We start from the raw sequence: 115,343 nt of genomic DNA, 5'->3' as shown, positions 1-115,343 counted from the left end.
GAACGGCAGGAATCAAATATACAAAACTCGGTAAGGTCTGCATAAAATCGAGAATGGGTCGTACGACACGATTGACCGCCTCGGATTTAGCACTCATTATACCTAATGGGAGCCCAATGATAATGGAACATAATGTAGCTGTTAGCACGACAGCCAGAGTCTGCATCCCAGCATTCCACACATTAATTCCTGATAGCTCGACGTTCCCTAAATAAATCAATCCGATTAAACTAAATATAGCAACACCCCTGCCAGCCAAATACCAAGCTAGACCAACAAGGACTACAGTCATTAGCTCGGCAGGAATCCAAATTAAAAAGCTTGTAAAATGGCCTACAAAGAAGGCAATCCACTTACTGATTACATCAAAAAATGGACCCAAAACAGGAATTAACCATTCATCGACAAACGTATTGGTCCATCTATCTAATGGAAAGTTGAAATAATTCACGATCCATTCACCTCCTCGCCTTTTCCTAAGGCAAGACCAGAAAGAATAGATACCCTAACAATAATTCCCTCAAGCTTTCCTTCCTCAACGACCGCAATAGGATATTTCGTTTCAGCTGCCACACCTATAAGCTCATTTAATAACGTATTAGGTGGAACAATAGGATAATCTTGAATAAGGACGTCTTCTACCCACTTATTTTCTTTTAGAGCTTTGATAGCAGCATCAATCGTTAGTAATCCTTTTAGCATTCGATCCTTATCGACAACAAAAATACTGGAGATTCCTTTATCCTCCATTTTTCGGATGGCTACACGCGGGCCTTCCTTCCATGTTGTGACCACATCTGGCTTTTTCATAATGTGTGAGGCTTCTAGGACTTTAGAGCGGTCAACGTCCTGTACGAACGTGGAGACATATTCATTCGAAGGAGATGTCATAATCTCTTCAGGGGTACCAATCTGAACAATTTTACCATCCTTCATCATGGCAATCCTGTCCCCAAGTTTAAGTGCTTCGTCCAAGTCATGGGTGATGAATAAGATGGTTTTCTTAAGTGTTCTTTGCAATTGTAAAAGCTCATCTTGCATTTCTTTTCTAATTAAGGGATCTAGCGCACTAAACGCTTCATCCATCAACAGAATATCTGATTCATTAGCCAAGGCTCGGGCTAATCCTACCCTCTGCTGCATACCACCACTAAGCTCGTCTGGCTTGCTGTTTTCGTATCCCTTTAGGCCAACAACCTCAAGGGATTCTCTTGCTTTCTTTTCACGTTCTTGCTTGGGAATACCCTGTACCTCCAAACCATACTCTACGTTCTTTAGTACCGTGCGATGAGGAAATAGAGCAAAGCGCTGGAATACCATTCCTAGCTTTTTTCGACGTGTTTGCATCAATTGTGTTTTATCCATTTTTACGATGTTTTCACCGTCAATGTGGATATCGCCATAGGTGGGGTTAATGAGGCGGTTGATAAGGCGGATAAGCGTTGATTTACCACTTCCTGAAAGACCCATAATGACAAAGAGCTCGCCCTCTTCGACTTCAAAGGTGGCTCGGTCAACACCGATATTCATGCCCGTGTCTTTGAAGATTTGTTGTTTACTCTGGCCTTTTTCTAAGCGCTGATACGCTTCCTTAGGCTTAGAGCCGAAAATTTTGGTGACTCCCCTCACTTCAATCTTTTTCATATTCAGTTTGACTCCTCTCTATACCTTATTCATTATAAGTAGAGGGTTTTTAGAGTACAAATCGTGTATTCTCCATAATTTCTACCTATCCATGTGTATGTGAAACTGTAAGCAAACTAGTAGATAAGTTCCTTAGGATTCTTCCAGAATACTGGACGATGGTCTCATTTTCACCTCTTTCATTTCATATTTTGGTAAAAAACAAGGAACATTATACTTTCTTTAGAAAAATGGAGAATGAGTACCATGGTTTACGTACCCTTATCTCCTCCCTTTTAAACCAAAAAAGAGGAGAAAATTTTTTTCTCCTCTAAACGACCTATATTCATTCCTCCTTCTAAGTAACCAGTTAATGATACGTGGAATCGAATTAATTGGAAGGAAGTCTATCAAGATATTAATATTAAACCTAATGTAAAGGTCGAAATTATCAGACATGGAATTATTAACTAATTGGCACTGACTACTATGATTGTTGGCGGTAATACCGTAGAAACAAGCTGGTGAGCAGAAGCATATGAAATATCAATCCTATCATATACAAGAAGAATGTTATTCCTAAATTCTCACCGAGTAGTGCCCCATTCAAATATAGTCTAGAAGGCCAATAGGTCGGCAGTATAATGCCTAATGTTTGCCACGGGTCAGGGATGAAGTAAGGAAAAATGGCACCCAGCAGCATGAGACTGGCGAGCTTTGATAGAGCTAGTCCTTCTACCTTGTTGGCGGCGAAGGCGACTAGGAAAAGTGTGTAAAGTGGTGCTTGCAAGGCGAGTAAAATAAGGACGGCAATATTTTCAATTTGGTGTTTTGAAATGCCGTTGGCCAAGAGGAATAAAGCCGACATTAGAATCGTTATTGTAACAGGTAAAAGTAGACGGTAAATCAAATAACCATGTCTCCCTAGTGGAGATACTGTATAGTAATCTATAATCCTTTCATCGCGCTCATCGAGCATAAGCAATCCTGTTGCCGTACCAATTAATTGAGGGATAACAAGCATGATGAGTATCGTAATAAAATCATTATAGGACAGAAGATCAAATCCAGTATACACAATCAGCCAGTCTGCAACTACAGGCAAGACATACCGAATAAGAAGAAGTAGTAACAGAGGACCAATACCAATTAGCATAAACATGGGATTCCTAGCCGCATTTTTTATATCACTGATAAGCAAGGTCTTATATTTAAGCATCAGTTTTTCCCCTCATCCAACATTTTTATCGTTCTTTGTAACAGACTTACGCTCCACCAGCCTGCAAAACCAATCCATAACAATAAAACTATAATTGCGTACACCGCATCACCTAGACTAATGATTTGATTTGATCCTTCAATAAGGAGAAGGGATCCTTCAGTCGGTAGAAGCTTATAGAGTGGTGAAGGAAGCCAATTTAAATATCCAAGAACAGGAAATACGAACGGTAGGGCGAAGCCTTGAGACAGCAGAAGAAATCCATTAATAGAGTGACTAAGCACGGCTGCACACATCCCGAGTAACGTAAAGAAGAAGGAGGATAACAATACTCCAAGTGTGAATGCGATCGGCGAAACAGGCCATCCCTTCACAGCTATATGAATGACGTAAGCTGCAGCTAGCGAAAGGACAGAGAGGGAAAGGCACCTAGCAATGACATACTCTTTTACGCGAAGCGGAGTAGCAAACAGACTCTCCTGAATGCCCTGTTCTCTTTCCAACAAAAGCATACCTCCTGAGAAAAAAAGCCCTAAAGCTGCCGGGTCAGAGAATGTAAGCAGGACGATTGTTTTATCCACATAGGCTTCTGGTAGTAAAAGTAAGAGACTGATATAAACGGCGCAAACCAACAGATAAACATGGTAGAAACGTTGCTTCCATTGAAAGCGAACATCGAAAGTCACTAGACTTCTAATCCTCATCATAAGCTTGCTCCTGTCACCTTCATAAAGATTTGGTCCAACGTGGCTTCCATAGAATGCATCGTAATGATAGGGTGAGAGCGAATCACATGAAGATAACGCTCGTTTTCTCCTATACCTTCTAACGGGAATTCCTCAGTATAACGTTGGCCATCTACTTCGAACTCCACCTTGAGCTGACGTTGTCCGTACTGTAGCATCAGATTTTTTGGCGAATCAATTAGATTAATTTCACCACCCACAATAAAGGCAACTCGGTCGCATAGCTGTTCAGCAGTCTGCATCTGGTGGGTGGTGAGTAGAATCGTAGTTCCAGATTGTTTGCGTTCTAGGATGAGTTGCTTTAATCTATCTGCATTGACGGGATCGAGTCCAGAGGTAGGTTCATCAAGAAAAAGGATTTCTGGATTCCCAAGTATGGCACGGCAGTAATTTAAGCGCATTTTCATGCCCTTTGAGAAGTGCTCGAATTTGACATGTGCATATTCCTTTAGGTTTACTTGCTCTAATAAAGCTATAGGGTCGTTCTCCTGATTGCGATAGAGAGATTGGAAATGTCTCAGGTTTTCTAATGCTGTAAACCGACTATAAAAGTTAGGGAATTCAAAAGCTACTCCAATCCGTTCATAGTAATCGGAAGTCACAGTTTTCATCTCTTGGGAAAATACTTGGACAGAACCTGTGTAGTTTCTTAATTTACCGATCAAGATGTTTTGCGTAGTGCTTTTGCCTGCCCCAGAAGGTCCTAAAAAACCAAGAATCTCCCCTCGCTTCACTTCGAAATTTAGTCCATGCAATATTTTTTGTTCATACTTCGGATACGCATAGTTCAAATTTTTCACCTGAATCACATGTCTCACTCCCTGTTTTTCCTATTTGCATTTTTAACCAATCAAAATATGATCTTCCGGGTAACCCAGTTTTGATGATCTTTTTTTACGGGCCAAGGCAAAGGCCAACGTCAATGGGCCCAACCGTCCCGCAAACATGGTGAGGGTGACGATGACCTTGCCAAGGGGAGATAATTCGCTGGTCAGTCCCATGGAAAGCCCTGTTGTGCTAAAAGCAGAAGTAGCTTCAAATAAAACTTCAAGAAAATGTTCCTCCAACATGTCTTCTGTAATAGTTAAGAGCAGCGCAACGACAAGCACAAAGGTAAGTGAACTAATGACGACAGCAAGGGCACGCATGACGACTTCTTGATTAATTTTGCGCTGGAAGGCATGGATCTGTCCACCGCCGCGAAAGGTGTTTAGAGTGGCCAAAAGGAGAACAACGAAGGTGTTGACCTTGATTCCCCCACCTGTGCCGCCTGATGCCGCTCCGATAAACATCAATATGATGATGACAAATTGAGAGGCAGTCAGCATGCTGGCAATATCAATGGTATTGAATCCCGCACTTCGGGGTGTAGCTCCTTGGAAGAAAGCAGCTGAAACCCGTTCCCCAAAAGTTAAATGACCAAATGTATTGTAGTTCCAGCTCTCCAGTAAAAAGATAAGGAGAAAACCTCCTGCCAAAAGAAGACCGGATGCGAGAAGCACAATTTTGGAATGCAGGGATAGCCTGCGCCAAGAGCGTTTCTGCACAAGATCAACCACTACGATATATCCCAACCCACCAATAAGAAATAGTAAGACAATAGTTATGATTACGACTGGATCGTCTAAAAATCCAGATAAGCTATCGGACCAAAGAGCAAAGCCCGCATTGTTAAAAGCAGATATTGTGTGGAATAACGCATAATAGGCAGCCTGACCAAGACCCATTTCATCCTTCCATCTCAAAGTAAGGATGACTGTTGCCAAGCTTTCCAAAATAAACACAATCATAGCAATGTATAAACTCAACTTCACCAAACCTTGGGATGAGACGGATTGGGTTGTTTGCTGAATAATCAATCTTTGTTTTAAACCAATTTTTTTGCCTAGTACAATAGCCACCATGACCCCTAACGTCATAAATCCCAAGCCTCCAATTTGAATAAGCATCATAATGACGACTTGCCCAAACGTAGAGTATACACTTCCGGTATCTACAACGACTAACCCGTTTACACAAACGGCTGAAGTAGCGGTAAACCATGCATCAAGCAAGCCAACCGACTTCCCACTGGCTGATGAAAGGGGTAGGGAGAGCAGGAGAGTTCCAATTCCAATTAATAGAGCAAATACACTCATAATCAGTTGAGGTGGACCCATCTCCTGAATTCGTGTTCTAACGTTTCTTCTCATACTTATTCTCCATATAACGAATGTCTTCATTACGGCCAATCATCAACAGAATATCTCCCGTGCTGAACCGAATCGACCCAGCCCGATGATCATAAATTGTTTTTTCATACTTTCAAATCACCGCCTCATTATTGTTTAACTCTTACCTTTTTTATCACATCAATGGCTGCTTTTATCAGTAGTATCAGTACCAATAAAACACAAAAAAACCCAAGAGCAGAGAATTCTGCTGCCAGGGTTTTGCATGACAAATAACATGGTAACGGGCTGCGCTTCTCTCTCAAACGCCTACGAGGTTAGCTGTCGGGTTCGGGCTTGAGAGTGCCCGTCGTTATGATTGTATGACAACCAAAACGATTAACCCCATTGAAACCAAATTGGCTTCAGGTGGTTCCCCCGTTTTCCATAATGGAAACTCGGCGACTTTATGCAATTAAAGAATTATTATAAGGAATAATACTCCTATTTTCGATAAAAGTAAAGTGTAAAAATGGATGAAGGATAAAGGTACTGATCTAGCCACGCAAAACAGTCATCATTGAAGTGATACATGGGAGTAATGAATAGAGGGAAGGTAATCTATTTTTCTATTTATTGCTTGGCGGTCACCTTAATTATATTATTTTTCTTTTAAAATATGTGGTATTGCACAAATGCAATACCACATACGTTTGATAAAGAACTAAAAGTTTTTTAACTCTCTTCTAATAAAGGGGCTAGCCTATCTTCAAGAGCACGCTCCAAATAAGGCTTAGCTTGAATAAAGTCTCTAAATGTCGTGTATTCTCTGACTAGCTGCTTTTGTTTGTCCTTTGCTAAGGACTCCTCTTTGATAGCTCGAATTAATATATTTTTCGGGGTATGCTCCAAATCTATAAATTCCAGCAGCTGTGTCCTATATCTCAAAATACTGAGTAGCTTTGCTCGGATGGAATCTGTTGCTAATGAAGCAAAGCGTTCTTTTATAAGACCGTGACCCAGCATAGGCTCAAGGATATCGTTATCTATTTGCGTCAATAGCTCATGCTGACAGCAGGGAACAGACAAAATAATCCCTGCATTCCAACGTACAGCTTTTTCAAGAGCCGCATCCGTTGCCGTATCACAGGCGTGCAAGGTGACCATCATATCAATGGCACTCTTCTCATCATACTTGGCAATATCCCCTACTTTAAACTGTAGGTTCTCATAACCAAACTGTTCAGCGAGCTGCTGACAGTGACGAATTACATCCTCTTTTAAATCTAATCCCGTGATATGCACGTCAAGCTTTTCAAGCTCAACTAAGTAATAGTACAGAGCAAACGTTAGATATGATTTACCACAGCCGAAATCTAGGATTTGTACTGTTCGATTCCTTGGAAGATGTGGAAGAATATCACGAATCATTTCAAGAAAACGATTGATCTGCCTGTATTTATCATATTTCTTATTGTGAACTTTGCCTGATTCAGTCATGACTCCTAATTCAACGAGAAATGGTACAGCTATGCCCTCTTCTAAAATATACGTTTTCTGGCGATTATGCTGACGATCAATGCTCTTTTTAGTCGGAGGCTTTGTCATGATTTTTAGCTTCCCTTTTTTACTCACTAGGATGTGATAGTCATTATCGGTTGTTTGAAGCACTGCCTGTCTATAGCTTTCCTGCAAGAGACTTTCTACCCGCTCTATAGACTCCTCACCTAGCAAGTTTTCATGCTTCACCTTGTTTTCATAATAATAGCTGAATTGATAGTGCATAACTCCCTTCAGCTCCACTGGCTTAATTTGAACTTTTTGGGCTAGAGATCCGTCCTTCTTACGCACCTGACTGAGAATGGCTTGTACCCACGTGTTCTGCTCTATGTGTTGTCGTAATATGTTAATCAGTTCCACTAGCACTTCCTCCTATTTAAGCATCATACTCAGCTATGAGTGAGATTACTTCTAGATAACTTATTATAGCGATCTGACGTTAGAGTTGCCAGTGTCATGATTTTAGAACAAAACACATAAGTCCTTTATCCTCTTTTAAATTCCAATCGACAAAGATATCATTGACCTGTCGTCTAAAAATCTGTTCAAATTGACCACTTCGGTGAAAATGAGCCTTTTCCAATTCATCTTTTGTAAATAGAAGTTCCTTTTCAAAGCCTTTAGCAATCAAAGCTTTTTCTATAGGAATCAAAATCCCTATTCTTAGAACAACATAGATGGTAGGTGAGATCCGATGAACCGTCGTTTCATTTGGTACCTTTTGTACTAGCCCACTAATCCGATTGACCTCTGCTTCTAGCTTTTCAATATCTACTGACTCCTCTTCTCCCCGTGTTTCCTGAACAAAGCGCTGTTCATCATGCTGTAGAGCGGCTATAATCACACCTGAATTATTCGGAAAGTTCCAATCGTGATAGAAGCTACCCACCTCTATATCAAAGGTGACCTGTATCACTCCCTTTAATTCCTCCACCGTGCTTGTAATGATTGTCCTTCGTGCACTTGTTACACTCTTGCTTCTTTTCTCCTGGAGCAATACCTCTTCCATAGGAGAAATGAATCCACGTATGTAAAAAACCAGGTACCGGTTGTTGATCGCTGCATAGCAGGATTCCGGTCCTCTGCCAAATTTTTTCCGCAGTAGCTTACTCATATAGCTACTGACATGCTTTAGCTTATCTTGAATGTATTCCATTTCCTCACCATATCCTTTATCCTATAGTTGTTAGACTCAGCTTGCTTTAAGGATCTCTAAGTAAATGAGAGCTGTATCTTGTTCATAGTCCCAAAGAACAGAAACGTGGTCAAAGGTATGCTCATAATCCCAGCCCAGTCTTTGGCTTAATCGGTGGAGGAAGCTTGCTCTTCTAGGATTTTCTCTTTTTCTTAAAAGCTTCTCATGCCCTTGCTTAAATAGCATTTTCTCTATATCAAATAATACCCCCGAACAAGCAAGTAAAAAAGCATGCTGGTGGACTTCCATCACTTTTACCCTTTCTGGTTCAGTATGAATCTCGGTATAACAGTCTACCACGATTTCTGCAAATGTATGAGCGGAATTCGCTACATCTGACATGAATCCTTTCTCTTCTTTGGCCATGATGATACCTTGATTAGCTCCGTACTTCCAATCGTAATACCACCTCTCTACCTGGAATGCCATCGTTTGCTTTAGTTGATCCTCTAGCTCTTCTAGCAATGGCTTCATGATGACATCACGTATTTTCTCCACGAGAAACATTTCACCCTGATTAATGAGGCTTGATTCCAACGGAGATAAGATATTTTTGAGTGTGATGACTAAGTAGGGGCTGTGCAAATAAGAAGTACATGTCGGAGGGCTCATGCCAAAGTAAGTTGACATTTTGTCTTTCAGCATGATTGAGATTCGTTGAGTTTGGTTGTCATTAGGAATCATTTTATTAAATTGTCCCCCTTTAGTTGCTTGATCAGCTCCTTTTTCTTTTTCATCTTTATAGAGTCTGGTCGAGTATAAGTATGTATTCACTTACTGTACGGTAAAACTTGGGCTTTCAAATAAGAAAAAGCCTAACTTCTCTATGATATAAAGAAGTTAGGCCATGGAAAGACTACACTTTCTTCCATTTACCTAAGGAATAGCGTTATGTAAGCTAATTGAAATCTTAAGATTAGTCGGTAATTAATGACAGTTAGACATTAACCAACGCTAGTATATACCATAAACCTTTTTGTTTCAACCACTTTCAGATACCCCGCCTAAGATTTCACGCCCATCTATCCCTTTCTTCTTTAAGCTTGTAAATTCCACTTAACGGATTCTTGCCCTGAATCCTGCAGAAGCTGATTGGCAGTAGAAAATGGACGGCTGCCGAAAAATCCACGACGCGCTGAAAACGGACTAGGATGTGGAGACTGAAGAATGGAATGCTGAGGATTAGTGATAAGTAGCTTTTTCTCTTGAGCGTGTTTGCCCCACAGAATAAATATCACTGGCTTTTCTCTCTCATTCAATTTCCTGATGACTTGATCCGTAAACGTTTCCCAGCCCATCCCTTTATGGGAATTAGGTTGACCTTGTCTAACCGTTAAAACGGTGTTTAATAAAAGCACTCCTTGCTTCGCCCATTCTATTAAGTGACCATGATTGGGGATTTGGAAGCCTACGTCTTGTTCGAGCTCCTTATAGATGTTCTGTAATGATGGTGGCGTTGGGACACCGGGCTGTACCGAAAAGCTCAGCCCGTGGGCCTGTCCATGTCCATGATATGGATCCTGGCCTAAAATGACAATCTTTGTTTCGGCATATGGAGTATAGTGCAAGGCGTTAAATATGTCATACATGGATGGAAACACCTTAGTGGTTGCGTACTCCTTTTTCAGGAATTCTCTAAGCTCTAGATAATAGGGTTTCTCAAATTCTTCTGCTAAAATGTCTGCCCAATCGTTTTTTAATATACTCATAATTTCTTCTCCTGCATGCGTTTTAGCTTTTAATTCATATGTCAAAGCTATCTTTCTCTCTATGGTAACATACTAAGACCAGTACTACATTGTAAGAGATCATTAATCGAAATAGTCATTTAGGAATTCCCATGAAAAGGCTATTGTGTAATTATACCATGTTCCTTTGCTCTACTTCGTATCTACCAACCAATTTGTTTTACGTGATATACTTAGTTATTCTATGATGATATTCCGTTAGGCAACTTCCTTACCAAAATAGGTTTACTACTCAAAAAGGAGAGCGAATCATGACCAAGAAACTGTATTATTCCGATTCATACCTTAAAATGTGGCAAGCAAAGGTTGTACAAGTTATAGAAAAAGAATATGAGATTCTGGTACGTTTAGATGTAACCGCTTTTTATCCCCATGGAGGAGGACAGCCCTGTGATCTAGGGTCTATTGATGGAATTCCTGTGTTAGACGTCTACAGTGAGGGTGAACATATTTGGCATAAGCTTGAACGATTGCCCAAAGACACTGAAGTGACGTGTACAATAGATTGGGAGCGAAGATTTGACCATATGCAACAGCATACTGGTCAACACTTACTTTCTGCCCTTTGCTTGGAAGGGCTTAATGCTCAAACCATTAGCTTTCATTTAGGCTTGGATCATGTCAGCATTGACGTGGCTAAGTGGCCCTTAAAATGGGAGGAACTGATGACTTTAGAGCGGGAGGTTAACAGACAAATCTATTTAAATAGAAGCATACATAGCTATTTTGTTACAGAAGATGAGGCGAAAAGCCTTCCGCTCGTCAAGCCACCTACAGTTAGCGGCAGTGTTCGTATCGTAGAAATCGAAGATATTGAATACAACGCCTGTGGAGGCACTCATGTTTCTCGTACAGGTGAGATAGGCATCATTAAAATGCTAAAAGCAGAAAAGCACAAGGAAGGTACTCGGATTTATTTCAAATGCGGTTATCGTGCCTTGCAGGACTATAATGAAGGTCTACAAACTCTTACAACACTAGCAGCTACCTTCCAAGCAGGACGCGAGCATATTCTGGATCGTTTCGCTAAATGGGAGGAGGAGCGCAAACAGCTTGAAGCAGAGCTAATCAGCCTACAAAAAAGGAATCGTGCCTATCAAGCACAGGAGCTGTTGAATCATTCCCCCGGAAATGTCGTTGCCCATGTATTTGCTGATCAATCCTTCAAGGATATACAGCAGCTTGCCCAGGAGATTGCTTCTGGACATGATGTTCTTGTTCTTTTTGCTACCACCGCGGAAAACAAATTAATTCTACTCCATAACGGTACTCAGCAGGTAGCTTGTGGAAAGCTTTTTAAAGAGCATTTATCCACCTTCAACGGTAAAGGGGGAGGCAGTGATAAGACTGCCCAAGCTGGTTTTACCTCGAAGGAGGATATGTTGAAGTTTTTTGATTTTCTCGGTCAATTTAGGTAGAGATGTACGTGCAGGTTTATTCCCATCATCCCAGCTCTAACGGACATTTTTAAATCTTAAGCATCGATTTTACCTGCTTTGATTTCTAACGGTCATTTTCGACCCTTAGAAGGCATCATTCATCGATTTTTGTTCAAAAATCTCGGCTAAGGTGCAGATATGACCGTTAGAATTTTCGAAGGTCGAAAATACGGCTCTAAGCTGCAAATATGTCCGTTAGAATTCCCAAGATTCGAAAATACAGCTCTAAGATGCAAAAATATGTCCGTTAGCGGAAATGTTCGTAAAAGAGATGTCTTTTCCACATTTAATGGACTGCACTGACATATCATTATTACATTTACATCTTAAACCTGCTCCCAGTTAACAGGAGGTTTATTTAGTTGCACAGGTACCCCCAACTCTTTGCTAACCGCAAACAAGAATTGCTTACAGAAGAAATAGCTTTTATGAGCTACAATCTTACTATTCTCTACTTCCTGATATTGCACGTCATGTAGCGCTTTCCCTTGTTCAGTTTGAGCAAAGGTGATGATGACCCTTCTGCCCCATAAAACTCTTTCCTCAGCGAATACGGCTCCTAGTTTGCCCCCTTGTAGTGAACCGCTGCGCATTTCATTTTTGGAGTATTCCTGAAATCCTGAAACGGCTTCGTTCACCGTGTGCTCATTAAATAATTCGAGCATAGCAGTGATGTCTCCACTATTGAAGGCTTTGAGATAAGCATCAATTACAGCTCTACCTTCCCCTCCTACCCTTTCCATATCAACAGCCTGTTCCTCAGTAGGTTTGCCTTCCTTTATACGATTTTTCAGAGTTTCTCTTGCTCGTTTTGCAGCAGCGTAAACTCCTCCTTGAGTAGAATGTAACATTCCGGCTACCTCACTCCCCGAAAAATGGAATATATCCAGCAATAAGAAAGCAGCGGTCTGACGAGGTGGAAGAATGTTTGTTAATAAATATACAGCTTCCTCCAGCTCCAATGAATCATGGGGATACTCGACTGGTGCATTTTCTTCCTGCAAGGGATCGAGCTTTACTTTCTGTTTCCTACACCAATCTATCCACAAGTTGGTCGCCATCCGAAAGAGATAGGATTTTGGATTGGTTGGATGCCACCTCTGATAGAGCATGCCGAAAGCTTTCAGCAGAGTTTCCTGAAACAAATCCTCGCCATCCCATGGAGAGCCAGTTATATAACGGCAATACCTCCATAGCTCATCACGAAACGGCTCAGTTAGGTTTTTGAATTGGTCTTGCACTTCCCGATTGGACTGAATCATACTCATAAATTGTTGTTTTGATTCGATAACAATAACCTCCTTTTTCTTTGTTCAATATGTAAGACGGATTATGAGAACAAAATTCTACGCAAAATGAGGAAATTTTTTTGGTTCTCTGTATTATCCTATAAGATATGTAGAAATTGCACTTCTAAACATAAACCAAGAATAGGCGTGGCGCGCTCAAGGGCACGACACACCTATTCAAAATTGGACCTATATACAGCTTAAAGCGTTACTCCTTCTCGTACTGCGCCTTCAACTGCTCAATATACTGAACAAGCTCAGCTTCATCTTCTTCAGATAAGCCCTTGTTTCCTCTTTGAGCATCCTCGAGCACCTTATCTAGAGTATCAATCCCTTTATCATGTTGTTGCTCGGCCTTCTTCGTTAGACCTACTTTGGAAAGCTCATCAGCTAGAGTAAAGTAAACCTCTGCTTTAGCTACTTTAACAACAAGAGAAACCTTTGCTCCGTGATTCTTAAAGGAAATACGATCAATTAGCTCATACAAGCCTCTGAAATCAACCAAGTCAGGTTCACCTGGCTCACCTGGCTCTTCTCCCCCTTGGGCAGGAGTAATATCTGCTGCACCTCTAGGCTTAAGCTGGTACGTTCCGTTAAACTGACTTGAAATCCCCGTTATATCTACAACATCCCCGTTTTGAAATTCAAAATCATCAAAAACTAATCCCGTACGGTTATCCACACGTACAACTACTGATTCTGTCCCTAGGTTCGCTGTGAATTCAAAAGTTCCAAAGTTATTGACCTGCTGCAAATTAGCGATTTCCACTTCTTCTAAGGATACTAATTGACCTTCATTATCCTTGCTGATCTGTGCTGGACTCACAGCTACCGCTGTAGGCACCTCTATTGTTGATGTTGTTTCTAGATGAGTTAGGGAAGCAAGCTGGAACTCTCCATTGAAAATTCCTGTTGTCCCTGTAAGCTGTACTACATCACCTGGGTCCACATCCGCTTGATTCTGGAATACATATGCTCCTGCCGTTTCATCTTGTACATAGAATCCTTTAGAGCCCCATGCACCTACCTGTGTAGTCACAACCGCTTCAATACTTACTTCTGTACCAGCAGGTACATTTCTCGCTTCTGCAAGCGTAATATATTCTGGCTCTGGACCTGGTTCCTGTCCGTCCACAAATTCATAGGCAGAAGGAGATCTTAATCCAGGCTGTGAAAAGTATGCTGCTAAATCGCCCGTAATGCGTACTGCTTGACCCAAATTTTCTGGGTTATCCACTAGGTTAAGGGCTGCTCGCAGCTGTCCTTGTGGAAGCTGTACAGGAAGAATTTTCGTACGATCACGTTCACTAGCATCATCCGCTAATAAAAGGTTAGTCGCTTGGAAGGGAGTTCCTTCTCCGTCAAAGTTCCAGTTCATGCTTCCAACAATATATCCTTGAACCGTGGCTGTACCTGAATTATTTTCAATCGCTTCTGCAACTGAAATATAATCTGGCTCAGGCTGCTGTACATCTACGAATTCATAAGCTGATGGTGATCTTAAACCAGGCTGTGAAAAGTAAGCCGCTAAGTCACCTGTAATGCGTACTGCTTGACCTAAGTTCTCTGGATTGTCTACAAGATTAAGAGCTGCACGTAGCTGCCCTTGTGGAAGCTGTACAGGTAGGATCTTCGTGCGGTCCCTTTCATCTGGGCTATCAGCTAGTAATAGATTTGTTGCTTGGAACGGTGTTTCTTGTCCATCAAAATTCCAGTTCATTGTTCCTACAATATATCCTTGGACAGTGGCAGAGCCTGAATTATTTTCAATCGCCTCCGCTACTGAGATTACCCCGTCAGGAAGCTCAGGTCCTGGACCGCCTTGTCCTTGGATAGTGATCCGTTGGCCTTCCTGATAATCAATAGGACCCTGATGACCTTGAACAAATTCGATAACAGCTTCCCACACCTTACCATGGTCACTACCCACCGTTTCAGAGCCAAGGTTGTAGAAGTTCGCTCCATGCATGTAGTTGTTATAAGCAACGGTATACTCAGCCTGTAAATCTAGTGCTGTTCCATCCTCTAGAGTAATGATCACATCACTAAACCTGTCACTCCCTGTTCCTGGAACTAACACATAGTTTAATCCAGATGCTTGAATATCTACACTACGATAATAGTTCGATTGGGAAAGAATAACTTCCTTAATTCGCTCACCTGTAGCTTTTACAACCACAACGTCATTCGAGAAATTATCTAGCCCCTGAATTTGTCGATCTGTTATATCTCCAGCAGGAATTTGCCCTGTAACAGATGAGCCATTTAACAGACCGAAGTCAGCTTGACCCTTTGCTTTTACTGCATCCGTGTATAAATTTCCTAAGCCAGCATCAGATCTAGCTTTGTTTGTATCAGAAAGACCTCTTTCTGTAGAACCAATCACCTCTCCAGGATTTCCACCTGTAGGATCAATCGTTACTTTAATACGACCTTCAGTTGCTGGATAATCAATGACTCCTTGTTCAGCCATAAGCTTCTCACCATAAGAGATCATGGCATTTGTCATGAACCCTGCGGATGGCTGTAACACCTCTCCTACAAACTCATAGCCACTTCCACCTGTTCCAATATAGTCTGGAATGGCAAGAGTGTATGTGCCCTCTAAATCAATTGGCTCACCATTAACCTCTAAATAAGAATCTAAATAGTTTCTTGCCGTATCCACAAAGATTTCATAATGTAAACCTGATGTTTGGAGATCAATCTGATTACGATCATCTCTTGTATAGGAGTATTCAATCACGTCCTTAATCGCCTGACCTGTCATTTCAATTTCCATGACTTCATTAGCAAAAGGCTCTATTCGATAAATATCTCCAGCCGTAATCTCACCAACGGATATCCCGTCTCTGATTCCTCCATTATTTGTTAAGGAGATATCTGCTCCAACAAGATTACGCATCGCATCTGTCCAGAAGTTCCCTAAGGCAACATCACGATTCGTACGACCATCTCTTGTTAAACCTGTATTCGTGTATCCAATTACTTTCCCTAAAATCTCTTCCATGTCCTCGTTATATTGATCTACGATATCCTGAATATCTTGATCCACATCAACGAGATCAGCCACTCTTTGAAGATGACCTTGAAAACCTTCAATTTCCTTTGTTTGACTGTTAATTGTAAACGTCAAATTACCAACATTCGTACCGTTGGCTCCCGTTTGGACAATAGGTGTTCCATTGACAACTTGAGGTTGGTTTAACGTTGTATGAGAATGTCCTCCAATAATCACATCAAGAAAATCTACTTCAGCTGCCAGCTGACGATCCTCTGGATAGCCAATGTGAGTTAAACCAATGAGAATATCCACTTCATCCTTCAGAAACTCGTACTGTCTCACTGCATCAGCATAATCCTCATTAAACTCGATTCCTACCACATTGGCTGGTGCGGTTGAAGGAGGAGCTTCCGTAATGGACAGTACTCCCACTGTCAAATCGTCTAACTCAAAGATTTTATACGGATCTGGCTGTTCAATAGGAATGCTAGAATCCACAATATTTGTATTTGCGCTTAACCAGGGGAAGTTAGATTCTGCTACACGATTAGCAAATTCCTCTTGTCCATAATCAAATTCATGATTTCCAATTGTTAACGCATCTAATCCTAATAAATTTAATAGATTAATAATAGGTCGGCCTTGCTGCAAATCTACGACAGGGTTTCCACTAAAAATATCCCCTGCATCTAGATATAAAGAGTAATCGGCCAATTGTCTTTGAGATTCAATATAAGAGGAAATCTTACCAAAGCCATCAATGCTTGCATGAATGTCATTGGTATGTAAAACTTTGAATGTGATGACCTCATCTGTATTCGCTAAGCTAGTAGTTTGAAACCCTGGAATCAACAATGAAAACACTAAAACAAGCGTCAGTAAAAAAGCTATATACTTAGAACGCACCATTCATTTAGCCTCCCTATTAAAATAGTTTTCTAGTAAACTTACAAATTCATTATAACGCAAGATTATGAATTTTGTATAAATATTAGATTAAAAAATAATTCAAATTTTTATCCGCTCATTACACTGATTTAAACAGCCTTATACGTATTCGAACACACCATCAAATATAGGAGGGACACAATGAAAATTTTTGTTAACAATCAGGAAATCGAGCTATTCCAAGGAGCTACCGTGAAGCACGCTTTATTAAAAGCGAATCCTGAGCTTTACCATCTAGTGTACGATAAAAAAGCTGATGTTTTTGATCAGGAAGGAAACCCAGTAGAGTTACATGGGGCTGTCTCTTCTGGCTGGAGTTATCAAGTGCTAAATAAAAAATGATGCATAATTTTGCTTTCTAGAGCAAAACTAAGGGCAACATTTTCCAAGGAGTGAGAATAAAAAATGAAAAGTTTACTTAAATATACCCTGCTTTCCTGTTGCTTGTTTGTTCTATTCAGTGGGTTTACCCTTCCAGCTAACGCTGTGGCTAGCCATCAAGCAAAAAACTTTGAAATGGCTCAAATCCCTTACGCTAAGTGGGGGGATCTCGCTGTAAAAATTGCCAAGGATACTTTCCCCGACTTTGAAGTCAGCGATTATAAATATATTGGGAGAGAGGAAAAATCAGCCAACACAACTCAAGATCAATTTGAGCTTATCTTGACTAAAAATTCTCAAAAACGAGATGTTATCGTTTCTATTCTGTTTAACAAGCAATCGGGTGAAGTGATATCCGTCAATTTTGAAGAAAAATAACCTTACTACATGCTATTTCTATAAACAAAAAATAAAAGCCAAGCTGTACCACAGAAAGAGGAACCTCCTTCTTCCGGTGTACAAACTGGCTTTTTTTACTTTGCATGTTCTCTAGTCTATCAACCATTACTAAGCCTTCCCGCTATAAACCAAACTTATCAAGCTTACGATATAAAGTAGATAATGAAACATTCAACAACCGCGCTAGTTGACCTTTATCCTGCTGATAGGTAGGAAGCTGCATATAGTGTGCAAGAATCTCCTTTTCACATAGGCTTAATAGCTGTTCCAATCCTTCTTTATTCTGCTCGATTAGGCCAGAAATAGCCTCACCTAATAAGTTGTCCACCCTAGACTCATTCTCAGCGTTAACGTTACCTAAAGGCAAATCTTCAATTTGCTGAACAGCTTCGCTTAAATGTAGAAGATTAGGCGGTAAATCGTTTAGACCCAGTATGACTGATTCCGTCATATTGACCATATATTCTACAGCATTTTCAAACTGTCGTACGTTCCCTGGCCACGTATAAGTGTGCATCCATCGTTCCAAATCTGGATCTAGGCCCACAACTTCTTTCCCTAAAAGAGTACTGTATTTGTGAATGAAATGTCTAATTAGAGCTGAGATATCTCCCCTTCTTGCATGAAGTGTAGGCATATGCAGAGGGATGACATGTATACGATAGTACAAGTCATGGCGAAACAGCCCTTGCCCTACCATTTGGTCTAGATTTCTATGAGTAGCTGCAATAACCCTGATATCTACAGGAATGGAATGATTCCCCCCTACCCGCTCTACCGTCTTTTCTTGCAGAGCCCTCAGTAGCTTAGGCTGCAAAGCTAAGGGCAAATCTCCAATCTCATCTAAAAAAATAGTCCCCTTATGAGCCATTTCTAGTTTTCCACGTCTTCCTTCACGTTTAGCCCCTGTATACGCTCCACCTTCGTAGCCGAATAATTCACTCTCCAGCAAATGCTCAGGAATAGCCGCACAGTTCACCACAACAAAGGGCTGATCCCTTCGGTTTCCTTCATTGTGGATAGCTTGGGCAAGGAGCTCCTTTCCTGTACCACTCTCCCCTAATAGCAAAACGGTAGAAGGACTATTTTTAATTTTATTGGCTTTAGCCAGCACTTCTTTAAATGGGCGGCTTTGTCCGATCATCTGATCAAACGTTATTCGTGACCCTGCTGGATTTCCACGCTTTTCCTCATGGATGAAACAGGTGTCTTTGTCGGAAGCAGACCCCACATCACGATGAGCCGAAGAAGGCTGTTTCCTACTTTGAAGTACATCAATAAGTAATAGCTTATGCTCTAGCAAAGAGCTCATATGGCTTAAAAAGGCAAGGAGCTTGTCCGCATCGTGAATCATGGCTTCCTTCTGAGCAAAATTAAAGCCTACAATTCCAATGACCCCAGCTATCTCATTTTTCTTAAACACTGGAAAGCCTATCGTTGCTAGCTCCGTACAATGCTCAATAAACTGACATTTTTGACATTCCGATTCATTCTTTTTCGTCTCCAGAATCATGCCTGGTTGTCCGGTATGCAGTATAGTTTCAAAAAAGGAGCCAGTGGGCACAGGCTTTCCAATTAATTGCTGGTGAGCTCCCGTTCCACAAATACGCACACCCTGCTGATCAAGGACCGTAACCTCTAGTCCCAAAACCTCAGCTACTGTGTCAGCATACTCTTGCACAAAAGCCTTTATTTTAGCAAAACCCATAGCTGGCCACCTCCTTTTGTACTTCCATTCGTCCGTTCATATTCGCTCTGTTTTGTTCTCTATGTCCTCCGGCTATATATATGCTATATATAATATCATTTTTTTAATGCTGTGTTGAGCTCCAATTAAAACCTACCTTCCTAGCTTCTACTTATCCAACGCTTGAAGCAAATCAGCTATGATATCCTCCGTATTCTCCAATCCTGTTGACAATCGAATTAATCCGTCCGTAATGTGACAGGATTCACGCTCCTCTTGTGGGATAAAGGAATGAGTCATGGACGCTGGATGCTGAACGAGGGTCTCCGGGTCACCCAAGCTAAAGGAGATAAGGGCTAACTGTAAAGAATTAAGAAATGTTTTGGCTCCTTCATACCCACCTGTCACCTCAAAGGATACGATGCCCCCCATTCCTCGCATTTGCTCTTGGGCTAAATCATACTGCGGGTGTGTAGGCAAACCCGGATAGTATACTCTTTTGACCCGTTTATGGCCTTGAAGAACTTCTGCAATGGCCCAGGCTGACGCACAATGCTGTCTCATACGTAAAGCTAGCGTCTTAAGTCCTCTTAAGATGAGATAAGCTTCCCATGCGTTTAAAGGCTGGCCGAGATCACCCATCACATGCTTACGCATCATAGAAATATCTTCGCTCGAACCTACAACAAAGCCAGCCAAAACGTCTCCATGACCATTTAAATATTTTGTGGCACTATGAACAACGATGTCGGCACCTAAAACGAGCGGTTGCTGCAGTAAAGGCGTCATGAACGTATTGTCCACGATCACCTTCAATTGGTATCGATGGGCTAGCTCCGACAGCCTTTTGATATCCAAAATTGTTAAGCAAGGATTCGATGGTGTTTCTAAGTACAGTACTTTCGTATTGGGCTGAATGGCTCGTTCGACAGCATCAAGATCCCTACAATCCACAAAGCTATGATCAATTCCAGAACGCGGAGCTATAGCAGTGATAAACTTAAACGTCCCCCCATATACATCCTTGGTTACTATGACATGATCCCCTTGCTTCAAATAAGCTAATAACGCTACTGTAATGGCAGCCATTCCACTACTTACTCCTAAAGCAGCTTCAGCCTGCTCAAGCTCAGCTATCTTTTCTTCTACTTTGGCCGTGGTTGGGTTCCCATAACGTCCATAATAGGCACCTGGAATGTTTCCAGCTACTACCGCTCCAGCTGTCTCCAAATTCGGAAAGGCATAACCAACGGCAGGAATAATTTCATTCACAATAGCTGTATCTCTACCATAAGGATTGAATTGTTCATAATCGCCCTTGCTCAGCCCCTCTTTATGAGTTGTATGAATTAATGTTGTTTCTAAGCTCCATTTCATTGTCTAATCCCCTCTTTACTTTTCCTTAAGCTTTTACTTATCCAATCATTACTGATTGCAAGAAGACCTTTAATTAAGTACTTGTGAAAGCTATAAATTTTAACTTTCTAAATGAATATGCAAGTTAAATGCCAAGTTAATTAGAAGTAGAAAAGTAAATCAAGTCATCGATTTTTTGAAGCTATGCCCTGCTTTAGCTGAGCATGCGAAGTTTAGTAGAGATTGAGACGATGGGTTGAGGGCGGCATAATGAATGGAACCTTCCAGCTCTAAAAGCTCTTAGATTGTCATGGATGAGAATTACTTTTGCTTTTTTGAGAATAGAAAAAGGACCCTCTTCAGGATCCTCTCTGGTACATATATGATACATAGATGCTCAACTACTTTTCACTATACTTATGGATGGTCTCCTCTTTAATTTCAGTAATATGTGTAGCCATTAGCTCCTTAGCCGCGTCAACATCCTGTCTAAGCAATGCTTCTAAAATTTGTTTATGTCTTTGATTAGCTTGCTTTGGTCCTTCCACATCCCTTGTAATGATGACTCCGAACCATTGAATTTGCGCTTCTATGGACTGCATCATATAGAGCAAGCGCTGATTTTGCGAATAACGGATTAATGTCTTGTGTAGATTCCGATCAGCCGTAAAAAAAGCTTGCACATTCCCTTCATCCAGCTCTTTTTCCGCTTGAATCGCTTCTTCTACTAGGTCCTCTAAGACCTTTTGAGGAATCCTTGGTACAGCTAACTCAATAGCTAGAACCTCTAAAGCACGTCGTACGTCATAGATTTCTTCGATGTCTTTGAGCTTAGGTGTATTGACGAAAGTACCGGAGCGCGGTCTTACTTCAATTAAGCCATCCTGCTGCAAATGTGTCAGGGCTTCCCTCAAGGGCGTTCGACTGACACCAAGCTCTTCAATAAGCTCGTCATAAATAATACGCGCACCCGGAACCATCTCATTATTAATAATCTTATCTCGTAGGTAAATGTAAATACGGTCAGATAAATTTCTGTTATCAATAATAGATTTATACTCCATTTTTTCACACCTCAATACTCATCATACACGTATTCCGCTTGTGATTCTACGTCATTTTCTCAAGATCTTAAAACCGAATCACAGGTTTGTGTACTTTCTTATGAATAGCGTCTTCAAAAGCTTGATTCACTTGATCCATTGAATAATACGAGATGAGCGGTTCAACGTCAATTTTGCCATCTAGCACAAGTCTAATGGCTCGTTCAAAATTATGCCAATTTGAGGCAAAGCTTGTATAAATGGTTGCTTCCCTTCGAATCGGCTGAAATAGATTTACTTCTACTGGCTTTGTAAATAATCCCACTAAGGTAATGGCTCCACCTTTAGCGACAACATCTAAGCAGGTTTGAAGGACGGGTCCAGCCCCTGAGCATTCAACCACTGCATCCACTGTTTCTCTACCGTAACGTTCCTTAAGAGCCTCTTGTACAGTCTGCTGACTGAAATTAATCGTCTGGTAGCCGAATTTCCTTGCTAAAGGCAGTCTGGTCTCTTCATCAGAATCAATCCCTACAACAACTGGCTCAGCTCCAAGAGCTTTAACCATCTGTGCGGCAATTAATCCGATTGGTCCTGGTCCAGTAACCATAACCAGTTCACCAGCCTTTATCTCACTCCGATCCAGAAGAGCATGGGCTAATACTGAAACTGGCTCTATTAAACTGGCTACATGCATAGGGAAGCCTTCTGGTAGTTTGTGAATGTATCTAGCTTTCGCGGCGACAAATTCGGCAAAAAAGCCATCTCCATGCATCCCTCTAATTTGAAAGCTGGCACATAAGTGAGGCTTTCCACGGAGGCAGTATTCGCATTGCTGACAATACTCAATAGGCTCAATGACTACCTTCTCACCTGGTTGCAAATCTGTAACAGCAGAGCCTACTTGAACGATTTCTCCTGCTCCTTCATGCCCCATAATAACAGGAACTTGAATATAATGATGGGTCGGGGCGTAATGATAGGCGTGAATATCCGAGCCACAGATGGATCCTGAATACATTTTGACCATGACTTCGTCCGGTTTTAAGGCAGGCTTTGGTACGTCAATGACCTGGACACAGCCTGGTTTACGCTCTGTTTTTACAATAGCCTTCATCTAAGCAACTCCTCTCTTCCTTCTACTAAATCGCTTTAACTAGACCTCCATCAACTAGAAGCGTTTGACCCGTTACATACGTATTAGCAAAAGAACCTAAAAAGAGTAGTGTCTTGGCAAACTCATCTGGCTCTCCATATCGACCAATAGCAATCTGTTCCTGCTTAGAGCTTTGTACAGCGTCTATACTGGTCCCAAGCTCCTTTGCTTTGGCTTCATCAAACTCCACGACTCTATCTGTTCTAATCTGACCAGGTCCTACTGTGTTAATTAGAATCTGATCTTTTGCTAGCTCTAAAGCAAGGGATTTAGCCAAACCTACAACCCCTAAGCGTAATGTATTAGATAATAAGAGATTTTCTATTGGTTGTTTTATTGAAGAAGAGGTAATGTTGATGATCCGTCCACTTTTTTGTTTCTTCATATAAGGCAAAACGCCTCTTATGGTACGGATATAACTTAAAAGTGTCAATTCAAACGCGTTGTACCAGTCCTGATCGTTAAAATCATCAAATTTGCCGGCCGGGGGACCACCGGAATTATTGACTAGGACATCGATCGTCCCGAAGCGCTCAGCTGTAGCTGCAATCAGCTTTTCTAAATCTTCTCCTTTAGATACATCCGCTACAAAGTACGACACATCTCGTCCAGTTTGCTCCTTTATCTCTGCTGCTGTCTTAATGAGTTCCTCTTCCTTCCGACTGGTGAGCATGACGTCAGCTCCTTCAGCAGCAAACTGAGTGGCTGTAGCCCTCCCAAGCCCTTTACTAGAAGCTAACACCAACACTTTCTTCCCTTGCAAACCTAAATCCATAACGATCCTCTCCTTTTAATTATGGTTTTTTCCGACTCCAATATTCTTCTGCAACCTGAATGGCTCCTACTGCTGTACAAAGGTCAACCTGCTCATCAGTAGCTTCAATAACGACTAGTTGATTTGCTGTTTCTCCCATTAAATCCTGCCATCCTTCTCTTAGAAGTGTGATAAATACCTCACGCAGTGGGTTTGAACCCCCTACCATAATCCATTCAGGATTTTCTCTGAGAAGCATGTCCTTTAGGATTTGTAGGTCAGCTGCTAGCAGGCATCCCACAAAATAATTAGCTCTTTGATTTTTCGACAAATCGGCAAACAGATCTAGGAGGCGAACATGGAACAATACTCTTGTAAGCCCTAATCTAATTCCCTGCCGAAAGCCTGCTAGAAGCGTATCTGGTTCAACGTTTTCCAGCAATGGCTGACCCAAGGATGCGGCAAGAATCGTTTCCTGACTTAACGCTTGGAGCATTTCTCCGCTTAATGTAGAAACACTTGATTCGATCCTCCCTTGTTCAGAAAAGGAGACATACTTGGTATGTGAGCCTGGTAAAATAATTAAACCTTTACCTCGAGGAGCATGCTGCTGGACTAGCCCAAATGCTTCCACCTCTTCACCACGCATGACATCAAATTGATTTATCTGCTCCACCGCTACTTCTGACGGAGCTTCAGATTCCTTGCTACCTGCTGCTAAGGATTTTACCCCGGGCACAAATAGACACGGGATACCTTGGAGTTCAGTAAACTCCTTCTGCACACTAGCTGAGACTAATGCATCGATATCAGCAGGAGCAAGAGCATGGGGCAATTCTAATATCCCCAATGGACTGGTCAGCATTCCTGAAGCAACCATATAGGCTATATCCTTAGAGGATAAATTATTTCTTTCCAAAAGCTCAGCAACACTAGTTATAATGGCATCTTTCAGCTTTCCATTGTGACCTTCAATGGCCGTATTTCTAACTCCTACCTGTCGTTTTATCTGATCCACGATGGTTGTATTTTCAGCTTTTACAAGACGTACACGCGTATTTGTTGTTCCTGAATCTATTGCAATGATATACATACATGCCACCCTTACCTTAGTCTTGTTTGTTGCTCTTAGCTCTCAGCTTTGGTAGATATGGTCTTACAATTGGTGATAATAAAGATAGAGCAGCTAACACCAACAAGACAACAGCAATAGGACTAGTCAAGAAGATCATCATGCTCCCATCAGAAAGAACAAGCGCTCTCCTAAACTCACTTTCAGCCATTGGACCTAATATGATAGCCAAGATAATTGGAGATAGGGGGAATTCAAATTTTATGAGTATATAGCCTAACAGTCCGGCACAAAACATAATGATAACGTCGATATAATTGTTGTTAATGGCATATGAGCCTACAACACTTAAAGTTAAAATAACTGGAACTAGAATACTCTTCGGTATAGCTAATACCTTCATGAATAAACGGATTCCAAGAACCCCTACTAGTAGTAACACGAGGTAGGAAATAAGCATTCCGGAGAATAAAGAATATACGAGCTCACCGTTTTCTTGGAAAATTTGTGGTCCCGGACGAATTCCTTGAATCACTAGGGCACCCAGCATAACGGCTGTTACCGCATCTCCTGGTATTCCCAAGGTAAGCATTGGAATGAAAGCACCTGCTGTTAAGGCGTTCCCCGCTGCTTCAGGGGCAGCTATCCCCTCTGGACGCCCTTCTCCAAAGGCATATTTAGATTTTTTCCGTGTCCATCTTTTTGCTTCATTATAGGAGGCAAATGCGGCTATATCCGCTCCAGCACCTGGAATAATACCAAGAAAAACTCCTATAATCGCAGAGCGTATAATGGTTACCCACAGAGTGAACAAATCTTTTATTTTCTTGAAAATACCGCTAACCTCTAAAGCAATTTTTTCAGCGATATCCCTACTCTCTACATTACGGAACGCTTCTGCCGCAGCAAAGAGACCAACTAATACAGGGATTAAGGATAAGCCGCTTTGTAGCTGATATTGTCCAAATGTAAATCTTGGAACGGCCGTCACTGGGTCTAGACCGACAAAAGCAATAAGCAAGCCAATACAGCCTGAAATTAATCCTTTTATAATCGACTTACCAGATACAGCTGTAATAATTGAAAGTCCAAATATCGCCAGCGCAAATTTCTGTGGGGAGGCAAACTCTAAGGCGATTTGAGCTAGCTGAGGTGAAACTAGAATCAAGACAAGGACACCAATTAATCCACCTGCTACCGATGAAACGATAGCGATCAATAAGGCTCGTCCAGCCTCATTTCTTTTAGCCATAGCATATCCATCAAGAGTAGTTGCTGCAGCAGCAGGAGTACCTGGTGTATTAAGCAGGATAGCTGTAATTGAGCCTCCATATATACCACCAAAGTAAACTCCCGTTAATAGAAGTAGAGCTAGCAAGGGATCCATTCCAAACGTTAAAGGAACGAGTACAGCTACCCCCATTGTAGCTGTCAGCCCTGGTAAAGTCCCAAAGAAAACTCCTACAAGGACACCAAACACAATCATCAATAGAACGGAGGGTTGCAGTACATTACCTAAACCAACAAGTAACATTTCCATAGCTAAACACCTCTATAAAATAATGCCCGAAGGCAAAGGAATGAGTAAGACTTTTAAAAATACATAATACAAAGCAAAAGTAACTGCAAGCCCTGTCACTACAACAGCTATTTTGTTTGTGGCTTTTAACAATAGGGAGAGCCCTATAATCAGGATAGGGGTAGAAATTAAGAAGCCGAGTATAGGTAGTAGAAACACGTACCCCCCGAAAACAACCATAACCAGCAGAGCCGTCCATGATCCTTTATGAAATATCTGCTTCCAGCTTTCTTTGTCTTGATTGGTAATGAAGGACTTTCCGGCAAGCAAAACACCTAAGCCTAATAGAAGATAGCCAATGGCCTTTGGAAAAAAGCCTGGTCCGACGTCTGCTGTTGGGACTGTAGGTAGGGCTGCCGCTAGTAGCACCATAACTAACCCGATTACGGCTATGATCAGCCCTACTATCATATCTGCATATTTCACTTGGTCTCCTCCTTCTAAAGCAAGCAGGGAATAGACGAAGAGGCTTATATTTCTATCTCCATCCATTCCCTCCAAGATAAGCACATTAACCAGATCCACTTAGGAGAGATAAATTTGCTTTCTCTCCTACTCTCTTAATCCTAATTCTTCAACAATCGTATTCCATGATTCTGAATTTGATTGAATCCAATCCTGAAAATCACTAGAGCCACGAACCAGTATTCCTAGTCCTGCATTCCCCATGAAGTTCTCAAAGCTCTCTTCATTGGCTGCTGCCGTAAAGGCCGTTTCAAGCTGCTCCACAATTTCTTGTGGCATATCCTTAGGTCCAGCTATACCTCTCCAAGTACCTGAGACAATTTTTCCTATTCCTGCCTCCTCCATCGTAGGCACGTCTGGCATGGCATCTACACGCTCTTCGGCAGCTACAGCTAATGTTTTCAGCTCACCAGATTCAACCTGAGAAAGAACCTCTCCTGGACTAACTGTAACAGCGTCTACCTCACCAGAAAGTAAAGCAATGACGGCAGGCGCTGCACCATCATAAGGAATATGAGAGAATTGAGTTCCAGTCTCTTGAGCTATCGTTGCCGCAACCAAATGCCAGATTGAACCTGAACCAGCGTTCCCTATTCTTAGACCAGGGTTTTCTTTGGCATGCTCAATAAATTCCTCAGCTGTTTCCCACGGAGCATCTGCTCTAACAGTTATGGCACCTGGATCCATGTTGACTTGAGCTATTGGCGTAAAATCATCTGGAGTAAATGGTGCCAATCCTAAAGCAGGTAAAGTTGTTAATTCAACCGTAACCATAGCAAGTGTATAACCATCCGGCGAAGCGTTAGACACATCGGCTAGTCCAACAGCTCCTCCTCCACCCGTTTTGTTCATAATTCCTATATCATTCGTTAAGTGTGGCTTTACTGCATCCACTAATGCTCTTGCAGCCGCATCCGTTCCCCCACCAGCAGCATATGGAACGACCAATTGAATTGGTTTACTTGGGTAATTAGACGCGTCTTCAGCAGTCCCACCTGTTCCTCCGCTACATCCTGCTAAAACAAGAATGGAAAGCAATGCAACAAGCATTAAACGATAAAGATTTTTCTTATTATTCATTTTAGTTCCCCCTATTCAAATTCTGGTAACCGCTTTCAATTGTTTCGAAACGACCAGATATTTCTTAGTGCGGCAAAGCTTTAATTTCCTTCATTTCCTATTATTTGTTGAAGGATTCAGCAATTCGTACAAATTCTGCTGCTCTGTCTTTAAGCTCACTAAAGCGGTTGGTAGCTAGAAGCTGCTGATCTGTTAACGCGCTGCCAATCCCTAGAGCAAATGCACCAGCCTCCATAAATTGGGCAGCGTTCTCTAATGTTACTCCTCCAACCGGTATCATCTTGATATATCCTATTGGTCCCTGCAAATCTTTAATGTATGCCGGCCCAACACCACTTACAGGAAACACCTTCACAACCTGTGCCCCAAGCTCAGACGCTTTGATGATTTCCGTTGGTGTAAATACGCCTGGAATCACAGGAATTTGATATCTGTTAGCCGTTTGTATAACGGACTCAGACAGGTTAGGAGCCAAAAGGAAGCTGGCCCCTGCCCGAATCGCTAAGCTTGCAGACTCTTGATCTAATACAGTTCCCGCTCCAATCACCATGTCGGGGAAGTGGGCTTTGATAAAGGAAATACTTGATAACGCATCCTCTGAATTCATCGTGACTTCAATAACCCTTATTCCCCCGGCATGTAGAGCTTGTACAGTCTTTTCTAAGACGGGAAAAGGAACAGAACGGATAATAGCTATGATCTTATTTTGCTCAATGATGCGTAAAGCTCCATTCATTTCACTGACCTCCTTATCCCTCATCTTGCTCTCCTTATAGCCTTCGTTTAAAACTTCAAGTCCTTGACCTCAATATTATGCTTCTCACAATATTCCATATACCTTTTCATTTTACTAAACACATCATCCTGCTCAATGATTTGATCCTGATCATCTAAATAGTGGATACTCCCCTCTAGTATAAACAAAGTGATCATCTCTTCTTCTCCGTCTACTACTAAAGTGTGGATATCTCCAGGCGGCTCATACACAAACGTCCCTGGCTTCGCTACCCAAGTTCTTTCAAGATAACGCCATTGACCTTGCATCGTATAGGCCATCACCTGTCCACCTGTGTGACGATGTCGATTCACCGCTCCACCTGGCTTAACTTTAAGAAGATTAATCCATTGACCTGTTGCTAGATTAAATCTTACAGGCTTAAACCAAACACGATCTCCTTGTGGGACCCAAGGAATTTCTTCTAAATCAATCGCTTGATCTGGTAGACCAAATAGTTCTGTAAATTCGTTTAGTGTTTTTGACATCTCTTATTCCTCCAATTTCATTTCTTAGATATTTTTTAAACTGCTAGTATGCTTCAAATAAGTTCCCTACATTTCATTATGCTGGTGGGAATAGGGCTGGGTCTCCTGCTAGAAGGCCTCCATCAATAGGAATATCAACCCCTGTAACAAAGCTAGCTTCATCAGACAATAGGAAGTAGACAACAGCCGCAACTTCTTCTGGTTTACCAAATCTCCGCTGAGGAGTACGCGATAAAATGCGTTCCTTAAAGACAGGATCTTTCGTAGCTCCTGATGACAAAGGAGTTTCTATATACCCAGGGCTTACAGAATTAACTCTGATATACTCCCCTGCCCATTCTACAGCTAAGCACTGTGTAACTTGAAGGACTCCCCCTTTAGAAGCAGCGTAAGTTAATAGGTTTTTGCTACCATAGTGAGCGAGCATAGAGCCAAAGTTGACAATACTCCCTCCACTTACTTCTTTCATGTATGGATACACAGCCTGACACATGAATGCGCTTCCAATTAGGTTGATATCAATGACTCTCTTTAAATCAGTGGCAGCGACCTCCGCTGCTGGTGCTCTTGTAATAATCCCTGCTGCGTTCACCAGATAATCCACTCTCTCGAAGTGTTCGTAAATCCTCTTAACCACTCCAAGAGCTTGTTCTTTATCAGAAACATCCGCTTGAAAAAATCTAACCTCTTTATCACTCTTACTGTCTAATTCTTCTGCAATTTGTCCTGCTTCCTTACTTACATCGACTATGGCTACATGGATCTGTTGACTGATCAGCCTTTCAACGACCGAGCGACCTAACCCTGAAGCACCTCCTGTAACAATAGCCACAGGAACTCTCTGATCCATATCATCCCTCCTCCTCTATCGCTCTAAATATTCTATTAATAATAATTAATCTAATATCTGATATATTACATATAAGAAAAAGAAATGTCAATAATATGTCGAAATTAATTTTGTTATTCTTTTTTTATTTGTGATATTTGTCATTGAGAATATACGAAAATGTTTACGTGCCTGCTATTTCACTAACATTTTTGAAACAAAAAACACCCCTTTATTTAGGGATGCGAGTGAACCCATGCACTATTAATGCGGTAATTGAGAAGCAACCGTTGATTTATTGTAAGAGGAATTCCTTTACACAAAAGGGTTCTTCCACTCCATCAGTACAGCATAATGATGAGATTCTTCATCCTCTAGATAATTGTCTACTAAAGCTAACGGTGTGCGACCACTTCGCAGTAGAAAGGAAAGCACAGGGTCCTTTATTTTCCCTTTTACAACCTGATCCATGTACTGTTCAGCTGTAAGCTGATGAGCATATTTATGGTAGCCTGGCATACGCCCTCCCCCAAGCAAACGATCAAGATGAAAATGAACAACTACTTCATATAAGGATTGCAGTAGCCACTTTCCAAGATCAAGCTTGCGGTAGGATGGTCGAATACAGATATCTACGACGTATAAGGCATTTCCTTTAGGATCATGGTTTCGAATATACCCATTATCAGTAACCTCTTCCCACGTATGCTTAGGGTTCTCAGGGTCAAAATGAGTCAACAATGATGTCACAGAACCTGCTAACGTTCCTTCTACTTCTATACATAACGCTCCCTGGGGAAAAAGATTCACATGGTTTGTTAACTGTTCCTCATTCCACCACAATTCTGAAGGAAAAGGAGGAGGAAAGCTTTCTTGTTGAATGCCAATCAATTCAGCAATATCCTGCTGCTGGTATGTCCTAATCGTCACTTTCCGATTTCCTTCCCCACTTGGAAGATAAAGCTGCTTCTTATACATTCACATTTCCTCCTCTACTTTCATTGTTTGCTTTTGTTTGCTCTATTCTATTATTTTCGTTTTGGCCCGTATATCATCTACAGTTGGCAAAGCTCCAGCTGTACAGGAGTGACCATGTAGTCCTGATCTCTAATCGTCCGAGCATGACAAAAATAACGACACTTGGAAACCATGACGGTCATCCGTACGGCTGAAACACGCATATTCAGTGGCTAGACACTCCTAACCCTCTAAGCAAGCAGGTTTCGTAAACAATCATGAACCTCATTATATACAATTTTTAAGGATTTTCAATCCTTAAAAATCTGGGTGCTGCGCAGGAGCATCATCCCATCAAAGCTGCCACCAGGAATAAACTCTTGAGGTCGCTCCTGCCAGACGTTATTTAGCTCACTTCCTTCAGGATTTTGAACCTCCACCAAAAGGATTTCCAGCTCCTGATTTACAGGCAATTGATCGTCACATCTAACCCACCATCGGGGATTCCTGTTTGTTTCAGATATAAATCTTCTCCTATTTCCAAAGGAATAGTTTGCTCGGCTAACTGGATTGAAGAAGCGTTTGTCTCAGGGAGAATCAGGTAGAGCATACTCGTGTTCTCATCTGTTTTAATCCTCAAATGGAGGCTCTGCTCCCCATTCGCTTCCCCTTTCTCCAACACTTCTACCTCTGTATGGGGCATTGAAACAACAGGAGCATCTCCTACCCAAAGAGGGGCATCTCCTGCTCCAGGTAGAACTTTTTCAAATACTGAGGGATTCTCCTCACTGACATATTCTGAAGTCCACTCGTTTGGATGAAGTATAGTTGTCCATTTGGCCTCCTCTGTGTCGCTATCTAACACATAAAACAAATTGCTATTTACTTGTCTGCTTTCACTTGGAGTTCCTAGTGCCCAAGTCGTTCCTAACAGAACAAGAGCAATACCAACTGGTATAAGGCTCATCCATTTGAAGGCTACTATAACTTCTTTAAGGGGGACATACAGCATGGCTAATACGAACACAACTAGCACATTAACGAATACATTGATCCCCACAGGTAAAAAACCATAGAACAATTGTAAGATAGTTGTGAATAGCAGGACAGGAGGAATGACGAACAGAGTAATGGATATAAAACTCCTAATGCTCCGCTCTTTCTGCGGCCTAAGCATAGCAATTCCTGTAACGATTAATGAGATGAATAAAGGCCAGGCGAATAGATACGTGGCACCCTTTAAAAATACTGTAAAGCCGATTAATATCAATAGCCAAACAAACGACGTACTTAAAAGAACGGCCCAATGATTTAGTCTGACCTTCATCAGCTGCCAAACAATCAAGCAAATTCCGATAGTCAGTAACAAAAAGCTAATATTGTAAAGCATACTATTGTATAAGCCACCAGCTAGCATTGTCATTTTATGCGCCCATAACCTATCAACAAGCAACCAAAGTGGAACAAGCACAGCAAGAGTAATTACACTTGCACCTAGCAGCATACCAAAGCTTGAACCAAGCTCTCGGATAGAGCTAAGCTTCTTTCTCCACCCATAGACAAAGACAAGGGTGTACAGAATAGTCAAAAAGATTGTGAATGGTAGCACAAAGTTCTCTGAGTAATGAAAGACCTTCCCTAACACACTAAAAAATACTCGATTGCTCTGTGGCTGCTCCCCCGTCAGATCTAGATTTCCAAAATGGCGAGCCAGATAAAGAGCATTTTCACCATGATGCTGTAGGGTGCGCAGATCGACATTTTCCAAACTATCTCTAGTTGTATGGTAGACTGTCCACCCTTGACCATAAGCAAAATTAATACCCGGCATCCCCGCTTCAATAGCGATCGTTAAATCCGTATCATTAGGCATTTTTTCGTAAAAGCTGCTTAATAAAGACGAGGTTACTGGGCGAGGGGCTACCTGAGCAAACTCACGAATCAACCAATCATTCTGCGGACTCGTTTGAAACATCAAGGAGGCTCCCTTTGAGCCTCGAGCTTCTAAGTTGACGACAATCCCTGTTCCGTCTATACGACCTGGCATGTCCCAAAACTCTTGGGCTCCAATCAATCCTATTTCCTCCGCGTCCGTGAAGGCGAATAAGATATCATTCTGTAGCTGTGGTTCAGATTGGAGAATTTTTGCTACTTCAAGCAAGGCAGAAACGGCAACTCCGTTATCATTAGCTCCAGGTCCTGTAGGAACAGAATCGTAATGTGCCATGAGAACAACTTGCTTCTGTTTATCTCCCCCGCTTCCTTTGATTGAACCAATCACATTATGCACATCTACACTGTTTACAAAGTGATTGGAGGGGTCCACATACTGACTATGTTCCACCTTGACCTCTAATCCGAGCTGTGTTAGCTGCTCAACTAGATACTGCCGTACCTTTGCATGTTCTACTGAACCTGTTGGATGAGGAGCTTGAGCAATCCTTTCAAGGTGCTGCATAGCTCGCTCTGCTGAGAACTCCGTTTCTGGTGCATCATTGGCAACTGGAGTTGGGGGAAGCTCCATTGTCATACAAAGTAGTATTAAACCTAAGAGTAGAAAGAGAGTAAACCATGCTTTCATCTTTGTCTGTTTTGTTTGTTCTAAAACCGTTTCTGTGTTTGCCATAGTACGATTCCTTTCCTAACGAATTCCGATTACCTGTTATATAGTTTCTGGATCACTTCTAAAATGTATTGTCATAAAAACAGACTCTTTTCAAAGAGTAAGAGTCTGTTTTTTTTATTTTCATGTGTGGTTTGCAAGCTAAGGTCTGCTTATAATACTTCTGTTATGGCCGTTGAGGGAAAATACCTTCTAGAGCGATAATAAAGTTTACGGTTAGAAAGGGTTGTTTATTTTCATGAGGGGTACTTCCTCCGCTTGGAGAAATAGCAGCAGGACTCATAGGAACTAGGTTAGAGTTTGGGCTAGTATAAGTCTCAGCTTGTCCTCGTCCACCTGAGGCCCAGACCGCTCCCTCTGGAGATGCTTGAGTACCTGATCCAGCAACATTAACGGAATGCAGATGATTAGGTAGATTTGCTTCAATTAATGTAACTGCGTTCTCACCCCCCATTTGGCCTAGGATTCTCTGACTCAGCCCAGGACCATTTCCAGCATGCAGAGGGACCCTTCCTTGCAAGTTAGGTAAGGCAAACGTTGTTTTTCCATCTCCACCATATGTTGTACCTAGGATGGCAAAGAGTGTCGTATTCTGCGATATAGGTATCAGTTGCCCATTACAAAACGCCCATCCTAATGGTGCATAAGTACCTGAAAAAACTCTAATCTCCCCTATAAATGGATCCATATTAAATTCCTCCTTTTATCTCTCACTTTAAAACGAGACTTTCATTCTTAATTTCTGCTCGGGTAAACGCCTTGCAAAGCAATACAAAAATTCAAAACTCCGTAAGGTTGCATATTAGAATGAGCCTGTCCCTGGCCTACATTTCCTATAGAACTAGCACTCATTTGGGTATTAATTGTTGTACCGTAGGGCTTATTTGTTTCATTAGAAGCCCAAACTAAATCATTTGCTTGCCTGTTATTTGCAGGAGTTGAAGTACCCATTACCGTATGTTGGTGATTTGGCATTTCAGCTACTGTTAGAGTATGTGCTTCCTGCCCGCCGACAGCCCCCACCGGTCCTCCGCTATGCACAGGAACTCTCCCCTGTAGATTAGGAAGAGCAAAGGTATTAACACCATCTCCTCCGTAACTCCTTCCTATAAGAGAATATAATGCTTGATTCTGTTGAATCTGTAGTAATTGTCCATTACATTGAGCCCAACCTTGCGGTGCATAACCATTAGCAAACAGCCTAATTTCCCCTAAAAAAGGTTCTGACATTAGTAATTCCTCCTCTAGTTATTTTTTGTTGCTTTTAATATTACATCATCTTATCTAGATTCCAGTCTGTAGCCATACTCTATCTGACAATGTGCCTATCTCCATACCTTTCCTATCCTTGTTGCGGAAATATCCCTTCTAAGGCAATAATGAAGTGAATGGCAGTAAAAGGCATTATATTATTATGTGGTTGGTTTCCTCCCACAGAACTAAGAGCTCCTTGAAACATGGTCCCGCTAACTTCACTTTTAGAATACTGAAGTACATTATTAGCCCACACATTCCCAGAAGGATTTGCCTCAGTACCTGTATCTGATGTAGCGTTCACTATGTGTGTGTGTGAAGGTAGCTGATTAACCGATAATTGAACCGTCTCACTTCCACCAAGCTGCCCCAAGGAGTAGCTTGTCCCCGTAGTAGCAGACCCCTGATGAATGGGTACCCTCCCTCTCAAATCCGGTAGTCCAAAGTTCGTTTGACCGTTTCCACCGTAGGTTGTTCCTAACAATGTATACAGCAATTCATTTTCTGCAATCTGCAAAAGCTGTCCGTTGCAAAAGGCCCATCCGCTTGGTGCAAAACTCCCCCCAAACATACGTATTTCTCCTATGTATTGATCCATCTCTATTCCCCCTAAAATTATTTAGTACTAGTTATATTCAATCTTCTGGTGACCAATGCATGCTCACGTATAATTCATTTTTTGAAACGATTTGAAAGCTCCGCCTCAGATACCATTCGAAGGCTTTAATATTGTTTGTTTGCACGCTTAAGCAAAGAGGAAGCCGTATAGTCGCAGCTTCATTTTGTAGCTCTAATAGAAAATGTGTTCCAATACCCATCCCTTGGTAATCTGGTAGAATTATAATATCGACTAATCGTAGTTCACTACGATTTTGAACGGTAAGCAGCTTACCGATTGGATTCTCTTCCAAATAGATTATTTTAGCTTCTATATTTGGAAATTGGGACTGATAGGACTGACATTGATAGGTATATTGCATTTTTAGAAAGTCTTGCTTTTCTTGTGCCGTCCAATTCCAAAAAGCTAGCTCCTGCTCTCTAGACTTACAATATAATAAATAAAAAAAATCCTCTTCTTCTAACCTTGAATTTATGGTTCTTGTAGACATTTCTAAATGATTAGGAACCTTCATCTGACCTCCATACCTTAAAGGTAAAAGAATCTTATACTATCTTTTACACTTACACAGTTTATAGGAACCCTTTTGGTCCTCTGGTTCTTATTCATAAAAGATGCCGAACAGCTTCAAAACGAATCTTACCTAAATAAACTGTTCGACATCTGATTTACTTAACCCTATTCCTATTACAACAGACGCAGCAATCGATCAAACATCACAGCTAGTTGGGCTCTTGTTATTGGTTCAGCAGGAGACATAGTAAACAGCTCCCCTTCAAGTAGTCCTAACTCCATACCTAAAGCTATTGCCACACGAGACCATGGCTTTAAATCGGCTTGATATGCATAACCTTGCAGAATTGTGTCAACTTCCTGCTCCGACAATGAAACATCACGTTCTATGAATTCCAAAGCACGAGCAATAATAACACTTGCTTCCTCTAAGGTTATTTCCTGCTGTGGTTTAAAAGTTTGATCACCATATCCTTGAATCAGCCCGACGGCTAATACAGCTTGTAACGCTGCTTCATACCATACGTTGTCTTTCACATCAGTAAACCTTGCATCTTGACGGTCTGTCCATAGCCCTAATCCTCTCGCTGAAATAGCCGTAAACTCAGCTCGATTAACCGGATCGTTTGGAGCGAAGTGTTCATGATCTCTACCATTTAGAATGAGTAGCGAGGCTAAGTGCTCTACCTCCTCTTGCGCCCAATGTCCAACCATATCTTTAAATGACTTGGTTGATGTCTGAACGAATCCAATATTTCCAAGTAACGCACTAATAACAGTAAGATGGCTACTATTATTGGCTTGTTTAATCCATTTTGTAGGCAGAGGTAATAGGGAGCCGTCCTCTAAAAGGAGAACAGCAGTCGTAGTTGCAGCCTCTACCGTGAAAGGAATAGAGACAAGCCCCGAAACTAACCCAGTAAGATGGTTTATAGCATATTCCTGCTCGTTCTGAACTAGAAATAATTGTATATTCAGAATAGGTTTAAGGGCTTTATACCCCTCCTTTTGAGCGTAATTCTGCCATGTAGTTTGAACCTCATTTGATCCTTTTCCTGCTCTAAGGAGTATTCTGACGTCACTACCCTGAAGTCCAAACGTATTTTTTAACTCTTTAAGTTTAAGTAACTGAATTGGGAGTCGATACACAGCTTCTTCAGTGTCAATTTCCAGATCAAGTTGGTGTTTGTGCAAAAGCTCAAAATGTTCCGTTGTTAACTCTGCCTCTAGGGTATCTATTTGACCAGTGATAATTAGCCTTAAGGTATCCTCAAGTACATCCATTTTTTGAGAGAGTAGTCTATCATTAAAGCTAATTCTAAGGACCTTCTTCCCATCTAGTGTGGAAAATTGGGTACTTACTGCCTGTGTTAAAATCCCCTCTGCTCTGACACTTATTTCCTCTACATCTCTTTGTTTAGGCGGTACTGGTGGATTAATGGAAGGAGGCGGCTCTGGCAGAGGCTCAATAATATACCTTGATATATGAATTTCTACCGTTGCTTCCTCTGAGTATAGTTCACCATCAAACGCCCGATACGTAAATGTCACTACTCCGTGATCCTCTCGACTTGATACGAATTCAAATGTACCTGTCTGATCAAAGTTCCTAATCTCACCTTTTTCCGGATGCTCTACAAGCTCAAAGCTTAATTCATCCGGCTCGTTGTCTACATCTGTGGCTCTTAGTTGCCCTTCAAGGATACTGCCTGCTAACATGCTAAAACTCAAATTCTCTGCTACAGGTGGGTCATTTACAGGAGCAAGGTCCATTCTTAGAATTTCATGCCCTCCAAAGTATTCATATTCATTTCCAACGGTCCATACAAGATCCGTAATACCGTTCCAGTCCAACTCTGGTGTGAACATCAACTCTTTCTGTTCTAACTCAGCCCACGGTATGACCTGCTCGACACCTACCGGCTCACCGTCAAGAGTAAGCTCTCCGTGACTTGGTAGAGTCAATATTTTAAGCGAGTATGGTGCTTTTTGGTCCTCGTTTTCGTATTTAAAATCATCTTTGCGTAATCTTAAAGCTTCATCTTCAAAGCCTGAAATGGTATTAAATAAAGGCTCAGGAATTGTTTGATAGATAATACTCTCTGAAATAACCGCCGTATTCTGATTCCCTGCTTCATCTTTGATTTGCATAAAGACACTCTTTTCACTGATCCCGTTATCCTGAAAGGACCATGGGCGTTCAATCTCAATAGGTTCTGAGCCTATTCCATACTCGACCCATTCATTGACAGGGCTATCCCATGAATCTAGAGATTCACTCAATCTGACATATAGTTTGGTAGAACCACCAGTATCTTCTGCTTGAATATCAATTGATACTAGAAGTGAAGGAGTGTAGACTGCCCCACCATTAATAGCTAGACCTGCGGTTGGTGGAGTTTTATCAATTGTAAATCCTTTAATTGTTTCGTTGCCAGCGCGGTCCCTGACTAGTACCTCGTAGCTATCTTCTTCACTGACCGTATCACCACTGGCGAATGGATCTCCATTCAACGTTGCTAGGATCACATCGGCCTCATCATACGTTATTACTTTATCTTCGTTGTAGTAGTAACCATCCTCTACTCCATCCACCCAAGGAGCCGTTTTATCGATCGTAAAGCTTACTACTGTTTCGTTGCCTGCTCGGTCCCTGACTAGTACCTCGTAGCTATTTTCTTCACTGACCGTATCACCACTGGCGAATGGATCTCCATTCAACGTTGCCAGGATCACATCGGCCTCATCATACGTTATTACTTTATCTTCGTTGTAGTAGTAACCATCCTCTACTCCATCCACCCAAGGAGCCGTTTTATCGATCGTAAAGCTTACTACTGTTTCGTTGCCTGCTCGGTCCCTAACAACCAGCTCGTGGTCACCTTCTTTGCTTACCGTATCACCACTGGCGAATGGATCTCCATTCAACGTTGCTAGGATCACATCGGCCTCATCATACGTTATTACTTTATCTTCGTTGTAATAGAAGCCATCCTCTACTCCATCCACCCAAGGAGCTGTTTTATCGATCGTAAAGCTTACTACCGTTTCGTTGCCTGCTCGGTCCCTGACTAGTACCTCGTAGCTATCTTCTTCACTGACCATAACACCACTGGCGAATGGATCTCCATTCAACGTTGCCAGAATCACATCGGCCTCATCATACGTTATTTCTTTATCTTCGTTGTAGTAGTAGCCATCCTCTACTCCAACCACCCAAGGAGCCGTTTTATCGATCGTAAAGCTTACTACCGTTTCGTTGCCTGCTCGGTCCCTAACAACCAGCTCGTGGTCACCTTCTTTGCTTACCGTATCACCACTGGCGAATGGATCTCCATTCAACGTTGCTAGGATCACATCGGCCTCATCATACGTTATTTCTTTATCTTCGTTGTAGTAGTAGCCATCTTCTACTCCATCCACCCAAGGAGCCGTTTTATCGATCGTAAAGCTTACTACCGTTTCGTTGCCTGCTCGGTCCCTGACTAGTACCTCGTAGCTATCTTCTTCACTGACCGTATCACCACTGGCGAATGGATCTCCATTCAACGTTGCCAGGATCACATCGGCCTCATCATACGTTATTTCTTTATCTTCGTTATAATAACTGCCATCAATTACACCCGTCACCACTGGAGGAACCCGATCTAAATAAATGTTACTACTAACAGTTCGTTCATTGCCTAAGCCATCTCTGAGCTTAAGGTAAACAGTCTTTTCCCCATCCACCTCATCTGAAAGATTCCATGTTTTGGACTCTAAAAAGTCCTCCCATAAATCCTCTGACCATGTATCCTCATCGTTTGAAAGCTGCATTTCAATCTGACCTATGCCGTCATTGTCATCTGCTTCCAAAGCAAGGGAAACCTGCGAGTTATTTGTATGTGTTTCATCGTTATTTATTGTTATGCTTCCCGTTGGAGGGGTTGTATCTAAGTAAATATTTGTAGTAATCGTTCGTTCATTATTTAGTCTATCTCGCAGTTTTACGTGCACTGTTTTTTGCCCATTTCCAGCAGACAAGTCCCAAGCTTTTGAAGGAGAGAAATCCTCCCACTCACTCCAGGATTGACCATCATTTGAGAACTGCATTTCTATCTCGCCTATGCCCTCCCCATCATCTGCTGTTAGAGTTAATGTTACTTGCCCACTATTTGTATAATCCTCGTCCTCACCATTAATACTTACGCTTCCAAGGGGAGCTGTACCATCTAAAATAATAGTATTGCTAACTAGGGTATCGCTAATATTGCCCGCTTTATCCTTTAGCCACACGTAGGCGTTTTTTGCCCCATCCCCCGGATAATCAAGCGTCCAATCAGCTTCACTAGCAAAGGATACCCACCCATTACTAGTACATGCATCATCGGTATTTGAGAGGCACATTTGATCAAGGTATGCATCATTTCCCGTAATTTCTAATCTCACAGAAGCTGTATTAGTGAAATCGACTCCATTCCTTGACACTTCAGCAGGAATACGTAGATTTCCTGTAGGTTTAATAGTGTCTAGGATGACCGTTGTGGAGTAAACCTCAGACAGTGAACCACTCTCATTTCTGAATTGTACATCAATTTTCTTAGAGCCATCACCACTAGAAATGACCCATTCCTTCGTCTCTTGGAATGGCTCCCAATGTTCTAAATTTTGTCCTTCATTGTAAATATTCATCTCAATCTGACCTTGCTCAGGATCTATTGCTGACAAGGTTAAATTCACTTCAGTTGTATTCGTAAAGCCATTTCCTTCAATTGTTAGTGAGCCTGTCGGAGGTTCGCTCGCCCCATAGGTTATCATTAATTTTGGGTGGTAGCTCGGGTTCGAATGAGCCATAGAATACAAATAGACTCTTCTTTCTTGACCGGGTTGTGCTCCAGGTTCAGGTCCAGTTGCACCCTTAAAGACAAATGTAGCTGTTCTAGGCTCTCCACTTTCTACCCTACTTTTAATATAATTGGTAACATCAGAGACTAACTCAACATTCTCCTGAGCGCTAATAGGAGAAACATTATCAATTAGAGTAAGAGTGTCTAAGGGAGGCATACTAGTCCCCTCTCTCCAGCCTGTTTCACTGGAGCCATAAATATCTAAATAGGCATTATTTACAGTTGCACTTGCACTTTGCTGCCACAGTATGAGCTCGGCTTTTTCAATCGTTCTATTAGGATTTACAGCTCCTAAATCAAATTGAATGACACTTTCTGTAACGATGGGGCTTCCAGCATCATACTCATAACCTACAGCATTAATATTACCTATACCTAAGTCAGACATATCAGGCTCATGGAAGCCTAAGCTTCCATTGTAATCTTCTACTGTCTTACTTTCGTTCACAGAGATTATTTCCGTGCTGCTACTAGCGGTCACGACTCTCTCCCCGAAAGCTGGATGAAACAAAGTGAAAGTTAAAAGAAAAATAAGCATGCCGGCCAAATATCGCTTCATTTTAAACCTACCGCCTTCTTTTCGTTTCCTATTTCTCGATTCATTTTATATTCAATTAACGGATTATCATCCCCCCTCTCAATAAAATGAGGATATCACAGCTAGCTGACCTACGTTAAGTAGACACTTCTATATCTACCTTTCAATTTATTATATTATCAGAATATTACCCCTATTAAACTTATTAGTACTCCCCTTCAACAGGACCATTAAAACCTCGCTCGTTATTTAGTAGGCAGGATCATCCTCCTCTCAAATTCAATGATCAAAAAAGTAACATAGATACAAACATCATACCAAAAAATACATATAAATACATCTAACTTTAGTTATATAACCACCATGATTACTTTTTATTAATACACCTCATGTTCCCTTTCGAATGAATTAAAACAATTGCCAGGTTTATAAAAATAGGCTATAATTTTGATTGATAATGATTATCAAAATCACCTTGGGAGGTCAATTAAAATAATATGAAAGCACATAACGCTACTCACACTAAAAGTAAATTATTTATACTTATTGCTATGCTAGCAGCTTGTCTGTTCATTCTAGCTGCTTGCGGTGGAAATAATGAAGCATCATCTGAGACTTCAAACGAGAGCACTCCAACAGAGCAGTCTGAAGCAACTACTGAGGAGAATGAAGAGGAAGAAGTAGCAGCTACTGATACAAGAGACATCGAGCACGCTCTAGGCACTACACCAATTACAGGGACGCCCCTGAAGATTGTTACACTATATCAAGGAGCTAATGATGCGGCGGCAGCACTTGGTATTGAGCCGGTTGGAGCAGTAGAGTCCTGGTCTCAGCTACCGATGTATGATTATTTAGCTGATTCCTTCACCAATACGACATTTATTGGAGGAGAAACGCAGCCTAACCTTGAGGAATTATCTAAGCTTCAGCCTGATTTAATTGTCGCTACTGTTGCAAGACATGAGGAGATTTACGGACAATTGAGCCAAATCGCTCCGACAATTATGACAGAATCGCTTTCTGAATGGAGGGAAACGATCGAAATGATGGGCGAGGCTTTAAACAAACAGGATGAAGCCCAGCAGATTTTTGCTGAGTGGGATGAGCGTGTAGCTGACTTCAAAGCGAAAATGTCTGATCAATTTCCAATTGAAGTGACTATAGCAAACTTTAGAGCAGATCATGCTCGTGTTTATATCACTGGCTTTGCTGGTAGTGTATTAAAGGATCTAGGCTTTTCTCGTCCTGAAAACCAACGCTCCGATGAATTTGCTTTAATGCTATCAGATAAAGAAAGTATTCCTGAAATGGAAGCTGAAACGATCTTCGTTTTCATGGATGATCATGAAAGTGTTCAGGAAAATTATAAAGAGTGGACAAGTCATCCACTTTGGGAGAACCTTGAGGCGGTTAAAAACAACGAAGTACACCGTGTCGATGAAATCGTTTGGAACCTAGGTGGTGGATATCTAGCTGCGAATTTAATGCTAGATAATCTATATGAATTCTACGGTGTTGAACAATAGTTGGCTGGGAGCCTTGGGGCTCCCATTTTTATAAACCTAATCTTATGTTTCATTCATGTAAATCTTGTGTTTTTGTTCTTGTAATTGTCATCTTGTACTAGTTTAAATTTTTATAAACCTTACTAACGAAGCGTCAAAGATAAGCTGTTAAAAATACAGATCAGTCTAGCAGGTGCGAGGGATGTCATGATTCACTTACTTTCAAAACCTTCATTAAAAATTGTAGGCTTGTTTTTTTGTTTAGTTTTGTTTCTTTTTTCACTAGCTTTGAGCTTATTTATTGGTAAAACTCCTATCCCTCTACATGTTACAATAGAGGCTATTTTTCAATATGATCCTACCTCTACAGAGCATTTAATCATTATGTCTTCAAGAGTAACTAGGACCATCATTGCTGCTCTAGTCGGTGGTGCATTGGCTATTGCTGGCTTATTTATGCAAGCCTTAACTAGAAACCCATTAGCAGAGCCAGGCATATTCGGAGTAAATGCTGGTGCTGTTTTTTTTGTCGTTTTATTTATTTTCCTTTTCCCCGCACGATCTCTAGTAGAGTATATGTGGGCGGCATTTTTTGGTGCTGGGTTAGCGGCTACTATGATTTATTTTCTAGGTTCAACAGGAAAAGCAGGCTTGTCCCCGGTAAAAGTCGTTCTAGCAGGAGCCGCAGTAACGGCGATGTTTGGCTCTGTGACCTCAGGCTTGCTCATCTTGAATGAGAATGGTCTACAGGATGTGTTGTTTTGGATGGCTGGATCTGTAGCTGGTCGAACGCTAGATATGGTAGTTCCTTTATTACCTTTCCTTTTAGCGGCGTTGATCTTAGGCTTCTTTTTGACTCATCATTTAAATATTTTAACGTCTGGTGAGGATGTAGCCAAAGGGCTAGGACAGAATACGGTCTTAATTAAGGCTTTAACCGTGGTGGTTATCGTTGTTTTGGCTGGAGGGGCAGTTGCTATCTGTGGTGCAATTGGTTTTGTCGGATTAATTATTCCTCATATTGCACGTTATTTAGTTGGAACGGATCATCGTTGGCTCCTACCTTACTGTGCACTACTAGGTGCTAGTCTCCTTTTAATTGCTGATTTAGGAGCTAGACTTATTGTAATGCCTGCAGATATGCCGATCGGTGTCATGACCGCTATACTAGGTACACCATTCTTCATTTACATTGCACGGAAGGGGTTTAGGTCCTAATGAGTACACCTTTCAGACGCTATCGCACCGTTCGTGCAAAATCCAACTGGTTTTCCTTCCATATTGAAAAACGACCGATTTGGCTTATGTTGGGGCTTCTTGTGGGTACACTACTCCTTTTCGTGCTTGCCTTGTCCGTGGGAAGTACGTGGATTAGTCCAAAGCTTGTGCTTCAAACCCTCCTAGGGCAGAGCTCCGAATTCACCTTCATTATTGAAACATTACGCCTGCCACGGGCCATTGTTGCCCTTGCTGCTGGAGCAGCTTTAGGAGTATCTGGAGCTATTCTACAAGGAGTCGTTCGCAATCCACTGGCTTCCCCGGGTATTATTGGCATTACAGGTGGTGCTGGGGTTGCTGCTGTCGCCTTTCTTGTTTACTTTAACGCATCCATTAGCATTAGATTTCTCCCTTTATCTGCTGTTTTGGGAGCAGCCCTTGTCGCCTTACTGATTTATGTCTTGGCTTGGAAAAAGGGAGTAAGTCCGATTAGACTTGTCCTAATCGGAGTTGGTATTCAAGCATGTATGCAGGCATTGACAATCATGATGATCATGTTTAGCCCCATGCATCTAGCTGGACAGGCTTATATTTGGCTGACAGGAAGTGTGTACGGAGCAGATTGGCTAGATGTCTCTCTGTTGTTACCGTGGATTATCATATTTATTCCCCTTGCTTGGATGTCAACTAGACATCTAAACCTTCAGGAGCTTGGAGATGATACGACCACCGGTCTTGGAAGCAAGCTACAGCTTCAGCGCTGTATACTCCTAGCCATTAGTGTGGTCTTAGCAGGAGCGGCCGTTTCTGTTGCAGGTACGATAGGTTTCGTTGGACTTCTTGCCCCACATATCGCTAGAAGGTTGGCAGGAAGATCGTACGGTTACGTCATTCCTACAGCTGCGTTCATCGGAGGATTAATCGTCTTGGCTGCTGATATTGTCGGGAGAACGATTTATATGCCTCATGATATCCCTGCGGGAGTATTTATCTCTGGTATTGGAGCACCTTTCTTTATGTATTTACTGCTTAAAAACAAATTCTAAGAAGCTATGCATTCTGCGTGTACCTATCTCATACTTATCTAAGATAAGGTACACGCTATTTTTTGCCTTTTATCGGAGAAATTCTCTATCTCTACCCTTTCCTTTAATCGTTTTGTTCGGTTATATGTATTGAAAATAGTCGTATAACTCCAACCTCTTTAAGTAAAAAGAACTAGAGGCAAAAGACTTTGCAACTAGTTCTTTTTGATAGGCAACGTATGCTTCCGTGCTTACAGCGCCCAATTTCCGTTTCTGAAAATAGGCTCCTTTTGCCCATCTTGAGTGACACCATCAATGTTAAGCTCCCCTGAGCCAATCATAAAGTCCTCATGGATTAAGCTCTGGTTTACTCCACGCTCTTGAAGCTCTTCCTTAGAAAGAGATGTGCCATCCTTAATATTTGTTGGGTATGCTTCTCCTAGTGCTAGGTGACAGGACGCATTTTCATCAAAAAGGGTGTTATAGAAAATCAAGTTAGATTGGGAGATCGGAGATTGATGAGGCACTAAGGCAACCTCTCCTAAGCTCTTAGCCCCATCATCTGTATCTAATAATCGCTTCAAAGTCTCGTACTCTGTTTCTGCTGTGAAATCTACAACCTTACCGTTCTCAAATGTAAGCGTAAAGTTGTTTATGAGTTTCCCTCCATAATTTAGAGGCTTTGTACTACGTACCGTTCCGTTAATCCCGTCCTTGTGAGGCATTGTGAAGACTTCTTCTGTAGGAATGTTTGGGTTAAACGCTGCCCCATCCTGACTCACAGCTCCTCCTCCAGCCCAAACATGATTCTCCGGTAAGTCAAGGGTCAAATGTGTGCCTGGTCCTTCAAAGATAAGCTGCTTATATTGCTTCTTATTTAGGTACTCTACTTTTTGGCTAAGAGTGGCATTATGCTTCTTCCATTCCTCAATTGGGTTTTCCTGATTGACACGTGTCACCTGATAGATCGTTTCCCATAGCTTCTCGACAGCTTCTTCAACAGGTAGATCAGGGAAGATTTTAGATGCCCAAGCTGGAGTAGGCACAGAAACAAGACTCCAGCGGATGCGATCAGCCATCATGTAGGAGCGATATTTCTGCAGAGCCAATGCCGCGGTCTTATTCGCCTTGGCAATTTTTTCAGCATCTACATCCTTAAGTAGGTCTGGATTTGGGGAGTAGACACTGATGACTGCTGCCCCGTTTTCTGCCATTTCCTCATAACCCTTTGCCTTCCACATCGGGTATTCCTCAAACGCTTCATCTGGAGCATTTTGATATTTAATGAGCGTTAGATCCTCATCATTCCATTCTACATGAACGTTTTTTGCTCCTACTCTGTATGCTTCCTTCGCCAGCTTTCTAACAAAAGGGGCTGCTAACAAAGGAGCGTTTATAATTAGAGTTTGACCCGGCTGTACATTTGCCCCTGTCTGTACGGTTAATGCGGCATACTTCTCTAAGTTCTGCTCAAAAAAATCCATCTTCATTCCTCCTTAACATCAATATTTCCAGTTCTTTCATTTTCAGCTATTTAGAATAGTTTGTTCTTACATAGATTAACATATGCTTCACGGAAAAGCATTCCTTCCACCCCTTTATATTTTAAAAACAAAACATAACAGCTTGAAATAAGTCCTATGACAAGCATTATCGGATCACATTTTTGTTTTTTATGGTACCATTACTATACAAACAGTTCATTGAACTATTCCTATTTCATGAGTAAAGAATTAAACTATAGAAACAAAAGCTTTTCTCTGGGGTTCAAAAAGGGAGGAATCAAGTTGAAGGCCATAGATAAACAGGTTATTCAGGAACGGTTAGATCGCTTTCAAGGAGTGGAAGCGTATATCCATCTAGAAACAACGAATGGGGCATATGCCTCACATCGTTTTAACATGCCTAATGTAGGTGTATTTGTACGTAACGCAAAGGTTCGAGTCCAGCAAGCAAAAATTCAAGGTGCTGGAAGCTACAGAGTAGGGGTTCAAATTGAAACAGGCTGGATATATGCCGAAGGAATTACGTCCTATGATGAGCATAAAGAACAGCTCTTATTATATGGATTCGATGATAAAGGTAAGCTTGCTGTTGCTTTACAGCTTAGCCAGCAGCCTTTTGGAGAGGAGGCGTTATGATGAAAAAAGAGCGTCATGTGCTATTAGTGTTTCCTCATCCTGATGACGAGGCATTTGGAACGTCAGGGACAAGCTTAATGCATCATGAAAATGGGACTCCAGTAACTTACGCTTGCTTAACATTGGGACAAATGGGGCGTAATTTTGGTGCTCCACAAATTGCGAATCGAGAAACACTTCCTGTTGTGCGTAAGGAAGAGCTTAAGGCAGCCTGTGAAGTGATGAAAATTAAGGATCTACGTCTACTAGGTTTCCATGATAAAACCTTAGAGTTTCTTGATCCGGAACGTGTGGCTGATCCAATTGAAGAGCTACTGAACGAAATCAATCCATCTTTGGTCATCACTTTTTATCCAGGCTATGCGGTTCATCCTGATCATGATGCTTGTGGAGAAGCGGTTGTACGTGCGGTTAGGAGACTCCCTGAGGAAAAACGCCCTACCGTTCATGCTATTGCCATTACCAATGATCGTTTTGACGTGTTAGGGCAGCCTGATGTGATGTACCCTGTAGACCAATACATTGATCAAAAAATCAAGGCGATTCAAGCCCACCGCAGTCAATTTCACGAAGCAGCCGCTATCTTTGATCAGAAGATTAAAGAAGGCGATAAAGACGCTATCCAATGGCTTAGCTATGAGCGCTTCTGGACGTATCCACTATAGATAGTCTTTGATGAACGTATAGCAAGAATATTAGCTAGATCATTAAGAACATATCTATCGTATAAGCTTCTTTGTAATAACCACCATATGAAAAAACAGGTTACCTTGAAGGTAGCCTGTTTTTCTATGTGAATGCTTAATCTTTTTTATTGCTTCTTTTTCTTAGCTTAACCTTATTAGTCTGTTTTCTGCCTTTTTCTTGAGAGAACTCAGACTTGTTTGGACGATCATCACGAGCTTCGAACTTACGGCCACCCTCTTTACGACCTCCATCTCGATTCCCTCGCTCATTTCTTCCTCTGTCACGACCTCGATCATTACGCCCTCGATCGTTTCTTCCTCTTCCAGAACGGAAATCTGAACGCCCTCCGTAGGAGGATGTGCGTTTTTTCTTCACGCGAAGAGGAGCTTCCGCCGTCAGCTTCACTGGAGTATCCTTTTGCTCCTTCAACGACATTTTTAAAGCAGCCGCAACAACAGTGACTGGATCAGCCTCTTGAAGCAAGGATTCAGCCAGCCCTTGTAACTCTTTAAGCTGACCTTTGTCCATCGTTTCCTTCAGCTTCTCGATAGCTAATGTATAGCGAGCTTGATTGGCTTCAGCTGTAGAAGGAGCTGCTTTCTTGACCATCTTACGTTTCGTTACACGCTCAATAGTTTGTAAATGCTCTAACTCACCTGGCGTGACAAACGTTAAAGCCATACCTTCCTTACCCGCTCTTCCTGTACGACCGATACGATGTACATAGCTCTCAGGGTCTTGAGGAAGGTCAAAGTTAAATACATGGGTTACACCTGAAATATCTAAGCCTCTTGCCGCTACATCTGTAGCAACTAGGATAGAAATAGCACCACGCTTAAACTTACCGATCGCACTGTCTCTTGCCCCTTGCTTTAGATCTCCATGAATCCCTTCTACGGCATAGCCTCTAAGCTTTAACGCTTCATTTAACTCATCAACCCTACGCTTAGTCCGACCAAAAATAATCGCTAGCTCAGGCGTATGGATATCAAACAGACGACATAGCACATCAAATTTCTGCTTCTCATGAAGCTCAAAATAGATCTGTTCGATGCTAGGAACGGTCATTTCCTGTGCCTTTACCTTAATGGAAACAGGATCCTTCATGAATTTTTGCGAAATATCCTTTAATCGACTAGGCATCGTTGCTGAAAACAGCAGAGTTTGACGCTCAAGCGGAATTTCCTTTAGAATCAGCTCAATATCCTCAATAAAGCCCATACTTAGCATTTCGTCAGCTTCATCTAGGACAACGGAATGAATCCCGTCTAAGCGAATCGTTTTTCTCCTCATATGGTCCATAAAACGACCTGGTGTGGCTACGATAATCTGAGGCTTTTTCTTTAGATCCCTAATCTGTCTACCGATATCCTGCCCACCATAAATAGGTAAAGCGTGAATATCCATAAATCTGCCTATCTTATTAAGCTCCTCAGACACCTGAATAGCAAGCTCCCTAGTTGGAGCTAGCACAAGCCCTTGCACCTGTTTATTAGAGGTATCCATGCTTGAAAGTAAGGGAATGCCAAACGCTGCTGTTTTCCCTGTTCCTGTCTGAGCCTGTCCAATAACGTCCTTACCTTCTAATGCGTAAGGAATGATTTGTTCCTGGATGGGGGTTGCTGCTTCAAACCCCATTTGAGTCAAACCTCTCACAATGAGCTGATCTAACTCCATTTCATAAAAAGTAGTCATTCAAATACTCCTTTATTCCCAATTTTGCTAAGAGAGTCTCTAGCGCATCTCGTAACTTAAAGCTTATCTATGGCATTTCCGGCCTGAATGTACCACAGAAATGATTTTGCACTTGTTCTCTCTTCATACTATTTAAAACTATACCCTATAAAGCTATTCCCTATTATACAGCTAATTTGGTCTTCCTTCCAAACGAGTGAAGAGAAAGAATCAACCTGCATTCGAAACCGCATTAAGAAAAGCTTCTATAGAAGCCCTCTCAAAGAAGTCGTCTAGTCCATCATTAGAGGAAGCTTTTCATGCCGTCAGAAAGTATAAAATTTGAAGAAAATATGATATCAAATTTTATACTTTCTTAAACGTTAAAAAAGGGCACTTATTCCATCTTCCTGCTAGGAATAATATGCCCCTTCTACTGCTATTGTATGATTAGCTTTCGATTATAGACGAACAACGTTTGAAGCTTGAGGTCCACGATTGCCTTCAACAATTTCGAATTCAACATCTTGACCTTCTTCAAGAGTTTTGAATCCTTCACCTTGGATAGCAGAAAAATGAACGAATACATCGTCTCCGTCTTCACGCTCGATAAATCCGAAACCTTTTTCTGAGTTAAACCATTTTACTTTTCCTACCATTTTGATGGCCTCCTTTATAGAGTAATTATTAAAAGCTGAATACCGCAAACAATCATTTCGTCCTTACTCAAGAGGCCGGAAATATGTTTTCGATTTCAAAACTTTTGACTAATTTATGGTATCATATTCACGTTTAAAATGCAAATTCTTTTGAATAGAACAATGCTCAATCCGCTCGTTATTGCTCAGGACTCTGAGCCCACGATAAAAGAAAGCTGCTGCGAAAAAAGCCGAATATTTACAGGCGTTTCCATATACGTTTCTCCATCCGTATCGGCTTTCATTTTTCTATCTGTTTGCAGACGAACTCGAGATGTTTGTCTATATTGCCAGACATCTGGATTTGGCTCAAGAACCTCCGCACCTTTAGCACTTAGAAATTCTCTTAACAGCGGAAGCCCCGTTTCCTGGATGATAATCACATCAAGTAAACCATCATTTAACGAGGATTCCGGTAGTGGAAGCTGGTTGGTTCCAATAAAAGTTCCATTGGCTACAAGAATCATCAGAGCCTCGTCCTTAATCGTTTCCGAATCTGTCTCTAGCTCAAAGGAAAAAGATTGCGACTCTGGAAGAGTTTGTAGCACACTGATATAATAGCTGATTTTACCAAATAAATCCTTTGTTTGTTGATTAATGTTCTCTGATGCTTCGGTAATCAAGCCGATGCCAAAGAAATTACTGAAATATCTATCATTCATCTGGCCGATATCTACCTTCATACTTCGCCCTTCTTGAATAAGCTCCGCTGCCTTTGTTAACTGCTGAGGAATACCTAACGCCCTAGAAAAGTCATTACATGTTCCCCCAGGCAATATTCCAATCAGCGGGGGCTGATTGAGGGAAGCTAAACCATTGATACACTCATGAACCGTTCCATCTCCACCTAAAATGAGTACCAGATCATACGACTCTGCTCTATCGCGACAAATGCGTTCTGCTTCACCCTGCTGCTGAGTCTGTATAAGGGTCAACTCTATAATACACTCCGCTAATATTCCCGTTATAGCTTCAAGCTGCTTGCGCTTATCCGCTTGACCTGCCTTCCCATTCATGATCAATAGAGCCTTCGAAAACATGCTTCACACTCCCTTAATCAGAATCGTCTCCACCTTGAGGCCCTTTTGTCAATGATTCGTTATGCCAGATCTTTGCTTCTCCTGCTCCTGAGCAATAGGCTGTTTAGCGTCGAGGAGAAGGTACAAAATACTATCTGATAACGCCTCCCAGCTCGCCTCAACAACGTTCGTAGATACACCAAGCGTACTCCATGTCTGTTTCCCGTTAGAGGACTCGACGAGAACACGTACCTTAGCAGCCGTTGCTTCGTTTTCATCCAAAACACGTACCTTGTAATCAGAAAGATACATGTCTTTAATATCTGGATAGTGATGCTCTAACGCTTTACGCAGTGCGTTATCCAATGCATTCACTGGACCATTCCCTTCTGCTGCTGTATGCACCACCTGATCAAAAACCCTGAGCTTAACGATCGCCTCTGTCTTCATCGTCTCACCAGCTGTTTTTTCCGTCAGGATTTTAAAGGATTCAAGTGTAAACGAATCCTCTATGTCGTACATATCCTTACGCAGTAGAAGCTCCAATGACGCTTCAGCTCCTTCATATTGATAGCCCTCGTGCTCCTTCTGCTTGATTTTCTGTACCAAATCCTTTCCTACTGGATTGGATTTATCTAAATCAAGCTTCATTTCCCGGGCTTTAAAAAGCAGGTTACTTTGGCCCGAAAGTTCAGAGACAAGGACTCTCCGTTCATTTCCAACCTGTTCAGGCTCTAAGTGCTCATAAGTCTGTGGAGTCTTTAAAATAGCACTTACATGCATGCCTCCCTTATGGGCGAAAGCACTCCTGCCAACAAAAGGTTGATTATTTGGTGGAGCTACATTGGCAATCTCATGAACGTAGCGTGACAGAGAAGTTAACTGCTGAAGCTTTTCCTTCTCTACACAGCGAAATCCTAGCTTTAATTGCAGGTTTGGAATGACCGAAATTAAATTGGCGTTTCCACAGCGTTCACCATAACCGTTCATTGTCCCCTGAACCTGTGTGGCTCCTGCCTGAACACCAGCTAAAGAGTTGGCTACGGCACATTCCGAATCATTATGACAGTGCACACCCAAAGGAATGTTGATGTGCTGCGAGACCGTACTTACTATATTCCCCAATTCTTGAGGAAGGCATCCTCCATTTGTGTCACATAACACAATCCAATCGGCTCCTGCTCTTTCAGCTGCAGCTAAAGTCTCTAAAGCGTAGGTTGAATTTTCGAGGTATCCATCAAAGAAATGCTCCGCGTCAAAAATCACCTCAAGCCCATGTTCTTTTAGAAAAGCTATAGATTCATAAATCATAGCTATGTTCTCTTCAAGCGTTGTTTTGAGGGCATGAGTCACCTGGAAGTCCCATGTTTTACCGAATATCGTAACGGTTTCAACACCACTTTCCAGAAGTTTCTGTAAATTTATATCCTGTTCAGCCGAAACTCCCTGTCTCCTTGTGCTACCAAAGGCCGTAATCTTAGCATGGCTTAAGGAAAGCTCCTTCGCTTTTTGAAAGAACTCCATATCCTTAGGATTACTACCAGGCCATCCTCCTTCTATATAATGCACCCCGAATTGATCCAGCCTCTGTGCAATTCTTAATTTATCGTCAACAGATAAACTAATTCCTTCTCCCTGAGTTCCGTCTCGCAAGGTTGTATCGTAGATCCATACCTGTTGCATCCTACTCCCCACTCCCTTATTCGAAAGACTAGGCAATCTTCTCTATATTCTGATTGCTTGATTGATTTATTGCATTAAAGTATAGCACAGCCTATACGCTCTGGCTAGGTCAAATTAGCCCTCAAATTCCGTCATGGAAAGCGATTCCTCTTGCCTTAGAGCGAAGAAGGCAGAAAAAGGTCAGAGGTTTGAGAAATGGGCAGATGGCTGGTGAATTGTGTCCGAATCATGAACACCACCTTTCTTCTCCCTAGACCTTGACCAACTTAATATTGAATCTGCTATCCTCTTGAACTATAATCTATATGATGTGCTTTGATAACAATTCTCATTATCACAAAGTGATCAGGAAATGTTACTTAATCATAAATAAAATTTTACAACTACGGAGGACTCAAACGATGAATAAAAAGCTTTGGTTATTGGCCTTGTGCCTAACTTGTCTATTTGTCTTGGCTGCTTGTAGCCAGCAAGCAGAGGAAGCACCAGAAACGGAAGCTCCTGCACAGGATGCTACTTCGGAAGAAGAACAAACTGAGCAATCAGAAACAGCTGATGCTAGTCGCTCCATTGAGCATGTACTTGGTGAAACAACATTAGATCAGCCCGCTCAAAAAATCGTGGCTTTAGAGTGGACGTACGCGGAGAATCTTTTAGCTTTAGGTGTAAAACCAACCGGAGTCTCCGATATTGAAGGCTATAATACTTGGGTACCCGGCGATACTATTCCCGATGATGTAGTCGATGTAGGAACTCGCCAAGAACCTAATTTAGAAGTAATTGGTCAATTACAACCTGATTTAATCATTGCAGCCAAAAGCCGTCATGAAGGGATTAAAGATCAGCTTGAGTTAATTGCTCCAACGATCTTTTTTGACTCTTATCCTGCGGATGAAGAGTTTGACCAATATCAAGAAATGGTTGAAACATTCGAGAAGATTGCTGTAGCTGTAGATAAAGAGGATCAAGCTAAGCAGGTTCTTCAGGATTTAGAGCAGGTGTATGCGGACGCAAAGGAACAGCTATCTGAAGCTAATCTATCTACAGATGAGTTCGTTATCACTCAGGCGTTCAGTGCAGCACAAACACCAACCTTACGTTTGTTTACCCCAAATTCAATGGTTTCGGTTATTTTAGAAAAAATCGGCTTATCAAACGCCTATGAATCAGAAGCCTTTGAGATCTATGGATTTACTCAAACTGGAATTGAAGCTCTTCCTGCTTTAGAGGATAGTAATTTTATCTATATTGTGCAGGAGGATGACAATATCTTTGAGAATCAATTAAGCGGAAACGCAGTATGGACTAACTTAGCTTTCGTTCAAGAGGATCGGTTATACGCCCTGCCTGGAGACACTTGGACATTCGGTGGGCCTTCTTCAGCTAAAACGTTAGTGGAGCAGGTCGTTCAAACAATGGTTAATAATGAGTAAAAACTCAAACAGTAAGTCCTCTTGGTTTTTCCTAGGGGGCTTCCTTCTTTTACTGCTACTGTGCCTTATCCACCTTACACAAGGACAGGCTGGTTACACAGCCGGTATGCTACTAAGGGAGGTCTGGCACGAAGGACGTGTACAGGATATCGTCTTAGGACTTAGGCTTCCTAGGGCAGTCATTGGTATTCTAGCTGGTGGTGCTTTGGCCGTGGCAGGAGCCATTCTACAAACGTTAACCAAAAATCCACTAGCTTCAGCCAGTACACTTGGACTTAACGCGGGGGCGTACTTCTTTGTCGTGTTAAGTATGATCTTTTTTCCAGGATATTTAAGCAAATTCCCCTTTCTAGTTTCCTTTTTAGGGGCTGCCTTCTCTGCTGTTCTTATGGTTCTATTAGTAGGGAAAATGCTTGAACCGGTTCGAGTAACGCTAACAGGGATGATTATATCCTTGCTTTTTGCTTCTGTAACAGGAGCCTTGCAGCTTATTTTTGAGAATGAGACGAACGGATTGTTTTTATGGGGTTCCGGTACACTCATTCAACTTGATTGGGGCGGTGTTCAATTTGCCGCTCCGGTTATTCTATTAGGTGTCATTCTTGCCCTCATTGTTTCTAAATCACTTGATCTCCTTTCTTTAGGAGATGATACCGCACGTTCATTAGGACAATCTGTGCTACTTGTGAAGGGTACAGCATGGTTTACAGCCATTTTATTAGCTGCCGTTACGGTCAGTGTAGTCGGACCTATTGGTTTCATCGGTCTAATGGCTCCTCATATTGTAAGACTGTTGGGGATAAGAGAACATCGAGCATTGATGGTACACTCTTTCCTTTGGGGGGCTGTTTTGTTAGTCGGGGCCGACGTATTAGGACGCTGGATTTCGTCGGCTAGTGAAATTCCTGTTGGTGCTATGACAGCCTTAATAGGGGCTCCTTGGCTAATGTATCTAGCGTATAAAGCAGGGAAGGAACATAAAAAAGGAGAAGGACGCCTAGGTGGATACAGCTGGTCTATCCCCTATCCAATGATCCTACTTGGACTGGTATTTATAACTATAGTCATGCTTGTTGTATCCATTTCCTATGGAGGGACAACTTTCTTTACCCTACAGAACTGGATGAATATGGACTTTACAGCTCCATTTGTTTGGGAATTCCGGATTCCACGCATTTTTACAGCGTTCCTTGTTGGTATGCTATTAGCGATGTGTGGTGTTCTGTTGCAGGGCGTACTTAGAAATCCATTAGCTGACCCTACGATTATGGGAATTACGTCTGGTGGAGGAGCAGGGGCCTTAATTTTCCTAGTTCTTCTGCCAACTGTTTCTATTCAGTATCTTCCGGTAGCTGCCATGATTGGTTCAGGTGTGGCCATTACGGTCATTTTACTTGTGACATGGCGCTCTGAGTGGCAGCCTGTATTATTAGCTTTAATGGGGGTATCCGTATCCGCTATTGGAGCTGCCATCATTCAAATCCTGATCGTTAAGGCTAAAATTGGTGTTGCTCCCGCTCTAGCTTGGCTAGCAGGAAGCACGTACGCCAAAGGCTGGGATGATTTTAAGCTACTGCTTATCGTGGCGCTTATAGCCATTCCTTTAGGGTGGCTGATTAGCAGACGTTTGGACACGATTGCCCTAGGAGATGACGTTTCTATTATTCTGGGCATGCGCGTTCCTCGCACCAAAATTTTAGCGATTCTAATCGGTGTAGCTGTAGGAGCTGCTAGTGTCTCAGTGGTAGGAACGATAGGCTTCATTGGGTTATTAGCACCACATGCAGCGAGAAGAATGGTAGGGATTGAGCACCGTCGTTTGCTACCCGTAGCTCTATTGCTAGGAGGTATTCTTCTAGTGGGAGCCGACTTTTTGGGACGTTTTGTTCTAGCGCCTAAAGAGATACCGTCTGGCTTGGTTGTCGCTTTATTAGGCACACCTTATTTATTATATATCATGAAAAAATCCAGCAAAAAGAGTTAGGCATCACTCATCACATGTGACTTAAAAGAAGCAAACCGAATGTTTTAAACGGTTTGCTTCTGCCTTTTATCCTAAATTGGAGCTTAGATAGACCTCTTGCTTTTGATCCTCTGTAAACCCTATGTATCTTAAAGTCATGGATGGGGATGAATGGTTAAAAATATCCTGAAGAAGTACGATATCTGTCCCTTTTTTATAGGCATGATAACCGAATGTCTTTCTTAACGTATGGGTTCCAATCTCTCCAGTAATGATCCTACCCTGAGCATCCCGCTCCACAAGGCCGATCATTTCAGCCGCTTGATTAATAATTCTGTACGCTTGATGTCGAGTAATCGCTTTGTTTACTCCCTTCCTACTTTTGAAGACAAAATGCTCAAGCTCTAGCTCGGGTAAGCTGTCTAAGTATTCCTGAGCTGTTTTCTTCACAATTTTGCCTAAATAGAAGCGCTTTGTTTTCCCGGTTTTCTGCTCTTTAATCGATACGTATTCCTTTACTACTCCATCCGGTTTGGCCATGTCCTTAATTTTCAATTTTAAGATATCACTAATTCTTAAGCCCACATTAATACCTAGAATAAAAAGAAGTTCATTTCTCAAGGAGTCTCCGCGCAACAGCAAACGAATAGCTCGAATTTGCTTTTTTGATCGTATCGGTTCTACAGAAACCATAGCTCTCTCTACCTCCTGAATGCCTTATTTTTTAGTATAGAACTATATTATGTTACTATACTTTTTTTTAGAAAAAAATAAATCAGTGCAGATGGACACTGATTTAATCAAATTTTGAAAGTAACTTAAATTTATTTTGTATAAAAGGCTCTAAAATAAGCCATCTTATTGATAACTGGAATGGTCAACCATTTAATAGCATACATAATATTGAACAGTTAGGCAAGTCTTAAAAGTCCTTTCGTTCCCGAATCTATTGACTTTTCCCCGCCCTTCACTACATGTACATATTTTGAATCTAACATTATAAATTTAAGTTACATTCAAATATAGTGAAGGGAGCATGAAATGTTTTACAAAACACTTAAAGAGTTACAGGCTGGCGACATTATTAATGAGGATCTTTACCACAATGATTCATTACTTATTAAAAAAGGAACAGAGTTACAGCCACAGTACATTACAAAGCTTAAGCGATTTTGCATTGATAAAATCGCCATTCTTGCGCCTTTGCAAAAGATATCTGAGCAAAAAATCCACACATCCTTCGAGCAAATAATCAAGCAGGTAGAGCAATCACATCCAGATAAAAAAACCTCTCTTACTTTCTTTTATCAGACAGCACAGCATTTGTTATCCGAGAACAGATATGGCTTAGCGTTAAACAGTGAAGAACAGCTTTCGATGGTCATTGAGCAATTTGAAGCATTAATGCAAAACTCGTTTATTCATGGACTTTTCCTGCAGCTCAAGGATTGGGATGAATACACGTATAAGCATGTGGTTGATGTGTTTGTCTTAGGCATTTTATTTGCTAATTATCTAGGCTTACCTAAGCTTTCCTTTATGGCCAAGGCTTGTCTATTGCACGATGTTGGTAAGCTCTCTGTTCCCCTTTCCATTATTCAAAAGAATGGAGCTTTAACCTACGAAGAGTTTGAGCTTATGAAGCAGCATTCAATCAAAGGAGAGACTATGCTCGACACAGAAGAAGAAACAAACGGGATAAGCTACATTGTCCGCCAGCACCACGAGCGCCTTGACGGGACAGGCTATCCTGATGGTTTAAAAGAGGACCAAATTGACAACTACACTCGTATTCTCATGATTGTCGATGTCTATTCTGCCCTAACATTGGACCGTTCTTATCAAGCGGCCAAAGGTAGTCAAGAAGCGTTAAGTATTATGTCTCTAGGACAAAGCAAGTTTGATACGGTGTACCTACGCAAATTTATGGATATGCTGCACATCTATGCGAAGCACTCTATCGTAACACTTTCATCTGGAGAAAAAGCTCAGGTTCTTGAGGCCAATGATTACTATCCTTACCTTCCTAAGCTGCGAAACCTTACGACAAAAGAGATAGAGCGTTTACCTATTAATCTATCTACTCATATCTCCAAAAGCACAATGCTCCCTCAGGAGGCCCTAGAACAAGGTGTACTACACGGAAGTAACTTTACATATGAGCAATTTGTACAAGAGCTGTTAGCAGGAGATTATTTTCAAGCGTCCCACGTATTCCGTGATTTAACACATCAATTGCAGCTTGATCAGGTGTATACTGACTTGATTTATAAGACCCTTCAAGCTCTCATTCATAAGCTCAATGAAGAGGAAATTTCCCTTTCGGATCTGTATCTAGCGTTTCAGGATATCAATCAGCTCGCTTTTCACAACCTCGATAAGATCAGGGGAAGCATTGATACAAAACGAAAAATTCTGATCGTTACTCCCGGCATTCAAGACATGCCTTTCATCAGCCAATTTATCCAGCATTGCTTTCGTTTAAAGGGCTGGGACGCCATTGTAATGGAGCATCAGCTGGCTATTGTAGATATCGCTAAATTTATGAAACGCCATCACATTCACTATGTGTGTACCTTTTTAACCCCAATGAGTGATGTAGAAGAGGTTGAATTGTTCATGCAGGTTTTTAAACGTTATTACCCACAATATGTGGTAACGTTATGCACGGAATTTTACCAAAATAACTTCACCATGAAAAACCATTCTGATTTTCATGGTACCCTAGAAGAGCTAATGGAGAAACTGGCTGTTTTTTATTCAATGACAAACAATGGAGATTTCTTACACTTCGTTCCCTATACAACGAGTAACTCCAATGTTCACACTCCTTCCATGCTTACCCTAGAATAATACTCTCTACCTGTGCTGTTACAGAAGGCTATCCTACAAGTAGAAATTTCTGCTTAAGGACGGCCTTTTTCTTTTTCTTCCATTTCCTTTTCTTTTATCATAAAAATCCTTATTATTTCATATGGACTTAGAAAGGATATCTGCGATGAAGGAAGAAGAAATATATAGAGAAGAATATTGTGATGGTAAAGCTTTGACAAGGACGTGCTGCTAAAAGGACATTCCTTCAATAAGCTTGCAAAGGAGGAGAGGGCTCTTGCAGCTTGAAAGTAGAGTTAACAAAGAAAAAAGAGGAAAAAAAAGAAGGTGGAGCACCCTTTCTTATTGGATTGGTCTAGTGGTAGGGGTAATAGCAATCGTGGTTATTTTGGATCTTATGAGTATCGTACCTAGCGTTTCTAATCTTTCAGGGTTAGCGTCTGGACTAGGTCAAATGGAGAATGTTCTCTTTCCCATGACGCTCCTTTTTCTTTTGCTCGCCTTTTTCCTTACCGATGTAAAAACGAATTATCTATCCCTACGAGCTTTTAAGCACTCTCCACTAGGTGCATTATCTATCCATATCTTATTAATCTTTGGGTTTCTATTAATGTTGACTGGTCTTGCAGCTACGAAAACAAATTATGGTCAAACGGGAGTGATTACAGAGGATTTGCAGCTTGGTTTAATACAAGGTGGTAGCTCATTAGGTATTGGTATAGCCCTTATTGGTCTGTATATTTTGCTTAGGAAAAGTCTAGTCGCTACCCCTAGCGAAGTACCTAACCAACACACAACTCAGGTTATGGAAAAAATGGACGACATCAGCCAGGAGTTAGAAACGATTACAACTGATTATGACCTACTAAATATGAAGCGCCAAGACTTAGAGGAAAGAATAAATAAAATTGAAGAAGAGTTACGTGACATAAAGAGCTCCCTTTAAAGCTTTTCAATCCAAGCCTTCAATTATTTAGAATAAAATTCCTATAAAAAGTCGTATAGATGACACTTTTTTATTATTTCACACCAGGAGGACAACCTATGAAGCTCACAGCATATAATAACTATATATTTTATTGGATAGCCTCTACTCTATCATACTTTGGAACTTACGTGACCTCCCTTGCTCTCCAAGTCTTGGTCGTAGTTCATTTACAAGGAAATACAATTGATGTGGGCTGGATTAATGCGTCAAGGTGGATCCCCTACGTGCTACTTGGCTTAATGGCAGGCGTTCTTATTGATCGTGTCAGTCGTCGCAGTGTTCTCATCGTTACTGATTTTGGACGCGCAGCCCTGCTAGTCCTCATTTGTCTTTTGACTGTGCTGGATGTAGTCAATGTTAGCTTTCTCATGATCATCATGATGCTTTTTGGCGCCCTGTCGTTATTTAATGACGCGGCCAGTCAGTCTTTTGTCCCTCAGCTAGTACCAAAGGACTTGCTCATGCCAGCCTACGCACGATTAGAGCAAAGTGCAGCAGTCGCTGAAACGAGTGGACCAGCCGTTGCGGGAATGCTGATTGCTGTACTAAGCGCTCCATTCGCTCTGTTAGCAAACGCAGGCACTTATCTTTTCTCAGGATTCGTTATGGCTTCAATAAAACACAGCACTAGACAAGAGGCACCGCAAAAAGTAAGTTTTAAAGAGCAAATAAAGGATGGGTTACGCTGGGTGTATCATCATCGCTACTTGAAAACGTTAGCTTTGAATACACATGCTTGGTTCCTTTTTCACAGTATGATTGGAGCCATTCTTGTCACGTTTGCTCTCACTGAACTAGGATTCAGTGCTTCAACCTTCGGGTTTGTCATGACAGCAGCTGGAGTCGGAGCTTTACTTGGTACGACATTGTCTACTAGGCTTAATCTTCGCTGGGGAATTGGACGTAGCATGGCTATTGCTCGTCTTCTTTATTGTCCCGCCGTTATCATCATGGTTCTAGCCCCATCTGCTGAACAAGGCAACCTACTGCTGTCTACATTTGTCTTGATCGGCGTAGGACAATTCCTTTATGGATGTGCATTAGGAATCGAAGGTCCTCTCGAAATGGGGTATCGGCAAACCATTACTCCATCCCACTTGCACGGACGTATGAATGCCACAATGCGCTCTATCAATCGCAGTATGATTGTTATAGGGGCACCGCTTGGTGGTTTGATCGCCGATATGTTTGGCTTTCGGGCAGCCCTTGGTGTTGTTATTGTTGGACTAGCCGTTGTTGGCATTTGGTTTTTCTTCTCTCCTATGCGCCATGCTCGGCTTGACGAAACTGAAACTACGGATAAACCTCTTAATCAATAAGGTATAGGGCGAAAGAGTTTGACACTGTTATGTTTTTATGCTATTATTATTCTTAATGTTTTTTCGGAGATAGTAGCTTTTTGGAAATAGTGTAAGTTGTAAGGACTGGCGTTCTGCTAGGTTTTAATCAAGACTTATTCAAACTGGATCGACTTCGGGGTCGTAAGGATGTAAGAGAAGGTAGGGCTTACGTCGTTTAAGTAGTAAATCGACTGTAGAATTTATCCGCGGCAAACCATATCCTCTAAGACGAGGAATGTAAATAAAAGTACTGTAAAAGTACTATAAAAATGAATCACAATGAATCACTACACTTGTTAAAGTTACCATACATGTATATCTCGATAAACACTAAAGCGGACTAAGCTAATCTTAGTCCGCTTGTCTAATTTATGGCTAGTTTTTATGACAGATATTCCATCATGTAAACTATAAATTATTTTGTACAGGCACAATAAAAAACAGGAGAACAATAGTTAAAAAACTATAGGCATATTACAGTTTTTATTTTATATGATACACCTTTAATTGGTTCCAGGTCTGCTTCCAATTTTTCTTTGTTATTCTATCCTCGTAAATAACAGCTCTTTCTGTATCTTCAGTAAAATAAGGTGTTGGCTTCACCTCCATATTTATAACATCCTGAATTCCACATGGTGCTGTTAAAATGACGTTATTCTGCTTATCTAACGTAAGCCCTAATGCTGTTGCTGTTTCAGGGAATTTGGAGATTGCGTCTACAGATGAAGAGTACGGCTGATTGTTATTAATAATATGCATTCTTGCCTGATTTTTTACCGACCAGGGAATGGTTGAATTCATCTCTTTCAGTTTTTGTTCCAACTGTTTTTCTACTTCTTCATCTACACAGCTCATATCAAAATAGACAACATCTACATCAGGCATTGGGGTTCTTTCAGTAAAACCGTGGAGAATATCCCATATTTTTGAGCGGACAAATCCAGCACAGACCCACCAATCTGGCAAGCGTAGAAATTTAGCAGTTTGGAGAATTCCCATCATCCATTCGTCCTCTTTTATTAACTGAATGATGTCCTCTTCCGTTTCTAGTTTCATGACCACATCACCTTTCTAAAAAAGAACGTATATTCTCATTATAACTGACCACACTCAGTCTTGGAAGAAGATATAGGATGTTTATCGCAAAATTATGTTGAGAAATCAAAAGAATTGTTATTAAATGTGGATAAACAAACATAATCTTACATCTTTAGGATATATTCAATGCAAATTTAAATAAGGGGGGGTAGAGTGATTGCTTAAAGAGCGAATATTGTAAGAGCTTGAACTGCGTCATTTAGGGCAGAAAATTTGCCCGCATTACCGAGTTTAAGCGAACCTTCGATTTCAAGTTTACCCATAGTTTCAAGGAAGCAAGCTTGATTCGGTTCTTCGAATGGTGAGGATCTATTTCCAAATATTATTTTTTTATAGTTAGCGTCATAAATCGTTAGGATAAGTCGTTTACATTTATATAGTAGATTAGCTCCTTTTCGTAGATCTCCTACTTTTCCATTGCAGGTAATTTAAAAAAACTTATCGGTACATACATAGATACTTGCCATTAAAAGAGGGTGGCTTACAAATAGTTAAGGAGGTGTACTGTGTTATCAATTAAGTGGAGCTAATCTATTTATATATCATTGGAGCAAAAAGTTAGTGTCAAACGTTTTATGGGAAACTACTTTACTCTTTTGTATATAAGGAAAAATCACTTTCAAAATAAAAAATTCTTTTACAATACAATTTAAAGGAGGATAAAAATGAAAAAGTTATTAACTTTTATGCTAGTAATAATGATGATAATATCCACAGGATTAACTGTGTTTGCTTCACCGACAGAAAGTTTTGACACAGATACTTTAAATTTTTATGAATCTGAGAAAATGCATTATTTTGATTATATTCCAGAAGAATTAATTGAAAAGCATCAAAAAACTATTGAATTGGCAGATTTGTATTTGAATGAACTATATGGAGAGCATGCAATGCTGTCAACAGATGATAATTTTGCACTAGATATTTATTGTAAGGGTATTTCATTAGGTTTGTATCTAGACTTAGAAGATGAGAGTATTAAAGCAGCTTTAAGGAATTTTACGAATGATGCAGCCCAATTTTATATTAATCATGAGGCTATCTCAATGTTTAGTGAAGATGTTCAACCAACCATAGAGTCAACTGAACCATATGAACCACATAATCCATCAATAAGTCCAATGTTAGATGCAGGTAGGTATAATGTCAGCAGGGCAGTTCAATATGCACGCACTTGGACAGAAGAGGGAAAATCGATTAAATGTATTTATGTTCACTAAAGGTGTTATTGGTGTTGAGCTTTTAAACAAAGATTTTGTCCAGCTAGATGAACATATTTTTTTATATAAAACAAATAACGTAACCCCTTTGGTTGAATATTATGAAGCCAACGGATATACTTTTGATGACCAGTTTGGTTCAGGATATGTTTTTTATCAGAATGATAAGCGTGTTAATTTCAGCACGCAGGCAGTTACTCGTTGGCATTCAATCATGATTACAAACTAGTAATCTAGTTAAGTATTGACCGAGGTATTTCAGTCAACACGGTCAACTCCTAGGTTTTCCCCCGGAGTTGACTGTGTTGACGATTATATAAATGTACCTTTTAATAACTTAAAGAAAAAAGAGCTGCCTTTTTCAAATAAAACCACCTAATATACTCATATCATGCAATATATGTATTAAGTATTACAACAAAAAAAGATGACTAAGCTACAGCCACCCTTTTTCTTCCGCAATAGTTATTGCTTCAATTCTGTTTTTCGCCCCAAGCTTGGCAAAGATCTCAGAAAGATAATTCCTCACCGTCCCGGAGGATAGGAACAGCTCCTTAGCAATTTCATTCGCCGTCTGCCCATCAGCGGCCAGCTTCAAGATTTGCCTTTCTCTATCTGTCAATGGGTTGGTATTCTCTACTACCCCAAACAACAGCTCTGGTGAGACCTCCCTGTGCCCCTGCGTCACTCTGCGAATCGACTCCGCCAGCTTGTCACTTGGGCCATCCTTGAGTAAATACCCCTGCACACCAGCTTTTACCGCTCGTTCAAAATAGCCTGGTCTAGCAAATGTTGTTAAAATAACAACCTTACATGTACTCCCCTGCTTTTGCAGTTCTTCTGCTACCTGCAGCCCCGTTTTAATCGGCATTTCAATATCCATCAGACAGATGTCCGGCTTATACTGCTCCACAAGCCCAAGGGCTTCTTGCCCATTTGCCGCTTGTCCAACAACCTCCAAGTCATCTTCAAGATCCAAGAGAGAACTCAGAGCTCCTCGTAGCATTTGCTGATCCTCAGCTATCACAATTCTTATCATCAAAGCTGCTCCTCCTCTTGGTTTTGCCTAATGACGATCGGGACGGTCATTTTCACTGTGGTTCCTTGATCTACTTTAAGCGAGAGCCTTCCATCAATAAGAGAAAGACGTTCTTTTATCCCATTTAAGCCGTTACCATGATGGTTTACTTCTAATGCTCCTATGCCATTATCCTTCACAACTAAGCTTACTTCGCCCTCTGCTTTCTTCAATTCTATGAGACAGCTAGTAGCTTGGCTATGCTTGACTACATTTGTAACGGCCTCTCTCAAGCAGAGACTGAGGATATTTTGGGTGAGCTGTGAAGCATCTTTCAATTCCACATCTCCCTTATATTTCGGCTCAATACCAGCAGCATTTAAAATGGCTTCCACCTGTACAAGCTCTTCTGCTAACGTCATTGAACGCATGTCTGATACAAGCTCTCTGAGCTGCTTCAAGGCGATACGCGAGGTGGACTCGATCTCTTTCGCTTCAAGCTTCGCTTTTTCTGGACTTTTCGTTACAAGCTTTTCAACGAGTTGGCTTTTCAATGTGATAAGAGAAAGGGTATGTCCGAGTGTATCGTGCAAATCACGAGCAATTCTCGTACGTTCCTCTCTTTTGACTAGCTCTTCAATTTTCTTTTTGGCTAAATCAAGCTCACTTCTCAGCTCCATCTGTATATACATAGATCGAGTAGCAAACGGAGCAAAAATCATAACAAGACAAAAGACACCTAGCATAATCATGTCCGCTCCAAGCTGACTGGCCTGAATCATAGCAGACATAAAACCGAGTAAAATGACAAGGGTTAAAGCTAACCAAGCGATACGAAAGTTTCTTTTATTTGCATGCCATCCAATAAAGTTAGCTGGAAAGAAGCCCATCAGCATATTAAAAGGACTATACCCTATCGTTAAAATAACAATAATCCCAAGCTGCAAGGCTATCCAATAAGGGAAGGTCTTTCCGTTCACAGCAAAGTACAATTGCCGATAGCTAATAATAAAGATAGCCAGCATCATAAAACCAAAAAACTGTTTTGCTCCCGATGTCCCCAACATATAAAATATAGGAAAGGCAAGATACAAAAGGAATAGCAACGGGAAGAAGCCAAATTCCTTAGGAAAAAGTTGAAATTCTTTGAGCTTGCTACGCAAATCTATCACACTGCCTACACCGCTTCCTGCCTTTTACTAATATAAGTAGATAGTAACATAAACAGGACTAAATAACCGAGTAAAAACAAGACATTTGTTAATTCAGGTAAATCTCCAGCTGCTAAACTCCATGAGCCACTTCTAAAATGATAAGAAGGAAGCATTTGACCAATATTTTGGAGAAACTCAGGTAATACCTCGGCAGGCATCCACATCCCACCTAGTAAAGCTAGCCCTAGATAAATAAAATTACTTACTCCACTTGCCGTATCCACTCGCTTCATTGTCCCTATTAATGTACCTAGACCTAAGAACGTAATAGAACCAAAGATAATCCATAATCCACTCGTTATCCATTCCATAGGAGTAAGGGAAACATCATTAATCAAGTATCCAGCAACAAAAATGACCACAACAGAGAATATGTGAACTACTGTTTGACCGATCATTTTGGCTAAAAAGTAAAAGCTGCTCGGCAAAGGCGTCGTTTTCATTAAGGTAGCAAAGCCCTGTGTACGCTCTTGAACGTTACGAATACCTAAGGAAAATATCGCCGAACCCATAACACTGAACGTGGCCATAGACATCAGGTAGAACGCTCCCCATCCCTGATCTGCTTCAGTGCCTGTGTTGAAGATATTAGTGAAAATATAGTAAAACATAATGGGCAGTAATAATGACATAATGATATAAATTTTACTTCTAAAAAGACGAATAATCTCTGCTCTTGATTGTACCCATAGCATGTTCATGTTAGACCACCTTCTCATTTCCAAGTGTTAGTTCCTCAAACGCCTGATCAAGGCTTCCTCCGTCAATTTTCAGCCCTTGCAGCTTCACGCCTTGAGCATAAAGAGCTGAAACGACTTCATCCGTATTCTCTGTTACGATATAAATACGCCCCTCTTCACGATATAGATCCGTTGCTCCTGGAAGATTACGCAGCATACTATCTTGATGATTCTCTTCAGCAATGAAGGATACAGTTTGCTTGGTCAGCTTATGCTTAACCTCTTCTGGTGAGCCATCTGCTACTATTTCTCCTTGGTTAAATAGGATGATTCTGCCGGCCATCGTATCAGCTTCCTGTAGGTAATGTGTGGTGAAAATGACCGTTTTACCCCGCTTGGCAAAATTCTTAATCTGATTCCAAAACAGAGTACGTGATGTTGTGTCCATGCCCACTGTCGGTTCATCTAGAAACAATAGCTCAGGATCTCCTGCTAGAGCTATAGCAAAGCCCAGCCTACGTTTTTGCCCTCCAGAGAGCTTTTCTACTCTTTTTTTCATTTCCTTCTCTAATCCAGCAATAGCAAGTAGCTCCTCCTTGCTCATAGGCGCAGGATAATAGGATCGGAACAGGTCGATGACCTCTCCTACATTAAGCCCATCCAAAATTTGTACTTCCTGTAGCATCACACCAATTTTTTTCTTCACAGCTGTGTCCTTGGGCGGCTTATCAAAAAGTCGTATTGTTCCTTTCGTACATTCTAGAAGTCCAAGCATCATGGAGATCGTGGTCGTTTTACCTGCTCCATTTGGTCCTAATATAGCTGTAATACTTCCTTTTTTAATTGAAAAGGATACATCGTTAACAGCCGTACTACCTTTGAATACTTTGCTAACATTTTGTACCTTTAGTATTTCTGTCATTTATAGCACCTCCGACTTATTCTACTTTTATTATACGAGCCAGCCCTTCTCACTTATTAGTACATAGTGTCATGACTTCCATATGACAAATGTCATAATCTATGCTCCGAGCATGGATGATGTACACTTATGACTTCTGTAGAATGAAAGGTCATAGAGGGTAGAAAGGATAGTGGTCACTTACGTCGAATAAGTTATACGGTGTTTAAAATCGCTAAAACAAGAAACAGTACAGTGATATATACTACGCTTAAAAGCTGCTACAAAGCTAGAAAGTATGAATTTGAGAGGAACTTATACGATGAAAATTCTTGTATTCTCTATGGCTACGATTATGAAGGATGTTTCAATGGGAGGCTCCCAGCGCCATTTAAGAGAGCTACTCTTTCATTTAGCCGATCAAGGTCATCAGATTACAGTATTAACAAATAGACGGCAGGATAATAGTGAAGAATATGAGCTTTGTCCCGGTGTCCAAGTGTTACCTATATTGCGCTTCAAAGAGACTTTTCCGATTCCCTACGATACACATCCGTTTCATTTAGCCCACTCCTATTCGCTTATTAGGCAATACGCTGATACGCATGATGTGTTTTATATTCATGATGCCCAAATGGATTACGGCTATCTTCACGCCAATATTCCTACCGTTGCCTCCATAAAGAACTTTGTGTATCCCGAGGCTATGATCTCCGCTTTTCACACAAATAGAAATTATCTGATCGTTTCCTGTGATTACATGTACAGCTGTATTCAGTATACGGTGGGACGAGTTCAGCCACAGATCACAGATCAATTGAGAATTGTAAAAAACGGGGTTGACCTTTCTGTTTATAAGCCTGTAGAAGCGACGAGAAAGAGCCAGTTAGGCTTAACTGATGATGATTTTGTTCTCCTTTTCCCTCATCGGCCTGAAGCTAGCAAAGGAATAGTTCAGGCTTTCGAGACTGTACGAGAGCTTAAGGAAAAGCTGAAAGGCCCTCTGAAAGGGCAACTGAAGGGGAAGGCACGGGTGAGGCTACTCCTACCTAGGCATTTTGATGTTCATGTTTCTAAGGAAACGGAGCAGTTTTATACTCAGCTTACCCAGGAAGCTAAGGAATTTCAGGTGGAGGAAAGCCTGGTTTTTTACCCTTGGGTCCCTGGACATGATATGCCTCAGCTTTATGCGATCGCTGATGTGACTTTATGTATCGGACAGTTTATTGAATCCTTTGGCTATGTTCAAATTGAATCGATTGCTTGCGGAACACCCGTTGTAGTTTCCAATGTTGGTGCTCAGCGCTCAATCGTTCCTTCAGGGTATTCCGTGATTAAAGTAGATTATGGCGATACAGAGTCTACAGTTGAGGCAATAGCTGAATTAGCTAGCACCCCTATGGACATTACTGGTGTACGTCAATTTTTGGACCAGAATTATAACTATAAAGAAAACCTGCTCGGATATGAGGAGCTTATTACCTCAGCTGGAAAAGGAAGTTCATCTGTTTTTTCAAATACTTCTTTAAAGTCAGGATCCCCTATGGATGTTTCATATAAGCTAGCACCATGGTGTTACGTATCTGGACCTAAAAAAGGCATCTATCACGATTACTTCTATACTTACTTGAACCAGCATGAGCTGTATTCTTTTCTGTCTACTTGTACGGAGGAGAGCTTTTCACAGATGGAGCTAGTAGAAGCTGGAGTATCTAGTGAAGCTATAGAAAAGGCTATAGAGGATGGGATTCTAGTTCTTTACACACCTTAGCGTGTCATTCGTTCTGTTAGTAGATATGGTTTTCTTCGATACAGCATAAAAAGCACAAATTCTTTTGTTAGAGCAGGGCGTATCTTAATATTTTGCTTCCTAAACTCAAATGGTTTAGTATAATGGAAGAATCTATTATGTAAAGTGAGGAATGCATCATGACAGCGTATAAAGCGTTAACAATAGCCGGCTCTGATACAAGCGGAGGAGCAGGTATTCAAGCAGATTTAAAAACATTACAGGAGCTTGGGGTTTACGGCATGACGGCCCTTACGACGATTGTTGCTCAAGATCCACATAAGGACTGGTTCCACGCTGTTTTCCCACAGCCTGTAGAGCTTGTAGAAACTCAAATCGAAACCGTTCTAGCCGGGATTGGTGTAGATGCAGTGAAAACAGGGATGCTAGGCGCAGAGAGCATTATTGAGCTTGTTGCTCGTAAGGTCCAACAATATAATATTACGAACCTTGTGGTAGATCCTGTTATGGTATGTAAAGGGGCAGATGAAGCGTTACACCCTGAAATTGATCAGTGCCTGCGTGACGTGCTAGTTCCCCACGCTTACCTCGTGACTCCGAATTTGTTTGAAGCGACACAGCTAAGTGGAGTAGCTTCTATTCAAACAGTTGACGATATGAAGGAAGCCGCTACACGCATCCATGACTCAGGAGCAAAACATGTCCTAATCAAGGGTGGACATAAGCTTCAGTCCGAAAAAGCAGTAGATTTATTCTATGACGGAAAAGAGTTTGAGCTTCTAGAAGCAGAGAAGATTGAGACACCTTATACACATGGAGCTGGATGCACATTCTCATCCGCAATTACAGCTGAGCTGGCAAAAGGTAAGTCCATCAAAGAAGCTATTCACACGGCTAAGCAATTTATTACGGCGGCGATTACACATTCCTTCCGTCTGAACCAATACATTGGGCCTGTGCGTCATGGGGCTTATCGGACTCATCAATAAGAAAGCTTTAGTCATGCACTTAATCCGAACCTTACCGGTGATTAAGTGCATGACGTTTTTTTACATATGATATACTAAAGATATAAAATTAAAGGAGGTGAAAGCCGAATAAAGTGGGAAGAAATTACTGAACTACACCCACGCCGTTTTGTTCTGATCGAGGCGATACAAGCTGGCTCCAATAACCAAGTCCGTCAGCTTGAAGACATGGCCGTCATTCAGGAATATGAAGATTCTCAAGAAGCTTGGAAGGGGTATAAACATTTCCATAAATTGTATCCAAAACGCGAGTTATATGTATTTCATACTAGCCGAACTGATGTTGAAGTTATCGAAGAGCTTTTCTCAGGAGTACGGCAGCGTATATGAAGATAAAACTCCATAATGGATTACCCCTAGTCTCCATATTAGGCATCGACTTTATGATGAAAGCCAAGTGCAAAGCTGACTTTGATCGGATGCTGATTTACTACTCCTATTAAGTAAAGGTAGTTAGAAAACTATCTACAAAGTTTATTAAAAGTACTAAACCCCCTATAAATTTCCATGTTACAACCTCACAAGGTCGTATTTTTTTCTTAATTTACCTCTTAAGATTATCATCATTGCCACCTAAAAATTCTTAGTATCTGAAAGACAGATCGTTATTAGCACTAAGTAAGTTTACACATAAAGCGTTTGAATTTCTGTAACTGTCTTTAGCACTTCTTGCTTCAATTCATCGGGAGAGATCACCATTACCTTTGAACCGTAGCTTAACACGACGGATACGGCGTAATCCTTAACATAAAAAGTGGTGTGCACATCAATATGATCTTCTGAAACCGTACATGCTTCCCCAAATTCATCAAGCACACGTGGCTTGGCGGCGTGATTAAATCTGAGATGAACCTCCATACCTAAAGGCTCCTCTTGATCTTCTCTCTGAATAACATCTCTTTGCTGATAACGCTCATCTGTAACACTTAGCTCTGATATCCTTGATAGGCGAAAGAGCCTTAAGCCTTGGCGCATTAAACAATACGCCTCTAAGTACCATTTACCTCGCTCCCAATATAACTTGAGTGGTTCCACCTTTCGCTCACTAGAACTCCCTGTTGCACTCATATAAGAAAAGGCTATCACTTTATGGTCATTAATCGCTTTGTATAAGGGATAGATGACCTGTTTTTCAGACTCAGATGTAGGCATATCAAAGATCATTGGATTAGAGCTTTCATGCTTCTGAAGACTAGGCTGAAGGCTAGAAAGCTTGCTCATGATAGAGTTTGATGTTCCTCCTAGCGCTCCACTCATGCCCTTTAATAGGTTGTAGATGACGGATAGATCTTCTAAGGAGAAGTGCTGCTTCGTCAGATAAAAGCCCTCCATGATTTCAAAGCCACCATCTGCTCCTGTATAGGAAACGATAGGTATACCCGCCTCATTAATCAACTCAATGTCTCGATATATCGTTCGATTTGACACCTCAAATCTCGTCGCCAATTCAGTTGCTGTCACTCTTCGTTTGGACAAAATCTCCATTGTAATGCCTAACATACGATTTAGCTTCATGATGGCACAACCTTTCCGCCGATGCAGGTGATACATCTACCTATAGTGTATATCGTTGATTATGACATAATGTTTGTCATAATCAAAAGTTTGGCTTTTAACATACGAGAATAACATAGAAAAGAAAGCTGCAGCTATCTACAGCTTTCTTCACTCACGGTATTCTATTGGAATTTCAATAGATAAAAGATTTATTCATTTCCTTACTTAAGTGGAACTCGGAGCTCATCGTCTCGGTTATGTGCTGTATATTTCCAGATCAGGATTTCTAGTTCGTCCTTTTCAAAATTCTCATACACATCCATACGGCTGTTGCTTCCACTACCAAACATACCAACTATGGCAGGCTTCCCATAGCTTCTTCTACCTCGATCTTCTAGATAGTAGGTTTGATTAATTCCTCCGAAATCTGAATCTGAACTCATAGATTCAACATAAAGATTGTTGTCCTTCAAGTAATAAGTCCAAGTGATCGGATATTCCTCAATGTAGGTAGTTAGGCTTTGCGGTTCCTCGGATATACCTGTTAGTTGAATCGGATGTTCATCTCCATCAAATAAATCAACACGATGCCTAGCAATGAGAGTCACTGGTTGATTCTCTATAGCCGAAGAGTCAAGTCCAATCATTTCAAAACGCAACTCGGTTTTGTCTGTAATCGCCGGTTCTTGCCAAACGCCTCCCTCTAACAGTGTCCCTCCTATATCTAGTTTGAGGTTCATGTAAGGAACACGGGTATATTCCTCTTCATGAGTTAGAACCAGACGAGCTTGGGTTGGAGTAACGATCATTTCATAGATTTCCGTTCCACCTGGAAGCTGATCCAGAGGGAGATTTAATCGCTTAGTAAAAGATGCATTTTCCATATACTTTTTGGATAACGCCATATCTATACTCCAATCATTCTCAGCCGTTCCAAGTGTGTGAGTGTAAACAAGCTGGAACTTAGTCCCTTGATTAAGTAGGCTATCTGAACTGAATATTTGCTGATTTACGTATTCATTGGAGGTCCCAGTACTAGGTGTCCCAAAAACAGAGGTGTTCACTTCTTTAATAAGCTTATTTTGGCCGTCAATGGCTTGAATTCGAGCCAGGCTTCTTTCCTTCACATCAGGATCAGTAAACGTAATGGAAGATTGAAGCATGATATCATCTGCTTGCTCGAATGAATCCACAGCAACATGACCAATCCCATCTTTTTCTATTCGAAACACTTGTTTACTCGAATCACGAGGGTCATAGTTAATCTGCTGTTGCTCTTCCCCGATAAACCGGATATTCTCCATCGTAAACTCCATATCTTCTGTATCCTCTTCTAGGACCCAGTTTGTCTCAAAGTACCCCTGATACTCACCACGCTCTTCATCCCACTGGTGTGTATAGTTACCTTCGATGAAATTTCCCTTATTATCCTTAAGTCCTATAAGGTCAAAGAGCACTTGTTGCCCTTCCCAAGATGAATCCGGTCTAAGACTATATAGCAGGAAGGTTCTATTATCGTCTGTAAATGCTGTGTGTACGGTTAACGTAATATCATCCTTTGTAACGGACTGCCCAATCGTCTGACCTATGCCCTGTTCTAACGCTGACTGGATACCCGATCTACCTGAAAGAAGGGTAGACCAATCAAATGTCACAGCTGCATAAACCTGTGTAGCCACTAAAGCTAAAGATAAAGCTGCTACGATAGCAAACCGCTTTCTCTTTCGAGGACCGAATGCAACTGGTTCACCTTTAACAGCCTTCAGTTCGTCCTGCTGAATACTACTCCACATTCTATCAAAGTTAGGGTAAGCAATATTTTTCGACGTTTTCAGTTGGTTTTTCAGTTTGTCTTCAATACGCTCCAAATTGGTTCTCTCCCTTCACCAAATACCTTTTATTGTGTTCAAGCTTTTGGCGTATAATTTTCAATGCTTTATGAAGCCTTGACTTAACCGTGCCCACAGGAATCTTCAAAGTTTCAGCGATCTCTGCCATCGAAAGCTCCCCGATATAGCGGAGAGTAACCACCGCCATCAGCTTATCTGGAAGCTGACTCAGCAATTCCTCCCATTCCTTGGCAGCCGCTTTTTCCATAACAATAGCATCTACTGGTTTAACAGTTGCTGTGTTCTGTTCATGGAACATTTGGACTTCGCTCTGTTTTTGCCTTTGGGTCTGATTCTTCCTAAGAAGGTTTAAGCAATGATTCATCGTAATGCGCATAATCCATGAGCGTATATGCTCAATCCTACTCCAATCCTGTCGAAAAATGGTGACAAATACGTCATGACAGAGATCTTCTGCATCTTGAGCGTTCCGCAGCATATAAAAGCATGTCTTGTATACATCCTTGTTATAAGAATCGAATAACTCACGTTCTGTCAATCAATGGCACTCCTTTCTTTACGTTATACACTATAAACAATTGGAGCTTGGAAAAGGTTCATCCTTTTTGCTTATCTAAAGGAAATATGTAACTTAGCTGAGTTTTTTCTATTAAAATAATTGCGAAAATGCATTTATTTCTGCCTCTATTAAGCAAACTCAGCCATTCAAGTGCGAAAATACACTTATTTTTCATTCGAGAAGATAATAGAGCTGTTTTTGGAGGAATTAAGTGTATTTTTGCATTTATCAGATCGAAATTGTTGAATTTATAGTAAATCAAATGTATTTTTGCACTTAATTTTACTATATCCCTGCTTAGTAAACGGAGAAAATGAACAGAGAAAGCTGTCCCTAAGTAGAATAATCTACTTGTGGGACAGCCTTCAAAAGCCATGGCCCGCATGTGGTCAACATCACCATCATGCAGTGCTACACCTTACGCTGGGAGCTGCGCAAGGTGCGAACATTTTCTATGGTACTTTTAATCATTTAATCCCAATCCATCAAGAATGTGTGGCACATATTTTTCAATCCTAGATTGGCGAGTTTTGGATTGTTTAGCTTCAGAAAAATAATAGATGTATGCTCTTTGTCGCCCCGGGGTCAACGCTTCAAAAGCCGTTTTCAAAGCCGGCATTTCATTAAATTTATGCTGGAGTTCCTCTGGAATAATGTATTCTGTATGCTTTTTGTAGTCCACTTCTTTACCTGATTTTTCAACCTCAATAGCTTCCTTAATGTAATCCTTCAATAAGCTTTCCATTTCAACGATTTCTTGGACATTGGTAAACCGAATCTGACGCCCAGCCTGTACCTTCTCCGTTTGCTGGATCAAAATATTATGGGTATCACGTAACAAGACACCTTTAAAAAACAAAAGGGCACAGTATTCTTTAAATCCATGGATTAAAACGATATTTTTATTCTTATAGGTGTAGCAAGGATTTTTCCACTTCAATTCCTCGGTTAGCTGACAGTCAAGAATAATCATTCTTAATTTCTCAAACTCTTCCTTCCACTTTTTCGTTTTGCTTAGGTATTCATCTACTTTAGGATTCATTCTATTAGTTGTCATCCAAAACATCCCTCTTCATAATCGTTATATTGTGCATTTAATCTTATATAGTATCTGCGTCTTATTGGTTCAATTATACTGTTTTATAATAGCTTGTACAGTTAGATTATAGGTCTATCACAATATAGAAAAAGATTTAGGACGGAGAGCAACTCCCCTCACACGTAGGAGGGTAATAACAAAATAACTCCGAGGAAACCCCGGAGCTGCTTTGAATTATTTTCACGTGTAAAAAGTAATAGTTTATTAGCATACCTTTACTACTTTGCATACCTTTACTACTTGAACACTTTTTCTGTTATTTATTGTTTTTATTTAAATACAAATACAGTGTCAACGGAGCAAAAACAAGGAAAATGAGCAAGCATATACACAGTCCCTTTAGAACAACCGTTGAATCCGCATTTCCCATAAAGAGCTCTCTTACTGTGGTGGCGGCAATACTGATAGGATTCAGATCCACAATCACCTGCATCCACTTCGGCATAGTGGAGGAATCGACTAATATGCTACTACCAAACAATAAGGGGTAAACAAAGATCATACTTGATCCGGATACTGTCTCCGGTCGCTTGGCTATGACACCGATTAAAGCAAAGATCCAGCTGACACTAAAGGCAAACAAGATAGTGAACAGAATGGCTAAAATACTTCCCATCGCGCCGTTTTCTGGACGAAATCCGAGCAGCATGCCCATTCCAAATGCTACAAAAAGGGCAGTAACATACCTCAAACCGTCCGTAATAATGGGACCAAAAACGGAAGACGGTTGCCAAAAAGGCATCGTTCGAAAACGGTTGTAAACTCCCTTTGATATATCTACACAGATTGACGTTCCACTGTAGACTGTCATAGGAACCACGGTTAAGACAAAAATACCAGGAAGAAGATACTGAATGTACTCGGTAGTCGATCCTGCGATAGCCCCACCAAATAGAAAGGTGAAAATAAGCATCATGATCACGGGTCCAAGCATGGCATCCATCATGTAACCAATAAAATTGTTTTTGGTACCCTGAAACGATCTCCACATGAAAATGCCGATTGTTCGAATAGCACTCGGATTTTTAGGTGTCGTTCTTGGTGAATAAAGAGCTACCTGTGTTGGATTCGTGGGATTATTCACTGAACAACCTCCTTTGTTTTGTGTTTGGTTAATGTTAAGAATACTTCGTCCATGCTTGGCTCTCCAAGGGTGAAATAGGCTACTGGAACATCATGAGCCATAAGGGTTTGGATCGCTTCAGCAGCAAGTTTAGCTTCCTGTACGGGTATTCTATAGTTCAGTTGATTATGTCCCTGATATACTTGGAGCTGAAACTGTCCTATTAAACTCTTAATCTTTTCCTCCTCTATAGGTTCAGACAATTGAATGGTCAATGTTTTTCCACCAATAGAGGCCTTTAGCTCGTTGGGCGATCCTTCTGCAATAATTCGACCATGATCAATGACAGCAATGCGATCGGCCAATTGATCAGCTTCTTCAAGATACTGAGTTGTAAGCATTACGGTTGTACCCATACTCAAAAGCGTTCTAACTACCTCCCACACCTGCATACGACTTTGAGGGTCGAGGCCAGTTGTTGGCTCATCTAAGAAAATAAGCTCCGGCTGGGTCACAATACTAGCAGCAATGTCAAGACGCCTAAGCATTCCCCCGGAATAGTTGCCTACGTTTCGGTTCTTAGCTTCCCAAAGTCCAAACGAGCGAAGAATGTCTTCTGCTATAGATTGCGCTTCTTTGGAGGAGTACCCATTAAGCTTAGCAATCATATTCAGATTTTGAATTCCCGTTAACGCTTCATCTAATGCAGCGAACTGTCCAGTCAAGCTAATCCGCTTACGGACTTCGTTTGCTTTCTCCCGCACATCATACCCAGTTACAAGAGCAGATCCCCCATCTGGCTTAAGTAAAGTGGAAAGCATATTGATCGTCGTTGTTTTTCCAGCACCATTTGGACCTAATAGAGCAAATAGCTCACCTTTTTTTACTCGTAAATCAATACCTTTGACCACTTCTGTGCCCTGAAAGGACTTCTTTAATTGCTTTACTTCTATTGCATAGGACATTCGTTCATCTCCTTACTGGAATTTATGCTTGTTTTCGCTTAACCACTGGGCAAATGTACGAGCTGGTTGTCCTGTAACCTGTTCAACGGTTGGCAACACAGTATACCCAACCTCAGGAGGATTTTTCCCCATTTCTACAAAGAAATCAATATCTTCATCCTGAAACCCTTGCTCCTTCCAGCCCTGCCTTGCCTCCTCTTCTGACAATTCTATAAATGAAATCTCTTTTCCAATCGCTTCTGCCATTTTTTTTACCGTTTCTGCGCGAGAAAAGACCTCTGGTCCCGTTACATAGTAGCTCTGTCCACTGTGTCCTTCCTCTGTTAATGAGGTAACAGCAACGGCAGCAATATCTGCTTCATGTATTCTGGCACTCAATGCATCAGCAAAAGGCACTCGCACAACACCTTCTGTGCGAATGGATTCCTGCCAGTCATCTAGCACATTAGCCATAAATTCCACAGGTTTAATGAGCGTCCACTCCATACCACTATCCTGAACGACATATTCAACTGGATTACCATCATAATCCATCAGTACAACTATTTTTTTGACTCCCTTGTCTGCCGCCATTTTAATGATCGAGGTATCCGTTTGGAGCACTGGCCCTGCTTGATCGCTAGAAAGGATTAAATATAATCCTTCCACATCCTGAAGAGCTTCTTCTAAAGAATCTGGAGCAGCAAGGTCTCCAGCTACAACTTCCACTCCTGAGGGTAAGCTTGCCTTTTCCGGGTTACGTGAAACAGCTCTTACTTCTACCCCTTTTTTCAGTAGCTGATCAACAACATGTCTTCCTACCGTACCTGTAGCACCTGTTACTAATATTTTCATTCTTTCTTCCTCCATTATTCGATCAGTTTCCCCCAACTAGCCTGTCTTGTGATATTGGCCTATGATGTTGGTCTCAGAGTTACTATACAATAGCAATCATGACACTAAGTTTGTCATAATTAAAAACTGTTGTATTTCTATATCTTTAATAGAAAAAAGGAGGAAGCTTGATCGTCTATAATTAATTTTTTAACTCTCAAACTCTATTTTATAACATTCATGCAATGGGTAATGTTTTATAAGTTTTATGCCCTTATAAATTAAGAAACATTATCTTATTGTTTTAATGTTGTGCATCAATGCTTTTCATGGTTTGTATGTAAAAGATGAACCAACCCTTCAGTTGTGACAATATATAGGTGAATGGCCATTCGGGAAGGAGAAGTTATTTTGGATATTGATGAGTTGATCGAGCTCGTGAAGCTTCATGGCAAATCAATTTACGCGTTCTGCTTCAAGCTAACGGGGAACAAAGAGGATACAGATGATTTGTATCAGGAAACATTTCTAAAAGCCATGGAGCTACGCCAGAAGATGGACGCGTCTCGCAATCCTAAGGCTTTTATCATATCGATTGCCATCAGGTTACACAAGAATCATCGTCGTAAGTTTGTCAGGAGACACAGAATTGCCCCCACAACTGATTTTAACGACGTGGCAAACAGCTTCGGCTCGCTAGGAATCGAAGCATCACCTGAAGACGCCGTACTATCTCTTGAGCTTCGCAGCATAATTCAGGGAGCTGTTCACCAGTTGAATGATAAGCTAAAGCTTCCTCTTTACATGTATTATACGGCGGATATGACTATTGAAGAGATTGCTGTTGCTCTTAGAGTTCCTAAGGGAACGGTAAAGAGCAGATTGCATAAAGCCAGACAAATAATGAAAAAAGTATTGGAGGCTGATTCCCTATGAAGGACAAGGATTTGGAGCAGTTGCTCAGACAATCTTTAGCTTCCGCTGTAGAGCCAGAAGAAAAGTTGAATCAAAGCTTAATCCGACAATTAAAGGAGCGTAGTCTAATGAAGAATAAATATAGAAGATTATCATCAGCACTGCTAGCGGCTGCCTTGCTACTAATCGTATCCGTATCAGCCTATGCGGCAACCCAGCTATTTAGCGCCAAACAGGTTGCTGAGAATTTGGGAGATCAACTACTAGCCAGTGCATTCGAAAGTAAGGACGCCATTCAGATTGAACAATCATTGGCTTCTGGAGACTACCATTTCACTCTACATGGTCTTGTTTCAGGGGCAGGATTAAGTGAGTTCCCCCATTCCTCAGAGCGGATATATCCTGATAAATCATATGTGGTAGTATCCATAACTAGACAGGATGGCAAGCCCATGCCAGCTACCTCTGATCTTGATTATGGTCAAGATCCGTTCTTCGTTTCCCCTTTGATCAAGGGTCAGGAGCCCTGGCGGGTCAACATCATCACGATGAACGGGGCGTACAGTGAGATTGTGATTGACGGCGTTATGTATAGAATGATTGAAAGTGACCAGATAGAAATATTCGCTGACAGAGGAGTGTATTTAGCGATAAGTAGTGGTTCTCCTTTTTATAGTAATGATGCATTTATGTACGACGAAGAAACGGGTGAAATTAGGGCTAGTGAAGACTATTCTGGTGCTTCGCTGCTGTTTGATCTCCCTCTCGATACATCTAAAGCAGATCCGGAAAAGGCAGAGGCTTATTTGGAAGAACTGTTAAATCCATCTTCTTCAAAGGAATCAGAAAGGGACGAACACTCCTCTAGCTTTATAGAAAGCGGCGAATGGGTCAACTGGATAGAAGATATTAGGGACAAAATACTTATGGGTGAGACGATTGGTGAGACCATTGCTGAATCCATAAATGAGGTAAGCTATAACGATTCGGGGGAAATCACATATACTTATAATGATTGGAGCACAACTGCAAATCTTGAAAACTTGTTTGAAGAAGGGCATATTGGATTTACGGATAGAGGCCTTTCCATTAGTGGGAACGCTGACGATATTTACCAGGTCGTTCTATTTCACAGGGATGAAAATGGTGTGATTACAGGTAGAGTTGTTATACTGGATAAAGGGCTTAACCCACAAAAGTAGCCAATTCTATAACCTTTGTAGCAAAGCGTTTCTATTGCCACAAAAAAGAGTCTAAATGCTTGTGCTTCAAGTCATTTAGACTCTCTTTTGTTTTGCAGCTCTATTTTTTAGGAAGGTGTTTCTCCATTCCTCTTACAGCTCAAACCAACCGTTACTAATCGTTTGCTTTAACCAAAGATAACTATCCTTTTTCGTTCTCTCTAGTGTATTAAAATCAACATGGACAATACCAAAGCGCATACTGTAGCCAAACGCCCACTCAAAGTTATCAAGTAAGGACCACGTGAGATAACCTTGAATATTTACTCCTGAATCAATACTTTGTTGTAGAGCTGCAAGATGCTGCTTCAAATAAGCAATACGTCCTTCATCCTTCACTCTACCATGCTCCACTTCATCATTGTAGCAAGATCCGTTCTCCGTAATGTAAATAGGAGTCTGACCGTATTGCTCACTGATCGCCATAAGCACTTTATAAAAACCTTCTGGATAAATCGGCCAACCAATATCCGTTCTTCTATAGTTAAAATCGATTTCTTCAAAATCTAGTAATCCTGAGTCCTTTTTGTATCGAACCACATTCCCTGTGTAATAATTGATTCCTAGAAAATCAATAGGCTGGCTAATATCCTCCATGTCTCCTTCTAATATGGTAGGCTTAGCCCCTTTTTGAGCAAACCAATCTAGTAGAAATTCAGGATAGCTTCCTTTAAAAACCGGATCAAAGAACCACTCTAGATTCCAGCCGTTCCCTCTTTTTGCCGCATCAACGTCTTCCTGCTTTGTGCTAAACGGATCATACCATGTCACGTTTGGAGCATAACCAATCTCACCTTCAATGCCTAGCTCTCTAAAAAGCTTAACCGCCCTTCCATGTGCGACCATCAAATGATGCCCAATGTCTGTAGCTAGCTGTAGGTTTTGATTCCCCGGCGCATGCTCACCAATATAGTTAGAAAGAAATGAGGCGCACCAAGGCTCATTAATGGTCAACCATCGCTTGACTTTCCCATTAAATTCTTTAAACATGAATGAAGCATATTCCTCAAAAGCTGTAATCGTTTCTCTATTATCCCATCCACCTTGATCCTGTAGAACCTGAGGTAAGTCCCAATGGTAAAGGGTACACATTGGTTCAATTCCATGCTTCAGCAGCTCATCTACCAGCTTATGATAGTATTGCACTCCCTTTTCATTCGCTTTCCCCCTGCCCTCGGGAAAAACCCTTGACCAGGAAACAGAAAAGCGATAGATATCAGAACCGAGCTCTTTAATTAGCTGCACATCTTCCTCATAACGATGGTAGCTATCACAAGCCACGTCTCCGTTATCTCCGTTCCTAACTTTACCAGGGGTACGTGCAAATGTATCCCAAATTGAAGGGGTTCTACCGTCCTCAGCAGCGGCTCCCTCTATCTGAAAAGAAGCGGTTGCTGTTCCCCATTTTATATGCTTTGGAAACTGTATGATTGCCATATGGCACCCTCCTTTTATATATATCTCTTATCCATTTTTTGTTCCGCATGATTGCCTTATAACCAGCTCCGGGTCAACGAATACCGAGCTGAGATCGTTCTCTCCATTAATCAAATCATTAAGCATGTAGGCAGCTAGCTTTCCAATTTTCTGCTTATCCTGCTTTACTGTCGTCAGCTGTGGATCACTATAGCGGCAAGCTTCAATATCATCACAGCCTATGAGCCTCACATCCTCTGGAACTCTAAGACCCACTTCTCTTAAGGCACGCAACGCACCCAAAGCCATCATATCCGCTCCGGCAACAACTGCCTTGGGCATAGAATCCCCTTGAAGAATGCGCTTCATCGCTTCGTAGCCACTGTCTTCAAAGAAGGTTCCATATTGAATCCATTCCTCTTTGATAGGTAAACCGAATTTATTCATAGCCTGTTTAAAGCCTTCTAGACGTATATTGGAAATATTAGAATGCTTGGTTCCTGCAATATAAGCAATATCTCGAATAGAGTGCAGATATAAATGCTCCACCACCAGCTGAGAAATCTTTTCATTATCTGTCATAACATAGCTCGATTTCGGCCCGGTCAGTTCCATATCTACAGCTAGACATGGGATTTCACTTTGATCTAGCTCATAAACGGCCTCTTCAATCTCTTCTCCCGCAATGATTAGACATCCGTCTACTCGAAAATGGCGGCAGCGGGCTAGGTAGTTCTCTTGCTCCTTATTAAATTGCTCATTTGAAAAGACAATGAGATCATAGCCCTGCATGCCCACCGTTTTTTGAAAGGCAGAAAGCACCTCATTAAAGAAAGGATGATTAAATTCAACATTGATCTTACCGGCATAGACTAAGCCAATGAGCTTTGATTTCTTTGTCGCTAAGGACTTGGCTGAAAAGATAGGCTGATAGCCTGTCTCTTCTATTACGGAAAGCACCTTATGTTTGGTAGACTCACTAACCCCTCCGTAATGGTTCATGACCTTAGAAACGGTTGCTGGAGACACTCCTGCCATTTTAGCAATATCTCTTATTGTAAAGTTCATAGCTCTCTCCTCAAATCTGTAATTGCTCTAGGCTTTTCTACACCTTATTTTACCGAACCTTCAGCAATACTAGAAATAAATAATCGATTAAACATTAGGAAAACCACAATTAAAGGTACCGTTGCCCAGAATACACCTGAAAGCAGCATTCCAAAATCCACTCGATGCGCTGTATTCATGGAGGCCAAAGCGACCTGAATCGTGTAGGAGGACGGATCCCTTAAGACTGTAAATTGCCATAGAAATTCACCCCACACCGAGGTAAAGACAATAATTCCCAAGGTAGCAAAAGCAGGTAAAATAATAGGTAAAACCACTCTCCAATAGATCCGGAAATTAGAACAGCCATCTAGCTTAGCTGCATCAATTAATTCGTCAGGAACAGCTTGGTTGATATACTGACGCATTAAGAAGATTCCTAAGGGGTTTAAGAAGAACAGAAACATCGCCGCAAATAAATGATCAAGTAATCCCGCTTTAGCTACTAGAAGGTACTGCGGGATTAATCCCAGCTGTGGGGGAATGATCATTGTAAATAGAATAGCAAAGAAGAATATGTTCTTTCCAGGAAACCTAAATTTAGCAAAGCCAAACCCCGCTAAGGAACTGATGAATAAGACCACGACCGTTACGACCGAACAAACGATCAACGTGTTCAGCATGGATTGGAAAAACGGGATCATCCCCAACACTTTTTGAAAATTCTCTACCAGTTGACTACCCGGTATCATTGTTGGCGGAATAGAATTGTACGCTGAGCTCGGACTTGTAGCCATGACAAACATCCAATAGAACGGGAAGAGTGAAGCTAAGGATATAAGGGCTAAGAAGAGATAGATGAACATTCTGCTAATGGACCATTTTTTTACTCCTACTTCTCTGCTCATCCTCTATTCCCCCTGCTTCTTCCCATTCTGTTTGTCAATAGGAGATTAATAGCCGACACTATAACAATGATTAATACCAAGATAATAGCGGTGGCTGATGCTGTACCGAACGAAGAAAGCCTAAAGGCATCTCGATATAAATACATAACAACTGTTAGTCCTTCACTTCTAGTAAACGCCGTATTCCCTAAAAATACCGTTGGCTCAGAGAATAGCTGCATAGCTCCTACAGTAGAGAAGAATACGGTTAGTAGAATAAAAGGCTTAAGCAACGGAATCGTGACATAGAAAAACTGTTGAATTTTATTAGCTCCATCAATTGTTGCCGCCTCATATACATCCTTAGGTACACTCTGCATACCGGCCAAATAGATAATGGTGTTATATCCTAACCATCTCCAAAAGACCATGACCGAAATAGCGATTTTTACACCCCATTCAGAGGTTCTCCAATTAACCGGGTCCATTCCAAATAAGCCGAGCGTATAATTGGCTAATGCTGTCTCATTGCTACTAAAAAACACGCCAAAAACCAAAGCTACAGCTACCATAGACGTAACATAAGGCATAAAAATCGCTACTCGAAACACATTTCTAAAGCGTAAAAATGTAAGATTCAGCAAATAAGCAAGAATAAGTCCTACAATTAATTGCGGAGCTGTTCCCATCAACCCCATAATGACCGTATTATATAAGGACTTCCAAAATAACGGATCCTGAAGGATAATGCTAAAATTTCTTAAACCTACAAACTCCATATCTCCAAGTCCGTTCCAGCGTTGGAACGCTAAGTACAAACTGAATAAGGCCGGATATAGACCTATAATTCCGAATATGATGAAAAAAGGAGATATGTAGAGGTAGCCTGAGAGCATATCCTTTTTCCTTTCGGACAAGGATTCTTTAGCTCGCTTTACCTTTACCTTTTCTTTCTCTGTCTCTAGCACGGTTTAACTCCCCCCTGTAAACGAATGTAGATATGGTAGGCAGAAGGTTCTGCCCACCATATCGCTAAAACGAGGTCATTTTCCCTGAATGACTTTAACGGCTTAAGTTCGTTTGAATACGGCTTAGAGCAGCATCCCATTCAGCATCTGGATCAGCGCCCTCTTGAACATTTGTTAACGCTGCTAAAATCTCATCATGCACAGTGACGTAATTCTCTCCCTTAAATACAAATCCAACATTTTGTGCTGCTTCAGCGAACACGTTCTGTGTTTGCTGACCTGAGAAATAATCGTCTGTTGCATTTACAAAGTCATCCATCTCATACACAGCTGTAGCAGAAGGGAATAAACCGTTAGATTTAAATGATTTAAGTTGAGTTTCTGCTGATAATAACCACTCAAGGAATGCATAGGCTTCTTCAGCATGATCCGTTTGATTAGGAATGGTAATATAAGAACCACCCCAGTTTCCTGTAAACTCTGTTGGTAGTGTAGCTACTTGGAATTCACCCTCAGCGTCAGGCGCATTTCCTTCCATCCATCCTTTGAACCAAGCTGCTCCAAGTTCAACAGCAACCCCACCGTTATTCACCGCATTGCCCCATTCGGCAGACCACATTGTAAAGTTTCCAACTACACCAAGTTCATTCATTTCAATCGCATAATCATACGCTTCTCGAACACGATTTCCTGGCTCTTCAATGATCAGGTTAGATTCTGGATCAAAATAGCTTTCCTCTAACGTATCTAGAATGGAACGATACATCATTTCAATATTAGCTACCATTGGTTTACCTGTAGCATCCTTAATTTGAATCGCTGCTTCTCTAAATTTCTCTGGAGAAGACATATATGCACTTAACTCATCAGGATCAGTAGGTAAGCCTGCTTCTTCAAAGATTTCTGTTCTATAGTATAACGCTTTTGGTCCGATATCTGTTGGTAATCCAAATAGGAATTCACCATCCGTACTTTCCGCAAATTGCCATTTCCAATCTAAATAGTTGCCCTCAATGTCTCTCGCCCCAAGATCGTATAGATTAACAAATCGATCCTGCGCCGTTCTGTAACGATCCACCTGATCCACTTCAAGCATGGCAATATCAGGAGCACCGCTCCCCGCCGACAAGGAATTAAATAAAGCATCATGATGATCAGCTGTCTCAGCATGACGAACATTGATTGTAATATTTTCATTTAACTCTTCATACTCTTTCACCAACTCTTCATAGCCCGTTGCCCCGAATATCCAGAAGTTCATGCTAATCTTGTCACCATCGCCCTCTTCACTTGACGTTCCGGAGCTTGAACATGCTGCTAAAGCAAATAACAATAAAATAGACAACCCGATGGTGAAGAAATACTTTCTTTTCATCACAAATCCCCCTTAATAAATTGAAAAATTATTGGTTGAATAAAAGCGCTGTGTGTAAGCGTTTTTATTCCAAGCCACTGAATACCTAGATTTGTATACGCTTATGGAAACCGGTTTCTATAATGCACATACAAATCTAGGGGAAATGAAATAAAAAACATGTTCTTGACCCAAATTTAATCGCTTACACAAGTTAAAAACAACTAGGAAACGCTTTCAATCAAATTATATGCTCAAGGTAGAATAAAATCAACCTATTTTTTCTAGTCTTGGTGAACATTTTAAGAAACCGGTTTCTAAAAATACTAAAAAAAGACCTTAAAGGTCTAACAAATGATAGGCTCTGTCGCCTTTTGCTAAGTTTGATAGATTTGCTCCATCCAGTCTCCTATTAAGTGAACAGGCATCGGTTTACCATAATAGTAGCCTTGCATAATCTGACAGCCTGTTGATTGTAAAAAATCGTTTTGTTCTTTAGTTTCTACACCCTCAGCAACAACATCTATATTTAAATGGTTAGCCATTGAAATAATAGTACCTATAATAGCTTGCTTTGTTGGTTTAGAGCTATTTTGAATAAAGCTCTGATCAATTTTCAAAATATTAATTGGCATTTCATCTAAATATCCTAAGGATGAGTACCCAGTGCCAAAATCATCCATGGAAATACGTACTCCAAGGGCTTGTAATTCTTTGAGCTGCTGTATGGTATTTTCTTTATCGTTTAAAGCGATAGATTCTGTAATTTCAAGCTCTAAATATCGGGGCTCTAGACCCGACTCTTTTAGTGCTTCCTCAAGCTTTGCATGTAAGGTTTGACTTTCGAACACTCGGGCAGACATGTTGATTGATACAGGTATGTTCATAACTTTCTTTTCCTGCCACTCCTTGTTTTGCTCACAAACCTCTTTAATCAACCAGTGAGTAATGGGTACAATAAAGCCCGTTTCCTCTGCAATGGGTATAAATTCTGTAGGTGAAATTAACCCTAATGTTGGATGATTCCAACGCAGCAATGCTTCCATACCAACAAGCTTGTTTAATGCTGCATGCCATTTTGGTTGATAATAAATCTCAAATTCCTGCTGAACAAGGGCCTTACGTAGATCTTTTTCAAGCTCCATTTTACGTAGCTGACTTTGAGCCATTTCAGCATTATAAAGACAATACCTGTTTTTCCCTTGACGCTTAGCCTGATACATGGCCGTGTCTGCAGAGCGCATTAAAGCAGAAAGATCGGTACCATGCTGAGGAGCAAGACTAACTCCAATACTTGCCGTTACAAATAAAGTATGGTGTTCTAAATAGAATGGGGAGACGATGGTTTTTATTAGCTTTTGGGCTGTCATTATTGTCTGTTCTTCATCAGCCTGCAAACTAGTAATAAGAAATTCATCCCCTCCTAGCCGGAACGCTTTTTGATTATCCTCTAGGACTTCGTTTAATTTCTGAGCTAACTGCTGTAAGAGCTTATCCCCTATTTCATGCCCTAACGTATCATTAATCGATTTGAAGCGGTCCAGATCGATAATCATGACAGAGCCAGTACTATTATGATTAAAATGTTCTCCAAAGTAACGCTGTAGATCATGGCGATTAGAGATGCCCGTCAATTGATCCTCATAAGCCATTCTCTCAAGAATTCTACGATCTACAAATAAGGCAGCCAATGAGACAATAACGATAAATAAGGTAGTAATGGTCACACTAATTAGTAATAAAGGGGGGGTAGCTTCAAGCTCTTGAACTGGAAGGTGGTGATGATGATGAAATGTAGTTCCTGCCATTCCAATATAATGCATTCCACAAATAGCGATAGCCATGACTAAAGAGCTATACAGCTTCCATTTGCTAAACTCTGGAGATCTACGGAACTTCCGAAACAGATATAGAGCAGCATACGAAGCCATAAAGGCTACAAGAATAGAAATGAACCAGAGAGCCAGATTATAACTAAACTGAACAGAGGAGCGCATGGCCTCCATACCCGTATAATGCATGGCAGAAATTCCGATCCCCATAATAAATCCTGCTACTCCTAAGCGGCGCAGACTTACTTCCTTTTCCTTTGTCACCATAAAGGCAATAAAAGCAGCTGCTATACTGAAAAATCCAGAAAGTACTGTAATAAAAGGGTCGTAGGACATCGCAACATTCATATGCATCGCCAGCATACCAATAAAATGCATAGACCATATACCTATACCCATGACACATGATCCCGCTATCATCCAAGCCATTCTACTATTTCCAGTAGTTCGAGATACTTTCCCTGCTAGATTAAGAGCCGAATAAGAAGCTAAGGTAGCTATAATAAAGGATAGTAAAACAACCCAATTGTTATAATGAACAAGAACATTTTCCATCATCTAATTACTGTTTGAACCCTTCTATCTTTTTCTTTATCTTACTTTAAGTATACGCTATAGACAGGTATAAAGGGGAGCATCTTAACGAACTTTTAAAAATTAGATTTGAAAAAGCTGATCCACATTTCTAGCTTCACCTTTAGCGTAAACAAACTCATTACTTATTCGATCATACACATAATCCTTCTTCCATTCATCCGCGTGTTTAGCTATCAGCTTAAGCGCTTCGACAAAACCGTAAATTTCAGCATTAGTCATCGTTGGATGAACAGAAAAGCGGACCCATCCCCTCCTCAGTGTCTGGTCTCCCTGATCAATTTTATCTGTCATAAGCTTGGATTCTAGAGGATCAATATCTAGAAGGTAATGCCCATACGTACCTGCACAAGAACACCCACCCCGCACCTGATAACCAAAGTGGTCATTTAATAGTTTAACGACCAAATGATAGTGGAGTGATTCAAAGGTAAACGAAATTATACCCAAACGTTTTGTTACTTGCTTCTCAAGAATACGAATGTTAGGAACTTCCTCTAAACGAGAAAGTAACAGCCTTACGATCTCCTGTTCTCTTCGATGAATGAGTTCTGTACCCATCTGCTCTTTTAATTCGATACATAAGGCGGCTTTGATCGTTTGCAGGATGCCCGGAGTCCCTCCATCCTCCCTTAGCTCTATATCAGCAAGATATTTATGTTTTCCCCATGGATTTGTCCAAGCCACCGTTCCTCCTCCCGAATGATCAGGGACTATGTTCTTATATAGCTTGGAATTGAAGATAAGAACACCACTTGAACCAGGACCACCTAAAAACTTATGTGGAGAGAAAAAAATAGCATCAAGAGCCTCCATAGAGTCTGCTGGATGCATATTTATATCTGTGTACGGTGCAGCCGCAGCAAAATCAACAAAACAATACCCGTCATGCTCGTGCATTTTTCGAGCTATTTGATGGTAAGGAGTTTGAATCCCCGTTACATTTGAGCATGCTGTGAAGGAGCCTATTTTTAATTTCCTAGAGGCATACCTTTGTAGCAGCCGTTCTAAGTGCTCAATATCCACATGCCCATGCTTATTAGGCTGAACCACTCGAACATCTCCAATCGTCTCTAGCCAAGACGTATGGTTAGAGTGATGCTCCATATGAGAAATAAAAATAATCGGGCGCTGTTCTTCCTTCAGCTGTAATCGTTTAGCCCAATTCTCTGGAAGACGTAGCCCGAGGATTCTTTGTAGCTTATTCACCACAGAGGTCATACCAAAGCCATCCATGATCAAAATATCCTGTTCATTAGCATGAACATGCTCCTTAATTTTTTTACGAGCATGCCTGTAGGCTGCCGTTATCATGGCGCTTACCGTATTAGACTCTGTATGTGTGTTTGCTATAAAAGGACCTAATTCTTCCGTAAGCTTCTGTTCGATTGGTCGATATAATCGACCACTAGCTGTCCAGTCCGCATAAATCATTCTCTTTTGTCCAAAGGGTGTTTGTACATACTGATTATGACCTATTGTCTGCTCTCGAAACGGTGCAAAATAGCGCTCCAGCTTATTATCAAGCTCAAAATGTCTACTCCCTATTTTAGCTGTAATCACGTAAGCTTCACCCTTATCTCATAGTTGTGCTACTAGTATATGATGACAAGAGCATAGAAGGTACCCATGTTTTATGGTGCTTGAATTAGGCCATATTTAATAATTTATTTAAACAAAATCAAAAAGTCTCCATACCCCTCTTGCTCCAATTCCTCCTTAGGAATAAATCGTAGAGCAGCAGAGTTAATACAGTATCTTAAGCCGTTTTCGCCTGGACCATCGTTGAACACGTGACCTAAATGAGAATCGGCATCCTTACTTCTCACTTCTGTTCTAGTCATATTATGACTTAAGTCTACCTTTTCTTTTACGCCTGCTGAAAGGATAGGTTTCGTAAAGCTTGGCCAGCCACAGCCACTATCATACTGATCCTTTGAGCTGAAGAGAGGCTCACCAGAAACAATGTCTACATAGAGACCTTCCCTTGTGTTTTCATAAAACTCATTCTGAAAAGGAGGCTCTGTGCCGTTTTCCTGTGTCACATAATATTGCATGTCCGTCAGCTTATCCTTTAAATGACTAGTGTCCTTGGGCCAATGCTTCTTTATAAAGGCATCCCTTCCAGAACCCTGTCGATACAAAGCGTAGCGAAAAGGATTCTTGCTGTGATAATCTTGATGATATTCCTCGGCAGGATAAAAGGTTTGAGCAGGTAAAATTTCCGTCACAATGGGCTTCTTAAATCTTCCACTCTGCTCCAGGGCCTGCTTTGATGCCTCAGCTTTCTTGCGTTGTTCTTCGGTATGGTAGAAAATAACCGTTTGGTAGGATTGACCTCGATCATGAAATTGTCCACCTGAATCAGTCGGATCAATTTGCTGCCAATAAAGCTCTAATAGCTCATCATAGCTAAAGCGAGTTGGGTCATAGGTGATCTGTACCGCTTCATAATGACCCGTTGTTTCAGAGCAAACCTCTTTGTAGGTTGGGTTTTCTGTATGCCCCCCTGTATACCCGGATTGCACTTGAATGATCCCATCTCTTTCTTCAAAAGGGGATACCATACACCAGAAACAGCCTCCAGCGAACGTGGCAAGTGCCTTATTTGTTTCGATTGTCTGACTCATGTCCAATACACCTCCACTTTTTTTGCACATTATATTTTTTCTTATCGTCGATCTATTATTCTTTATTGTATTAGGTTCAGCCTAAATATACAAAAAAACTGCCCTTATCTTACGATAAGAGCAGTCTTTAGGGCTAATTATAGCTTTACGATGTCAGCCGCTTGTGGTCCACGGTCGCCTTCAACTACGTTGAACTCAACACGTTGGCCTTCTTCTAAAGTTTTGAAACCATCACCAGTAATTGCGCTAAAGTGAGCAAATACGTCACTTCCACCTTCTACCTCGATGAATCCAAAGCCTTTTTCTGCATTGAACCATTTAACTGTACCTGTTTGCATGGGTATACCTCCAAAAATTTAAATTAACATGTTTCTTTTATCTCTTAAAAATAAAATTCACACATTGTAAAAGGCTCTATTTCACAAATAACAACCCTTTACAATATGTGAATTAAAATGATGTTAATTCATGATTCATTTAGGTTTGAATTTATGTTGAGATTGTTTGAGATCATCATATCACACCCGAATTAGAAAATCAAGTATTTGGAAAAAATCTATTCATACTATTTTCTTGCGACTTTCTTGAGATCGTCACACTTTTAGAAACCCTGCGATTTACTCCTGAAACACAGGGTTTCCTTCTTCTGCTACACGCCCGAATAAGCCATAAACCCTCCATCGACTGGAACGGTAATACCTGTCACAAAGCCTGACATTTGATCATCAGCTAGCCAAATTAATGTTCCTAGTAAATCCTCTGGCTGCCCAAATCTGCGCATTGGCGTATGGGTCAAGATTTTGTTCGACCTCTCCGTTAAAGAGCCATCCTCGTTAGTTAGAAGCTTGCGGTTTTGTTCCGTAAGAAAAAAGCCTGGAGCAATCGCATTAACCCTAATCCCAACCTCTGCAAAATGAACAGCTAACCATTGTGTGAAATTGTCGATAGCTGCTTTTGCTGCACTATAGGCAGGAACCTTTGTCATGGGAGAAGGAGCACTCATAGATGACATATTAATGACCACAGCTCCCTTGCGATGAGCCATCTTCTTGGCAAATACCTGAGTAGGAATCAATGTTCCAAGTAGGTTTAAATCAAATACAAAACTAAAGCCTTCTGCCGTCAGGTCAAAAAAGCTTGTGACATTATCTAATTCTATGTCCCCCTCTTGGAACGTTTCCTTAGTTGTTGTTCCCTGAGGATGATTACCACCTGCTCCGTTGATTAAAATATCACAGATTCCTAGCTTTTCAATGATAGCTGCTTCAGCTTGCTTAACACTTTCCACATTAAGAACGTCACAGGAAAGAGCAAGTGCTTCTCCTCCCTGCTCTATAATCTCATCAGCCACCTCCTGTCCATTCGCTTGATTCCGATTAAGAATCGCTACTTTAGCTCCTTGTCTAGCTAGCTCCTTAGCCATTGCTCGGCACAAGACACCACTTCCACCTGTAATGACAGCAACCTTTCCCCGAATGTTATCATGATTTGCTAGCATTAAGCTTTTCTCCTTTCTCGCTCCAGTGAATCCCATACTCCCCATAGATACATAATCCCTAACGCTCGATCATATAGCCCGTAGCCCGGCCTACAAGTTTCATTCCAAATATGTCGTCCATGATCTGGTCTAGTATAGCCAGTGAACCCGTCCTCATGTAACGCTTTAACCACGTCACACATATCGATTGAACCGTCTTGAGTACGATGAGAGGTCTCAATAAAATCACCATTATCGTAGATTCGGACATTACGTATATGGGTAAAGTGAATTCGGCCCGGAAATTCTCGATTGATCTCTCTAATGATTTCAGGAATGTGGTTAGCAGGGTTAGCTCCCAAGGAGCCACTGCACAGGGTTAGACCGTTACTTGGACTGTCAACAAGCTTCAGCACTCGTTTTACGTTTTCCTTATTTGTTATAATCCTTGGCAATCCGAAAATAGACCATGGTGGATCATCAGGATGAATAGCCATAACAATGCCGTTCTTCTCCGCTACAGGGACAACTTCCTGTAGAAAATACCCTAGATTCTGCCATAGCTGCTCCTCTGTCACATCACGATACGCTTCAAACAAGCTTTTTAAATGCTTCAACCGCTCTGGCTCCCACCCTGGAAGAGAAAGAGAGGAGTGCTGTGATATCTTTTCTACCAGCTCCATTGGGTCCATTCCTTCAACTTTTGCTTTTTCGTAAAAGAGAGCTGTTGAACCATCCTCTAATTCCTTAAACAAATCCGTTCGGGTCCAATCAAACACAGGCATAAAATTATAGCAAATAACCTTAACACCTACTGCCCCTAAATTTTCGATCGTTTTCTTATAATTTTCAATATATGTATCCCTTTCAGGTGAACCTAGCTTAATAGACTCATGGATGTTAACGCTTTCCACAACCTCAATATGAAACTGATGCTTGCCTATTTGCTCCTTCACCTTCTGAATCTCCTCTAGCGCCCAAACCTCTCCGGCTGGCTTATCATGCAAAGCCCAGACAATCCCTTCCACACCGGGGATCTGCTTGATTTGCTCTAGAGTCACCGTATCATTCCCTTCCCCATACCATCTAAAAACCATCCTCATCTCTTTCCCACCCTCCGAGCTCTTTTCTATTGTTTCTCAAAGTAATTAGGATACAATTCCTTCAGCTCTTTTTGATCATAAAGAACTAAATTCAAATGCTGGTGCATAACCTGTTCAGCATGCTCAGAGTTATTCTCTTTAATCGCTTGAACCATCTCCTGATGCTGTCCAATAATAGATTCCCAATTATCGTTTGCTACTAATCTTAAAACACGTAGACGATTAAAGTGCAGATTAACCCGCTCAATGATCTCCCATGTTTTTTGTTTGCCACATCCTTTAGCTATTAAAGAATGGAACTGCTCATCCAATTCAAAAAGCTTAACGTAGTCATTACCTTCGGCACTTAGCCTTTGCTGAGCAATCGTTGATTCCAAATCGATGATAGAATCGGCTACCATCACCTGGCAGGCTAGCTTAATCATAGCTTTTTCCAAGTGCTCCCGAATAAAGCGGCCTTCCTCCACTTGGTCTAAATCAATGAGTGACACAAACGTCCCTCTTTGAGGGTAGATGTCTACAAGACCCTCCTGCCCTAATCGAACAAACGCCTCTCTAACAGGGGTACGACTAACCTCAAGCTTATCTGCCACATCTTTTTCCGATATACTTAAACCAGGCTTAAGATTCAAATTCATTATATTTTCCTTAAGTGTACGATACACATTGTCTCGCACAGAGTGTGTACGTTCATTCTTATAAATCAATTCCATTTTGATTCCCCCTTACTTTCATTTTAGCACACTTGTATACTTGTATGGTAGTCTGAATAATAGAAAATTGGATGACGAGCTGATAAAACAAAAAGCTCTCAAACCGTTACGCTTTGGTTTGAGGAGCCTCTAATTCTTAAGTAAAACTATTTTTCACACCAATAAACAGTGAATTAATCGTCACGTCGATACAGTGGAGTCCTTTTTATTTTTTCGATTCTTAAGCATGGAACGGACAATAGGTAGAAACAGGGTCAGAATAGCTAAAATAATTAGGGTAGCCGCAATGGGCCTAGTAAAGAAAATACTAAGGCTACCATCTGACATTGTTAAAGCCCTTCTAAGATTACTCTCGGCCATTGGACCAAGGATTAATGCTAAAATGACAGGCGATAAGGGATATCCATACCGCTGCATAAAGTAGCCAATGACCCCAGAAATGAGCATTACCCATACGTCAAAAAAGTTGTTATTTAACGCATACGCTCCAATGACACAAAGCACTAAAATAGAAAGAGTCAGATACTCTTTAGGAATGGCTAAAATCTTGATGAAATAGCGAATCCCTATTAGTCCAAATACAATAATAAGCATGTTACTCAATAACATTCCTAAAAATAAGGAGTAGACAACATCTCCGTTATTTTGAAACAACAGAGGACCAGGCTGCAAACCTTGGACCATAAACGCCCCAAGTAATACAGCAGTAACGGCATCCCCTGGAATCCCTAGAGTAAGTAAAGGAATCATGGCACCACCCGTTGTAGCACTATTACTGGATTCAGGAGCGGCAACTCCTGCCATCGATCCTTTTCCAAACTCCTCTTTGCGCTTAGAGAAACGTTTGGCCTCATTATAGGAAACAAAGGCAGCTACATCTCCACCCGCACCTGGAATCATCCCGATGAATGTGCCGATCCCAGTGGAGCGAAGAATCGTAGCCAAAATCATTTTAAACTCCTGCCACTTTAAACCGATTTTACTAACGGTCACCTTCATCACATCACGCATATGAATAGATTCCATCGTCTTAAACACTTCAGAGGCAGCAAATAAACCGATCATAATGGGAATAAAGCTTAACCCACCTAGTAATTGAACATTTCCAAACGTAAATCTAGTAATTCCACTTACCGGATCAATCCCTACCGTAGCAATAATTAATCCTACTACTCCTGTTATGAGTCCTTTAACTAAAGAACCCCCAGCAATGCTAGTGATAATGGATAGACCAAAAAAGGCTAAGGCGAACGATTCAGGAGCACTAAACTGTAAAGCCCACCCTGCCATAACTGGAGCTAAAAAAATAAGAATTATAACACTGATGAACCCCCCTATTCCAGAGCTAAGGGTGGAAATCATAAGAGCTTTTTTAGCATTTCCCTCTTTAGCCATAGCAAAGCCATCTAGTGTTGTCACGGCAGCAGCAGGGGTTCCCGGTGTACGAAGCAAAATCGCACTGATGGATCCCCCGTATATGGCTCCAAAGTAAATACAAATGAGCAGGAGAATTCCTGATACATGCGACATGCCAAACGTTAAGGGGAGGAGCAACGCTACACCCATCGTAGCCGTCAATCCCGGTAGGGCACCAATAGCAATTCCCCCTATAACACCTAAGGCACAAATGAGTAGTACATCAACTTGAAATAAGTTACTGAATGCTTCTGCTAGCATTGTTTGCCACCTTCCTTAACTAAACAGTCTTCCTGCTGGCAGGGGAACATTTAGCATGACTTCAAAAATTAAATAAATAGCTACCGTTACACCAATAGGCGTTAAAAGGAGAGGAAGCCATCTCCTTACTTTTACGTAATAGAGAAAAACGATGGCCATAGCCGGGGTGGAAAGCAAGAATCCCACCCAGCTAAATAGCATTAAATATAAGAGCATTAGACCCATTGTTATAAAGGCATTTTTAACCTGACCCTCTGGCTGGCTGTCATCCATTCTCCTCGATTGTAGAAACAAGAGGAAGCCAAGAAAAAAGAGAAGAGCACTTAATATTTTCGGGAAAAAGTCAGGACCTATATCGGCTACTCGAGTTACCTGTATGTTACCAGCATAAAGGAACACGATCACAGCGAACATCATTACGATTAAGCTGATGACTACATTGGCTTTTTTCAAACGTTCCACCCCATTTGGCTATGGATTAATTGATGTTAAGCTCTGGAATCAGTTCTCCAAAATACTCATAGCTCTCATCAAGCATTTTTTTGAATTCCTCTGGTCCTAGGACTCTTAACCCTAAGCCGTTATTATCCATGAACTGAATGAACTCCTCTTCCTCTGTTCCTTTTTGAAACGCATCTAATAAAATGTCTACGATCTCATCCGGTGTATCCTTTGGTACAACTAACCCTCTCCAAGAACCAATATGAGGGGTTTGAATTCCTGTTTGCTCTACTAGGGTTTGAACTCCAGGAAGGACATCAGAAGGATTTTCATCAATAATCGCTAAGGTCTTTAATTGCCCTGCTTCTACATACGCTTTAACTTCTGCAGGACTTACAGGAACCATATCAATATGTCCGCCAAGAAGGGCTGTAACTGCTGGATTCGCTCCTTCATACGGAATATGATTGAATTCTACCCCTGCACTTTTTTCCAAAATAATAGCTGCCATATGCCACAACGCACCCGGACCAGAGTTCCCCACTTTAATCGCTCCTGGATTTTCTTTGGCATAGTCCAAAAACTCTTGTACGGTATCGTATGGAGCATCCGCTTTAACAGTAATCGCTGGTGGATCAAAGTTAACTTGAGCAATCGGTTTAAATTCCTCGTGAGTGATTTGGGATAGATTTAAATGCTTTAAGGTCGTAACCTCCATCGTAACCATCGTTACAGTATGACCATCTGGTCTAGCGTTAGCTCCTTCTGAAAAACCTACAGCTCCACTTCCGCCTGTTTTATTTACGACAGCAATAGATTGACCTAAATGCTTTTCCGTTGCGTTAGCTAGTGCTCTAGCCGTTGTATCTGTACCTCCTCCTGCAGAGAATGGTACAACTAAAGTAACCTCTCTCTTCGGAAAGTCTGAAGCGCCGCTTGAGCTCGAAGAACAAGCTGCAAGAGCAAATAGAACACCTGCCATTAACAAGACAAGTAACATTTTCTTATTTTTTTTCATAAAAATCAACCTCCCTTTTTTTCCATTAATTCGGAATATTCAGTTTTACATAAACCTTATTCTTTTATATTAAAATTCTAGCAATCAATGATTAAGTTTCTAGACGCCTTGCAGATTACTAGAGTAAAACCAGAATGAAGCGCTTTCACAATAGCCATGGTGTGTTACTCATTTCATTCATTTTGGGGAGGGTATCCCCTTGGTATTTTGATAGACTTTCTTTTGCTATGTTTCTTTTACAAGGAGCTGCTGTACTAGCTCACTGCTGGCTTCTTTAACAAACCCCAGCTCTCTAAGATGCTTTGTACTTCCTTGGAATCCTGTTCATTCAAAGGATTTACCGGCTCTCTTGTCATCCCAGCACTCATCCCAAGCTGAGCCATAGCCTCTTTAATCACAACCACATTGTTGCCGTTATTATATTTAGCACGAAGGTTCTCAAACGCTTCAAGCTCTTCCCAGATGGACCACACCTGCTCCTCCTGACCGTTCTGTAACGCTTCAAGCATTGCAAAGGATTTTTCTGGATACACATTGACTAATCCAGAAGTAAAGCCCTTGGCCCCTGCGTGGTAGAAAAATGGAGCCCACTTTTCTGCCGTTCCACACACCCACGTGATATGATGCTCTTTAGGAATGTCACGTACTGTTCTAGCGAAACGCGGCAGATCATTAATCGCATATTTAACCGCTACTAGTTTATCTAAAGGAGCTAGCTCCTTTAACACATTGTCACTTAAATACGGATCTTTATAGTAAATCACGGAGGGGATCTCTAGCGTCTCAATAATTTTACGGAAATAAGAGCTTGCTCCGCTTTCTGTCACGTAAGGATGGATGGGCTGATGAATCATCACCGCATCAGCACCTACCTGTTGCGCGTATTCCCCTAGCTCTAAAGCGATGGGCAAGGAATAACCAATTCCAGCTACAACGAGAGCTCTTCCCGCAACAACGTCCACCACCCGCCTAATTTCCTCCTTCGCTTCCTCTAAGGATAAGGAGTAGAATTCTCCTGTATTGCCACAAGGGACAATGGATGTAACACCGTGCTTAAGTAAAAATTGCACATTTTCTTCTAGCCTCTCCCAATTGATTTCCTTTGTCTCCAGATCAAATGGGGTTATGTTAATGGCCGAGATGGTCTCTAGCCTTTTAGCGATGTCAGCAAACTTCACCTATTCACTCCTCCTGTCATATCCCTTTGCTTTTTTGTAGCACGCTTTGTGCTGTACGCATGATATGCTTTTTCATTCGCTCTTCTGCTTGCTCAGGGTTTCGTTCTTTTATCGCTTCAAAGATTTGTTTATGCTCAATAAAGCCTTGTTCAATTTCGGTCTGATGCTGAAGAGCTCTCTTTCTGAAAGCCTGGTCTACATTCTCAACATTCAGCAGGGTTTGATACAGAATCGGATTGCTTGCTATTCTCCTGATTTGCAGGTGAAAGTTCGTATTCTCCTCTGAATATCGCTCTAGCTGCTGCTTATCCTTTAGTTGCTCCATCAGGATAATTTGCTCCTCCAGTTTCACTAGCTCTTCCTCTGTGACCTTTGTGGCGGCTAATCTAGCAGACATTCCCTCAAGGTAGGATTTGAGCATTAACGTCTCTTCAATAGACGTATTCACCATCTCTGATACATAGGTTCCTTTACGTGGTAAGGTTTCCACTAGTCCCTCATGAGAAAGAAGGCGAAACGCTTCTTTAATTGGTGTTGTACTAATGCCCATTTCCTTAGCTAAATCTCTTTCCTTAAGATGGTCTCCTGGCTTAAAATGACCACTAACAATCGCCTCACGGATTGTCTCTAGCGCAATATCCCGTAAGGATTTGTACACATTGGATGCTCCTGTTAATTGTAGCTTCGTTTCTTCGTTTTCCTTTTTCATTATGATCACCACTTGGAAATTTTATCGTAACTCATGAATAGAGCTATCGTAGTCAAGTTTCGCCAAAAGGTCAACCTTCGGGGTGGATCTATCTCATTAACTGACCACCATTAACCTCTACAATTTCACCGGTGATATAGTTGGCATAGGATGACGCTAAGAATAATACTGGTCCTATGGCTTCCTCTGGTGTTCCTTCTCTACCAAATGGAATTTGCGTCACAAGCTGCTTACGGAATTCCGGCGTAGAGAAGCGATCATGGAACGGTGTAGAAATAACCCCTGGTGATATAGCATTAACCTGAATATTGTACTCCAACAAATCCTTAGCCAGCCCACGCGTTAACGTAGCAACTGCTCCCTTAGATGTAGCGTAAGCAAGCGCTCCTTTTCCCCCACCATTATGTCCAGCAATAGAAGCTAAATTGATAACTCGTCCCTTGCCCTTCTTTTTCATTAAAGGTAGGATGGCTTGAGTCACAAACACAACGGACTTAAGGTTGACAGCCATAACTTGGTCCCAAACATCCTCTTCCATTTCCTCTAAACGAGCACGCTTCACCATAGAGCCAGCGTTATTCATTAGGATATCTACATGACCAAAGAAATCTTCAATCTCTTTTGCTATTCTTTCTATGTCTTCCTGTTTCGTCACATCTCCCTGAACAAGCAAAGACTTACGCCCCTTATTAATGATTTCCTGATAGACCTCCTTCGCTTCCTTTTCACTAGTGTTATAATGGACCACTACATCAGCACCATGTTCAGCAAACGCTAGAGCTGCAGCGCGACCAATACCTGTACTACTTCCTGTAACAAAGGCTACTTGGTTTTCAAAAGAATACATGTGTACCCCTCCATAATCTATATTTTTATAGCTTCAAAAAATAGTTTCTACTTTTTCTTACGTTACTTTTCTGTCCTTCAGAAAGAGTAATAGAGTAGAACTAGCCTTTAATAAATACCGTTTTAATAGAGGTGAAAAATTCGATCGCTGCCTGACCCTGCTCTCTGGAATGAGAGCTAGACTGCTTCATCCCTCCAAATGGAGCTTGAAGCTCAACACCTGCTGTCTCAGCATTAATTCGAACCAGTCCCGCCTCCATATCCTCTATGAAAGAAAGCATGCTAGAGATTTGACTTGTATAAATCGAGGCACTAAGTCCAAAGGCAACATCGTTCGCTAGCTCAAGGGCTTCCTCTAAGGAATGAACCTTAATGAGCGCTAGCACTGGTCCAAAGATCTCTTCCTGAGCAATAACCATTTCGTTTTTCACATCATCAAAAATGGTTGGCTGAACGTAGAAGCCGTTCGCCTCCTGATCAGATGGGCCCAGACCGCCCCAAAGCAGTGTAGCTCCTTCTGCTTTTCCTTGTTCAATATAGGATAGCACTGTTTGATACTGCTTTTCGCTCGCACATGGCCCCATCCAAGTATCCGCTTCTAAGCCGTCTCCGACCTTAATTTCACGTACCTTAGTCAGTAGTTTTTCTTTAAACTCGTCATACACATCCGCATGTACAATAACTCGGCTTGTTGCTGTGCATTTTTGTCCTGTTGAGCGTAGTCCTCCACTAATCGTTCCTTCAACAGCTAGATCTAAGTCGGCATCAGCAGCAATAATGACTGGATTTTTACCGCCCATTTCTAACTGATACTTTGCCCCACGTGCTAGAGCTGTCTGACCTACTTGCTTCCCTACGGCATTAGATCCAGTAAACGTAATTCCTTGAATATCTGGATGCTCAGCGATTGCTTGACCAATCACAGCTCCTTGACCTGTTACCATATTCACTACACCTGCCGGGATTCCAGCTTGCTCGAAGCATTCAATGACCTTAGCCGCTGTTACGGCTGCTTCCTGTGCAGGCTTAAACACCACTGTGTTCCCATAAATTAAAGCTGGAGCCATCTTCCAAATAGGTATGGCAACCGGGAAGTTCCACGGTGCTATAACGCCTACGACACCAAGCGGTACACGCGTTGTCAGCATCATGGCTGAGCTATCGGTTGAGGGAATGACATCCCCAACCTTTCGCATGCCCTCCCCAGCATAGTAACGTAGAATTGCTACCCCTCTTGCCGTTTCTCCTTTGGCTTCAGGTAGGGTTTTCCCCATTTCCTTTGTCATCGTTTCCGCGATTTCTTCAAGACGCTCTTCTATCAGGTTCGCGACTTTAAATAAGTAATCTCCTCTAGCAGCACCTGAAAGCTTGCGCCACGGCTTTGAAGCATTCTTTGCCGCTTGAACAGCTTGATCTAAGTCCTCTACGCTCGACTTTTGTACATACCCTACAGGATTGTGTTTATCTGCGGGGTTAATACTAGCCTCAACCACACCTGTTAAGGACGCTGTCCATTGTCCATTCACATAATTTAAAAACGTTTGAGCTGTTGCTGTTTGTGTACTCACGTCTTACCCCTCCTTCTTCCTTCAACCCCTCGTTATAACCTACTCTTTACGCGTTGCTCTCTAGCTTGTTTAATTTTCGCTACATATTGTACGGCTATCTCTTGAACCTTATTGAAATCCTCATCTGTTTTCGCTTTAGCATGCACTAGGTTACTGCCCACTCCTACGGCTGATGCTCCGGCCTCGAAGTACGCAGATACATTTTCTAAATTGACACCACCAGTTGGAACAATGCCAACATGAGGGAAAGGTGCTTTTAAATCCTTCACAAAGCCTGGCCCTAGATTTGAAGCGGGAAAAAGCTTGACCATATCCGCTCCCCATTCTAATGCCTGCACCAGCTCCGTAGGGGTAAATACACCAGGTACGGCAATTCTTCCATAACGTAGTGTGGCACGAATGACGGACTGATGGACACTTGGGCTAAAAATAAACTGAGCTCCACTTTGAATCGCCCTAACAGCTGATTCGCTATCTAGCACCGTTCCAGCACCAACAATCGCCTTACCCTCAAGCTTCTGCCTCAGCTTTGTGATCGCCTCAAACGCTCCAGGAGTGTCCACTGTAACCTCTAAACCCGTCACTCCCCCCTGAACCAAGCTGTCTGCTAATCGTTCTATACTTTCGATAGGCACACGTCGAATGACCGCAATGACACCGCTTTCAGTTAACATCTGTAGATCGCTCGCTTTATTGTGCATCTGTCTTCCCTCACTCTCTATCAAGCAGCTCATGGTCTATTGAGTCGTACTTTTCACTGGTGCTTAACGATGAATCTGCTTGTTTTCTTTGCCTTGCTCCAGCTGTGACCAATATGGATAGCCTTCCACATCTCCTGCAACCGTCAGAGCAAAGGCTCCGACTCTATTTCCTAAAGCTACCGCCTCTGACAGGCTCCATCCACGAATGAATCCTGATAGCAAGCCTGCAGCAAAGCCATCTCCTGCTCCAATGGTGTCAACAATATGCTCTACTTTAACTCCAGAAGCGTAACCACTTTCTTTAATGCTTTGAAAATAAGCTCCCTCTGCACCAAGCTTAACAACCACTACACTAGCTCCGTTTTGCCTTAAAGCTTCAGCTATGGCTTCTGGCTCTGTTTCTCCAGTAAGTAGCTCACCCTCATCAATGCCTGGCAAGACGACATCACATAACGAGGCCATTTCAAAAAGGGTCTTCTGTGCTTCCGCTTTACTCCACAGCTTCAAGCGAATATTAGGGTCAAAAACAACCTTCACCTGATGCTTACGAGCTAACGCAATGCTATGTAATACAGTTTCCCTACAGCTCTCACTTAACGCTGGAGTAATTCCTGTAAGGTGAAGAATCTTAGCATCCTTAAGATGATGATCCTGTATATCCTCGGGAGTCATTTGACTGGCTGCAGAGCCTGCCCGGTAGTAATAGACCTTGGGGTCCTGAGCAGCCTGTCTTTCCTTGAAAAACACACCTGTCGGATATCTTTTATCGAACATAACAGCAGACGTGTCTACCCCTTCTCCTCGAATGAAGTTCCTCGTATATATACCAAATTCATCCTCACCTAAACGACTAATCCAGCTTACCTGATGACCTAACCTCACCAGTCCAATGGCTACATTAGATTCTGCTCCACCGATCGTCTTTTCAAAATGCTGAACATATCGCAGTGGGCCAGTAGTAAGTGGGGATAAAACCACCATCGTTTCTCCGAATGTGACTACATCCATACGCATAATCTCCTCATTCACACTCAATATGATATTTGATATATCAGATATCATTTGTAGATATTATATGTCGAATACGGGATTTTCGTCAACAGTATTTTTTGAATATTTCAATCGCATAGCAAAAGATGGGCCTGAGCACGATTAGATAAAGACCTTGCTACAACTGTTATAATAAGAATGAGTGCAAATGAGTACAAAATTAAAGATGTCGTTCCATTTGCTATTGCTTCAATTAGAGTCTGATTGTTATTAAGAGCTGGAGGTTCTAAAATGAATGAAAAAGTCAACATAGATACTCCCGTTGCATTTAGGCAGGTTTTTGTAGATCGATTTGATCGTGTGGAAGAAAAAAGAGGGAGAATCTGCCACTATCAAGTAGCAGAAGAATACGGTACAGGATACTTAGATCGATATACGTTGCATAATGGTATACAAGTAACGATGCTGAATATCCACTTAAAGGAGACACTTGTTACTTCTTATGATGTAGCTATACCTGCATTTGAGGTTGTGTACTGCTTAAGCGGGAGCATGAGGCACATAGAAGAAGAGGATGGAATATTTGAGCTGAAGGAAGGACAATATGGGATTTATATCAAAAATCATTTTAAAGGCCGGTTAGAGTGTCTTCCTAATCAAACGATAAAATGTATCTCCGTAGTAGCTTTTAATCCTCTTTCACAACTATTCTCTTACCAAGATGATAGCAACTCTTCGTTCATCCAAGATAGATTAGCTGGTAATAGGCAAAAACATGTTCATTTCATGCAGCCTAGAGTGATTCATCCCAGCTTAAAAATTCCTTTCATGGAAATCGATCGCTGCCGCTTAAGTAGTATTCCGAAGTTAATCTACTTAGAAAGTAAAGCGAGTGAAATCATATCAACGTCACTAGAAAAAGTCATTCAGGAAAAAAATGAATCGCACACAAAAGTATTCCTAAGTCAACATGACAAACAACAGCTAGCGCTAGCAGAGGAAATCATCATCAACCGCTTGGCTGACCCTTTATCTATCCCTCAGTTAGCAAAAGCAGTTAACCTGAACACTCATAAGCTAAAAGAAGGCTTTAAAAGCATGTATGGTCAAACCGTTTTTTCCTACATCAAAGAGGCCAGGATTGAAAAGGCGAGGGAGTTATTACTAGAACGCGAGGACTTGAGCATTTACGATATAGTCATTGAAGTGGGCTACTCTAGCACAGGTCATTTTGCCAAAGCATTTCGCGAGAAGCTCGGAACCACTCCACGAGATTATCGCCTGCAGTCTCTAGCCTTGAAAAATACCAATTGATAGATCACTATGAGATGGCGCTACAGCTGGAGTAGCGCCATCATAGCATTTCGTTCTTTGGTTGACGAAAGCGAACATCTATTAGGTATTACTAATCTTCCAGCCTCTAGCTGATTGCTGAATGCTCCAAAGCCTCGAATAGATGCCATCTTGTGCTAGAAGCTCTTCATGCGTCCCTGTAGCAGTAACCTCTCCCTCGTCCAGCACAATAATTTGATCAGCGTGTACAATCGTATGCAAACGATGGGCAATGACTATAACGGTTTTATTTTGGATTAACGCTTGCAGACCCTGTTGAATAAACCATTCGTTCTCAGGATCTAAAGAGGCAGTGGCCTCATCCAAGAGAAGAATGGGGGCATCCTTGAGTAGCGCCCTAGCGATAGATATCCTTTGTTTCTCCCCACCCGATAAGGTAGACCCACCTTCTCCTACCTGGGTTTCATAACCGTCTGGCAAATTCGAGATAAAGTCATGACAGTGCGCTTTCTTAGCCGCTTCAACCACTTGCTCGTAGGTAGCTTCTGGATGACCAATTTTAATATTGTTATATATTGTGTCTTTAAACAAGTATACATCCTGAAACACCATACTCATATTCAATAGTAGCTGCTCCTGATCAAGTGTTTTAATATCTTCCCCCTGAATCGTAATCCTACCTTCTTGAACATCCCAAAATCGGGCGAGCAGACGCGTAATTGTCGTTTTTCCTGATCCTGATGTCCCCACCAATGCTACTAAATGATGAGCAGAAATGGAAAAGGTAACGTCTCTTAATACATTCCTACCCCCATACGAAAAGGTAACCTTATCAAACTTGATCGATGGTGCTCCCGCAGGGAATGGCTGATTTCCAGGTAGTAGCCTCTCCGATTTCACTTCATCTATACGTTTAACAGATAGCTGAAAAAAACGAATGAGTGTAACATCCATTAATAGCTGAAAGAAGGGCTCATAAAAGCGGGTTGATACAATAAGAAACAAAATAAATATGGGAAGTGTTAGTGTCCCACCTATAAAATAATAGCTACCAAGCAATAGCACCAGCACAAAACCAGCTTGGATTACACTATTGGCTAAAAGGATTAGTGGTACTGTAAATACCTCAGACTTGATCTGCTGTAGCTTTGTTTCTTGAAAGGCCTCTTGTAATGCTTGAAACTGTGGGCCTGTTCGGCCATGCAGCTTAATGGCCTTCATACCATCAAGATAATCTAGTAATAAATGAGCAGAACGATTAACGTGACTATTAATTTTCCTTCCTATCCCACCCAATAAATAAAGAGCAAAAGCAATAACACCTGCGGCTATAGGCAACACTGATATTAAAGCTAGTGTTAGCCTCCAATCGTAAAAAACTAGAAAGATAGCTGTAAGAACCGGAAGGGCTAGAGCACCTGATACGTTTGGAACAAGATTATAAATAATCTGTTCTTTGCGAGAAAAATCCTGAAGCAATAAATTCGCAACATCTCCACGATTATAGCTTTTGAAAAAGCCCAGTGATAACCTGCGCAAATGTTCCCCAAACGCTAGCCTCCCCTGCTTACCTATTTCAAAGGACGCTATAGAAGCAGCCACATTCCCCTTATACGTAAACATATATTGCAGAATTAATGAGAGAATAATACCGATCACAATCCACATGATATTTCTACCATTTAACTCTGAACCCCCATCTTGCAGAGGGGATATAAATTCATAAATAGCTAAAATGACAAGCCCATAGGGGAGCGCACGAAATACTCCTGCTAATAGATTTAAAATAATAGATTTTTTTAATAGCTGCGGATTTCCGTCAGTAATAGAGGATAATATACGTCTCATAGCGCTTTCCCCTTTCCTGTTTTTAGAGTCCATTTATGACCTTCTTCATTTAACCTCCATAGGGTTGCATAGAGACCTTCTTGTGCTATTAACTGAGTATGTGTTCCTTTTTCCTCAATCTCTCCTTGATCTAACACTATGATTTGATCTGCTTGCTGAATGGTAGGTAGGCGGTGGGCAATGATCAATACCGTTTTATGCTGCAATAAAATGTTTAGTGCCTGCTGGATGTAAAGCTCATTTTCTGCGTCAGCATAAGCCGTCGCTTCATCCAGAATGACGATGGGACTATCCTTTAGTAAAAGTCTAGCTATAGCTATTCGCTGACACTCCCCACCTGAAAGATGGACGCCATCACTTCCCACTTTCGTATCATACCCATCTGAAAGCTTTTGAATAAATGTATGGCACTGAGCAGCCTCTGCCGCCCTTTCAATATCCTGATCACTGGCCTGTGCATTCCCAAGACGAATGTTATTTCTTATCGTATCCGAATACATGTAATTGTCTTGAAACACGATGGATAAGCACTCATATAAAGCTTCTGTCTTTAGATCCCTAACGTCCATTCCACCTATCTTTATAGACCCACTGGACACATCCCAAAAGCGAGCAATTAAATGGGCAACTGTGCTTTTTCCTGCTCCAGAAGGACCGACTAATGCCGTAACCGTCCCCTGCTTAGCATAGAAAGAAACATCCTTTAAAGCTACCTTGTTTTCATAGCTAAATCCTACCGTATCAAACTGAATGTCAAAGGAATTTGGCTTCTTTGTATGGGACCCCTCCGGTAGTACTTCTTCATTCAAAATTTTTGTAATACCAGCTAGTGCTTTATGAATCTGTCTTGATCTAGAACCTACATACATCAGCTTATAAATAGGGAGAAATAATCCATTACTTAGCAGCAAAAACAAGAATACAATCGTGACATAGTAGCTATAGTCATCTGTATTTGCTAATAGAATCGCACCCACGGGAATAATAAACACAAAAGCAGACGGAAGAGCCACCAGAAGTAACGCAAAGGATGGTATGGAATAGATACTATACGCCTTTCCATAGTCATGAAAAGCTTGTACATCTCGCGAAAACCGTTGAAAGGAATACACCGTTTGATTAAATACCTTCAGTACAGGAAGACCTTGAACATATTCCACAATCGTGCCGTTCATTTGAGCTATACTATTAAAGAATTGATCAATAATTTCCTTCCCTTTTTCATTCCGAAAAGCAAACCACTGAAAAAACATAGCGACTCCAATAGGGATTAGAAGAAATAATGCTAGACGCCAATCCAAGATAAATAAATAAGTCAGCACCCCTGTTGAAAAAAGAATAGCGGTCACTGTATCTGGTAAATAGTGTGCTATAAAGCCTTCTAATCGCTCTGTATCGGTCATCACAGTTCCCTTTAATGTTCCTTTTGAATGGACCTGATGATAGCCTAATGGTAGCTCGCTCAGCTTCTGAGTTAGCTTTAAGCGTAAATGGTAGATGATATCATAGGCGGCTACATGAGCAAACATTGAACCAACAAATAAGCTAATTCCCGATAAAACTAGTGCGCCTAAAGAGATCCATACTAAGCTCCAAATATAACTATATTCAAGAGTGACGCTTCCAGTCATCGTATTCATTAACTCAGCAAGGAGGAGATAGGTCGTAGCATATGGAACCATTTGCGACAAAGCTGATAGCATGCTAAAAAAGATGGAAAAGACAAGATACCGCTTTTTTGATCCAGATACTCTCATCAACTGAAAAGTGTGTTGTCCTCCCTTCATAAACATAAACCTCCTTTTTAAAGAAGCTGCTGCTTTAGAGCAGCAGCTTCTCCATGTAAGTAACCTTTAGTTTGCACGAAATGTCTCCACGATTTGATCAAGCAAGACATCCCTTCCAATTGGTGCGTGAGGATTCCATTCCACTGTTCGTTCAGGAAAATAAACATTGCCGTTCTGTACCGCTTTCAGTCCCTGCCAAACACCTGATTTTTCAATTTCAGCTAATTCCTCAGCCTGAGTCCAATATAATAGAATTCGATCGGGGTTAATATCGGCAAGACTTTCAAGGGAAATCTCCTCCACTCCTTGTGCTTGCACTGCTTCTGGGACAGGTGTGATACCTAGATCGTCATACAATAACTCATTTATGCCATCCTGAGCATATAAACGTATTGTTTTGGGCAAGAGCTGGACAACAGCCAGACTGTCTTCGCCTATACTCCCTTCAAGCTCCTGCCTTGCATGTTGCGCTTTTTCTTCAAGCCTTTGAATGGTCTCCTCTGCCTCCTTCTCTTTGCCAAAAATAGCGGCTATTTGACGATGATAGTCCTTCCAATCCCCTCTATAATTATCAAGCATTAAAGTTGGTGCAATTTGTTTAAATTGATCGTACTGTTTGTCCAAAAAAGGTACATTCACACTAAGGATTAAGTCTGGATTAGCTAGAGTTAACTTCTCAACATCAGCACTCTCTCTACTACCTAATAGTTCAATACCTTCTAGCTCATCTACTAAATAGGAGGCAATGCCTAAATCGTTTCCGTACCATGCTGGATCATTCGTCATAGCAATAGGCTCAATGTCAAGTGATAATAAATTATCCGTGTTAAACCATTCAAAAATAATAGCAACGCGTTCTGGTTTTTCATGAATAACCTCTTCTCCTTTAGCGTGTTGAATAGTCAATGGATACACTTCTGATTCTAATTGATCTCCCTCGTTTTCATTTTCTATGCCTGCTTCTAATTCGCTATTCGTCATCTCTCCACTGTTCCCTACATCCGTTGCTTCGCCACCGTTACAAGCAACAAGTACAACACTTAATAATAGGATGGTTCCTACTAACCAATATTTTTTTATCATCTTTCACTCTTCCTTTCATCTTTACAATGGTTTTAAAATAACTAGCTTGTCTTTGTGTCATTACAAAATAAAGCTCTAGCCTCACCTTTTTGAAGTAGCTAGAAGATAGAGGAAATAAGGGGCTCCAACCAAAGAAACGATGATTCCCGTAGGCATTTCATTTGTTGTTAATAGCTGACGTGCCAGTATATCGGCTATCATTAATAACAAGGCACCAATTAAAGCAGAGACGGGTAATAGATGCTCATGCTTGGGCCCAATCAAACGACGTGTGATGTGCGGGGCTACGAGTCCAACAAAAGAAATACCACCCCCAACAGCTACACAGGCAGATGCAAGCATAATAGCTATAGCTAATAGCCCTAATCTTTGACGTTCTACATGAACTCCAAGGCCTTTAGCTACTTCATCCCCCATATTTAAGATATTGAGTGTTCTAGCTTTATACATAGCCATCGGGAGCAAGAATAGAATCCAGGGAAGTAATACACCCACAGTAAGCCAGGTCGTTCCTGCAAGGCTCCCCGCTAGCCATACGGTTGTGGACATAAAGACAAAAGGATCCATACGAATTTGTAACAAAATTAATAATGCACTGCATATTAAGCTCATCCCTACGCCAACGAGGATAAGCCGAACAGGAGCAACTTTTCCTTTTTTTATCGCTAACATGTAGATCATGCTCCCAGCGCTCAGCCCTCCTATCAGAGCGAAAAAAGGCATTAAAAAAGGGGAGTACGCAATACCATTAGAAAAAGCTAAGGAAAATGCTGCTACAGCAAGCCCTGCCCCTGCATTTATACCTAAAACACCTGGATCAGCTAGAACGTTTCGTGATATTCCTTGTAGGATGGCCCCTGCCACAGCTAAACCTGCTCCTATCAAACCAGCTAAAACGATTCGGGGAAGTCTAAATTGATAGATAATCAACATCTGACTATCGCTTCCTAAACCGATCAGAGCCTGTATCACCTCTCCTAGTTCAATGCTTCCTACCGATAAGCTAATTAAAAAAACTACTATAATCAGCAATACTAAAAGAATTAAAGTTTTAACTACTTTTCTCCTACTACTTAGTTTGCTATCCTCTAATGCACCCATTACATTCCCCTCCGATCACGACGAACCAAATAGAAAAAGAAGGGGACACCCACAATAGCTGTAATTACACCAATAGGTGTTTCATATGGAGCATTTACAAGCCTTGAGCCGATATCGGCTAATACAAGGAACAAAGCCCCAATTATAGCTGAACAAGGAATGATCCAGCGATAATCCACACCAACCAAAAAACGTGTAATGTGAGGAATAATTAACCCCACAAAACCAACTGGTCCTGCAGCAGATACGGCCGCACCTGCTAGAAGAATCACAATAAGAATGCCTCCTATTTTAACAAGCTTAATTCGTTGTCCAAGAGCAATCGCTGTATCTTCCCCTAGTCCAAGAACAGTAATGGATTTAGCTAGCAGCAATGCGGCTACCAAACCTATTGCTATCCACGGTACTAGTACTAGCACATTGATCCAAGTAGACCCAACAATTCCTCCCGCATACCAGAAGGTTAGGTCTTGAGCAACATTAAAATAGATTGCGATCCCTGTAGAAGCTGAGCTGAGAAGGGCTCCTACAACTGTACCTGCAAGAGCAAGCCTGATGGGGGTTAAGCCTGCTTTTGAAAAAGAGCTAACACCATAGGTAATCCCAGCTCCGAGCGCTGCTCCGAAAAAAGACCACATAATTAACGAGGAATAAGGCAGGCCAGGAAAAAAAGCGAATGCAACGGCTAGCACAAAGGCAGAGCCTGCATTTAATCCCATGATCCCAGGACTTGCTATAGGGTTCCTCGTCATACCCTGCATAAGCGCACCCGATACAGCAAGAGCAGCTCCTACCAATGCTCCTATTAGAGCCCTAGGAAGTCGCAGTTCATGAATCACTCTGTGCTCCAACAGTTCATCATTAAATTCAAAGACAGCTTTCCAAACCGTCTTTAAGCTAATGTCTGAAACACCCATAGATACAGAGGCGGCAATGGATACACTAAGAGCAAGCAGGCCCACAAACAGAATAAAGATAGCCAAGCTCGGTTTTGAGCGAATATTATTTTGTTCTAAGTTATCTGTTTGTTTGTTGCTACGCTTTGACAAGTGTAACCCTCACCGCCTTTCTTTTAATAGTAATTATTACGATTTAAATATAATATTTTTACTCCGCAATAATGAATTATACTCCTTATTATTAGTTGTTTTCAATCCCTACAGGAAGTTTATTCATTCCAAATTAAAAATGAGGTCGGGATACAAATAAGAATTATTACGTATAAATACTGTATTTTACTTGCTTTTTAATTTACTATGTAACCCAGTTTAATTGACGAAAAAAAGATGCAGAACAGAGCAAAGGAACTACCCTTTTACTCATTTGCACCTTTGGCAAAGCGTTTGAAATGTTATTGTATATGCACTTCCAAACTGAAGCCTCCACAGTCTACACCTTTAGAAGCTCCTTAATATCCTCTAGCTTTAAGCTGCTTAATGATTGCTCTCCAGGCTGAATGATTTCCTCTACCAACGCTTTTTTCTTTTCGTGTAGGGCAAGCATCTTCTCTTCAATCGTCCCCGTGGTAATAAGCTTAACGACCTGAACCGTTTTCTTCTGACCATAGCGATACACGCGATCAGCCGCTTGCTGCTCAACAGCAGGATTCCACCACGTATCGAAAAGAATGACCGTATCTCCACCCGTAAGATTTAGCCCGGTCCCCCCCGCTTTCATGGAGACCAAAAACAAAGAGTGCTCCCCGTTATTGAAACGCTCTGCAAGCTCCACTCTTTGCTCTGAAGGGGTGGAGCCATCTAAATAATGATACGGTAAGCCCTGCTCATCAAACTCTCGACGAATAAGGGAGAGCATGGAAGTGAACTGCGAAAAGATAACGATCCGATGGTCCGCATCAAGCCCTTCCTGCACAAGCTCCAGCAGCCTTTCAAACTTTCCAGAAGCATACGATTCATCAGGCAGGATAAGCTGCGGGTGACAGCAAATTTGGCGCAGCTTAGTTAACCCAGCCAAGATATGCATTCTTCTTTCCTGGAAACGATTCTCTGCTGCTGCTTGGTCTACCTCTTTCGCTAGACTCTTCACCTGAGCTAGATACAGCATCTTCTGCTCATCCGTTAGATCCGTGTACTGAACCTGTTCAATCTTGTCTGGCAGCTCCTGAAGAACCTCTTTTTTCATTCTTCGTAGGATAAAGGGACGCACTCGTTTAGCAATCTCTTGTCGCTCTAAGCCTCTGAAGCTTTTTTTACTTCCGAGTAGCCCAGGCATGATCGTTTGAAAAATAGAATACAGCTCCTCCAAACGATTCTCAACCGGGGTTCCGCTCAATGCAAAGATAGAAGAAGCACGAAGGCTGCGCACCGCTTTTGTCGTTTTTGAAGCTTCGTTTTTAGTAGCCTGTGCCTCATCTAAAATGAGGGCATCAAACACCTCTCCTTCAAACATGACCTCATCTCGCTGAATCAACGGGTAGGACGTAATCCACACCTGAGCGCGCTGATGATCTTGCATCAGCTGCTCTCGTTCAATTTTCGTACCCGCAATCACACAAGTCTGCAGGCTTGGAGCGAAGCGTTCCAATTCTTTTTTCCAGTTATAGAGTAGACTTGCTGGAGCCAGAACTAAAGCCCGAAGTGAAGGCTTCTCCTCATACAAAGATTGCAAAAAGGTAATCGCCTGTAGAGTCTTTCCTAGACCCATATCATCAGCAAGAATTCCCCCTAAGCCAAACTGAGAGAGAGCACGTAGCCACCTAAACCCCGTTTGCTGGTATGGCCTAAGCTCCGCTTGTACCTTCTTTGGCACTTCGTATTCAATAGTCTCTGGTTGCCGCAGCTGTTCAATAAGCTGCTTCAGTGATTCTGATAGCTTAAATCTCTGAGCTGCTACTTCCTCTAAGGCAACTGCTTTATACAAAGGGACGGACATCCTCCTAGAGACATTACCTTTTTCAGGAGCTAGCTGTCTTAAAGCTTCTTTTACTCCCTGGAAAACATCATTCTCTAGATGAACAAACGAACCTGTCGAAAGACGATACACCCTTCTATTCTGGCGAATCGCATTCAGCACGGAGTCTACATCCTCTTCCGGTATTCCTTCTATTGAGAAAGATAAGTCTAGCCAGTTCATTTGATCATTTGTGCTTAAGTGAATACTTGGCGGCACCTCTATAATCGTCATCATTCTCTGCACAGCTACAGTACTGTAAATATCCGCATACTTTCCTATCTGAAGTAGATCTTCGAACAAGACCTCTATCATCTGTTCTTCCCCTTCAGCCACATACACGTCATCCTCTTCGATGAAGGCTGTCTGAGACATTAGGGCTAGAAGTGTTTCTTCTTTCTCTAAATCACGCCTAAGAACGGTTTCTCTTGGCTCCATAGCTACTACAGATAATGGATTCCAGCTTTCCTCTCCGTATTGAAAGAAGAGTTGCCCAGTTAGGAGTCCCCCGTTCAAGTCAAGCTCTAAGCGAGCTTTTAAGGGATACTGCTGAATAAGGCTTGTTACCTCTTCCTTCATTTGGACGCGTCCCACCTGTTCAAGCTTTGGCAGGACATAGGAGCAAAACTCCTCAAGCTGAGGGTGGGAAAGCTTTGCCATGTATTCTTCGCTTTCAGCTTCAGCAAATAGCATCTCCATAATGTGAGCTTGCTCCTCATTCAGGCGGATTAAATGCTCGCCATACAAAACAACTCTATGCTCCTTTAAAAAGAACGTATACTCAGCTATGTTCGCTAATTTTAAGTAAACGGTCTTCCCCTCGGTAGATGGTTCAATGTCAAAGGTAATATCATGCTTCTCCAGCTCAGTAATGAGCAGAGGAAGAGTTCGATCAAATTTATTTTTATAGGACACATGCGAAGCGGACTCTAATAGAGTAAGGACTTCGGGGAACAACACATCCGGAACGATAAAACGATCATCCTTAGGCTCCTCCTCAAAAAACATTCGCCTCCCATTGTAGGAGGTTCTTTTAATGCCTTGGAGCTTCAGAAATTGCTGGAGAATATAAAGATCTTGTTCCTCTACAAAATGATCATCGGGGTCAAATTCAAATTTAGGAGTGAGAGGGTACGTAAGCTCCTGATCAAGGGCATACAAAAAATCATCCAGGTTTTTGACAAAATAAGGACGGTGAATTCCTGCTTTTATTCTGATTTCTACCTGTTCAACAATCCGCTGATAGGGGCTTTCTTGGAAATTGAGCTCAAAGTGAATATGCAAGCGTTCCTTGGTTTCCTTTATTACCTTTGGCTGCGCACGAAAGGATTCCTTAAAGGATTCGATCATCGGATGAGCGGGCTCCTGACCCTTCTGCTGGAAGGCTTGATGTGAATATCTTTCATAAATCTCAAGCATGGTGGCGGCTATATGCTTACAAGCTCCGGGATATGTGCCATACGCTTCACACGTACAACTATATTTTTTCACCTCACCAAGAGTATTAAAGAGAATCGTACTCCTATAGCTCTCCTCTCCTTCTACAATCGCAGTAGCCTTTCTCTCTGCTTGATGAAACTTGATTTGCTTTACATTTTCATTAAAAAAATAGCTCTCTCCTCTTTTATACGTACGAGCATTCGTGCACATATTTTCAATCTCAATGGGATGTATCGC

The 115,343-nt window shown here is 41.4% G+C and carries 97 protein-coding genes and 1 riboswitch (2 of these 98 cut by a window edge); of the genes, 20 read left to right on the top strand and 77 right to left on the bottom strand.

Annotated features, from left to right (window positions below; translation table 11 throughout):
- The 10 genes from J2S11_RS04725 to J2S11_RS04680 all read right to left on the bottom strand — a co-directional run.
- Nucleotides 1-451, bottom strand: partial view of an ABC transporter permease gene (locus J2S11_RS04725; protein WP_307391622.1) — the 5' portion only. Its footprint begins 410 nt before the window's first position; only the first 451 of its 861 coding nucleotides appear in the window; the start codon lies at nt 449-451; its stop codon lies beyond the left edge, outside the window.
- The gene (locus tag J2S11_RS04720) at nt 448-1,644 is read right to left on the bottom strand and encodes a quaternary amine ABC transporter ATP-binding protein (protein ID WP_307391619.1); all 1,197 of its coding nucleotides are present in this window, start codon (nt 1,642-1,644) and stop codon (nt 448-450) included. Before J2S11_RS04720 ends, J2S11_RS04725 begins: the two co-directional genes overlap by 4 nt.
- Before the next feature lie 466 nt (nt 1,645-2,110).
- Nucleotides 2,111-2,842 (bottom strand): ABC transporter permease, encoded by a 732-nt coding sequence (locus tag J2S11_RS04715; protein ID WP_307391618.1) that lies wholly within the window; start codon nt 2,840-2,842, stop codon nt 2,111-2,113.
- Nucleotides 2,842-3,549, bottom strand: a complete 708-nt coding sequence (locus J2S11_RS04710) for a fluoroquinolone export ABC transporter permease subunit (protein WP_307391615.1) — start codon at nt 3,547-3,549, stop codon at nt 2,842-2,844. The genes J2S11_RS04715 and J2S11_RS04710 overlap by 1 nt, the downstream gene beginning before the upstream one ends.
- Nucleotides 3,546-4,397, bottom strand: coding sequence for an ABC transporter ATP-binding protein (locus J2S11_RS04705; RefSeq protein ID WP_307391613.1), 852 nt, complete (start codon nt 4,395-4,397; stop codon nt 3,546-3,548). Before J2S11_RS04705 ends, J2S11_RS04710 begins: the two co-directional genes overlap by 4 nt.
- Nucleotides 4,398-4,430: 33 nt before the next feature.
- Nucleotides 4,431-5,810: a TrkH family potassium uptake protein gene (locus tag J2S11_RS04700; protein ID WP_370875449.1), complete on the bottom strand. Its 1,380-nt coding sequence runs from the start codon at nt 5,808-5,810 to the stop codon at nt 4,431-4,433.
- Nucleotides 5,811-6,050: 240 nt separating this feature from the next.
- A riboswitch (cyclic di-AMP (ydaO/yuaA leader) is annotated at nt 6,051-6,212 on the bottom strand.
- A 261-nt stretch (nt 6,213-6,473) separates the two neighbouring features.
- Nucleotides 6,474-7,658, bottom strand: a complete 1,185-nt coding sequence (locus J2S11_RS04695) for a class I SAM-dependent methyltransferase (protein WP_307391610.1) — start codon at nt 7,656-7,658, stop codon at nt 6,474-6,476.
- Nucleotides 7,659-7,752: 94 nt separating this feature from the next.
- Nucleotides 7,753-8,454 (bottom strand): Na-translocating system protein MpsC family protein, encoded by a 702-nt coding sequence (locus tag J2S11_RS04690; protein ID WP_307391607.1) that lies wholly within the window; start codon nt 8,452-8,454, stop codon nt 7,753-7,755.
- Between the two features lie 36 nt (nt 8,455-8,490).
- Nucleotides 8,491-9,177, bottom strand: a complete 687-nt coding sequence (locus J2S11_RS04685) for a Na-translocating system protein MpsC family protein (protein ID WP_307391606.1) — start codon at nt 9,175-9,177, stop codon at nt 8,491-8,493.
- 353 nt (nt 9,178-9,530) lie between these two features.
- On the bottom strand, nt 9,531-10,202 hold the full coding sequence (locus J2S11_RS04680) for a uracil-DNA glycosylase (protein ID WP_307391604.1): 672 nt from the start codon (nt 10,200-10,202) through the stop codon (nt 9,531-9,533).
- Nucleotides 10,203-10,492: 290 nt separating this feature from the next.
- On the opposite strand from J2S11_RS04680, the gene J2S11_RS04675 reads away from it, so the two are divergent.
- Nucleotides 10,493-11,659 (top strand): alanyl-tRNA editing protein, encoded by a 1,167-nt coding sequence (locus J2S11_RS04675; RefSeq protein ID WP_307391602.1) that lies wholly within the window; start codon nt 10,493-10,495, stop codon nt 11,657-11,659.
- Between the two features lie 347 nt (nt 11,660-12,006).
- Here the strand turns inward: J2S11_RS04675 and J2S11_RS04670 are convergent, their stop codons facing one another.
- Nucleotides 12,007-12,942, bottom strand: coding sequence for an RNA polymerase sigma factor (locus J2S11_RS04670; protein WP_307391599.1), 936 nt, complete (start codon nt 12,940-12,942; stop codon nt 12,007-12,009).
- 235 nt (nt 12,943-13,177) lie between these two features.
- Nucleotides 13,178-16,882 carry a DUF6359 domain-containing protein gene (locus J2S11_RS04665; protein ID WP_307391597.1) on the bottom strand — a complete coding sequence of 1,235 codons (3,705 nt, stop codon included), beginning with the start codon at nt 16,880-16,882 and terminating at the stop codon, nt 13,178-13,180.
- 180 nt (nt 16,883-17,062) lie between these two features.
- On the opposite strand from J2S11_RS04665, the gene J2S11_RS04660 reads away from it, so the two are divergent.
- Nucleotides 17,063-17,263 carry a hypothetical protein gene (locus J2S11_RS04660; RefSeq protein WP_307391594.1) on the top strand — a complete coding sequence of 67 codons (201 nt, stop codon included), beginning with the start codon at nt 17,063-17,065 and terminating at the stop codon, nt 17,261-17,263.
- Between the two features lie 63 nt (nt 17,264-17,326).
- On the top strand, nt 17,327-17,680 hold the full coding sequence (locus J2S11_RS04655; protein WP_307391592.1) for a DUF3889 domain-containing protein: 354 nt from the start codon (nt 17,327-17,329) through the stop codon (nt 17,678-17,680).
- A gap of 142 nt (nt 17,681-17,822) precedes the next feature.
- Here J2S11_RS04655 and J2S11_RS04650 read toward each other — a convergent pair whose 3' ends face one another.
- From J2S11_RS04650 to J2S11_RS04555, 20 genes are all read right to left on the bottom strand, one after another.
- A complete protein-coding gene (locus tag J2S11_RS04650) occupies nt 17,823-19,409 on the bottom strand; it encodes a sigma-54 interaction domain-containing protein (protein ID WP_307391590.1) in 1,587 nt (528 codons plus the stop codon).
- 147 nt (nt 19,410-19,556) lie between these two features.
- Nucleotides 19,557-20,765 (bottom strand): trans-sulfuration enzyme family protein, encoded by a 1,209-nt coding sequence (locus J2S11_RS04645; protein WP_307391588.1) that lies wholly within the window; start codon nt 20,763-20,765, stop codon nt 19,557-19,559.
- A gap of 380 nt (nt 20,766-21,145) precedes the next feature.
- A complete protein-coding gene (locus tag J2S11_RS04640; protein ID WP_307391585.1) occupies nt 21,146-21,808 on the bottom strand; it encodes a GntR family transcriptional regulator in 663 nt (220 codons plus the stop codon).
- Between the two features lie 67 nt (nt 21,809-21,875).
- Nucleotides 21,876-22,904 carry a zinc-dependent alcohol dehydrogenase gene (locus J2S11_RS04635; RefSeq protein WP_307391582.1) on the bottom strand — a complete coding sequence of 343 codons (1,029 nt, stop codon included), beginning with the start codon at nt 22,902-22,904 and terminating at the stop codon, nt 21,876-21,878.
- A 25-nt stretch (nt 22,905-22,929) separates the two neighbouring features.
- Nucleotides 22,930-23,718 (bottom strand): SDR family oxidoreductase, encoded by a 789-nt coding sequence (locus J2S11_RS04630; RefSeq protein WP_307391580.1) that lies wholly within the window; start codon nt 23,716-23,718, stop codon nt 22,930-22,932.
- A gap of 19 nt (nt 23,719-23,737) precedes the next feature.
- Complete coding sequence (locus J2S11_RS04625) at nt 23,738-24,790, bottom strand: 2-dehydro-3-deoxygalactonokinase (RefSeq protein ID WP_307391578.1); 1,053 nt, start codon at nt 24,788-24,790, stop codon at nt 23,738-23,740.
- A gap of 16 nt (nt 24,791-24,806) precedes the next feature.
- Nucleotides 24,807-26,309, bottom strand: a complete 1,503-nt coding sequence (locus J2S11_RS04620) for a tripartite tricarboxylate transporter permease (protein ID WP_307391576.1) — start codon at nt 26,307-26,309, stop codon at nt 24,807-24,809.
- A gap of 12 nt (nt 26,310-26,321) precedes the next feature.
- Entirely contained in the window at nt 26,322-26,774 is a 453-nt protein-coding gene (locus J2S11_RS04615; RefSeq protein ID WP_307391574.1) for a tripartite tricarboxylate transporter TctB family protein, read from the bottom strand.
- A gap of 126 nt (nt 26,775-26,900) precedes the next feature.
- The gene (locus J2S11_RS04610; RefSeq protein ID WP_307391571.1) at nt 26,901-27,893 is read right to left on the bottom strand and encodes a Bug family tripartite tricarboxylate transporter substrate binding protein; all 993 of its coding nucleotides are present in this window, start codon (nt 27,891-27,893) and stop codon (nt 26,901-26,903) included.
- 100 nt (nt 27,894-27,993) lie between these two features.
- Nucleotides 27,994-28,653 (bottom strand): bifunctional 4-hydroxy-2-oxoglutarate aldolase/2-dehydro-3-deoxy-phosphogluconate aldolase, encoded by a 660-nt coding sequence (locus tag J2S11_RS04605; RefSeq protein ID WP_307391569.1) that lies wholly within the window; start codon nt 28,651-28,653, stop codon nt 27,994-27,996.
- A 23-nt stretch (nt 28,654-28,676) separates the two neighbouring features.
- A complete protein-coding gene (locus tag J2S11_RS04600; RefSeq protein WP_307391566.1) occupies nt 28,677-29,156 on the bottom strand; it encodes a 2,4'-dihydroxyacetophenone dioxygenase family protein in 480 nt (159 codons plus the stop codon).
- Nucleotides 29,157-29,232: 76 nt separating this feature from the next.
- Nucleotides 29,233-30,006, bottom strand: a complete 774-nt coding sequence (locus J2S11_RS04595; protein ID WP_307391563.1) for an SDR family NAD(P)-dependent oxidoreductase — start codon at nt 30,004-30,006, stop codon at nt 29,233-29,235.
- A gap of 294 nt (nt 30,007-30,300) precedes the next feature.
- Nucleotides 30,301-30,963, bottom strand: a complete 663-nt coding sequence (locus J2S11_RS04590) for a GNAT family N-acetyltransferase (RefSeq protein WP_307391560.1) — start codon at nt 30,961-30,963, stop codon at nt 30,301-30,303.
- A 290-nt stretch (nt 30,964-31,253) separates the two neighbouring features.
- On the bottom strand, nt 31,254-31,415 hold the full coding sequence (locus J2S11_RS04585) for a hypothetical protein (protein ID WP_307391557.1): 162 nt from the start codon (nt 31,413-31,415) through the stop codon (nt 31,254-31,256).
- On the bottom strand, nt 31,406-33,568 hold the full coding sequence (locus J2S11_RS04580; RefSeq protein WP_307391554.1) for a M28 family peptidase: 2,163 nt from the start codon (nt 33,566-33,568) through the stop codon (nt 31,406-31,408). The genes J2S11_RS04585 and J2S11_RS04580 overlap by 10 nt, the downstream gene beginning before the upstream one ends.
- Before the next feature lie 163 nt (nt 33,569-33,731).
- On the bottom strand, nt 33,732-34,253 hold the full coding sequence (locus J2S11_RS04575; RefSeq protein WP_307391551.1) for a phage tail protein: 522 nt from the start codon (nt 34,251-34,253) through the stop codon (nt 33,732-33,734).
- 47 nt (nt 34,254-34,300) lie between these two features.
- Nucleotides 34,301-34,795, bottom strand: a complete 495-nt coding sequence (locus J2S11_RS04570; RefSeq protein ID WP_307391547.1) for a phage tail protein — start codon at nt 34,793-34,795, stop codon at nt 34,301-34,303.
- A 112-nt stretch (nt 34,796-34,907) separates the two neighbouring features.
- Nucleotides 34,908-35,417, bottom strand: a complete 510-nt coding sequence (locus J2S11_RS04565; protein WP_307391544.1) for a phage tail protein — start codon at nt 35,415-35,417, stop codon at nt 34,908-34,910.
- Nucleotides 35,418-35,454: 37 nt separating this feature from the next.
- Nucleotides 35,455-35,952, bottom strand: a complete 498-nt coding sequence (locus tag J2S11_RS04560; protein ID WP_307391541.1) for a GNAT family N-acetyltransferase — start codon at nt 35,950-35,952, stop codon at nt 35,455-35,457.
- Between the two features lie 173 nt (nt 35,953-36,125).
- The gene (locus tag J2S11_RS04555) at nt 36,126-41,396 is read right to left on the bottom strand and encodes an S-layer homology domain-containing protein (protein ID WP_307391538.1); all 5,271 of its coding nucleotides are present in this window, start codon (nt 41,394-41,396) and stop codon (nt 36,126-36,128) included.
- 476 nt (nt 41,397-41,872) lie between these two features.
- On the opposite strand from J2S11_RS04555, the gene J2S11_RS04550 reads away from it, so the two are divergent.
- From J2S11_RS04550 to J2S11_RS04540, 3 genes are all read left to right on the top strand, one after another.
- A complete protein-coding gene (locus J2S11_RS04550) occupies nt 41,873-42,904 on the top strand; it encodes an ABC transporter substrate-binding protein (protein WP_307391536.1) in 1,032 nt (343 codons plus the stop codon).
- Nucleotides 42,905-43,090: 186 nt separating this feature from the next.
- Nucleotides 43,091-44,101, top strand: a complete 1,011-nt coding sequence (locus J2S11_RS04545) for a FecCD family ABC transporter permease (protein ID WP_307391534.1) — start codon at nt 43,091-43,093, stop codon at nt 44,099-44,101.
- A complete protein-coding gene (locus J2S11_RS04540) occupies nt 44,101-45,147 on the top strand; it encodes a FecCD family ABC transporter permease (RefSeq protein ID WP_307391531.1) in 1,047 nt (348 codons plus the stop codon). Before J2S11_RS04545 ends, J2S11_RS04540 begins: the two co-directional genes overlap by 1 nt.
- Nucleotides 45,148-45,377: 230 nt before the next feature.
- On the opposite strand, the gene J2S11_RS04535 is transcribed toward J2S11_RS04540, so the two are convergent.
- Nucleotides 45,378-46,610, bottom strand: a complete 1,233-nt coding sequence (locus J2S11_RS04535) for an aminopeptidase (RefSeq protein WP_307391529.1) — start codon at nt 46,608-46,610, stop codon at nt 45,378-45,380.
- Between the two features lie 303 nt (nt 46,611-46,913).
- Here J2S11_RS04535 and J2S11_RS04530 point away from each other — a divergent pair, with 303 nt between their 5' ends.
- Together J2S11_RS04530 and bshB2 are read left to right on the top strand one after the other, a co-directional pair.
- A complete protein-coding gene (locus tag J2S11_RS04530; protein WP_307391526.1) occupies nt 46,914-47,267 on the top strand; it encodes a DUF1806 family protein in 354 nt (117 codons plus the stop codon).
- Nucleotides 47,267-47,932: a bacillithiol biosynthesis deacetylase BshB2 gene (gene bshB2, locus J2S11_RS04525; RefSeq protein ID WP_307391523.1), complete on the top strand. Its 666-nt coding sequence runs from the start codon at nt 47,267-47,269 to the stop codon at nt 47,930-47,932. Before J2S11_RS04530 ends, bshB2 begins: the two co-directional genes overlap by 1 nt.
- Before the next feature lie 136 nt (nt 47,933-48,068).
- On the opposite strand, the gene cshA is transcribed toward bshB2, so the two are convergent.
- From cshA to cimA, 4 genes are all read right to left on the bottom strand, one after another.
- Nucleotides 48,069-49,649, bottom strand: a complete 1,581-nt coding sequence (gene cshA, locus J2S11_RS04520) for a degradosome RNA helicase CshA (protein ID WP_307391521.1) — start codon at nt 49,647-49,649, stop codon at nt 48,069-48,071.
- 440 nt (nt 49,650-50,089) lie between these two features.
- A complete protein-coding gene (gene cspD / locus J2S11_RS04515; protein ID WP_307391518.1) occupies nt 50,090-50,287 on the bottom strand; it encodes a cold-shock protein CspD in 198 nt (65 codons plus the stop codon).
- 185 nt (nt 50,288-50,472) lie between these two features.
- Nucleotides 50,473-51,366 carry a diacylglycerol/lipid kinase family protein gene (locus tag J2S11_RS04510; protein ID WP_307391516.1) on the bottom strand — a complete coding sequence of 298 codons (894 nt, stop codon included), beginning with the start codon at nt 51,364-51,366 and terminating at the stop codon, nt 50,473-50,475.
- Nucleotides 51,367-51,414: 48 nt separating this feature from the next.
- Entirely contained in the window at nt 51,415-53,028 is a 1,614-nt protein-coding gene (gene cimA, locus J2S11_RS04505) for a citramalate synthase (protein ID WP_307391513.1), read from the bottom strand.
- A gap of 401 nt (nt 53,029-53,429) precedes the next feature.
- Between cimA and J2S11_RS04500 the strand changes: the two genes are divergently transcribed.
- Nucleotides 53,430-54,461, top strand: a complete 1,032-nt coding sequence (locus J2S11_RS04500) for an ABC transporter substrate-binding protein (protein WP_307391510.1) — start codon at nt 53,430-53,432, stop codon at nt 54,459-54,461.
- On the top strand, nt 54,454-56,445 hold the full coding sequence (gene fhuB / locus J2S11_RS04495; RefSeq protein WP_307391507.1) for a Fe(3+)-hydroxamate ABC transporter permease FhuB: 1,992 nt from the start codon (nt 54,454-54,456) through the stop codon (nt 56,443-56,445). The genes J2S11_RS04500 and fhuB overlap by 8 nt, the downstream gene beginning before the upstream one ends.
- Before the next feature lie 66 nt (nt 56,446-56,511).
- On the opposite strand, the gene J2S11_RS04490 is transcribed toward fhuB, so the two are convergent.
- Nucleotides 56,512-57,117: a site-specific integrase gene (locus J2S11_RS04490; protein ID WP_307391503.1), complete on the bottom strand. Its 606-nt coding sequence runs from the start codon at nt 57,115-57,117 to the stop codon at nt 56,512-56,514.
- A gap of 348 nt (nt 57,118-57,465) precedes the next feature.
- Between J2S11_RS04490 and J2S11_RS04485 the strand changes: the two genes are divergently transcribed.
- The 3 genes from J2S11_RS04485 (at nt 57,466) to J2S11_RS04475 (ending at nt 61,563) form a co-directional block, all read left to right on the top strand.
- A complete protein-coding gene (locus J2S11_RS04485; protein ID WP_307391500.1) occupies nt 57,466-59,277 on the top strand; it encodes an HD-GYP domain-containing protein in 1,812 nt (603 codons plus the stop codon).
- 256 nt (nt 59,278-59,533) lie between these two features.
- The gene (locus tag J2S11_RS04480; RefSeq protein ID WP_307391498.1) at nt 59,534-60,202 is read left to right on the top strand and encodes a hypothetical protein; all 669 of its coding nucleotides are present in this window, start codon (nt 59,534-59,536) and stop codon (nt 60,200-60,202) included.
- 98 nt (nt 60,203-60,300) lie between these two features.
- Nucleotides 60,301-61,563, top strand: coding sequence for an MFS transporter (locus J2S11_RS04475; RefSeq protein WP_307391495.1), 1,263 nt, complete (start codon nt 60,301-60,303; stop codon nt 61,561-61,563).
- Nucleotides 61,564-62,067: 504 nt separating this feature from the next.
- Here J2S11_RS04475 and J2S11_RS04470 read toward each other — a convergent pair.
- Nucleotides 62,068-62,640 (bottom strand): nucleotidyltransferase family protein, encoded by a 573-nt coding sequence (locus tag J2S11_RS04470; RefSeq protein ID WP_307391493.1) that lies wholly within the window; start codon nt 62,638-62,640, stop codon nt 62,068-62,070.
- A gap of 707 nt (nt 62,641-63,347) precedes the next feature.
- Between J2S11_RS04470 and J2S11_RS04465 the strand changes: the two genes are divergently transcribed.
- The gene (locus J2S11_RS04465; protein ID WP_307391491.1) at nt 63,348-63,902 is read left to right on the top strand and encodes a hypothetical protein; all 555 of its coding nucleotides are present in this window, start codon (nt 63,348-63,350) and stop codon (nt 63,900-63,902) included.
- Nucleotides 63,847-64,131, top strand: a complete 285-nt coding sequence (locus J2S11_RS04460) for a hypothetical protein (protein ID WP_307391488.1) — start codon at nt 63,847-63,849, stop codon at nt 64,129-64,131. Before J2S11_RS04465 ends, J2S11_RS04460 begins: the two co-directional genes overlap by 56 nt.
- Before the next feature lie 207 nt (nt 64,132-64,338).
- Here the strand turns inward: J2S11_RS04460 and J2S11_RS04455 are convergent, their stop codons facing one another.
- Genes J2S11_RS04455 through J2S11_RS04440 form a run of 4 tightly spaced genes read right to left on the bottom strand, consistent with a single transcriptional unit; the run spans nt 64,339 to nt 67,736 of the window.
- Nucleotides 64,339-64,941 (bottom strand): response regulator transcription factor, encoded by a 603-nt coding sequence (locus J2S11_RS04455; RefSeq protein ID WP_307391829.1) that lies wholly within the window; start codon nt 64,939-64,941, stop codon nt 64,339-64,341.
- A complete protein-coding gene (locus J2S11_RS04450) occupies nt 64,941-66,092 on the bottom strand; it encodes a sensor histidine kinase (RefSeq protein ID WP_307391485.1) in 1,152 nt (383 codons plus the stop codon). The genes J2S11_RS04455 and J2S11_RS04450 overlap by 1 nt, the downstream gene beginning before the upstream one ends.
- Nucleotides 66,093-66,097: 5 nt before the next feature.
- Complete coding sequence (locus J2S11_RS04445) at nt 66,098-66,835, bottom strand: ABC transporter permease (RefSeq protein ID WP_307391483.1); 738 nt, start codon at nt 66,833-66,835, stop codon at nt 66,098-66,100.
- A gap of 1 nt (nt 66,836) precedes the next feature.
- Entirely contained in the window at nt 66,837-67,736 is a 900-nt protein-coding gene (locus J2S11_RS04440) for an ABC transporter ATP-binding protein (RefSeq protein WP_307391482.1), read from the bottom strand.
- Between the two features lie 301 nt (nt 67,737-68,037).
- On the opposite strand from J2S11_RS04440, the gene J2S11_RS04435 reads away from it, so the two are divergent.
- Nucleotides 68,038-69,486, top strand: coding sequence for a glycosyltransferase family 4 protein (locus J2S11_RS04435; protein WP_307391479.1), 1,449 nt, complete (start codon nt 68,038-68,040; stop codon nt 69,484-69,486).
- Nucleotides 69,487-69,644: 158 nt separating this feature from the next.
- Nucleotides 69,645-70,454: a pyridoxine/pyridoxal/pyridoxamine kinase gene (gene pdxK, locus J2S11_RS04430; RefSeq protein WP_307391474.1), complete on the top strand. Its 810-nt coding sequence runs from the start codon at nt 69,645-69,647 to the stop codon at nt 70,452-70,454.
- Between the two features lie 663 nt (nt 70,455-71,117).
- Here the strand turns inward: pdxK and J2S11_RS04425 are convergent.
- The 7 genes from J2S11_RS04425 to J2S11_RS04395 all read right to left on the bottom strand — a co-directional run bounded on the left by J2S11_RS04425 (nt 71,118) and on the right by J2S11_RS04395 (nt 78,360).
- Nucleotides 71,118-72,008 (bottom strand): helix-turn-helix transcriptional regulator, encoded by an 891-nt coding sequence (locus J2S11_RS04425; protein WP_307391472.1) that lies wholly within the window; start codon nt 72,006-72,008, stop codon nt 71,118-71,120.
- A 203-nt stretch (nt 72,009-72,211) separates the two neighbouring features.
- Nucleotides 72,212-73,858 carry a DUF4179 domain-containing protein gene (locus J2S11_RS04420; RefSeq protein WP_307391468.1) on the bottom strand — a complete coding sequence of 549 codons (1,647 nt, stop codon included), beginning with the start codon at nt 73,856-73,858 and terminating at the stop codon, nt 72,212-72,214.
- Nucleotides 73,845-74,378, bottom strand: coding sequence for an RNA polymerase sigma factor (locus J2S11_RS04415; protein WP_307391466.1), 534 nt, complete (start codon nt 74,376-74,378; stop codon nt 73,845-73,847). The genes J2S11_RS04420 and J2S11_RS04415 overlap by 14 nt, the downstream gene beginning before the upstream one ends.
- Before the next feature lie 484 nt (nt 74,379-74,862).
- Nucleotides 74,863-75,456: a YdeI/OmpD-associated family protein gene (locus tag J2S11_RS04410; protein WP_307391464.1), complete on the bottom strand. Its 594-nt coding sequence runs from the start codon at nt 75,454-75,456 to the stop codon at nt 74,863-74,865.
- A 298-nt stretch (nt 75,457-75,754) separates the two neighbouring features.
- Nucleotides 75,755-76,582: an ABC transporter permease gene (locus J2S11_RS04405; protein ID WP_307391461.1), complete on the bottom strand. Its 828-nt coding sequence runs from the start codon at nt 76,580-76,582 to the stop codon at nt 75,755-75,757.
- On the bottom strand, nt 76,579-77,526 hold the full coding sequence (locus J2S11_RS04400; protein ID WP_307391458.1) for an ATP-binding cassette domain-containing protein: 948 nt from the start codon (nt 77,524-77,526) through the stop codon (nt 76,579-76,581). Before J2S11_RS04400 ends, J2S11_RS04405 begins: the two co-directional genes overlap by 4 nt.
- Nucleotides 77,527-77,538: 12 nt before the next feature.
- A complete protein-coding gene (locus J2S11_RS04395; protein WP_307391455.1) occupies nt 77,539-78,360 on the bottom strand; it encodes an NAD(P)H-binding protein in 822 nt (273 codons plus the stop codon).
- A gap of 363 nt (nt 78,361-78,723) precedes the next feature.
- Between J2S11_RS04395 and J2S11_RS04390 the strand changes: the two genes are divergently transcribed.
- On the top strand, nt 78,724-79,275 hold the full coding sequence (locus J2S11_RS04390) for an RNA polymerase sigma factor (RefSeq protein WP_307391453.1): 552 nt from the start codon (nt 78,724-78,726) through the stop codon (nt 79,273-79,275).
- A complete protein-coding gene (locus J2S11_RS04385; RefSeq protein ID WP_307391450.1) occupies nt 79,272-80,456 on the top strand; it encodes a hypothetical protein in 1,185 nt (394 codons plus the stop codon). The genes J2S11_RS04390 and J2S11_RS04385 overlap by 4 nt, the downstream gene beginning before the upstream one ends.
- Before the next feature lie 132 nt (nt 80,457-80,588).
- Here J2S11_RS04385 and J2S11_RS04380 read toward each other — a convergent pair whose 3' ends face one another.
- The 21 genes from J2S11_RS04380 to J2S11_RS04280 form a co-directional block, all read right to left on the bottom strand.
- Nucleotides 80,589-81,932, bottom strand: a complete 1,344-nt coding sequence (locus tag J2S11_RS04380) for a GH1 family beta-glucosidase (protein ID WP_307391448.1) — start codon at nt 81,930-81,932, stop codon at nt 80,589-80,591.
- 27 nt (nt 81,933-81,959) lie between these two features.
- A complete protein-coding gene (locus J2S11_RS04375; protein WP_307391446.1) occupies nt 81,960-82,979 on the bottom strand; it encodes a LacI family DNA-binding transcriptional regulator in 1,020 nt (339 codons plus the stop codon).
- A 44-nt stretch (nt 82,980-83,023) separates the two neighbouring features.
- Nucleotides 83,024-83,866, bottom strand: a complete 843-nt coding sequence (locus J2S11_RS04370) for a carbohydrate ABC transporter permease (RefSeq protein ID WP_307391445.1) — start codon at nt 83,864-83,866, stop codon at nt 83,024-83,026.
- The gene (locus J2S11_RS04365) at nt 83,863-84,741 is read right to left on the bottom strand and encodes a carbohydrate ABC transporter permease (RefSeq protein ID WP_370875448.1); all 879 of its coding nucleotides are present in this window, start codon (nt 84,739-84,741) and stop codon (nt 83,863-83,865) included. The genes J2S11_RS04370 and J2S11_RS04365 overlap by 4 nt, the downstream gene beginning before the upstream one ends.
- Before the next feature lie 166 nt (nt 84,742-84,907).
- Nucleotides 84,908-86,188, bottom strand: coding sequence for an extracellular solute-binding protein (locus J2S11_RS04360; protein WP_307391441.1), 1,281 nt, complete (start codon nt 86,186-86,188; stop codon nt 84,908-84,910).
- Between the two features lie 356 nt (nt 86,189-86,544).
- Nucleotides 86,545-88,557 carry a putative bifunctional diguanylate cyclase/phosphodiesterase gene (locus J2S11_RS04355; RefSeq protein ID WP_307391439.1) on the bottom strand — a complete coding sequence of 671 codons (2,013 nt, stop codon included), beginning with the start codon at nt 88,555-88,557 and terminating at the stop codon, nt 86,545-86,547.
- 99 nt (nt 88,558-88,656) lie between these two features.
- Entirely contained in the window at nt 88,657-90,156 is a 1,500-nt protein-coding gene (locus J2S11_RS04350) for an aminotransferase class V-fold PLP-dependent enzyme (protein ID WP_307391435.1), read from the bottom strand.
- A 104-nt stretch (nt 90,157-90,260) separates the two neighbouring features.
- On the bottom strand, nt 90,261-91,223 hold the full coding sequence (gene msrA, locus J2S11_RS04345) for a peptide-methionine (S)-S-oxide reductase MsrA (protein WP_307391432.1): 963 nt from the start codon (nt 91,221-91,223) through the stop codon (nt 90,261-90,263).
- Nucleotides 91,224-91,360: 137 nt separating this feature from the next.
- Complete coding sequence (locus tag J2S11_RS04340; protein WP_307391429.1) at nt 91,361-91,561, bottom strand: cold-shock protein; 201 nt, start codon at nt 91,559-91,561, stop codon at nt 91,361-91,363.
- A 311-nt stretch (nt 91,562-91,872) separates the two neighbouring features.
- A complete protein-coding gene (locus J2S11_RS04335) occupies nt 91,873-92,721 on the bottom strand; it encodes an SDR family oxidoreductase (protein ID WP_307391427.1) in 849 nt (282 codons plus the stop codon).
- The gene (gene uxuA / locus J2S11_RS04330) at nt 92,721-93,803 is read right to left on the bottom strand and encodes a mannonate dehydratase (protein WP_307391426.1); all 1,083 of its coding nucleotides are present in this window, start codon (nt 93,801-93,803) and stop codon (nt 92,721-92,723) included. The genes J2S11_RS04335 and uxuA overlap by 1 nt, the downstream gene beginning before the upstream one ends.
- Nucleotides 93,804-93,829: 26 nt before the next feature.
- Nucleotides 93,830-94,516: a GntR family transcriptional regulator gene (locus J2S11_RS04325; protein WP_307391423.1), complete on the bottom strand. Its 687-nt coding sequence runs from the start codon at nt 94,514-94,516 to the stop codon at nt 93,830-93,832.
- A 180-nt stretch (nt 94,517-94,696) separates the two neighbouring features.
- Nucleotides 94,697-96,193 carry a tripartite tricarboxylate transporter permease gene (locus J2S11_RS04320; protein WP_307391420.1) on the bottom strand — a complete coding sequence of 499 codons (1,497 nt, stop codon included), beginning with the start codon at nt 96,191-96,193 and terminating at the stop codon, nt 94,697-94,699.
- Nucleotides 96,194-96,208: 15 nt separating this feature from the next.
- Nucleotides 96,209-96,646, bottom strand: coding sequence for a tripartite tricarboxylate transporter TctB family protein (locus J2S11_RS04315; RefSeq protein ID WP_307391418.1), 438 nt, complete (start codon nt 96,644-96,646; stop codon nt 96,209-96,211).
- Nucleotides 96,647-96,671: 25 nt separating this feature from the next.
- Entirely contained in the window at nt 96,672-97,652 is a 981-nt protein-coding gene (locus J2S11_RS04310) for a tripartite tricarboxylate transporter substrate binding protein (protein WP_307391415.1), read from the bottom strand.
- Nucleotides 97,653-97,906: 254 nt separating this feature from the next.
- Nucleotides 97,907-98,830 (bottom strand): dihydrodipicolinate synthase family protein, encoded by a 924-nt coding sequence (locus J2S11_RS04305; protein ID WP_307391413.1) that lies wholly within the window; start codon nt 98,828-98,830, stop codon nt 97,907-97,909.
- A gap of 16 nt (nt 98,831-98,846) precedes the next feature.
- Nucleotides 98,847-99,539: a GntR family transcriptional regulator gene (locus J2S11_RS04300; protein ID WP_307391409.1), complete on the bottom strand. Its 693-nt coding sequence runs from the start codon at nt 99,537-99,539 to the stop codon at nt 98,847-98,849.
- Nucleotides 99,540-99,627: 88 nt separating this feature from the next.
- Nucleotides 99,628-100,386: an SDR family NAD(P)-dependent oxidoreductase gene (locus J2S11_RS04295; RefSeq protein ID WP_307391407.1), complete on the bottom strand. Its 759-nt coding sequence runs from the start codon at nt 100,384-100,386 to the stop codon at nt 99,628-99,630.
- 100 nt (nt 100,387-100,486) lie between these two features.
- Complete coding sequence (gene gucD, locus J2S11_RS04290) at nt 100,487-101,953, bottom strand: alpha-ketoglutaric semialdehyde dehydrogenase GucD (RefSeq protein ID WP_307391404.1); 1,467 nt, start codon at nt 101,951-101,953, stop codon at nt 100,487-100,489.
- A 32-nt stretch (nt 101,954-101,985) separates the two neighbouring features.
- Complete coding sequence (locus tag J2S11_RS04285; RefSeq protein ID WP_307391402.1) at nt 101,986-102,654, bottom strand: bifunctional 4-hydroxy-2-oxoglutarate aldolase/2-dehydro-3-deoxy-phosphogluconate aldolase; 669 nt, start codon at nt 102,652-102,654, stop codon at nt 101,986-101,988.
- Nucleotides 102,655-102,717: 63 nt separating this feature from the next.
- A complete protein-coding gene (locus tag J2S11_RS04280) occupies nt 102,718-103,662 on the bottom strand; it encodes a sugar kinase (protein ID WP_307391399.1) in 945 nt (314 codons plus the stop codon).
- Between the two features lie 273 nt (nt 103,663-103,935).
- Here J2S11_RS04280 and J2S11_RS04275 point away from each other — a divergent pair, with 273 nt between their 5' ends.
- Nucleotides 103,936-104,958 (top strand): AraC family transcriptional regulator, encoded by a 1,023-nt coding sequence (locus tag J2S11_RS04275; RefSeq protein WP_307391395.1) that lies wholly within the window; start codon nt 103,936-103,938, stop codon nt 104,956-104,958.
- 81 nt (nt 104,959-105,039) lie between these two features.
- Here the strand turns inward: J2S11_RS04275 and J2S11_RS04270 are convergent, their stop codons facing one another.
- The 6 genes from J2S11_RS04270 to J2S11_RS04245 form a co-directional block, all read right to left on the bottom strand.
- A complete protein-coding gene (locus J2S11_RS04270; protein ID WP_307391392.1) occupies nt 105,040-106,785 on the bottom strand; it encodes an ABC transporter ATP-binding protein in 1,746 nt (581 codons plus the stop codon).
- A complete protein-coding gene (locus J2S11_RS04265) occupies nt 106,782-108,572 on the bottom strand; it encodes an ABC transporter ATP-binding protein (protein WP_307391389.1) in 1,791 nt (596 codons plus the stop codon). The genes J2S11_RS04270 and J2S11_RS04265 overlap by 4 nt, the downstream gene beginning before the upstream one ends.
- Before the next feature lie 66 nt (nt 108,573-108,638).
- Nucleotides 108,639-109,655: an ABC transporter substrate-binding protein gene (locus tag J2S11_RS04260; RefSeq protein ID WP_307391386.1), complete on the bottom strand. Its 1,017-nt coding sequence runs from the start codon at nt 109,653-109,655 to the stop codon at nt 108,639-108,641.
- A gap of 81 nt (nt 109,656-109,736) precedes the next feature.
- A complete protein-coding gene (locus tag J2S11_RS04255; RefSeq protein ID WP_307391383.1) occupies nt 109,737-110,756 on the bottom strand; it encodes a FecCD family ABC transporter permease in 1,020 nt (339 codons plus the stop codon).
- Complete coding sequence (locus J2S11_RS04250) at nt 110,756-111,805, bottom strand: FecCD family ABC transporter permease (protein ID WP_307391380.1); 1,050 nt, start codon at nt 111,803-111,805, stop codon at nt 110,756-110,758. The genes J2S11_RS04255 and J2S11_RS04250 overlap by 1 nt, the downstream gene beginning before the upstream one ends.
- 340 nt (nt 111,806-112,145) lie before the next feature.
- Nucleotides 112,146-115,343, bottom strand: the 3' portion of a protein-coding gene (locus J2S11_RS04245; RefSeq protein ID WP_307391377.1) for a DEAD/DEAH box helicase. It continues 21 nt past the right edge of the window; only the last 3,198 of its 3,219 coding nucleotides appear in the window; the start codon falls outside the window, past its right edge; it ends in the stop codon at nt 112,146-112,148.

Source organism: Bacillus horti, from assembly GCF_030813115.1.
In the GTDB taxonomy this organism is placed as follows: domain Bacteria; phylum Bacillota; class Bacilli; order Caldalkalibacillales; family JCM-10596; genus Bacillus_CH; species Bacillus_CH horti.
Note: the sequence above shows the minus strand (reverse complement) of the source record. Positions and strands in the feature narration are given on the sequence as shown.

What these genes read in the sequence shown, in the direction of transcription:
- J2S11_RS04720 (WP_307391619.1), bottom strand. Translation starts at nt 1,644, where the DNA reads ATGAAAAAGATTGAAGTGAGGGGAGTCACCAAAATTTTCGGCTCTAAG.
- J2S11_RS04715 (WP_307391618.1), bottom strand. Translation starts at nt 2,842, where the DNA reads ATGCTTAAATATAAGACCTTGCTTATCAGTGATATAAAAAATGCGGCT.
- J2S11_RS04710 (WP_307391615.1), bottom strand. Translation starts at nt 3,549, where the DNA reads ATGATGAGGATTAGAAGTCTAGTGACTTTCGATGTTCGCTTTCAATGG.
- J2S11_RS04700 (WP_370875449.1), bottom strand. Translation starts at nt 5,810, where the DNA reads ATGAAGACATTCGTTATATGGAGAATAAGTATGAGAAGAAACGTTAGA.
- J2S11_RS04690 (WP_307391607.1), bottom strand. Translation starts at nt 8,454, where the DNA reads ATGGAATACATTCAAGATAAGCTAAAGCATGTCAGTAGCTATATGAGT.
- J2S11_RS04685 (WP_307391606.1), bottom strand. Translation starts at nt 9,177, where the DNA reads ATGATTCCTAATGACAACCAAACTCAACGAATCTCAATCATGCTGAAA.
- J2S11_RS04680 (WP_307391604.1), bottom strand. Translation starts at nt 10,202, where the DNA reads ATGAGTATATTAAAAAACGATTGGGCAGACATTTTAGCAGAAGAATTT.
- J2S11_RS04675 (WP_307391602.1), top strand. Translation starts at nt 10,493, where the DNA reads ATGACCAAGAAACTGTATTATTCCGATTCATACCTTAAAATGTGGCAA.
- J2S11_RS04670 (WP_307391599.1), bottom strand. Translation starts at nt 12,942, where the DNA reads ATGATTCAGTCCAATCGGGAAGTGCAAGACCAATTCAAAAACCTAACT.
- J2S11_RS04665 (WP_307391597.1), bottom strand. Translation starts at nt 16,882, where the DNA reads ATGGTGCGTTCTAAGTATATAGCTTTTTTACTGACGCTTGTTTTAGTG.
- J2S11_RS04660 (WP_307391594.1), top strand. Translation starts at nt 17,063, where the DNA reads ATGAAAATTTTTGTTAACAATCAGGAAATCGAGCTATTCCAAGGAGCT.
- J2S11_RS04655 (WP_307391592.1), top strand. Translation starts at nt 17,327, where the DNA reads ATGAAAAGTTTACTTAAATATACCCTGCTTTCCTGTTGCTTGTTTGTT.
- J2S11_RS04650 (WP_307391590.1), bottom strand. Translation starts at nt 19,409, where the DNA reads ATGGGTTTTGCTAAAATAAAGGCTTTTGTGCAAGAGTATGCTGACACA.
- J2S11_RS04645 (WP_307391588.1), bottom strand. Translation starts at nt 20,765, where the DNA reads ATGAAATGGAGCTTAGAAACAACATTAATTCATACAACTCATAAAGAG.
- J2S11_RS04640 (WP_307391585.1), bottom strand. Translation starts at nt 21,808, where the DNA reads ATGGAGTATAAATCTATTATTGATAACAGAAATTTATCTGACCGTATT.
- J2S11_RS04635 (WP_307391582.1), bottom strand. Translation starts at nt 22,904, where the DNA reads ATGAAGGCTATTGTAAAAACAGAGCGTAAACCAGGCTGTGTCCAGGTC.
- J2S11_RS04630 (WP_307391580.1), bottom strand. Translation starts at nt 23,718, where the DNA reads ATGGATTTAGGTTTGCAAGGGAAGAAAGTGTTGGTGTTAGCTTCTAGT.
- J2S11_RS04625 (WP_307391578.1), bottom strand. Translation starts at nt 24,790, where the DNA reads ATGTATATCATTGCAATAGATTCAGGAACAACAAATACGCGTGTACGT.
- J2S11_RS04620 (WP_307391576.1), bottom strand. Translation starts at nt 26,309, where the DNA reads ATGGAAATGTTACTTGTTGGTTTAGGTAATGTACTGCAACCCTCCGTT.
- J2S11_RS04610 (WP_307391571.1), bottom strand. Translation starts at nt 27,893, where the DNA reads ATGAATAATAAGAAAAATCTTTATCGTTTAATGCTTGTTGCATTGCTT.
- J2S11_RS04605 (WP_307391569.1), bottom strand. Translation starts at nt 28,653, where the DNA reads ATGAGGGATAAGGAGGTCAGTGAAATGAATGGAGCTTTACGCATCATT.
- J2S11_RS04600 (WP_307391566.1), bottom strand. Translation starts at nt 29,156, where the DNA reads ATGTCAAAAACACTAAACGAATTTACAGAACTATTTGGTCTACCAGAT.
- J2S11_RS04595 (WP_307391563.1), bottom strand. Translation starts at nt 30,006, where the DNA reads ATGGATCAGAGAGTTCCTGTGGCTATTGTTACAGGAGGTGCTTCAGGG.
- J2S11_RS04590 (WP_307391560.1), bottom strand. Translation starts at nt 30,963, where the DNA reads ATGTATAAGAAGCAGCTTTATCTTCCAAGTGGGGAAGGAAATCGGAAA.
- J2S11_RS04580 (WP_307391554.1), bottom strand. Translation starts at nt 33,568, where the DNA reads ATGGCAAACACAGAAACGGTTTTAGAACAAACAAAACAGACAAAGATG.
- J2S11_RS04575 (WP_307391551.1), bottom strand. Translation starts at nt 34,253, where the DNA reads ATGGATCCATTTATAGGGGAGATTAGAGTTTTTTCAGGTACTTATGCA.
- J2S11_RS04570 (WP_307391547.1), bottom strand. Translation starts at nt 34,795, where the DNA reads ATGTCAGAACCTTTTTTAGGGGAAATTAGGCTGTTTGCTAATGGTTAT.
- J2S11_RS04565 (WP_307391544.1), bottom strand. Translation starts at nt 35,417, where the DNA reads ATGGATCAATACATAGGAGAAATACGTATGTTTGGGGGGAGTTTTGCA.
- J2S11_RS04560 (WP_307391541.1), bottom strand. Translation starts at nt 35,952, where the DNA reads ATGAAGGTTCCTAATCATTTAGAAATGTCTACAAGAACCATAAATTCA.
- J2S11_RS04555 (WP_307391538.1), bottom strand. Translation starts at nt 41,396, where the DNA reads ATGAAGCGATATTTGGCCGGCATGCTTATTTTTCTTTTAACTTTCACT.
- J2S11_RS04550 (WP_307391536.1), top strand. Translation starts at nt 41,873, where the DNA reads ATGAAAGCACATAACGCTACTCACACTAAAAGTAAATTATTTATACTT.
- J2S11_RS04545 (WP_307391534.1), top strand. Translation starts at nt 43,091, where the DNA reads ATGATTCACTTACTTTCAAAACCTTCATTAAAAATTGTAGGCTTGTTT.
- J2S11_RS04540 (WP_307391531.1), top strand. Translation starts at nt 44,101, where the DNA reads ATGAGTACACCTTTCAGACGCTATCGCACCGTTCGTGCAAAATCCAAC.
- J2S11_RS04535 (WP_307391529.1), bottom strand. Translation starts at nt 46,610, where the DNA reads ATGGATTTTTTTGAGCAGAACTTAGAGAAGTATGCCGCATTAACCGTA.
- bshB2 (WP_307391523.1), top strand. Translation starts at nt 47,267, where the DNA reads ATGAAAAAAGAGCGTCATGTGCTATTAGTGTTTCCTCATCCTGATGAC.
- cshA (WP_307391521.1), bottom strand. Translation starts at nt 49,649, where the DNA reads ATGACTACTTTTTATGAAATGGAGTTAGATCAGCTCATTGTGAGAGGT.
- cspD (WP_307391518.1), bottom strand. Translation starts at nt 50,287, where the DNA reads ATGGTAGGAAAAGTAAAATGGTTTAACTCAGAAAAAGGTTTCGGATTT.
- J2S11_RS04510 (WP_307391516.1), bottom strand. Translation starts at nt 51,366, where the DNA reads ATGTTTTCGAAGGCTCTATTGATCATGAATGGGAAGGCAGGTCAAGCG.
- cimA (WP_307391513.1), bottom strand. Translation starts at nt 53,028, where the DNA reads ATGCAACAGGTATGGATCTACGATACAACCTTGCGAGACGGAACTCAG.
- J2S11_RS04500 (WP_307391510.1), top strand. Translation starts at nt 53,430, where the DNA reads ATGAATAAAAAGCTTTGGTTATTGGCCTTGTGCCTAACTTGTCTATTT.
- fhuB (WP_307391507.1), top strand. Translation starts at nt 54,454, where the DNA reads ATGAGTAAAAACTCAAACAGTAAGTCCTCTTGGTTTTTCCTAGGGGGC.
- J2S11_RS04490 (WP_307391503.1), bottom strand. Translation starts at nt 57,117, where the DNA reads ATGGTTTCTGTAGAACCGATACGATCAAAAAAGCAAATTCGAGCTATT.
- J2S11_RS04485 (WP_307391500.1), top strand. Translation starts at nt 57,466, where the DNA reads ATGTTTTACAAAACACTTAAAGAGTTACAGGCTGGCGACATTATTAAT.
- J2S11_RS04475 (WP_307391495.1), top strand. Translation starts at nt 60,301, where the DNA reads ATGAAGCTCACAGCATATAATAACTATATATTTTATTGGATAGCCTCT.
- J2S11_RS04470 (WP_307391493.1), bottom strand. Translation starts at nt 62,640, where the DNA reads ATGAAACTAGAAACGGAAGAGGACATCATTCAGTTAATAAAAGAGGAC.
- J2S11_RS04465 (WP_307391491.1), top strand. Translation starts at nt 63,348, where the DNA reads ATGAAAAAGTTATTAACTTTTATGCTAGTAATAATGATGATAATATCC.
- J2S11_RS04460 (WP_307391488.1), top strand. Translation starts at nt 63,847, where the DNA reads ATGCACGCACTTGGACAGAAGAGGGAAAATCGATTAAATGTATTTATG.
- J2S11_RS04455 (WP_307391829.1), bottom strand. Translation starts at nt 64,941, where the DNA reads ATGATAAGAATTGTGATAGCTGAGGATCAGCAAATGCTACGAGGAGCT.
- J2S11_RS04445 (WP_307391483.1), bottom strand. Translation starts at nt 66,835, where the DNA reads ATGAACATGCTATGGGTACAATCAAGAGCAGAGATTATTCGTCTTTTT.
- J2S11_RS04440 (WP_307391482.1), bottom strand. Translation starts at nt 67,736, where the DNA reads ATGACAGAAATACTAAAGGTACAAAATGTTAGCAAAGTATTCAAAGGT.
- J2S11_RS04435 (WP_307391479.1), top strand. Translation starts at nt 68,038, where the DNA reads ATGAAAATTCTTGTATTCTCTATGGCTACGATTATGAAGGATGTTTCA.
- pdxK (WP_307391474.1), top strand. Translation starts at nt 69,645, where the DNA reads ATGACAGCGTATAAAGCGTTAACAATAGCCGGCTCTGATACAAGCGGA.
- J2S11_RS04425 (WP_307391472.1), bottom strand. Translation starts at nt 72,008, where the DNA reads ATGAAGCTAAATCGTATGTTAGGCATTACAATGGAGATTTTGTCCAAA.
- J2S11_RS04410 (WP_307391464.1), bottom strand. Translation starts at nt 75,456, where the DNA reads ATGACAACTAATAGAATGAATCCTAAAGTAGATGAATACCTAAGCAAA.
- J2S11_RS04400 (WP_307391458.1), bottom strand. Translation starts at nt 77,526, where the DNA reads ATGTCCTATGCAATAGAAGTAAAGCAATTAAAGAAGTCCTTTCAGGGC.
- J2S11_RS04395 (WP_307391455.1), bottom strand. Translation starts at nt 78,360, where the DNA reads ATGAAAATATTAGTAACAGGTGCTACAGGTACGGTAGGAAGACATGTT.
- J2S11_RS04390 (WP_307391453.1), top strand. Translation starts at nt 78,724, where the DNA reads ATGGCCATTCGGGAAGGAGAAGTTATTTTGGATATTGATGAGTTGATC.
- J2S11_RS04385 (WP_307391450.1), top strand. Translation starts at nt 79,272, where the DNA reads ATGAAGGACAAGGATTTGGAGCAGTTGCTCAGACAATCTTTAGCTTCC.
- J2S11_RS04380 (WP_307391448.1), bottom strand. Translation starts at nt 81,932, where the DNA reads ATGGCAATCATACAGTTTCCAAAGCATATAAAATGGGGAACAGCAACC.
- J2S11_RS04375 (WP_307391446.1), bottom strand. Translation starts at nt 82,979, where the DNA reads ATGAACTTTACAATAAGAGATATTGCTAAAATGGCAGGAGTGTCTCCA.
- J2S11_RS04370 (WP_307391445.1), bottom strand. Translation starts at nt 83,866, where the DNA reads ATGAGCAGAGAAGTAGGAGTAAAAAAATGGTCCATTAGCAGAATGTTC.
- J2S11_RS04365 (WP_370875448.1), bottom strand. Translation starts at nt 84,741, where the DNA reads ATGCTCTCAGGCTACCTCTACATATCTCCTTTTTTCATCATATTCGGA.
- J2S11_RS04360 (WP_307391441.1), bottom strand. Translation starts at nt 86,188, where the DNA reads ATGAAAAGAAAGTATTTCTTCACCATCGGGTTGTCTATTTTATTGTTA.
- J2S11_RS04355 (WP_307391439.1), bottom strand. Translation starts at nt 88,557, where the DNA reads ATGATGGAAAATGTTCTTGTTCATTATAACAATTGGGTTGTTTTACTA.
- msrA (WP_307391432.1), bottom strand. Translation starts at nt 91,223, where the DNA reads ATGAGTCAGACAATCGAAACAAATAAGGCACTTGCCACGTTCGCTGGA.
- J2S11_RS04340 (WP_307391429.1), bottom strand. Translation starts at nt 91,561, where the DNA reads ATGCAAACAGGTACAGTTAAATGGTTCAATGCAGAAAAAGGCTTTGGA.
- J2S11_RS04335 (WP_307391427.1), bottom strand. Translation starts at nt 92,721, where the DNA reads ATGCTAGCAAATCATGATAACATTCGGGGAAAGGTTGCTGTCATTACA.
- uxuA (WP_307391426.1), bottom strand. Translation starts at nt 93,803, where the DNA reads ATGAGGATGGTTTTTAGATGGTATGGGGAAGGGAATGATACGGTGACT.
- J2S11_RS04325 (WP_307391423.1), bottom strand. Translation starts at nt 94,516, where the DNA reads ATGGAATTGATTTATAAGAATGAACGTACACACTCTGTGCGAGACAAT.
- J2S11_RS04320 (WP_307391420.1), bottom strand. Translation starts at nt 96,193, where the DNA reads ATGCTAGCAGAAGCATTCAGTAACTTATTTCAAGTTGATGTACTACTC.
- J2S11_RS04310 (WP_307391415.1), bottom strand. Translation starts at nt 97,652, where the DNA reads ATGAAAAAAAATAAGAAAATGTTACTTGTCTTGTTAATGGCAGGTGTT.
- J2S11_RS04300 (WP_307391409.1), bottom strand. Translation starts at nt 99,539, where the DNA reads ATGAAAAAGGAAAACGAAGAAACGAAGCTACAATTAACAGGAGCATCC.
- J2S11_RS04295 (WP_307391407.1), bottom strand. Translation starts at nt 100,386, where the DNA reads ATGTATTCTTTTGAAAACCAAGTAGCCTTTGTTACAGGAAGTAGTACA.
- J2S11_RS04285 (WP_307391402.1), bottom strand. Translation starts at nt 102,654, where the DNA reads ATGCACAATAAAGCGAGCGATCTACAGATGTTAACTGAAAGCGGTGTC.
- J2S11_RS04280 (WP_307391399.1), bottom strand. Translation starts at nt 103,662, where the DNA reads ATGGATGTAGTCACATTCGGAGAAACGATGGTGGTTTTATCCCCACTT.
- J2S11_RS04275 (WP_307391395.1), top strand. Translation starts at nt 103,936, where the DNA reads ATGAATGAAAAAGTCAACATAGATACTCCCGTTGCATTTAGGCAGGTT.
- J2S11_RS04270 (WP_307391392.1), bottom strand. Translation starts at nt 106,785, where the DNA reads ATGAGACGTATATTATCCTCTATTACTGACGGAAATCCGCAGCTATTA.
- J2S11_RS04265 (WP_307391389.1), bottom strand. Translation starts at nt 108,572, where the DNA reads ATGAAGGGAGGACAACACACTTTTCAGTTGATGAGAGTATCTGGATCA.
- J2S11_RS04260 (WP_307391386.1), bottom strand. Translation starts at nt 109,655, where the DNA reads ATGATAAAAAAATATTGGTTAGTAGGAACCATCCTATTATTAAGTGTT.
- J2S11_RS04255 (WP_307391383.1), bottom strand. Translation starts at nt 110,756, where the DNA reads ATGGGTGCATTAGAGGATAGCAAACTAAGTAGTAGGAGAAAAGTAGTT.